Annotated in this window: 111 protein-coding genes and 3 tRNA genes (1 of these 114 running past the window's edge); 61 read left to right on the top strand and 53 right to left on the bottom strand. The window is 50.4% G+C overall.

All coding sequences use genetic code 11. The features are described from left to right. From ABC502_RS10755 to flgA, 3 genes are all read right to left on the bottom strand, one after another. A protein-coding gene (locus ABC502_RS10755) for a flagellar protein FlgN (RefSeq protein ID WP_345915890.1) crosses the window boundary here: on the bottom strand, positions 1-259 show its 5' portion. It extends 170 nt beyond the left edge of the window; the window shows 259 of its 429 coding nt (coding positions 1-259); it begins with the start codon at positions 257-259; the stop codon falls past the left edge of the window. After that, positions 259-603, bottom strand: coding sequence for a flagellar biosynthesis anti-sigma factor FlgM (gene flgM, locus ABC502_RS10750; protein ID WP_330089154.1), 345 nt, complete (start codon positions 601-603; stop codon positions 259-261). Before flgM ends, ABC502_RS10755 begins: the two co-directional genes overlap by 1 nt. Before the next feature lie 88 nt (positions 604-691). Next, positions 692-1,411, bottom strand: a complete 720-nt coding sequence (flgA, locus tag ABC502_RS10745; protein WP_345915889.1) for a flagellar basal body P-ring formation chaperone FlgA — start codon at positions 1,409-1,411, stop codon at positions 692-694. A gap of 136 nt (positions 1,412-1,547) precedes the next feature. Between flgA and ABC502_RS10740 the strand changes: the two genes are divergently transcribed. The 29 genes from ABC502_RS10740 to pseI all read left to right on the top strand — a co-directional run bounded on the left by ABC502_RS10740 (position 1,548) and on the right by pseI (position 30,571). Next, the gene (locus tag ABC502_RS10740) at positions 1,548-2,477 is read left to right on the top strand and encodes a chemotaxis protein CheV (protein ID WP_330089152.1); all 930 of its coding nucleotides are present in this window, start codon (positions 1,548-1,550) and stop codon (positions 2,475-2,477) included. Between the two features lie 21 nt (positions 2,478-2,498). After that, a complete protein-coding gene (locus ABC502_RS10735; RefSeq protein ID WP_330089151.1) occupies positions 2,499-3,332 on the top strand; it encodes a protein-glutamate O-methyltransferase CheR in 834 nt (277 codons plus the stop codon). A gap of 94 nt (positions 3,333-3,426) precedes the next feature. Further along, the gene (gene flgB, locus ABC502_RS10730; protein ID WP_345915888.1) at positions 3,427-3,822 is read left to right on the top strand and encodes a flagellar basal body rod protein FlgB; all 396 of its coding nucleotides are present in this window, start codon (positions 3,427-3,429) and stop codon (positions 3,820-3,822) included. Positions 3,823-3,824: 2 nt separating this feature from the next. Next, positions 3,825-4,247 carry a flagellar basal body rod protein FlgC gene (flgC, locus tag ABC502_RS10725; protein ID WP_330089149.1) on the top strand — a complete coding sequence of 141 codons (423 nt, stop codon included), beginning with the start codon at positions 3,825-3,827 and terminating at the stop codon, positions 4,245-4,247. 13 nt (positions 4,248-4,260) lie between these two features. Further along, positions 4,261-4,944 (top strand): flagellar hook assembly protein FlgD, encoded by a 684-nt coding sequence (locus ABC502_RS10720; RefSeq protein ID WP_330089148.1) that lies wholly within the window; start codon positions 4,261-4,263, stop codon positions 4,942-4,944. 35 nt (positions 4,945-4,979) lie between these two features. Next, positions 4,980-6,314 carry a flagellar hook protein FlgE gene (gene flgE / locus ABC502_RS10715; RefSeq protein ID WP_345915887.1) on the top strand — a complete coding sequence of 445 codons (1,335 nt, stop codon included), beginning with the start codon at positions 4,980-4,982 and terminating at the stop codon, positions 6,312-6,314. 132 nt (positions 6,315-6,446) lie between these two features. Then, positions 6,447-7,193: a flagellar basal body rod protein FlgF gene (locus ABC502_RS10710; protein ID WP_345915886.1), complete on the top strand. Its 747-nt coding sequence runs from the start codon at positions 6,447-6,449 to the stop codon at positions 7,191-7,193. Between the two features lie 15 nt (positions 7,194-7,208). Continuing rightward, the gene (gene flgG, locus ABC502_RS10705) at positions 7,209-7,997 is read left to right on the top strand and encodes a flagellar basal-body rod protein FlgG (protein WP_330089145.1); all 789 of its coding nucleotides are present in this window, start codon (positions 7,209-7,211) and stop codon (positions 7,995-7,997) included. Between the two features lie 15 nt (positions 7,998-8,012). After that, entirely contained in the window at positions 8,013-8,675 is a 663-nt protein-coding gene (flgH, locus tag ABC502_RS10700) for a flagellar basal body L-ring protein FlgH (protein ID WP_345915885.1), read from the top strand. Between the two features lie 57 nt (positions 8,676-8,732). Beyond that, the gene (locus ABC502_RS10695) at positions 8,733-9,779 is read left to right on the top strand and encodes a flagellar basal body P-ring protein FlgI (protein WP_345915980.1); all 1,047 of its coding nucleotides are present in this window, start codon (positions 8,733-8,735) and stop codon (positions 9,777-9,779) included. A 10-nt stretch (positions 9,780-9,789) separates the two neighbouring features. Then, positions 9,790-10,740: a flagellar assembly peptidoglycan hydrolase FlgJ gene (gene flgJ / locus ABC502_RS10690; RefSeq protein WP_345915884.1), complete on the top strand. Its 951-nt coding sequence runs from the start codon at positions 9,790-9,792 to the stop codon at positions 10,738-10,740. Positions 10,741-10,799: 59 nt separating this feature from the next. Further along, positions 10,800-12,821 (top strand): flagellar hook-associated protein FlgK, encoded by a 2,022-nt coding sequence (gene flgK, locus ABC502_RS10685; RefSeq protein ID WP_330089142.1) that lies wholly within the window; start codon positions 10,800-10,802, stop codon positions 12,819-12,821. A 5-nt stretch (positions 12,822-12,826) separates the two neighbouring features. After that, positions 12,827-14,059 (top strand): flagellar hook-associated protein FlgL, encoded by a 1,233-nt coding sequence (flgL, locus tag ABC502_RS10680; protein WP_330089141.1) that lies wholly within the window; start codon positions 12,827-12,829, stop codon positions 14,057-14,059. Between the two features lie 168 nt (positions 14,060-14,227). Further along, positions 14,228-15,052: a flagellin gene (locus tag ABC502_RS10675; RefSeq protein WP_330089140.1), complete on the top strand. Its 825-nt coding sequence runs from the start codon at positions 14,228-14,230 to the stop codon at positions 15,050-15,052. A 192-nt stretch (positions 15,053-15,244) separates the two neighbouring features. Next, complete coding sequence (locus ABC502_RS10670) at positions 15,245-16,069, top strand: flagellin (RefSeq protein WP_330089139.1); 825 nt, start codon at positions 15,245-15,247, stop codon at positions 16,067-16,069. A 115-nt stretch (positions 16,070-16,184) separates the two neighbouring features. Continuing rightward, positions 16,185-17,009, top strand: coding sequence for a flagellin (locus tag ABC502_RS10665; protein WP_345915883.1), 825 nt, complete (start codon positions 16,185-16,187; stop codon positions 17,007-17,009). 388 nt (positions 17,010-17,397) lie between these two features. Continuing rightward, positions 17,398-18,222: a flagellin gene (locus tag ABC502_RS10660; protein ID WP_345915882.1), complete on the top strand. Its 825-nt coding sequence runs from the start codon at positions 17,398-17,400 to the stop codon at positions 18,220-18,222. 65 nt (positions 18,223-18,287) lie between these two features. After that, the gene (locus ABC502_RS10655; RefSeq protein WP_345915881.1) at positions 18,288-18,686 is read left to right on the top strand and encodes a flagellar protein FlaG; all 399 of its coding nucleotides are present in this window, start codon (positions 18,288-18,290) and stop codon (positions 18,684-18,686) included. Between the two features lie 9 nt (positions 18,687-18,695). Continuing rightward, a complete protein-coding gene (gene fliD / locus ABC502_RS10650; protein WP_330089135.1) occupies positions 18,696-20,165 on the top strand; it encodes a flagellar filament capping protein FliD in 1,470 nt (489 codons plus the stop codon). 11 nt (positions 20,166-20,176) lie between these two features. Beyond that, the gene (fliS, locus tag ABC502_RS10645) at positions 20,177-20,608 is read left to right on the top strand and encodes a flagellar export chaperone FliS (RefSeq protein ID WP_330089134.1); all 432 of its coding nucleotides are present in this window, start codon (positions 20,177-20,179) and stop codon (positions 20,606-20,608) included. A gap of 3 nt (positions 20,609-20,611) precedes the next feature. Continuing rightward, on the top strand, positions 20,612-20,914 hold the full coding sequence (locus ABC502_RS10640; protein WP_345915880.1) for a hypothetical protein: 303 nt from the start codon (positions 20,612-20,614) through the stop codon (positions 20,912-20,914). Between the two features lie 18 nt (positions 20,915-20,932). Further along, complete coding sequence (locus ABC502_RS10635; protein WP_345915879.1) at positions 20,933-23,731, top strand: 6-hydroxymethylpterin diphosphokinase MptE-like protein; 2,799 nt, start codon at positions 20,933-20,935, stop codon at positions 23,729-23,731. Positions 23,732-23,753: 22 nt separating this feature from the next. Further along, positions 23,754-25,139 (top strand): hypothetical protein, encoded by a 1,386-nt coding sequence (locus tag ABC502_RS10630; protein WP_345915878.1) that lies wholly within the window; start codon positions 23,754-23,756, stop codon positions 25,137-25,139. Continuing rightward, complete coding sequence (pseF, locus tag ABC502_RS10625; RefSeq protein ID WP_345915877.1) at positions 25,136-25,834, top strand: pseudaminic acid cytidylyltransferase; 699 nt, start codon at positions 25,136-25,138, stop codon at positions 25,832-25,834. The genes ABC502_RS10630 and pseF overlap by 4 nt, the downstream gene beginning before the upstream one ends. After that, entirely contained in the window at positions 25,834-26,829 is a 996-nt protein-coding gene (locus ABC502_RS10620) for a hypothetical protein (RefSeq protein WP_345915876.1), read from the top strand. Before pseF ends, ABC502_RS10620 begins: the two co-directional genes overlap by 1 nt. After that, complete coding sequence (locus tag ABC502_RS10615; RefSeq protein ID WP_345915875.1) at positions 26,816-27,484, top strand: class I SAM-dependent methyltransferase; 669 nt, start codon at positions 26,816-26,818, stop codon at positions 27,482-27,484. The genes ABC502_RS10620 and ABC502_RS10615 overlap by 14 nt, the downstream gene beginning before the upstream one ends. After that, on the top strand, positions 27,477-28,172 hold the full coding sequence (locus tag ABC502_RS10610; protein ID WP_345915874.1) for a WbqC family protein: 696 nt from the start codon (positions 27,477-27,479) through the stop codon (positions 28,170-28,172). The genes ABC502_RS10615 and ABC502_RS10610 overlap by 8 nt, the downstream gene beginning before the upstream one ends. Before the next feature lie 16 nt (positions 28,173-28,188). Further along, a complete protein-coding gene (locus ABC502_RS10605) occupies positions 28,189-29,544 on the top strand; it encodes an NAD(P)-binding protein (protein ID WP_345915873.1) in 1,356 nt (451 codons plus the stop codon). Continuing rightward, on the top strand, positions 29,522-30,571 hold the full coding sequence (pseI, locus tag ABC502_RS10600; RefSeq protein WP_330089175.1) for a pseudaminic acid synthase: 1,050 nt from the start codon (positions 29,522-29,524) through the stop codon (positions 30,569-30,571). The genes ABC502_RS10605 and pseI overlap by 23 nt, the downstream gene beginning before the upstream one ends. A gap of 24 nt (positions 30,572-30,595) precedes the next feature. Here the strand turns inward: pseI and ABC502_RS10595 are convergent, their stop codons facing one another. The 4 genes from ABC502_RS10595 to pseB all read right to left on the bottom strand — a co-directional run bounded on the left by ABC502_RS10595 (position 30,596) and on the right by pseB (position 34,701). Beyond that, positions 30,596-31,090, bottom strand: coding sequence for an STAS domain-containing protein (locus ABC502_RS10595; RefSeq protein WP_330089125.1), 495 nt, complete (start codon positions 31,088-31,090; stop codon positions 30,596-30,598). Continuing rightward, positions 31,087-32,367, bottom strand: coding sequence for a SpoIIE family protein phosphatase (locus ABC502_RS10590; RefSeq protein WP_345915872.1), 1,281 nt, complete (start codon positions 32,365-32,367; stop codon positions 31,087-31,089). Before ABC502_RS10590 ends, ABC502_RS10595 begins: the two co-directional genes overlap by 4 nt. Before the next feature lie 190 nt (positions 32,368-32,557). Next, positions 32,558-33,703 (bottom strand): UDP-4-amino-4,6-dideoxy-N-acetyl-beta-L-altrosamine transaminase, encoded by a 1,146-nt coding sequence (gene pseC, locus ABC502_RS10585; RefSeq protein WP_330128313.1) that lies wholly within the window; start codon positions 33,701-33,703, stop codon positions 32,558-32,560. Further along, complete coding sequence (pseB, locus tag ABC502_RS10580) at positions 33,700-34,701, bottom strand: UDP-N-acetylglucosamine 4,6-dehydratase (inverting) (RefSeq protein WP_330089122.1); 1,002 nt, start codon at positions 34,699-34,701, stop codon at positions 33,700-33,702. Before pseB ends, pseC begins: the two co-directional genes overlap by 4 nt. Before the next feature lie 175 nt (positions 34,702-34,876). Between pseB and ABC502_RS10575 the strand changes: the two genes are divergently transcribed. From ABC502_RS10575 to ABC502_RS10560, 4 genes are all read left to right on the top strand, one after another. Beyond that, positions 34,877-35,668, top strand: a complete 792-nt coding sequence (locus tag ABC502_RS10575) for a flagellin (RefSeq protein ID WP_330128314.1) — start codon at positions 34,877-34,879, stop codon at positions 35,666-35,668. Between the two features lie 133 nt (positions 35,669-35,801). After that, positions 35,802-37,247, top strand: a complete 1,446-nt coding sequence (locus ABC502_RS10570; RefSeq protein WP_330089120.1) for a sigma-54 dependent transcriptional regulator — start codon at positions 35,802-35,804, stop codon at positions 37,245-37,247. Between the two features lie 136 nt (positions 37,248-37,383). Continuing rightward, positions 37,384-38,484, top strand: coding sequence for an ATP-binding protein (locus ABC502_RS10565; protein WP_345915871.1), 1,101 nt, complete (start codon positions 37,384-37,386; stop codon positions 38,482-38,484). Further along, the gene (locus ABC502_RS10560; protein WP_345915870.1) at positions 38,471-39,808 is read left to right on the top strand and encodes a sigma-54 dependent transcriptional regulator; all 1,338 of its coding nucleotides are present in this window, start codon (positions 38,471-38,473) and stop codon (positions 39,806-39,808) included. Before ABC502_RS10565 ends, ABC502_RS10560 begins: the two co-directional genes overlap by 14 nt. Before the next feature lie 21 nt (positions 39,809-39,829). Here the strand turns inward: ABC502_RS10560 and ABC502_RS10555 are convergent, their stop codons facing one another. Then, complete coding sequence (locus ABC502_RS10555) at positions 39,830-41,065, bottom strand: dicarboxylate/amino acid:cation symporter (protein ID WP_345915869.1); 1,236 nt, start codon at positions 41,063-41,065, stop codon at positions 39,830-39,832. Between the two features lie 252 nt (positions 41,066-41,317). Here ABC502_RS10555 and ABC502_RS10550 point away from each other — a divergent pair, with 252 nt between their 5' ends. The 6 genes from ABC502_RS10550 to ABC502_RS10525 all read left to right on the top strand — a co-directional run bounded on the left by ABC502_RS10550 (position 41,318) and on the right by ABC502_RS10525 (position 46,049). Beyond that, the gene (locus tag ABC502_RS10550) at positions 41,318-41,686 is read left to right on the top strand and encodes a hypothetical protein (protein WP_345915868.1); all 369 of its coding nucleotides are present in this window, start codon (positions 41,318-41,320) and stop codon (positions 41,684-41,686) included. Further along, positions 41,677-42,642 (top strand): efflux RND transporter periplasmic adaptor subunit, encoded by a 966-nt coding sequence (locus tag ABC502_RS10545; protein ID WP_345915867.1) that lies wholly within the window; start codon positions 41,677-41,679, stop codon positions 42,640-42,642. Before ABC502_RS10550 ends, ABC502_RS10545 begins: the two co-directional genes overlap by 10 nt. Positions 42,643-42,688: 46 nt before the next feature. Further along, positions 42,689-43,045, top strand: a complete 357-nt coding sequence (locus ABC502_RS10540) for a hypothetical protein (RefSeq protein ID WP_345915866.1) — start codon at positions 42,689-42,691, stop codon at positions 43,043-43,045. A 248-nt stretch (positions 43,046-43,293) separates the two neighbouring features. Further along, entirely contained in the window at positions 43,294-45,384 is a 2,091-nt protein-coding gene (locus tag ABC502_RS10535) for a peptidase domain-containing ABC transporter (protein ID WP_345915865.1), read from the top strand. Positions 45,385-45,567: 183 nt separating this feature from the next. Beyond that, positions 45,568-45,753 (top strand): hypothetical protein, encoded by a 186-nt coding sequence (locus ABC502_RS10530; protein WP_345915864.1) that lies wholly within the window; start codon positions 45,568-45,570, stop codon positions 45,751-45,753. Beyond that, positions 45,747-46,049, top strand: coding sequence for a type II toxin-antitoxin system RelE/ParE family toxin (locus tag ABC502_RS10525; RefSeq protein ID WP_345915863.1), 303 nt, complete (start codon positions 45,747-45,749; stop codon positions 46,047-46,049). The genes ABC502_RS10530 and ABC502_RS10525 overlap by 7 nt, the downstream gene beginning before the upstream one ends. A gap of 168 nt (positions 46,050-46,217) precedes the next feature. Here ABC502_RS10525 and ABC502_RS10520 read toward each other — a convergent pair whose 3' ends face one another. The 3 genes from ABC502_RS10520 to queC all read right to left on the bottom strand — a co-directional run bounded on the left by ABC502_RS10520 (position 46,218) and on the right by queC (position 49,530). Then, positions 46,218-47,522 (bottom strand): amidohydrolase family protein, encoded by a 1,305-nt coding sequence (locus tag ABC502_RS10520; protein WP_345915979.1) that lies wholly within the window; start codon positions 47,520-47,522, stop codon positions 46,218-46,220. A 265-nt stretch (positions 47,523-47,787) separates the two neighbouring features. Beyond that, a complete protein-coding gene (locus tag ABC502_RS10515) occupies positions 47,788-48,855 on the bottom strand; it encodes a helix-turn-helix domain-containing protein (RefSeq protein WP_345915862.1) in 1,068 nt (355 codons plus the stop codon). Positions 48,856-48,864: 9 nt separating this feature from the next. Next, entirely contained in the window at positions 48,865-49,530 is a 666-nt protein-coding gene (gene queC, locus ABC502_RS10510) for a 7-cyano-7-deazaguanine synthase QueC (protein WP_345915978.1), read from the bottom strand. Positions 49,531-49,617: 87 nt separating this feature from the next. Here queC and queE point away from each other — a divergent pair, with 87 nt between their 5' ends. Together queE and ABC502_RS10500 are read left to right on the top strand one after the other, a co-directional pair. Continuing rightward, positions 49,618-50,283 carry a 7-carboxy-7-deazaguanine synthase QueE gene (gene queE, locus ABC502_RS10505; protein WP_345915861.1) on the top strand — a complete coding sequence of 222 codons (666 nt, stop codon included), beginning with the start codon at positions 49,618-49,620 and terminating at the stop codon, positions 50,281-50,283. Beyond that, positions 50,284-50,688: a hypothetical protein gene (locus tag ABC502_RS10500; protein WP_330089109.1), complete on the top strand. Its 405-nt coding sequence runs from the start codon at positions 50,284-50,286 to the stop codon at positions 50,686-50,688. On the opposite strand, the gene ABC502_RS10495 is transcribed toward ABC502_RS10500, so the two are convergent. Then, positions 50,669-51,253: an LON peptidase substrate-binding domain-containing protein gene (locus ABC502_RS10495; protein ID WP_330089108.1), complete on the bottom strand. Its 585-nt coding sequence runs from the start codon at positions 51,251-51,253 to the stop codon at positions 50,669-50,671. The two genes, ABC502_RS10500 and ABC502_RS10495, sit on opposite strands and share 20 nt — an antisense overlap. A gap of 61 nt (positions 51,254-51,314) precedes the next feature. Continuing rightward, the gene (gloA, locus tag ABC502_RS10490; protein WP_330089107.1) at positions 51,315-51,707 is read right to left on the bottom strand and encodes a lactoylglutathione lyase; all 393 of its coding nucleotides are present in this window, start codon (positions 51,705-51,707) and stop codon (positions 51,315-51,317) included. 168 nt (positions 51,708-51,875) lie between these two features. On the opposite strand from gloA, the gene ABC502_RS10485 reads away from it, so the two are divergent. Next, positions 51,876-52,817, top strand: a complete 942-nt coding sequence (locus tag ABC502_RS10485) for a YihY/virulence factor BrkB family protein (RefSeq protein WP_345915860.1) — start codon at positions 51,876-51,878, stop codon at positions 52,815-52,817. On the opposite strand, the gene nth is transcribed toward ABC502_RS10485, so the two are convergent. The 11 genes from nth to ABC502_RS10430 all read right to left on the bottom strand — a co-directional run bounded on the left by nth (position 52,814) and on the right by ABC502_RS10430 (position 61,529). Beyond that, a complete protein-coding gene (gene nth, locus ABC502_RS10480; protein ID WP_330089105.1) occupies positions 52,814-53,446 on the bottom strand; it encodes an endonuclease III in 633 nt (210 codons plus the stop codon). The genes ABC502_RS10485 and nth overlap by 4 nt on opposite strands. A gap of 10 nt (positions 53,447-53,456) precedes the next feature. Then, positions 53,457-54,152 (bottom strand): electron transport complex subunit E, encoded by a 696-nt coding sequence (locus ABC502_RS10475; RefSeq protein WP_345915858.1) that lies wholly within the window; start codon positions 54,150-54,152, stop codon positions 53,457-53,459. Further along, entirely contained in the window at positions 54,153-54,779 is a 627-nt protein-coding gene (gene rsxG / locus ABC502_RS10470) for an electron transport complex subunit RsxG (protein WP_330089103.1), read from the bottom strand. Continuing rightward, on the bottom strand, positions 54,776-55,843 hold the full coding sequence (gene rsxD, locus ABC502_RS10465) for an electron transport complex subunit RsxD (RefSeq protein ID WP_345915857.1): 1,068 nt from the start codon (positions 55,841-55,843) through the stop codon (positions 54,776-54,778). The genes rsxG and rsxD overlap by 4 nt, the downstream gene beginning before the upstream one ends. Beyond that, a complete protein-coding gene (gene rsxC / locus ABC502_RS10460) occupies positions 55,840-57,954 on the bottom strand; it encodes an electron transport complex subunit RsxC (RefSeq protein WP_345915856.1) in 2,115 nt (704 codons plus the stop codon). The genes rsxD and rsxC overlap by 4 nt, the downstream gene beginning before the upstream one ends. Beyond that, positions 57,954-58,508: an electron transport complex subunit RsxB gene (gene rsxB / locus ABC502_RS10455; protein ID WP_330089100.1), complete on the bottom strand. Its 555-nt coding sequence runs from the start codon at positions 58,506-58,508 to the stop codon at positions 57,954-57,956. Before rsxB ends, rsxC begins: the two co-directional genes overlap by 1 nt. Continuing rightward, positions 58,505-59,089 (bottom strand): electron transport complex subunit RsxA, encoded by a 585-nt coding sequence (rsxA, locus tag ABC502_RS10450; protein WP_330089099.1) that lies wholly within the window; start codon positions 59,087-59,089, stop codon positions 58,505-58,507. Before rsxA ends, rsxB begins: the two co-directional genes overlap by 4 nt. A gap of 115 nt (positions 59,090-59,204) precedes the next feature. After that, positions 59,205-61,088: an EAL domain-containing protein gene (locus ABC502_RS10445; RefSeq protein ID WP_345915855.1), complete on the bottom strand. Its 1,884-nt coding sequence runs from the start codon at positions 61,086-61,088 to the stop codon at positions 59,205-59,207. Between the two features lie 172 nt (positions 61,089-61,260). Beyond that, positions 61,261-61,337, bottom strand: a tRNA-Asn gene (locus ABC502_RS10440). Positions 61,338-61,360: 23 nt separating this feature from the next. Beyond that, a tRNA-Asn gene (locus ABC502_RS10435) sits at positions 61,361-61,437 on the bottom strand. Positions 61,438-61,452: 15 nt separating this feature from the next. Continuing rightward, positions 61,453-61,529, bottom strand: a tRNA-Asn gene (locus ABC502_RS10430). Between the two features lie 475 nt (positions 61,530-62,004). Here ABC502_RS10430 and ABC502_RS10425 point away from each other — a divergent pair. The 3 genes from ABC502_RS10425 (at position 62,005) to ABC502_RS10415 (ending at position 66,262) form a co-directional block, all read left to right on the top strand. Continuing rightward, complete coding sequence (locus tag ABC502_RS10425) at positions 62,005-63,375, top strand: MATE family efflux transporter (protein ID WP_330088951.1); 1,371 nt, start codon at positions 62,005-62,007, stop codon at positions 63,373-63,375. Next, positions 63,372-65,360, top strand: a complete 1,989-nt coding sequence (gene uvrB / locus ABC502_RS10420; RefSeq protein WP_345915854.1) for an excinuclease ABC subunit UvrB — start codon at positions 63,372-63,374, stop codon at positions 65,358-65,360. The genes ABC502_RS10425 and uvrB overlap by 4 nt, the downstream gene beginning before the upstream one ends. Before the next feature lie 116 nt (positions 65,361-65,476). After that, a complete protein-coding gene (locus ABC502_RS10415; protein ID WP_330088949.1) occupies positions 65,477-66,262 on the top strand; it encodes a putative porin in 786 nt (261 codons plus the stop codon). Here ABC502_RS10415 and ABC502_RS10410 read toward each other — a convergent pair. Both ABC502_RS10410 and ABC502_RS10405 read right to left on the bottom strand, forming a co-directional pair. Then, complete coding sequence (locus tag ABC502_RS10410; RefSeq protein WP_345915853.1) at positions 66,259-67,773, bottom strand: sensor domain-containing diguanylate cyclase; 1,515 nt, start codon at positions 67,771-67,773, stop codon at positions 66,259-66,261. The two genes, ABC502_RS10415 and ABC502_RS10410, sit on opposite strands and share 4 nt — an antisense overlap. 85 nt (positions 67,774-67,858) lie before the next feature. Further along, entirely contained in the window at positions 67,859-68,440 is a 582-nt protein-coding gene (locus ABC502_RS10405; protein WP_330088947.1) for a thymidine kinase, read from the bottom strand. 147 nt (positions 68,441-68,587) lie between these two features. On the opposite strand from ABC502_RS10405, the gene ABC502_RS10400 reads away from it, so the two are divergent. Both ABC502_RS10400 and ABC502_RS10395 read left to right on the top strand, forming a co-directional pair. After that, positions 68,588-69,007 (top strand): MAPEG family protein, encoded by a 420-nt coding sequence (locus ABC502_RS10400; RefSeq protein WP_345915852.1) that lies wholly within the window; start codon positions 68,588-68,590, stop codon positions 69,005-69,007. Between the two features lie 38 nt (positions 69,008-69,045). Beyond that, positions 69,046-69,432, top strand: coding sequence for a DUF2750 domain-containing protein (locus ABC502_RS10395; RefSeq protein ID WP_330088953.1), 387 nt, complete (start codon positions 69,046-69,048; stop codon positions 69,430-69,432). A 53-nt stretch (positions 69,433-69,485) separates the two neighbouring features. Here the strand turns inward: ABC502_RS10395 and ABC502_RS10390 are convergent, their stop codons facing one another. The 3 genes from ABC502_RS10390 to tsaA all read right to left on the bottom strand — a co-directional run bounded on the left by ABC502_RS10390 (position 69,486) and on the right by tsaA (position 73,028). Beyond that, positions 69,486-71,216 (bottom strand): proline--tRNA ligase, encoded by a 1,731-nt coding sequence (locus ABC502_RS10390; protein ID WP_345915851.1) that lies wholly within the window; start codon positions 71,214-71,216, stop codon positions 69,486-69,488. Between the two features lie 77 nt (positions 71,217-71,293). Next, positions 71,294-72,346 carry a galactose oxidase gene (locus ABC502_RS10385; protein WP_345915850.1) on the bottom strand — a complete coding sequence of 351 codons (1,053 nt, stop codon included), beginning with the start codon at positions 72,344-72,346 and terminating at the stop codon, positions 71,294-71,296. Beyond that, on the bottom strand, positions 72,306-73,028 hold the full coding sequence (tsaA, locus tag ABC502_RS10380) for a tRNA (N6-threonylcarbamoyladenosine(37)-N6)-methyltransferase TrmO (protein ID WP_330088943.1): 723 nt from the start codon (positions 73,026-73,028) through the stop codon (positions 72,306-72,308). The genes ABC502_RS10385 and tsaA overlap by 41 nt, the downstream gene beginning before the upstream one ends. Before the next feature lie 186 nt (positions 73,029-73,214). On the opposite strand from tsaA, the gene purU reads away from it, so the two are divergent. Beyond that, positions 73,215-74,051, top strand: a complete 837-nt coding sequence (purU, locus tag ABC502_RS10375; RefSeq protein WP_330088942.1) for a formyltetrahydrofolate deformylase — start codon at positions 73,215-73,217, stop codon at positions 74,049-74,051. Positions 74,052-74,128: 77 nt separating this feature from the next. Further along, entirely contained in the window at positions 74,129-74,653 is a 525-nt protein-coding gene (locus ABC502_RS10370; RefSeq protein WP_330088941.1) for an H-NS histone family protein, read from the top strand. Between the two features lie 52 nt (positions 74,654-74,705). Here the strand turns inward: ABC502_RS10370 and ABC502_RS10365 are convergent, their stop codons facing one another. Further along, a complete protein-coding gene (locus ABC502_RS10365; RefSeq protein WP_330088940.1) occupies positions 74,706-75,452 on the bottom strand; it encodes a YciK family oxidoreductase in 747 nt (248 codons plus the stop codon). 213 nt (positions 75,453-75,665) lie between these two features. Between ABC502_RS10365 and ABC502_RS10360 the strand changes: the two genes are divergently transcribed. The 3 genes from ABC502_RS10360 to ABC502_RS10350 all read left to right on the top strand — a co-directional run bounded on the left by ABC502_RS10360 (position 75,666) and on the right by ABC502_RS10350 (position 79,788). Next, positions 75,666-78,059 (top strand): VolA/Pla-1 family phospholipase, encoded by a 2,394-nt coding sequence (locus tag ABC502_RS10360; protein ID WP_345915849.1) that lies wholly within the window; start codon positions 75,666-75,668, stop codon positions 78,057-78,059. An 86-nt stretch (positions 78,060-78,145) separates the two neighbouring features. Further along, positions 78,146-79,138: a protease SohB gene (gene sohB / locus ABC502_RS10355; protein ID WP_345915848.1), complete on the top strand. Its 993-nt coding sequence runs from the start codon at positions 78,146-78,148 to the stop codon at positions 79,136-79,138. Then, positions 79,102-79,788, top strand: coding sequence for a thiopurine S-methyltransferase (locus ABC502_RS10350; RefSeq protein WP_345915847.1), 687 nt, complete (start codon positions 79,102-79,104; stop codon positions 79,786-79,788). Before sohB ends, ABC502_RS10350 begins: the two co-directional genes overlap by 37 nt. A 4-nt stretch (positions 79,789-79,792) precedes the next feature. Here the strand turns inward: ABC502_RS10350 and ABC502_RS10345 are convergent, their stop codons facing one another. Next, complete coding sequence (locus ABC502_RS10345) at positions 79,793-81,133, bottom strand: dicarboxylate/amino acid:cation symporter (RefSeq protein ID WP_345915846.1); 1,341 nt, start codon at positions 81,131-81,133, stop codon at positions 79,793-79,795. A gap of 307 nt (positions 81,134-81,440) precedes the next feature. Here ABC502_RS10345 and ABC502_RS10340 point away from each other — a divergent pair, with 307 nt between their 5' ends. Further along, positions 81,441-83,531 carry an Ig-like domain-containing protein gene (locus ABC502_RS10340; protein ID WP_345915845.1) on the top strand — a complete coding sequence of 697 codons (2,091 nt, stop codon included), beginning with the start codon at positions 81,441-81,443 and terminating at the stop codon, positions 83,529-83,531. A 66-nt stretch (positions 83,532-83,597) separates the two neighbouring features. On the opposite strand, the gene astB is transcribed toward ABC502_RS10340, so the two are convergent. Then, the gene (gene astB / locus ABC502_RS10335; RefSeq protein WP_345915844.1) at positions 83,598-84,941 is read right to left on the bottom strand and encodes an N-succinylarginine dihydrolase; all 1,344 of its coding nucleotides are present in this window, start codon (positions 84,939-84,941) and stop codon (positions 83,598-83,600) included. Positions 84,942-85,158: 217 nt separating this feature from the next. Between astB and topA the strand changes: the two genes are divergently transcribed. Further along, positions 85,159-87,753: a type I DNA topoisomerase gene (gene topA / locus ABC502_RS10330; protein ID WP_330088933.1), complete on the top strand. Its 2,595-nt coding sequence runs from the start codon at positions 85,159-85,161 to the stop codon at positions 87,751-87,753. A gap of 40 nt (positions 87,754-87,793) precedes the next feature. Here topA and ABC502_RS10325 read toward each other — a convergent pair whose 3' ends face one another. Continuing rightward, positions 87,794-88,564 (bottom strand): hypothetical protein, encoded by a 771-nt coding sequence (locus tag ABC502_RS10325; RefSeq protein ID WP_330088932.1) that lies wholly within the window; start codon positions 88,562-88,564, stop codon positions 87,794-87,796. Between the two features lie 37 nt (positions 88,565-88,601). Beyond that, positions 88,602-89,294, bottom strand: coding sequence for a HAMP domain-containing sensor histidine kinase (locus ABC502_RS10320; RefSeq protein ID WP_330088931.1), 693 nt, complete (start codon positions 89,292-89,294; stop codon positions 88,602-88,604). Between the two features lie 179 nt (positions 89,295-89,473). Here ABC502_RS10320 and cysB point away from each other — a divergent pair, with 179 nt between their 5' ends. From cysB to ABC502_RS10305, 3 genes are all read left to right on the top strand, one after another. Continuing rightward, positions 89,474-90,451: an HTH-type transcriptional regulator CysB gene (gene cysB / locus ABC502_RS10315; RefSeq protein ID WP_330088930.1), complete on the top strand. Its 978-nt coding sequence runs from the start codon at positions 89,474-89,476 to the stop codon at positions 90,449-90,451. 104 nt (positions 90,452-90,555) lie between these two features. Then, the gene (locus ABC502_RS10310; protein WP_345915843.1) at positions 90,556-90,879 is read left to right on the top strand and encodes a hypothetical protein; all 324 of its coding nucleotides are present in this window, start codon (positions 90,556-90,558) and stop codon (positions 90,877-90,879) included. A gap of 101 nt (positions 90,880-90,980) precedes the next feature. Beyond that, positions 90,981-92,981, top strand: coding sequence for a cation:proton antiporter (locus ABC502_RS10305; RefSeq protein WP_345915842.1), 2,001 nt, complete (start codon positions 90,981-90,983; stop codon positions 92,979-92,981). Here the strand turns inward: ABC502_RS10305 and ABC502_RS10300 are convergent. Beyond that, entirely contained in the window at positions 92,978-93,328 is a 351-nt protein-coding gene (locus tag ABC502_RS10300) for a P-II family nitrogen regulator (protein ID WP_228591171.1), read from the bottom strand. The genes ABC502_RS10305 and ABC502_RS10300 overlap by 4 nt on opposite strands. A 183-nt stretch (positions 93,329-93,511) precedes the next feature. Between ABC502_RS10300 and ABC502_RS10295 the strand changes: the two genes are divergently transcribed. Genes ABC502_RS10295 through ABC502_RS10285 form a run of 3 tightly spaced genes read left to right on the top strand, consistent with a single transcriptional unit; the run spans position 93,512 to position 95,746 of the window. Further along, positions 93,512-94,999: a DUF1538 domain-containing protein gene (locus ABC502_RS10295; protein WP_345915841.1), complete on the top strand. Its 1,488-nt coding sequence runs from the start codon at positions 93,512-93,514 to the stop codon at positions 94,997-94,999. Further along, complete coding sequence (locus tag ABC502_RS10290) at positions 94,996-95,346, top strand: transcriptional regulator (RefSeq protein ID WP_305944918.1); 351 nt, start codon at positions 94,996-94,998, stop codon at positions 95,344-95,346. Before ABC502_RS10295 ends, ABC502_RS10290 begins: the two co-directional genes overlap by 4 nt. A 1-nt stretch (position 95,347) precedes the next feature. After that, a complete protein-coding gene (locus ABC502_RS10285; RefSeq protein ID WP_330128460.1) occupies positions 95,348-95,746 on the top strand; it encodes a CBS domain-containing protein in 399 nt (132 codons plus the stop codon). A 41-nt stretch (positions 95,747-95,787) separates the two neighbouring features. Here ABC502_RS10285 and rnk read toward each other — a convergent pair whose 3' ends face one another. The 13 genes from rnk to upp form a co-directional block, all read right to left on the bottom strand. Continuing rightward, positions 95,788-96,198 carry a nucleoside diphosphate kinase regulator gene (rnk, locus tag ABC502_RS10280; protein WP_345915840.1) on the bottom strand — a complete coding sequence of 137 codons (411 nt, stop codon included), beginning with the start codon at positions 96,196-96,198 and terminating at the stop codon, positions 95,788-95,790. A 142-nt stretch (positions 96,199-96,340) separates the two neighbouring features. Beyond that, on the bottom strand, positions 96,341-97,816 hold the full coding sequence (locus tag ABC502_RS10275; protein WP_345915839.1) for an NAD(P)H-hydrate dehydratase: 1,476 nt from the start codon (positions 97,814-97,816) through the stop codon (positions 96,341-96,343). 10 nt (positions 97,817-97,826) lie between these two features. Beyond that, positions 97,827-98,180 (bottom strand): YdbL family protein, encoded by a 354-nt coding sequence (locus ABC502_RS10270; protein WP_330088909.1) that lies wholly within the window; start codon positions 98,178-98,180, stop codon positions 97,827-97,829. A gap of 10 nt (positions 98,181-98,190) precedes the next feature. Beyond that, positions 98,191-98,379: a YnbE family lipoprotein gene (locus ABC502_RS10265; RefSeq protein ID WP_330088908.1), complete on the bottom strand. Its 189-nt coding sequence runs from the start codon at positions 98,377-98,379 to the stop codon at positions 98,191-98,193. A gap of 11 nt (positions 98,380-98,390) precedes the next feature. Beyond that, complete coding sequence (locus ABC502_RS10260) at positions 98,391-101,000, bottom strand: YdbH domain-containing protein (protein ID WP_345915838.1); 2,610 nt, start codon at positions 100,998-101,000, stop codon at positions 98,391-98,393. A gap of 121 nt (positions 101,001-101,121) precedes the next feature. Then, positions 101,122-102,225, bottom strand: a complete 1,104-nt coding sequence (locus ABC502_RS10255) for an META domain-containing protein (RefSeq protein ID WP_330088906.1) — start codon at positions 102,223-102,225, stop codon at positions 101,122-101,124. A gap of 50 nt (positions 102,226-102,275) precedes the next feature. Next, positions 102,276-103,160 carry an alpha/beta hydrolase gene (locus ABC502_RS10250; RefSeq protein WP_345915837.1) on the bottom strand — a complete coding sequence of 295 codons (885 nt, stop codon included), beginning with the start codon at positions 103,158-103,160 and terminating at the stop codon, positions 102,276-102,278. Positions 103,161-103,228: 68 nt separating this feature from the next. Further along, the gene (locus ABC502_RS10245) at positions 103,229-103,729 is read right to left on the bottom strand and encodes a hypothetical protein (RefSeq protein WP_330088904.1); all 501 of its coding nucleotides are present in this window, start codon (positions 103,727-103,729) and stop codon (positions 103,229-103,231) included. Between the two features lie 159 nt (positions 103,730-103,888). Beyond that, entirely contained in the window at positions 103,889-105,016 is a 1,128-nt protein-coding gene (locus ABC502_RS10240; protein ID WP_345915835.1) for an ABC transporter permease, read from the bottom strand. Continuing rightward, complete coding sequence (locus ABC502_RS10235; protein WP_345915834.1) at positions 105,016-106,185, bottom strand: ABC transporter permease; 1,170 nt, start codon at positions 106,183-106,185, stop codon at positions 105,016-105,018. Before ABC502_RS10235 ends, ABC502_RS10240 begins: the two co-directional genes overlap by 1 nt. After that, positions 106,185-107,156: a biotin/lipoyl-binding protein gene (locus ABC502_RS10230; protein WP_330088901.1), complete on the bottom strand. Its 972-nt coding sequence runs from the start codon at positions 107,154-107,156 to the stop codon at positions 106,185-106,187. The genes ABC502_RS10235 and ABC502_RS10230 overlap by 1 nt, the downstream gene beginning before the upstream one ends. 9 nt (positions 107,157-107,165) lie before the next feature. Further along, positions 107,166-108,512, bottom strand: coding sequence for a TolC family protein (locus ABC502_RS10225; protein WP_345915833.1), 1,347 nt, complete (start codon positions 108,510-108,512; stop codon positions 107,166-107,168). Between the two features lie 80 nt (positions 108,513-108,592). Continuing rightward, positions 108,593-109,219, bottom strand: coding sequence for a uracil phosphoribosyltransferase (gene upp, locus ABC502_RS10220; protein ID WP_330088899.1), 627 nt, complete (start codon positions 109,217-109,219; stop codon positions 108,593-108,595). A 127-nt stretch (positions 109,220-109,346) separates the two neighbouring features. Between upp and ABC502_RS10215 the strand changes: the two genes are divergently transcribed. After that, the gene (locus ABC502_RS10215) at positions 109,347-109,781 is read left to right on the top strand and encodes a DUF2059 domain-containing protein (protein ID WP_330088898.1); all 435 of its coding nucleotides are present in this window, start codon (positions 109,347-109,349) and stop codon (positions 109,779-109,781) included. Between the two features lie 53 nt (positions 109,782-109,834). On the opposite strand, the gene thiH is transcribed toward ABC502_RS10215, so the two are convergent. Genes thiH through thiC form a run of 5 tightly spaced genes read right to left on the bottom strand, consistent with a single transcriptional unit; the run spans position 109,835 to position 115,242 of the window. Beyond that, the gene (gene thiH / locus ABC502_RS10210; RefSeq protein ID WP_345915832.1) at positions 109,835-110,953 is read right to left on the bottom strand and encodes a 2-iminoacetate synthase ThiH; all 1,119 of its coding nucleotides are present in this window, start codon (positions 110,951-110,953) and stop codon (positions 109,835-109,837) included. Next, positions 110,950-111,717, bottom strand: coding sequence for a thiazole synthase (locus ABC502_RS10205; protein WP_330088896.1), 768 nt, complete (start codon positions 111,715-111,717; stop codon positions 110,950-110,952). Before ABC502_RS10205 ends, thiH begins: the two co-directional genes overlap by 4 nt. Before the next feature lies 1 nt (position 111,718). Then, positions 111,719-111,919, bottom strand: coding sequence for a sulfur carrier protein ThiS (gene thiS / locus ABC502_RS10200; RefSeq protein WP_345915831.1), 201 nt, complete (start codon positions 111,917-111,919; stop codon positions 111,719-111,721). Beyond that, complete coding sequence (thiE, locus tag ABC502_RS10195) at positions 111,903-113,435, bottom strand: thiamine phosphate synthase (RefSeq protein ID WP_345915830.1); 1,533 nt, start codon at positions 113,433-113,435, stop codon at positions 111,903-111,905. The genes thiS and thiE overlap by 17 nt, the downstream gene beginning before the upstream one ends. Further along, the gene (gene thiC / locus ABC502_RS10190; protein WP_345915829.1) at positions 113,422-115,242 is read right to left on the bottom strand and encodes a phosphomethylpyrimidine synthase ThiC; all 1,821 of its coding nucleotides are present in this window, start codon (positions 115,240-115,242) and stop codon (positions 113,422-113,424) included. Before thiC ends, thiE begins: the two co-directional genes overlap by 14 nt. Positions 115,243-115,343: the final 101 nt, after the last annotated feature.

The following is a 115,343-nucleotide window of genomic DNA, read 5'->3' as shown; positions in this document are numbered from 1 at the left end:
CCAAGACCTGGTCCATCGCGCTGACGGCTTCTTTAAAGGTATTGGTTTGCCTGGCTTCAGACAGCTGTGGGTGTGTGGCTATCTGTTGGTCCAGTTGCTGCAGGGCTTCGAGACAAGCGACTTTTGTGCTGCCAACAGCTTCCAGCTCGTCAGGCTGCCGGTTGCTGATGGCGGAAATTTCTTGCCGTAATAACGAAAGGAGCACATCCAGGTGCTCCTTTTGCTGTTGCAGTAGGGTGTTCAGATCAGTGGCGGTCATCAGCTTTTGCGAAAAATTTCGCCCTCAAATTGCATAATACGTTTGGCCAACTGCTCAACATTGATTTGGTATTTGCCATCGGCAATGGCACGTTTAATCTTGTCGACTTTTTCCTGATCAATGCCTGAACTGTTGTTAGCTTTTTCCTGCAGGCGCGTCATTTGCTTGGCCTGTGGCGTAATGGATACTGAGTCTTGCTTCGCTTGTGGCGTAGTAGGCTGCGGGGTTGCCGCTGCTTGTTTTTGCTGAGCAACCTGCTGCCGTTGATTGGTTTGCTCAACCGACTCTTTTTTTACCTGATTACCAGCATTGGCTGGTGGGGTATTGTTAATTTGACTAACCATCTGAAACCTCTACCTACTGATCAAACTCCCTATGCTCATGCTAACGGCCGCGCTGGAGAAAACTTTAATCTTTTTTTAGTGATTGTGATTAAAACTGCACTTTCACCTCATTTACGGCCGTAACTCTGGCATCAATCAGTTTATTTGATTGCCGGTTACGGATTTGAATCAAGTCGCCCAGGCTGCCATCCTGCTCAGCGATGCCAGTAGCACTGACACTTAAAGTAGCATGGTCAACATGAATTGTAACAACATCGCCACGACATACAAGACAAAGATCTTGCAAGCTGATAATTTGACCCAGGCTAATCGCCCGTCGGTTACGCGCTCCTACGATTAAATCCGGGTTTTCGACCGGTGTACCGCGCTGCAAACGTCGCTCACGTTGTTCCAGTTGCAACATGTCTGCACTGATGCGGGTACCGGGCGACAGGTTTTGCCGGGCAACCACTGCGGTGATCAAATCACTGAAGCGGGCAGGTATAAATAGTTGCCAGGGTTGTGGGGCTGTGCAGCGAATTTGAACTGTGGCCTGGCGGTTACGCAAGGCACCAGGCAAACTTATTTCCAGTGGTGTGGCACAACTTTTTTCTCCGATACGAGGATCCAGTGCTTGAACCTGCCACTGCCGCTGCGTTTGATCGGCTTGTTGTTGTTCTTCGTTTAACCATTGCAAGGCGATATCGGTCAGTTGTTCGGTGGTATAACTGCGGGTCGCTGCATGGGCAGTAGTAGTAACAGTGGTTGAAATAACGACTATCGACAGGATAATTTTGGCAAAGCAGCAGATTTTATCGTACATTTTCATAAGGTTTCGGCTATGCTTAGTCACAGGTTTTGGTGTAGAACCAGTGTCAAAATTCAGGCGGTTAATCACAGAGCCGCCAGCGTTATTGTCAAGACTGCAAGAATTGATCCTTTTTGCCCGCTAACAGGAGCTGTACATGGCAAGTATTTTAGACTCTGTGAATCAACGTACGCAATTGGTTGGGCAAAACCGGCTGGAGCTGTTGCTGTTTAAATTGGCAGGCAAACAACGTTATGGCATCAATGTGTTTAAGGTACGCGAAGTGCTGCAGTGTCCGCCCCTAACGGCATTGCCGAAGCGGAATAAGTGGGTTCGCGGTATTGCTCATATTCGTGGCCAAACCATTTCAGTGATTGATTTGAGCCTGGCGATTGGGGGTAAGGCCATTTCCGATCTGGAAAACAGTTTTGTGGTGATTGCGGAATACAATCGTTCGGTGCAGGGCTTTCTGGTCAATGGTGTTGAACGTATCATCAATATCAACTGGGACTCCATCATGGCACCACCGGATGGGACCAGTGGTAACCAAAGCTATTTAACAGCGGTCACCGAAATTGATGGGGAACTGGTAGAGATCCTGGATGTAGAAAAGGTGCTGGAAGAAATCAGCCCATCCGCAACCACGGTCAGTGAACGAATTTCTGCCGCTGCTGTGCAGCATGACTTGGGTGAGCGCTTTATTTTGATTGCAGATGATTCTGCAGTTGCTCGCAACCAGGTTAAAAAAGCCCTGGAGAATCTGGGGGTAAAAATGCATCTGGTAAAAAATGGACGTGAAGCCTTTGAGTTTTTGCAAAAAACGGCTGCTGAGTGTGAGCACTCTATAACGGAAAAAGTAGGCTTGCTGATTTCAGATATAGAAATGCCGGAAATGGATGGCTATACCCTGACAGCGGCCTTAAAAGCAGAGCCTAAATTGCAGAAGCTGCATGTCATACTGCACACCTCTTTGAGTGGGGTTTTTAATCAGCAAATGGTTAAGAAGGTCGGGGCGGATGATTTTATCGCCAAGTTTAACCCGGATGAACTGGCGGAGTCCGTGCAAAAGTGGCTGCATGTGAATTAATGGCGCTTAAGGAATCAATCGATGCCTAATCGTGAGCTGCAAGACAGCGAGTACAAGATGTTCCGGGACTTTCTGGAACAACAATGCGGTATCGTATTGGGTGACAACAAGCAGTACCTGGTGAAAAGCCGGCTTGGGCCTTTAATGGCTCGCTTTAATGTCGCATCCTTGTCCGAGCTGGTAACAAAAACATTAAGTCCTTTTGAACGCCAACTACGCTCTGCTGTGATCGATGCCATGACCACCAATGAAACTTTGTGGTTTCGTGACACCTACCCCTTTGAGTTGTTGAAAAAACAAATTTTGCCAGAACTGGAAAAAAACAGCCGCACCTTAAAGATATGGTCAGCAGCCAGCTCTTCCGGTCAGGAACCTTATTCGATAGCGATGACCGGCCTTGAATACCAGCAAAGCCGACCTGGTGCTTTTAGCCTGGGGATCCATGTGCTGGGTACTGATATCTCCAACACTATGTTGGAACACTGTCAGCGCGCAGAATACGATGGCCTGGCTTTATCCCGTGGTTTGTCGGCCGAGCGCCGGACAAAATTCTTTGAAGACAGTGGTAACGGCATGATGCGGCTAAAAGCTGCCGTTCGAAAGAACGTAAGTTTCCGCCATCTGAACTTGCTGGACAGCTACGCGTTGTTGGGTAAGTTTGATATTATCTTTTGCCGTAACGTGCTGATTTACTTCTCCCCGGAGATTAAAGCCAAAATCATCCGGCAGTTTGCTGGTGCGCTGGCACCGCGTGGTTACTTGATTCTGGGGGCTTCCGAGTCGCTATCCAGTGTCAATTCAGACTTCGAAATGATTCGCTGCAATCCTGGCATTATCTACCGAAAAAAAGACTAGCCTAAGCTCAATCCACAAAAGTTGTCTTCATAAAAAATATTTGGCCCACCTTTTGCTTTATTTTCATCAATAGGATGGAAGTGAGGTTAGGGCCATGTCAATCAGTTTCCAAAAAGCCTTTGGAATGCACCCTGAGGCAATGGTGATACGTGAAAAACGTACCCAGGTGTTGGCAGAGAATATTGCCAATGCTGATACGCCGGGTTTCAAAGCCCGCGATATTGATTTTCAGCAGGCACTGGCCCATGCCCAACATCGGCAAGGACGTTCAGTGTCTCGTACCCATGAAAAGCATTTCCATATCGACAGCTCTGTTCGTAAAGAGCTGCAGTACCGCAATCCGGATCAACCGGATACCGGCGATGGCAACAGCGTTGATATTCACCGTGAACGCAATTTATTTATGCAAAATGATTTGGCTTATCGCACCAGCCTGCAGTTTCTGGATGGCCGGATTACCAGTTTGAAAAAAGCAGTGAAAGGACAATAACCATGAGCTCTTTCAAAGTATTTGATATTGCCGGCAGCGGCATGACAGCACAGTCGGTACGGCTGAATACCACCGCCAGTAACATTGCCAATGCCAACAGCATCAGCAGCAGTGTGGAACAAACTTACCGTGGTCGTCACCCGGTCTTTGCAGCAGAGCTGGCAGAAGCCAGGCGCATGCAGGGGGAAGTTTCTGGCGTGCAGGTGCTGGGGATTGTTGAATCCGATGCGCCACTGAATATGGAATACAACCCAAATCACCCGTTAGCCGATGCGGATGGCTTTATCTACAAGCCAAACATTAATGTGATGGAGGAAATGGCCAATATGATTTCAGCCACCCGGTCGTATGAAACCAATGTCAACACAGCCGATGCCGCCAAGAAAATGTTAATTCGTACTTTGCGCTTAGGCCAGCAACAGTAACGGGGACTGAATCATGACCATCAATGCAACCAACGGTCCTAACCAGGATTGGTACTGGCCGGATGACAACAAGGTACCAGAGCGCAACAACGGTGCTTTAACGCAGGCAGATTTTTTTGCCTTGCTGACGCAACAATTGGCGTTTCAGGACCCAACCAAGCCGGTGGAAAATGATCAGATGATTGCCCAGATGACCAATTTCACCATGGCCGATGGTATTAGCTCCTTGAATGAGAACTTTAAAAGCTTCGCTGAAAGCATGAGTTCTAATCAAGCGCTACAGGCATCGTCACTGGTTGGGCGTAGTGTGCTGGTGCCTTCATCTGAAATGGTTTTCACCGGGCAGGATCTATCCCGTGGCATTATCGATTTTGAGCAACGTGCAACCGATGTACGGGTACGGATTGAAAAGCCAAATGGTGAATTGGTGCAAACCATCACCATTCCGGAAGTGCCGGCAGGCAAGTTTGATTTTGTTTGGGATGGCACCGATTCGAATGAAGAAGACATGCCACCCGGTGTGTACAAGATTAAAGTAGATGCCTTAATGGGCGGGGAAAATCAGTCGGTACCTGTGATGGTGTATGCGCCTGTTTCCAGTGTGAGCTTAGGTCAACCAGGTAAAGGCATTACCTTAAACCTGGTGGGGTTGGGTGCTTTTAAATTATCAGATGTTCGTGAGATTTCATACGCTTAGTGGCTGCTGCCATCAGCTTGGATACGAGGTGAGTTATGAGTTTTAATATCGCTTTAAGCGGCCTGGCCGCAGCACAAAAAGATCTGGACGTGACGGCCAATAATATCGCCAACGTCAATACCACAGGTTTTAAAGAATCGCGGGCTGAGTTTGCAGATGTGTATGCAACCTCTATCTTTGCATCTGGCCGTACTAAGGTGGGAGATGGTGTCACGACCTCGGTCGTGGCGCAGCAGTTTAGTCAGGGCGCTTTGCAATTTACCAACAACTCGCTGGACATGGCAATTACCGGTGAAGGTTTCTTTGTCACTACTCAGGACCGGGTATCCCGGGATATGACCTATACCCGTGCCGGTAACTTCAAGCTTAATAAAGACAACTTTATTGTTGATAACCGCGGCAATTTTTTGCAGGGCTATCCGGTAGATAGCCGCACTGGTCAGAACCAGTCGGTCAGCTTAAGCACCACCCAGCCCATCTCGATCCCAACCACAGCTGGGGCACCGAGAGCTACTTCCAACGTGTATGTGAGCATGAATCTGAACTCATCAGCTGAAGCCATTCCTGCAGCAACAGTGTTTGATCCTACAGATCCAACCACCTATACCACCACGGACGAGCGCTCTCAGACCTCCATTACTGTGTACGATAGCCTGGGACAGCCGCATATTCTGAACATTTATTTTCGGAAAGTGGATACCGGCGAGTGGGAAACGTACGTGGTGTGGAATGACAATGAAGCTGCGCCTCCGGCTCCGGGCAGTTATTTCCAAGGGGATAATCTGGAGTTTGATCCCAGTGGTGAGCTGATTATTCCGGCGCCACCGGCCTTGCCTCCTCGCTTGGTGTTACCGGCAGCAGCCCTGAACGATCCAGCCAATGGCTATTTGAATAATGGTGCACAGTTTGATGTGGATATGGTAGTGAACTTCCGGGATTTGTCGGGAACTTCCTTTCCAACGCAGTACGCATCGCCATTTAACGTGACCAACTTAAGCCAGAATGGTACCACTGTGGGTACCCTGACCGGGGTGGATATCGATGCTTTTGGTCGGGTACTGGCCAGTTACAGCAATGGTGATGAAGCCTATCTTGCTCAGGTTGCCTTGGTGCAGTTTGCCAATGTACAGGGCTTAAAGCAGGTGGGTAACACCTCCTGGCAGCAAACCATTACTTCCGGGGAGCCTATTGCCGGTCAGGCCAATACAGGGACCTTTGGTGCGGTTAACTCATCGGCACTGGAGCAGTCCAATGTTAACCTGACCACGGAGCTGGTTGACCTGATTGCCGCTCAACGAAACTTCCAGGCCAACTCCAGGGCGTTGGAAGTCAACAGCACCTTGCAGCAGACTATCCTGCAGATCCGCTGATATTTTGTTCTGCTTTTTCAAAGCCACCTGCGGGTGGCTTTGTTATTTGCAGAGTTTGGCAAATGTTGTGGCACTCGTTTTGCATTGTATTTGCTACGAACCCAAAGCCACACCAATCTGTAGGAGGCTGTGATGGATAGTTTACTTTATATCGCCATGAGCGGAGCCAAAGAAAACCAGCATGCCATCAGTGTGCGGGCCAATAATCTGGCCAATGTCGGTACCACCGGCTTTAAAGCGGATTTTGAGCAAGCCAGAGCCATGCAGGCTTTTGGTGCCGGTTTACCGACCCGGGTGTTTTCGATGACAGAGCGCCCAGGTCATAATTTTGACGCTGGCCCTTTGGTGATGACAGAGCGGGATCTGGATATTGCTATCAAAGGTGATGGTTGGTTTGCCGTGCAATCGGTGGATGGCTCTGAAGCCTATACCCGGGCCGGTAGTTTGCAGATCAATGCCTTTGGTATGTTGGAAACCGCCAGTGGTTTGCCGGTTATAGGTGAGGATGGGCCTATTCAGTTGCCATTGCCGTTGGCGAAAGTCGAGATTGGTCAGGATGGCACCATCACCGTTTTGCCTCAGGGCGCACCGGCCGAAGCTTTGTTTGAAGCCGGGCGAATTAAGCTGGTAAGGCCGGAGCTCACGCAGGTTGAAAAAAGCCTGGATGGTTTGTTCCGACGCAAAGATGGTGCCGTTGAGGACGAAAGTCCTGATGTGGTGTTAATTAACCGCGCGCTTGAACGCAGCAATGTCAATGCGGTGGCGGAGATGACGCACATGATCAGCCTGCAGCGCCAGTTTGAAATGCAGGTCAAGATGATGAAAAACGCACAACAAATCGATCAGAAGCAAGATTCGCTTCTGTACATCATGGGTTAAGCGAAGGAGGCTGTCATGCATCCAGCATTGTGGATTAGTAAAACGGGCCTGGACGCCAAGCAACGGGATATTTCCGTTATATCGAACAACTTGGCCAACGCCAGCACCATAGGTTTCAAAAAGAGCCGGGCGGTATTTGAGGACTTGTTGTATCAAAATGTCAATCAACCCGGGGGGCGCTCGTCGCAAAACTCCGAACTACCTAATGGCCTGATGATAGGTGCCGGTACCAAGGTGGTGGCAACCCAGAAAAACTTTACTCAGGGCAATATGATCACCACGGAGAACAGCCTGGATCTGATGATTCAGGGCCATGGTTTTTTTGAAATTCTGATGCCGGATGGCACCATTTCTTATACCCGGAATGGCCAGTTTACGGTGGACCAGGATGGTAATGTGGTCACCTCAGGAGCTGGCTTTCCACTGGAACCAAACATAGTGGTACCGCCGGAGGCAACGGGTATTACCGTCTCGCAGGATGGTGAGGTATCGGCCCGGATCCCTGGCCAGGCAGATAATGCGGTGCTGGGCCAGATCACGGTCACTAATTTTATCAATCCGGCAGGTTTGGAGCCGATAGGGCAAAACCTGTTCCGGGAAACCGCTGCCAGTGGCGATCCGGTGCAGGGCATTCCCGGCTTAGAAGGCCTGGGGTTGATGGTGCAGGGCGCATTGGAGACTTCCAATGTCAATGTGACGGAAGAGCTGGTCAATTTGATTGAAAGTCAGCGGGTGTACGAAATGAATTCAAAAGTGATTTCATCCGTTGATCAGATGCTTGGCTTTGCCATTCAGCAACTTTAAGTGATGGAGGCAGTTATGCGGACTTTATCGGTATTTGCCTGTGGTGTTGTACTTGCTGGTTGTTCCAGCATGCAATCACCAAAGCAAGATGATCCTTTTTACGCGCCTATGCCACCGGCTCCGGCGCCACGGGCTATTGAGCACAACGGTTCTTTATTTCAGGCCCGTTATGCCAACAGCATCTATTCCGATAGCCGTGCCCGCAGAGAGGGAGACATTATTACTGTGGTGTTGCGTGAACGGACACAAGCCTCAAAAAATGCCCGCACCGAAACCCAGCGAGACAGCAGCAACCAGATTGATCCTATTATTGGTTTGGGAGGCCGGCAGTTGAACACCATTCAACTTGGGACTAACAGTAGCAACGACTTTAAAGGCGATGCCAAATCGAACCAAAGCAACAGTCTGACCGGTGACATCACTGTGAATGTGATTGAGGTGCAACCAAACGGTAACTTGTTGATCCGTGGTGAGAAGTGGCTACAGCTTAATACTGGCAGAGAGTTTATTCGCCTGACTGGCATTATCCGCCAGGAGGATGTCGAGCGCGACAACACCATAGAGTCGAATAAAATTGCCAATGCCCGCATTGAATACAGTGGTACCGGGGCTTTCCATGGTGGTCAGTCACCTGGTTGGCTTACTCGTTTCTTTTCAGGGCCAGCCTGGCCGTTCTGAGGTACGCATATGAAGATCTGGCAAGGTGTGGTGTTGCTTGGTTGCCTGTTGGTTACAATGACGGTGCAAGCCGCCCGGATAAAAGATGTGGCCGATGTTGAAGGGGTTCGCAGTAACCAGTTGGTTGGCTATGGTCTGGTGGTTGGTTTACCCGGTACCGGTGAGCAAAGCCCTTTTACCGAGCAAAGTTTCCGTGCCATGTTGTCCAACTTCGGCATTAATTTGCCGCCTGGAGCCCGCACCCAAATCAAGAATGTTGCTGCAGTCGCGGTGCATGCTGATTTACCCCCTTTTGCCAAGCCTGGTCAAAGTATTGATGTCACTGTATCCTCGGTTGGCAGTGCCAGTAGTTTACGAGGTGGTACCTTACTGCAAACCTTTCTGGTGGGTCTGGATGGTGAAGTTTATGCCGTTGCTCAGGGCAGCCTGATTGTCAGTGGCCTCGGAGCAGAGGGAATGGATGGTTCCCGTATTTTGGTGAATACGCCGACGGTAGGCCGCATTCCTAACGGGGCAACGGTGGAACAGGAAGTACCATCGCCGTTTGCCAACGGTGACTACATTACTTTTAATCTGCACCGGCCTGATTTTACGACGTCCCGCCGTCTGGCAGAGGCCATTAATGGCTTTATTGGCCCGGAGACAGCTTATTCACTGGATGGCTCCTCGGTTCGGGTACGGGCGCCGCGCGATATGAGTCAGCGGGTCGCTTATTTATCTACCCTGGAAAACCTAACCTTTGAGCCGGCCAGTAATTCTGCCCGCATTATTATTAACTCCAGGACCGGCACCATTGTTATTGGCCAGGAAGTGCGCTTATTCCCAGCAGCAGTCACGCATGGTGGCTTAACGGTGACCATTGCGGAAAATCCCCGGGTTATCCAGCCGAACCCATTTGCCGGTGGGGAAACCATGATTGAAGAAAACACCATTATTGATGTGAATCCGGAGCGCTCGCGTATGTTCAAATTTGATCCCGGCGTGACGCTGGATGATCTGGTACGCACCGTCAATGCAGTAGGAGCAGCTCCAGGTGATTTGATGGCGATTTTAGAAGCGCTCAAAGAAGCCGGTGCCATTCATGGCGAGCTGGTGGTGATCTAGGAGCAGGCATATGGACTCAATCCGCCAACCGCTGTCGTATCATGATATCAACAGCTTGCAGCAAATCCGCCAAGCAAAAGGGCAGGATGAACAGCAGGCCTTACGTCAGGCGGCTGAGCAGTTTGAAGCCATTTTTATGAATATGCTGCTAAAAAGTATGCGCGAAGCCAATGCACACTTTGAAGCCGACGGCATGATGCACAGCGAAACCACCCGATTCTACCGGGATATGCACGACAATCAGCTGGCATCGGATCTGTCGCAAAGCGGTAGTTTGGGCCTGGCAGATTTGATCGTGCAGCAACTTGATCCTGCCGCAGCGCTGGGGCGTGTGCACAAGCCAACGCCGGGTGACTTGCTGATGCCGCGTGCTATCCATCGTCAAAGCCAGCCGCAATCAAGGGTTGAGGCAGCCCCTGTTGCAGAGTCAGAACAACCTGCTATGGTCGCGGCCAAACAACCTATCAGCTGGCAGGTATCTTCCCCGACTGAGTTTGTCGAGCGTTTACTACCTGCTGCCAGGGAGGCTGCTTCCGCGCTTGGTCTTGATCCCCTGGCTCTGGTTGCACAAGCCGCTTTGGAAACCGGCTGGGGCCAGCATATGATCCGTACTGCCAATGGTGAGAACAGCTTTAACTTATTTGGCATTAAAGCCAGCCGTGGTTGGCAGGGGGAGACCGCTGTGGTGAATACGCTCGAGTATCGTCAGGGCGTGGCGCAAAAAGAAAAAGCAACCTTTCGTGCTTACCAGTCACCGGAGCAGAGTTTGCATGATTATGTGCAGTTTATTCGTGGCAGTGCCCGCTATCAGGATGCCGTGCAGGTAGCGTCGGACAGTTTGGCCTATTTCCGGCAACTGCAGGCGGCGGGTTACGCCACCGATCCGAATTACGCCGAAAAAATTAAGTCGGTGCTGAACAGTCCGGTACTCAAAGCCTGGCGTTCCGGTACTCAAGATTAACCAGAATGGGCCGATAACTTTGGTTGTCGGTGATTTCGTAGCTTAGGTGGGGTAGCAAGATGTCAGATAATTTACTCAGAATCGGGTCTTCTGCTGTGCTGGCCAGCAGCACCTTGCTGAATACCACCAGTAATAATATAGCCAACATCAATACCGAAGGCTATGTGCGGCAGCGCACTGAGTTTGAAGCACAAATTCTGGGCCTTGGGGTGGGCAAAGGCACCACGGAGCGGCTGGTTAATGAATTTACCTTAAAACAGCTTCGGCGTGATACTTCGGCTTATGCTTTTTCCCGGCAGTATCTGGATGAAGCCAACAGAGTGGATGCACTGTTTTCCAATCCTGCCAACAGCATTGCTACCGGCATGAATCAATTGTTTGATCAGTTTCAGATTGCCAATAATGATCCCACCACACTGGCGAACAGACAGCTGATTATCGGTAGTTCAGAAGCTTTACTGGATCGTTTTAACACCATGTCGACCTTGGTGCTTGATCAGGATCTGTTTATCAATCAGCAACTCGATATCTATGTTGCTGAAACCAATGGCTACATCAAACAGATTGCCCAGCTCAATAAAGAAATTGCCAGTTATGGTACTGGTGCCAGCCGTCCTATCCCATTGAACTTACTGGACAAACGTGACGAAGCCATTCGCAAGCTGTCTGAAATGGTAGAAATCCGTACCCTGGATGCCAAGAATGGCGAAAAGCTGGTGTTTATGTCGACGGGGCAGTCGCTGGTGGTAGAAAATGGTGACTTTTCCTTACTCGCTGCGCGGGGTAATCCGGATCCATCGCGCAAAGAATTGAAGTTACGTTATTCCGCCAACAGCAATGTGGTACTGGATATCAATACCAAGAAATTAGGTGGTAAAATTGGTGCTTTAATTGCTTTTCGTGAAGAGATACTGGATCCCACCCAGAATAAATTAGGCCAGGTGGCATTGTCACTGGCCGATGCGCTGAACGAGCAGAACAAGCTGGGCATGAACCTAAATGGTGAACTGGGCGGTCCGCTTTTTACTTTCCCCACCTTTAATGGCTTTCCCTATCAGGGCAACAGTGCAGGAGCCAGCTTAACGGGTACTGTTGAAGCCGGTCAGGGCAGTAAAATTCCACCGAATGACTTGCGTGTAACCATTCTCTCTGCCACCGAAGTTCAGGTGCAAGCGGTGGATGTAAAAGGAAATGTTATCGCTGGCTCTGAAGTGATTGCTACCGTGGCAGGTTTTCCGGCCACCATTAGCGCCGAAGATACGGCCGCTGGCGATCTCTATGGCTTTACGTTTGAAATTGATGGGGCAGTCGGGGATCAGTTCGAGTTTAAACCTTTAGCTACCGCCGCCAGACAAGTGGCTATGGCGACCACTCGGCCGGAAGACATTGCACTGGCTTCTCCGATCCGCATAGATCAAACGCTGGAGAATCTGGGCAATGGGAAAGTTGAAGGGTTGAAAATTACCAATACTACGCCTGCCACAGCACCGGATTATGGTTTTACCGCTCCTGGTGGTTTGGTGAATGGACCCTGGACAGTTACTTATCTGGGAGGTGATAGTTTTCAGATTGAAGACAGTGGTGGTGCTGTCATCGGTACCGCCAACTTTGGTTCAGCCAATTACCAGAATGTATTTGCGGAAATAGGACTGGATGTGGGGTTTGATTTCTCAATTACCGGCATTCCAAGTATTGGGGATACATTCACCATTGAGTACAACAGTGGTGGTTTTAATGATAACCGTAACGGGTTAATTCTTGCTGGTCTGCAAACGGATACCAGTACCACCCGGCTGAATGCACTGTCAACACCAGGTGGGGTAAACAGCGCCAGCTTTAATCAAACCTATGGCTCCATGGTCAGCTTGATAGGTGAACGCACCAACCAGGCGCGCAACAGTGAAGCGGCCAACGAGGCGTTATTGCAGCAAAGCCAGTTATGGTTTGAGTCGTTATCCGGTGTGAGTCTGGATGAAGAGGCTGCCAACCTGATCCGTTTTCAGCAAACCTATCAGGCTGCAACCCGTATTCTTTCAACCTCGCAAACTATTTTTGATACGCTGCTGGCGGCAGTGAGGTAAGCATTATGCGTATGTCTTTTAATATGAAGTTCAATCAGGGCTTAAATGGCGTCATCAATACCAATGCCAAGATGACACGAGCCCAGGAACAACTGACAAAGCAAACCCGCATCTTAACGCCTGCAGATGATCCCGCTGCTTCAGCTAAGGTGCTGGGCCTTGACCAAAACCTGGCCCAGACCGAGCAGTATCAGAACAACTCGATTTTGTTGAAAAATAATTTGGCTCTGCAGGAAACAGCTTTAACAAATATGCGTACTTCGATGGATAGAGCCAGGATCCTTACTGTTGCTGCCGGTAATGGTGCTTATGCCGATCAGGATCTGCGGGCTCTTTCGGCAGAGTTGCGCAATATTCAGGTAGAGCTGCTTGATCTAATGAATACACAGAACTCAGAAGGCGGTTATATTTTTGCAGGGTATCAGGATAAAAACATGCCTTATGTGTTTAATCCGGTGACTGAAAGTTTTGAGTTTCAGGGGGATGATGGGCAAAAGTCTTTACAATTATCCGCAACCATAGCATTGCCCGGCAATGACAGTGGCAAATTTGTCTTTGATGATATCAATGGCCGCTATAAGACTTCCGAGGCAGTGATCAGTGCCGGTGGAGCAACTTCAGCAGCTGTTACGGTTAGCAATCAGAGTCGCTTTGACCGTTTTTACCGCGAAAATTACGACAGCCTCAACCCGGCCAATAATGATTATAATGTGGTACTTACCGCGCCAGATCTGTACGAGATACAACGCAACGGTGCTTCTTTGGTGCCTCCGGTAACAGGAACTTTCCAGTCAGGACAATCCATTACATTTCAAGGGCTTGCCATTGATATTAACGGGCCTGCTGTGCCGGGGCAGGTTGATTTTTCATTGGAGGCTCCACGCAAGGTCAATATCCTGGACACACTGAGTGAGTTTATTCAGATTTTGGAAGATCCGAATATCAATCAGGCCATGTTGGATGAAGGTATACAGGATGCACTGGTGCAGATCACCAATGCGACAGATCGGGTGGATAATGTCATGGCCAATATCGGCGGTCGAGTCAATGTGCTGGACAGTGTGTTTGAGACCAATGAAGATCTGAAAATTAATAATAAGTCGTATCGGGCGGACTTATCGGAAGTGGATTATGCGAAAGCTTTAACGGAAATAACCAAGCAGGAAATTGCTCTGCAGGCGATTTCAGCTACCTTTACCAAGGTATCTGCGGTGTCTTTGTTTGATTTTATCCGCTAAAGACTTTATGCCGATAAATACGGTTTTGCATCTGTATTTAATGGCTAACTAAAAAAAACTGAAATTTCTCTAAACTTCTGTCTGTGGTTACCGATAAATAAGTATCTGAGTTGATGTTGTATGAAATGAGCAACATCAGGATACAGCGCCACAGGCAGGAGACTTACCATGTCACTTTACGTTAATACCAATACCTCATCACTGAACGCTCAGCGTCAGTTATTTAACTCCGGCAATGCACTGGATGTGGCCTTTAAGCGCTTGTCCTCAGGCTTTCGTATCAACAGCGCAGCTGATGATGCGGCGGGCTTGCAAATCTCGAATCGTCTGACCAGTCAAATCAATGGTCTGGACCAAGCTGCACGTAATGCCAACGACGGTATTTCACTGGCCCAGGTTGCTGAAGGGGCGATGGATGAAATTACCAATTCACTGCAGCGGATCCGGGTGCTGGCGATCCAGTCGCAAAACGGCATCAACAGCTCTGCTGACCGGGCCGCTTTGCAAAAAGAAGTCGAGCAGCTGAAACTGGAAATTAGCCGGATTGCCGATACCACGCAGTTTGGTGTTACCAAGTTGCTGGATGGCGGTTTTTCTGCCTCATTTTTGGTGGGCGCTAATGCAGGTCAAAATATCCGTATTACCTTATCCAGAACAGATGGTTACGGCACTACGGCGCTGGGGCTGGATGCACTGAGCGTATCCAGTGTAGGTGGCGCGTCAGCTGCTTTAGCCTTGCTGGACAGTGCTATCGGCATCATTGATGGCACCCGGGCAGATTTGGGTGCGATCCAAAACCGTTTCCAGGCGACCATTCGAAACCTGACCAATATCTCTGAAAACGTCTCTGGTGCCCGTAGCCGGATTCGGGATACCGACTTTGCCAAAGAAACGGCTGAGTTAACCCGGACGCAGATTTTGCAACAGACCAGTACCACGGTGTTGGCTCAGGCGAATCAGCGGCCTCAGGCAGCTTTGAGTCTGCTGCAGTAACACAGTTAACTATTATACTTTAAGCAGAAGCATCTAATGGTGCTTCTGCTTTTTATTGTTTAAGTATATATTTTACTTTAGATATCTATTTTTCCTTATTTTCTAAAGATTTTCCTTTGTTTACCGATATATAGGTTGTGAATAGTTTCACTTGATGTGGCTATGAGCGCCAACAGACACAGGAGAATCATCATGTCGTTATATGTCAATACCAATACATCCTCTTTGAACGCGCAGCGTCAATTGTTCAACTCCGGTAATTCACTGGATGTGGCCTTTAAGCGCTTGTCCTCAGGCTTTCGTATCAACAGCGCAGCTGATGATGCGGCGGGCTTGCAAATCTCGAATCGTTTAACCAGTCAAATCAATGGTCTGGATCAAGCTGCCCGTAATGCCAACGACGGTATTTCACTGGCACAGGTTGCTGAAGGGGCGATGGATGAGATTACCAATTCACTGCAGCGGATCCGGGTGCTGGCGATCCAGTCGCAAAACGGCATCAACAGCTCTGCTGACCGGGCCGCTTTGCAAAAAGAAGTCGAGCAGCTGAAACTGGAAATTAGCCGGATTGCCGATACCACGCAGTTTGGTGTTACCAAGTTGCTGGATGGCGGTTTTTCTGCCTCATTTTTGGTGGGCGCTAATGCAGGTCAAAATATCCGTATTACCTTATCCAGAACAGATGGTTACGGCACTACGGCGCTGGGGCTGGATGCACTGAGCGTATCCAGTGTAGGTGGCGCGTCAGCTGCTTTAGCCTTGCTGGACAGTGCTATCGGCATCATTGATGGCACCCGGGCAGATTTGGGTGCGATCCAAAACCGTTTCCAGGCGACCATTCGAAACCTGACCAATATCTCTGAAAACGTCTCTGGTGCCCGTAGCCGGATTCGGGATACCGACTTTGCCAAAGAAACGGCTGAGTTAACCCGGACGCAGATTTTGCAACAGACCAGTACCACGGTGTTGGCCCAGGCGAATCAACGGCCTCAGGCAGCTTTGAGTCTGCTGCAGTAATAGCAAGTAATGGCTTGGGAATGGAGAGGCTTTGTTTTAAAGCTCTCCAGCAAGCCACTGCATTCTGGTGCGTACACAGATGCACTGACGATGAGTTTTATACAGGGGTTAAGCAATGGCTTTGGTGGTGAACTCCAATCAATCTTCGCTTAGTTCGCAGCGATTGTTGAGCAATGCAACTTCAGGGTTAAATGCAACCTTTGAGAAGCTTAGCTCTGGCTATCGTATTAATCGGGCAGCCGATGATGCGGCAGGGCTGGTGATCAGTGGCCGGTTAACGAATCAGGTGTCAGGTCTTAATCAGGCTGTACGCAATGCTACTGATGCAATTTCTTTGGTGCAGGTCACCGATGGAGCAATGGAAGAAGCCACTCATTCACTTCACCGGATGAGGGTCTTAGCAATACAGGCAGATAATGGTGTGAATTCTGAAGCTGATTTAGAAGCCTTGCAGCAAGAGTTTGATCAGTTACGCCAGGCTATCAACTCAATTGCACAAAAGTCCGAGTTTGCAGGGATCCGCTTGTTGGATGGAAGTGCAGGTACTTTGGAGTTTATGATTGGTGCTAATGCCGGACAGAAGTTAAGTATTGAGCTTGGCGCCAGCTATCAAACCGATGCAGCTGGCCTAAACCTGGATGGCCTCAGTCTTGTGAATGACAGCACGGAGGATGTGTTAAATGGAATTGATGCTGCATTAATGCAGCTTGACCAAGCCAGAACAGATTATGGCGCTATCCAGAATGCTCTCTTCTCTACGATAAAAAACTTAAGCAATATCAGTGAGAATGTGTCTGCATCCCGCAGCCGCATTAAAGATACTGATTATGCGAAAGAAACGACTGAGCTGACACGAGTTCAGATTATCCAGGAGAGCAGCACAGCTGTGCTAGCGCAGGCAAATCAGAGACCGCAGGCCGCATTGACTGTATTGGCTTAAGCTAGCAGCAGGTGGTTTGGCAGAGAGATAAATTACAAAAAGCACCATTGATTGCAGTCAGGCCGTGCTTACTAATCAAGTCCTTGGCAAGGTATTTTTAGCGTTTTGGAGTGACTCTATCCTTGCTCTCTATTATTAGCCACCTTGCAAGGTGGTTTTTCTTTTTAAGCACTAAGGCCAGGTATTTTAAGGCTTGGAGCCTTGCCGTTAAAAAAAATAATTTTTTTTCTAAAGTTCTTATCACTGTCGCCGATAACTAGGTTAAGCCAAGTTGCAGCTTGGCTCAATTCACGGAACGTAGGTAGTGAATTACCGAAACCGTTTAGTAAAACAAATAGTTGAAGGCGACCAGGTTTTGCAGAACCTTGCCTGAACTAAGGAGTGACTCATGGCTTTATACGTAAACACCAATACTTCATCGCTGAATGCTCAGCGTCAGTTGTTTAATTCAGGCAATAACCTGGACGTTGCATTTAAGCGTCTGTCTTCAGGCTTTCGGATCAACAGCGCTGCAGATGATGCGGCCGGCTTGCAGATTTCGAATCGCCTGACCAGCCAAATCAATGGTCTGGACCAGGCAGCTCGTAACGCTAATGATGGTATTTCGGTAGCGCAAGTGGCAGAAGGTGCGATGGATGAAATTACCAACGCACTGCAGCGGATCCGTACCTTGGCCATTCAATCGCAGAACGGTATCAACAGTTCTGCCGACCGTAATGCGCTGCAAAAAGAAGTGACCGCATTGCTCACGGAAATCAGCCGTATTGCTGAAGTAACACAGTTTGGTACCCAGAATTTGCTGGATGGCACCTACTCAGCTTCATTTTTGGTGGGCGCCAATGCGGGACAGAATATCCGTATTACGCTATCAAGATCTGATGGCTACGGTGTCACATCTTTAGGTTTGGATAGTTTAAGTGTGTCAACTACCGGTGGTGCATCCGCTGCCCTGGCTATTCTTGACAGTGCAATCGGTGTCATTGATGGCACCCGGGCAGATTTGGGTGCGATCCAAAATCGTTTTCAAGCAACCATTCGTAACTTAACGAATATCTCTGAAAACGTCTCTGGTGCACGTAGCCGGATCCGGGATACCGATTTTGCGCGTGAAACCGCAGAGTTGACACGGCAGCAGATTTTGCAGCAAACCAGTACTACAGTATTGGCCCAGGCAAACCAGCGTCCACAGGCAGCTTTGTCGTTATTAGGTTAAACTAATAACATGCGGTGGTGAAAACTTCTTAAGTTTTCACCCTGCGTGCCGATAAGGAGTCTGATATGAGCAGTATGACCTTAAACAGCTCATCGGTAACCAGCTCCATACTGCCCGTTGCAAGTGCGGAGATTCGTTCGAAAACAGAGAATGAGTCAAAGCAAGCTGAGCCTTTGATGCCGCTTGAGCCGGTTAAGGCAAGCAAGTCGGAGTCAGTCGCTCGCAATGAACTGGACGAAGCAGTTGAAGTGATGAACAATGCTGTTGCCATTCAAAAGCGCTCATTAAGCTTTTCGATTGATGATGCGTCTGGTCGCGAAGTCATTAAAGTAGTTGATTTCAAAACCTCTGAGCTTATTCGGCAAATTCCGTCGGAGGAGCTGTTAAAAGTGGCACAGGATGTGAAGAGGTTACAGCAAGAAATGGGACGCTCCATCGGGTTACTGGTGGATAGCAAAGTGTAGAGGTGATTTATGTCGCAAATTAATTTTTTAGGTTCAGCATCAGGTTTGCCGTTAGAGGAACTAGTAAGTACTCTGGTTAAGGTGGAGCGTGATAGCAAGCTGGGCCGTATTAATAAGACAAAATCAACTCTCGAAGCCTCGTTGTCAGGAGTGGGCCGACTGAAGTCGGCTCTCTCTTCATTCCAGACCGCTGTAAAAGCTTTAGGCGGCAACAATCTGAATGCCAGGGTTGCAACTATTACCCAGCCTACCGAAAACAAAACCTACCTGGAGGCTAGCGCCAGTAACAATGCAGTGCCTGGTAGTTTTGATGTGAAAGTAAATCAACTGGCTGCTGGTAGTCGCTTTGAAAGTGCTGATGGCGCTTTCGCTTCTGCCAGTGATGTAGTAAGTACCAGCGATGGTATTCTGACGTTTACGGCCGATGGTAAAAGCTTCGATGTGGAAGTCACCGCAGGCATGACGTTGAATCAGCTACGCCAAAAAATAAATGCCTCCAGCGATAACTTTGGGGTCAATGTGAACCTTATCAATGCTGGCGGTGCGGTTGGCACCAAGCTGGTGGTGAGCTCAAACGTGACTGGTGAAGGCAACGATTTACAGGTTACCAATAACAATGCAGAGCTGGATGCCATCTCGACAGTTCCGACCGGTGGCAGCCCAGGCTTAACCGCCGTCCAGATTGCGCAGGATGCTGAGATCGAAATTGATGGTATTAAAGCAACCAGCAGCAGCAATGTTTTTAGCAATGTGATTCAGGATGTCACTTTAACTGCGCGTGCGGTGACTCCCGACAACAACAATGCAGCCTTAAGCATCAGTACTGACAAAGATGCCGCAGAAGAAAAAATAAATGCTTTCATTACCAGCTACAACGAGCTGGTTGATCAAATCAATGCCTTAACAAAGCACAGAACTCTGGGAGCGGACGGTAAAACGGTGACCGCTCAGGGAGGTCCTTTATCCGGTGATCCTTTGCCGCGAACTATGATGGCCCAGTTGCGCGGTATACTTGGATCTGCCTTTGAAGGTGCGGATGATAGTCTATCCACTTTGTACAGTATGGGTATCACATTTAACAGTGATGGCAAACTTGAAATTTCTTCATCAACCGAGTTTGGCGGAGATTCCGGGCGAGTGCGTTTTAATCGTGCCCTTGATGAGAATTACGATGCGATTGCTTCCTTATTTGGAGGAGACAATGGCCTAAGTGAGAGTCTGGACAAATTCATTACTCAGTTTTCCCAAGCTGGCGGAATAATTGCAAGCAAAGAAAACTCTTTGCGGCTACAAATTGATAAAAATGCGAAAGATCTTGAAGCTGCAAATCGGTATATGCAAAGTTACGAGCAAACCTTGCGAAGCCGTTATACTGCACTGGATGGCTTATTAGGATCCATGCAGAATATGGCTTCGACTGTGACGGCTCAGTTGGCTAATTTACCTGGGTTTAAAACTCAGACACGAAACCAGAATTAGAGGAGTCCGTTATGAGTTACGGTATTAAGGCTTACAAATCAGTTGGTATCAAAGATGACTTGGCGGTTGCCGATCCGCATCGGGTCATTCAATTATTAATGCAAGGTGCATTGGAAAACATGGCAAAAGCCAAAGGTTGCATTGAGCGGCAGGATTATGCTGGTAAATCAGCTACGTTATCAAAAGCCATCAGCATTATTTCTGCGTTGCAAGGTTCGCTTGATATGAGCGCCGGTGACATTTCAGATAACTTGTATGCGTTGTACGACTTTATGTTAAATCACTTGATCCTGGCCAGCCGCGAGAAAAGCAGCGAAAAAGTGGATGAGGTGGTTGAGTTGTTATTAACGATAAAAGGGGCCTGGGATCAAATTCCTGTCGCAGATAGAGAAAAAGGCTATGAGTTGCAGGCCCAGAGGCAACAAATTGCCGTTGGTAGTTAAAACATGTCATCTCTTGAAGCCAGGAAAGCACAGGCGCAAATTTTTCAGGCTCAGATAAAGGCTTTGCTGCAGGAAGAAAAGGAAGCCGAGCCTCAACTGCAAAAGCTCCTTGCCGACTGGCATGCATTGCTAGGGCAACCAGCGGTTGAGCCGCTGGATGACTACTCTCAGTATTTACAGCAAAACCTTGACTATCTCCGCGAGATGATGACAATCATCAATCAGCAACGTTCGACCATTGGTGCGGAGTTACTCTCCATTCAAAAGGGTAAGAAAGCGAAGCAAAGTTATGGCCATAACTCCTAAATAATACTCAGGAACCTTATGCTAAAGTATATAAACCATCAGGTTTGTGTGGATGAAGATAAACAAAAAGCAATTGAAAAAAGTGTATCGGTAGAAATCCAGCAACGATACAAGCAAAATATTTCAGCATTTAACCACTATATACCGACTATCCCGCAACTCATTGCATCTCATACATCCCAGCGCTTCTCCATTTTTGGCACCCTTGCAGAGCAAATTAATATGGTTGACTTTAGCACGGGAAGAACCTGGTATGGCACAACCCCAAAGCAGGAAATGCGCGACGAGGTGCGGTCCTTTTTAGCCGCAGCGCCTTATTTAGATTTTCATTCCAATGCTTTGAACGATCACTGGCCGACTGAGCCGCTCCAGCACCAGGCTGAAGCCATTGTTATGTTTGGTCTGGGGCTTGGGTATCAGTTGGAATACCTGCTTGAACAGCTTGAGCTGAAATATCTGGTTGTTTATGAACCTTCATTGGATGTGGTGCAATGCTCATTGCAGGCGGTTGATTGGCTACGTATTTTGCAGGTTGCGGAGAAGAACGGGACTCAGCTTTTTTTGCAATTTGATAATGATGGTAGCACTTTACCGGAAGATCTGGCCGAGCTGATCCCCCTTTTGAGTGGTGATAAAGTCTATATTTACCGGCACTATTTTCATCCGGTAATGGACGAAGTGATGCATTTTGCATTTGGCCACAGCGCTCAGCCTGATCATTTGACCAATAAGTATCAGGTATTTTTGCCCGATACTGCTTTGTTCAATAACCTGCCTGAGCATAACCATAGCAACCTGGGAAATTTTGCCTCATCAGATTACACCAATCCATCCTTATTGGAAAAAAACCTGGCAGCATTGGAGGAGTATTATCCTCATGTATTTAAAGAAATATCCAGTTATAAGGCCATCAATTGGCGTTTGGTAAAAGATGATCGCGATCAAACGAACTTGCTGCATTGCCGGCGTAATGCCCTGTTTTATGATGATGCAAAGCAAGAATCTGAATTTCTGGTTGATGCATTTGAGAAAAACCCATTCAGGGATGATGTTATTCTGGGGCAGAAGGTTACCAAAAAACTAAGTCACTACATTCACTTTACTGCGGTTGAAAAAGCACAGCCTGTTATTCGGAATATTATGACTGGCTCCAGCGCTTTGCCTGATGACATTGAATCCATGATTATTTTTGGCATCGGTCTTGGGCTGCATATAGAGCAATTATGTGATTCGCATAGCATTACAAATTTGTATGTTTGTGAGCCGAATCTCGACTTTTTCCTTGCAAGTCTTCATGTAATTGATTGGTCTGACATCATTCAAAAAGCGGATGTATCCAATCGGCGTATTTACTTTAATCTTGGTGGTGATGGTTCAAATTATTTTTACGATTTGATGGCTCAGTTCTATCAGGTCGGTGCTTATTCTATCGCTAATACGTATTTATTGAGTTCTTACTTTGATCCGGATATGCAAAAATCCATTTCTAACTTACGCTCAGAACTACGTGTTGTGCTGGCATTGGGGGAGTACTACGATCATGCCAGGTATGGTATTTCACACACTTATAACAGCTTAAAGCAGCAGCATAAGTTTTTGAAGTTCCATGCCGACGACTACTCGCGCGCATCACTTTTAACCAAGCCGGTGTTTATTATTGGTAATGGACCTAGTCTTGATGATGCCATTGAGTACATCCAGCTCTACCGGCAGCAGGTAGTATTGATAAGTTGTGGTACAGCCTTGAAATCATTGCATTCCCGGGGGATAAAGCCTGATTTTCATGCGGAGATTGAGCAAAACAAGTCAACCTTCTATTGGATAAGCCAGGTTAATGATCCAGAGTATTTAAAATCAATCAGGCTTATCAGTGTCAATGGCATTCACCCTGATACGGCAGCTTTGTTTAAAGATGTCTTGCTGTGTTTTAAATCAGGAGAGTCGTCAACCTTATTATTTCAATCAACGATTGAGAAAGGGGGCTATAAAATTATGCCCCTGAGCTATGCATACCCTACGGTGAGCAACCTGGTGGTGAACTTTGTCTTACAAGCTGGTTTCAGGTATTTGTACTTGTTTGGTGTTGACCTGGGCTATGCTGATTTAAATTATCATCACTCAAAGTTATCTTCTTACTATAAATCGGACGGAACCGAGTTGTATAACTACAAAGAGACGCATGGTGGAGGTATGCCGGTAAAAGGTAACTTCTTACCTTATGTGTTCACTAAGCCAGAGTTTGATGTATCCCGAAAATTAATCGAGCAGGCGATTGCAAAAACAAGCAATAAAATTGAGGTGTATAACTGCAGTAATGGCGTAGCAATTGATGGTGCTGTCCCTTTACGCTATGAATCCATTTTGCTTGGTACTGATTTTGTTCGTGATACGGAGATTGAGGATTTTATTGCAAACGCCTTTTTTGCTGATTTAAGCCCTTTTGCAGATAGCGTTTTTTCATCCATTGATACTTTAAGCCTCTCAGAAAGTGTTTTCGAATGGCTGGCTTTTTTTGAGCAGCCAATAGAGTCACTGGAAGACGCCCGGCGCTTTGTTGAAGAGCAGTGGCGCTTTTTACGCAGTAAAATTCCGGATAGGAAAAACCTGATATTTTACTTGTTCTATGGTAGCGCCAATTACTTTAGTGGTGTGCTCACCAAAATCTTAGCGTCAGCTTCCTCCGACGAAGCAGAGTGTTTGCAGGCATTCAAAACCATTTGTACGATTTGGCAGGAGAGTATCTTGCAGGGGCATGACAGCTTTCTTGAACAACCACTGAAGTTTGATGATGTCGATGTATCCCATTACTTCCAATAACCCTTCACACAGGTAGCAGAGTATGAGTTATCAGCTCGGAGCCAGAGCAAATGGCGTGAAACAAAATATTGCATTAATTAATTTGCATCTGGACAAGAGTGCTCGTTCAGCAATTGATGTTGGTTGCAACGAGGGGGTGATTACTGCCCAGTTGGATGCTTTAGGCCTGGCCGCGGTTGGGTTTGAAGCCGATGCCGGGTATGCGGATACTGCCCGGCAGTTCCAACAGCAAAACTTTAGTAGCGCTGAGATCAGCCAGCATGCACTTACCCTTGATGATTTGAAAGCCTTGCCTGAGGTAGATGTTGTTTTGTTTTTATCCGTTAATCAGCAACTTGCAAAGCTGTTTTCTACCTCGTATTCGGAAGCATTTTTTGTTCAGCTGTTTGAAAAAGCAAGCCTGCAATTATTCTTTCAGCCCTGCTTGATCCATGAGAAGTATGGTTCTGCACAGGGTTTCACTGAGAATGATGCGCTATCTGCCAAAGAATACTATGACAATTTACTGTATGAAAAAGGTTTTTTATTTACCAGCCAACTGGTAGGTTTGTCTGAGAACAACTTACCGGTCAGTGAGCCTTTCCGGCCGCTGATTGTGTACCACAAAAAGGGCTCGGTATCGACACCACTCAAAAGGCCGCAGCTTTCCGATAGTACTCAGAGTATCCGCAGCTCAGTCAGTAAATTGTGCCATATCCCATTGGACGCCGCCGTCGGCAGCAAGGATTTGCAACGCTATGCACCAGGCGTAGGTTGGCACCGTTTTACTGCGACAGCGACTTTCATTTTTGAGTGTATACAAAGCTCTCGGCCTATTAATTACCGGGAAGCGCCTTTGTACCAGTATTATCAATCGTGTCAGCCAACATGCTTTGGCGATCTTTGGCAGCAACTAGGCTATACCGCAGATATTGGTGTTTTATCACAGATGCCACTTGATCGTTATGTCAGTTGGTTGCCCTGGTTTGATAGCTCCGACAGCATCGAAGACATGCAAGCCGGGCAAAGTAAAGCTGCCTTGATCCCGGATTGGGATAGCCATGCGTTTGGACCACAAAGCGATGCTCAAGTGCTGGCCGAGTTAAAACGGCTCCGAAATCTGGTTATGGTTATCAGCCAGGAAGGCTATACTCCGGAGTTAAAACCGGATGGGTACATCCGGGGTTATGTCTTGAAGCATCAGCAGGATGCCCGCTTTGTGGTTACGGCAGGCCAACACAGACTGGCTGTGATGGCTGCATTAGGCTTCAAATCAGCCATGGTTAAGTTTCAGCCGGGCTATGAGCGGGTTATCGATAGCAGTGAAGTGCAAAGTTGGCCATTGGTAAAGAGTGGCGTCTATACTGAGGAGCAAGCGCTGGCAATTTTTCATGGGGTTTTTGAGGCAACTGGCTCTGGCATGTTATGACAATTGCAATTATACCTGCGCGAGGGGGCAGTAAGCGGATACCGCGGAAGAATGTCCGGCTTTTTGCCGGCCACCCAATGATTAGCTGGCCATTGAGAATGGCACTCGCCTCTGGTTTATTTAAGCGCGTACTGGTAAGTACCGATGATGCTGAAATTGCCAGTGTTGCACGCGAAGAAGGGGCCGAGGTTCCGTTTATCCGGCCCGATAGCCTGGCTCATGATATGGCGGCAACGGTGCCGGTGATTCAGCATGCCATCAGTGAATTGCGCTTGCCCGGCCACGAACTTATTTGTTGCCTTTACCCGACGGCAGTGTTTACGACAGCAGATGATCTGCGAGAAGCAGTCCAGCAGCTTCAGGCAACTTCTGCTGATTTTGTCATGCCCGTTACCGCCTATACCTATCCTTTATCCAGAGCACTGAGCCTTGATCCTACCGGCCGTCTTGCGATGAAGGCACCTGAATATTTGAACAGCCGAACTCAGGACTGTGATAGCTATTATCATGATGTGGGACAATTTTATCTTGGGACTGCAGCAGCCTGGATGTCCGAGAAGCCGTTTTATGAGCAGATGGTTCAAGGGATGACCATTCCACGTTATCGTGCGCATGATATTGATACGCCGGACGATTGGCAATTGGCTGAAGTATTGTTCAGGCATTTGCCTGGTTTGATGAAAACTGTGAAGTGATGGCATACCAGACTGACTGTGTGTTCCTGCTATGCGATGCCGATGCGACCAGTGGCATGGGGCATTTTTTGCGTTGTGCCGCGCTGGCCAAAGCACTGCAGCGCCGTGAGCGAGATGTGGTATTCATTGGCAGCTATCATCAAACCGCCCGGCAGTTTGCCGCAGCCTTCCAGCTAGTGTTACAGCACACGCAGCTTAGCATTTGTCAACGAGCCGCTACTCTGGCTCCAGGAAGCCAGGTGGTGGTTGACAGTTATCACTACCAGCCATCAGAGTTACCTGAACATCATCATTACGTGGTACTGGATGATTTTTGTTTGCATGAGTCCTACCCAGTGGCAGGCGTGCTTAACTTTACTCTGGCTGCTCCCAGGTTTGATTATCGAAGCAAAGGCGCTAGGTCGCAGGCCCTGGGGCTCAGTTATTATTTACCACACCCCTCGTTTCCGGGCTCTGGCCCACTGCAGAAAAGCATGCCTCCACACAAAGTACTGCTATTGATTGGTAGTGGCGATTGCTACGACATAGCACCGAAACTTGTGGCTGCTTTGCATCAGTTGGATGCGACGCTGAAAATCCGTATCCTGGGGTTACGCCATCAGGGTGACGGTGTCTGTCCAAATGTAGAATGGTTGCCAGCAAGCTCTGATATTTATCAGCATTATGCCTGGGCAGATTTTTGCATCACCAGTGGTGGGCTGGCAAAGTATGAGTGTGCCTATCTGGGGTGTCCGGCTGCAGTGATCTCACTGACTGCTGGCGAATTGCAAGAAACCATGCAGTTTAGCCAGGCAGGTTTGTGTTTTAATCTTGGGCATGCATCTGAGTTAAAACCCGATAAACTTCTGACAGAACTGGCCGATATAGTCTATTCAGAGACCATGCATGCCGATGCGAGAAAAGCCTGTAATCAGGTATTTTCCTCCGGCTCGGCAGAAAGAGCGGCGAAATTTGTAGTGCAATGTTTAGGTGAGTGTACTGATGCCACAGAATGACATACAGCAGCAATTGCTGCAGATATCCGATCATTACAATGCCCTTGCCAAGGCACATGGCTATTCACATCATGCGGTTCAGCAAAGCAGCGTAGAAACGCAGGAGCGACGCTTTCAGGTTTTGCTGGAGGGCTTTCCTGAGTTTCAGCATAAAAAAATACTCGATTTTGGTTGTGGTGCCGGCCACCTGCTTGGCTTACTTAAGCGCGTAGGTTTTGCTGGGGAGTACGTGGGTTATGATCTATCGGCAGAGTTGTTAAAGCTTGCGCGGGAGAATCATCCGGAGGGGCGTTTTGAGCTGAGGAACATATTGCAGGAACGCATACCAGAGCGCTTTGATTTGGTCTTTATCAGCGGTGTTTTTAACAATGACATCACCTGCAACCAAAGCTTTCTGCAGGATATACTTCGGCTATTGTTTGCGGTTACGGACGAAGGACTGGCTTTTAACTGCCTGAGTCACTATGTTGATTACAAAGCGGAGGGGCTTTATTACTTTAATCCAGCGGAGGTATTTGTTTTTTGTAAGGAAGAGCTTACGCCGATGGTGAGTTTAAGGCATGATTATGAAATTAAAGCTGGAGTGGTGCCTTTTGAGTTCAGTTGTTACCTAAAACAAACTGCCCACACACCTCGTAAAGGCAATTATGACTAAAATTGCCATCAGCCAACCCACTTACTTGCCATGGTTAGGGTATTTCCAGCAAATAGCCCAGGTAGATTGCTTTGTTTTTCTTGATAATGTGCAGTTTGAAAAGCAATCCTGGCAGTCTAGAAACCGTATCAAAGATCATCAGGATAATGTGATTTGGCTGTCTGTGCCTGTTGCCCGGCATGCGCTGGATGCTCCTATCATGGACATCGCGCTGGCCAATCAGCGCATCAACTGGCAGCGTAAACATCTAAACTCCGTTAAAACCTATTTGGCTAAAACACCGTACCTGGCGGAGGTGGTGGAGCTTATTGAGCCGGTTTTTAACACGCCTTACGACAGGCTTGCGGATTTAAACATTGCTCTTATTCGTTCCGTTTGCCGGCGTTTGGGGCTTGAGACCCCTTTACTAAAAGCATCGGAGCTTGGTGTATCCGGCCAAAAAGCTGATTTATTGTTAGCTATTCTTCAGCAACTGAATGCTGACAGCTACCTCGCTAATCAAGGCTCGCGTGTTTACCTTGAGCAAGAACGGGCACGATTTGCTGCCCAGGGTATTCAGCTTTGTTATCAAAACTGGGAACATCCAATGTATCACCAGAAAGGCCAGCAATTTATCAGTCATTTGGCTTGGCTGGATGCCATTTGTTACCTCGGATTTGATGCGCACCGGTTGCAGCTTATTACTTAATGCAAGGCAGGCTTTTATGAAAGATCTGGACTATCTGATTGTTGGCGCCGGTATTTCCGGCCTTACTGCCGCATTAACAATTCTGTCGTATAAGCCCGGTAGCACCGTTGTGCTGGTGGATAGTGGTACAGAGCCCGGCGGGCTGTTGCGCTCAGAGACGTTTGCCGGGCAGCAGTTTGATTTGGGCACCCATATCCCTGAGATGACTTCGGATGAGGACTTGAACAAGCTGTTGTTTCCTCAACAAATTTGTCGGAGTTGGCATCAATTAACTGCATTGAAAGTAGGGAACTATTTCAATGGTATGCTGAATGAACGTTCACAGTTCCCGGATATCAGCTCACAAGGGGAGATTGCAAAAACGGTGCTGGCAGAGTTGCTGCAAACCAGTGATAGGACTTCCGTGGCCGGCGATCTAAAGCACTATGCTGAGCACTGTTATGGTTCGACCATTAGCACCCAGGTACTGGCCCCATTGATGGCGAAGTTTTGCAATAAGGCACTGGCTGAATTGTCTCCGCAGGCGCTGAAGTATTATGGCCTAAGCCGCTTAATTTGTGGTGATCGCCAGCAAAGCATCAACCTAAAAAAAATCAATCATTTGGATGCTGTACTTGCCTATAGCGATGATCGTGAAAAGCCACGTGATAGCCGCTGGTATTATCCGGATCAGCAGCAAGGTATTGGCCAGTGGATTAAGCTGTTGCAGCAACAGATAACGCAGCAGGGAGGTCAGTGTCTTTTTTCCAGCCGCATTCAAAAAGTTGAGCGACAGCAGTCGATGCACCAGGTAAGTTTTCATGATGGTAAGGTCTTGCAGGCCAGGCAGGTCATTTGGACAGTACCGGTCTACTTGGGGCTGCAAGGAGTGCAGCAACAACGACCTGAAAGCCGCGCAATAAGTATCTTTCATTTTCATAGCACAGAGACTCCGCTGGCGAAATGTCACTATCTGTATTGTTATGAGCCTGCATTACAGAGCTACCGGATCACCCTGTACAATAATCTGCAGGGATCCGAAGCAACAGCCAGTAATCGATGCAGTGTGGAAGTGATCCATGATGTTGGGGCGCAACCTGCTGCTGATTGCATCGCCAAAGAGCTCAAAGCGATGGGCGTGTTTGCCGATCGGGCCACGATGCACCACCTTGGCACCAGCGAGATCAAAGCCGGTTTTCCAATTCCGCTGGCAGGGAGTGAAGAACAACGATTGCAGTTATTTGAAGGCGTGAAAACAGCAAATCCATCCATCGAATTTATCGGCCGAGCCAAGCCTGCTTTATTCTTTATGACGGATGTGTTGATGGATGCCTATCAAGCAGCAAAACAGCTGGTAACAAAAGGAGTAGCTGATGAAAAGAATGAGCATTAATGGTAGAGAGATTTCTACCGATCATCCACCCTATGTTATTGCAGAGCTGTCGGCAAATCACAATGGCAGTCTGGAGCGTGCGAAGCAGCTCATTTTGGCGGCGCAGCAGGCCGGGGCGGATGCGGTGAAATTACAGAGCTATCGGGCTGACACCATTACTCTGAATGCTCGGACGGAAGACTTTATGATCCGTGGCGGGTTATGGGATGGCCAGAATCTTTACGAGTTGTATCAGCAAGCTCAGCTACCCTGGGAGTGGCATCAGCCACTGTTTGATTATGCCCGCCAGTTGGGCATCACGATTTTTAGTTCTCCGTTTGATTCAACTGCGGTAGATTTGCTGGAGCAGTTGAATGCACCTGCATACAAAGTGGCTTCTTTTGAGGCGGTGGATCTACCTTTAATCCGCTATATTGCCGCGACAGGCAAGCCAATGATTATTTCTACCGGAATGGCAACGGAGGCTGAAATTGAAGAGGCCATTACTGCCGCCCGGGAAGGTGGTTGCCAGCAGTTGGCAATTTTGCACTGCATCAGTGGTTATCCGGCACCAGCATCCGATTACAACTTACGAACCATGGCGGATATGCAACAGCGCTTTAAGGTACAGGTTGGTTTGTCGGATCATACCATTGATAATGTTACAGCCATCACCAGCGTAGCAATGGGGGCGACGATTATTGAAAAACATTTTACCTTGGATAGAGCCGGTGGTGGTGCCGATGATAGTTTTTCGTTAGAGCCGGCTGATTTAGCCGCTTTGTGCCGGGATGTAAAAACATCATGGCAAGCTCTGGGCCAGGTAAGTTACGCCAGGCAAAGCAGTGAGCAGGGTAATGCAAAGTTTCGTCGCTCGCTCTATTTTGTCGAAGATCTTGCCGCTGGTACTGTGTTGGCACCGCAGCATATTCGTAGTGTGCGGCCGGGCTTTGGCCTGGCTCCAAAGTACCTGGAACAACTGCTTGGTAAAACGCTGCGTAAAGCTGCCGTGAAAAATACGCCAACCAGTTGGGAGCACTTCACATAATGTCAGATGCGGCTTGGTTCCGCATTAAGACAGCTGTTTTCTCAACAGCTCCACCACAGGTTTAAATTCCTGCCGATTTTTATCGCTTAAATCCAGCAGTGCTTCATGAGCCCTGAGAATCATTTTGCCTTTATGGTCATCGCTGTGTTGCTCAACCTGCACTGGCGTCAGGTCGATAGCCTGATTGGTCGGATGTTCAGCAAAATCAAATACTGTTTCCAGGCAAAGCCCTTTTAATAACTGATTGACTTCAGTATTAGTAGAGAACAATATCGGTTTTGGTAACTGATGCTGTTGGCAATGCCGTGCCAGACTGGCCAGCAAGCCAATGTGTGTGCTATCGATAAAGGTTACGTCATTCAAGTCAACCACTACCTGTGCGCAGGCTGGTTGCTCTTGCTCAAATAACTGCTCAATCAGGTCATCCATACCAGTAGCATTGGTGTATCTGAGTTCGCCGCTTAGTTTGAAATAACAGTGTTCTTGCAGACAAGCGAACAGGATTTGCTCGGTGTTCATGGTTGGTCTCCATAACAACTGATTCTGAGCATGGTTAAATCATCCGGTAATCCCTGGTTGGGATCAATGTGCAAGTTCGTTAATAACTGATGGAGGCTTTTGGTTCCCTGATGTTGGAGTAACTTCAGTTTTTGCTCCGTGTTGTCTCCAGGTAGAACATCGAGCAAACCATCGGAGCAGAGTTGCATGGCCATACCCGGTTTAAAATCGATGCAATCGGTTTGGTAGTTGACGGCTTCAAACATGCCTGCTGGGGTGCTTTTGAGCTCCAGCCAACGGATTGCCCCTGATGTTTCCTGAAGTAAAGGCCAGGGAAAGGCTCCTGCATTAGCAAAGAGCAGTTGTTGATTCTGTCGGTTCAGTACGCCATAAAACAGAGCAATGTATTTGCCAATAGCCTCTTTGAGTAGCTCGCTATTGAGCTCATGCAGCAAGGCTGCGGGCTCTAATATCAGTCTGGACTGCTGCAGCTTGAAACGCTCAAGCAAGGAGCTGATAAAGCGCTTTAAATAAACGGTGACAAAAGCGGAGGCAACACCATGGCCAGAGACATCGGCAATATAAAAGCCGCAGTGGATATCATCAATAACAAAGTAATCTACAAAGTCGCCACTCATGAAGTCGGATGGGTAGAGCAGATGTTCAAACTGGTAAGGCATCCAAGCCATCTGTTTGGGTGGCAATAATTTGAACTGTACTTGCTTACCGGCTTTTTCCCCGGCTTCAAGCTCGTGCAGTGACTGCTTTAATTGTGCCAGAGCCGATTCAAGCTCCTGGGTTCGGGCTGCGACTTTAGCTTCCAGAGTTTCGTTCAGTTGCTCCAGTTGGGTAATTGCCAGATATGAGCGCAGTGCAGAAGTAATGGTCGTAGTTAAACGCTGAACGGTTAGTTCGGTTTTGGAGCGATAATCATTGATATCATACTCTTGCACCACTTGCTGCTCTGGTGCCTGGCCGGGTTGACCTGTACGCAGAATGATCCTGACCTGATGGTTATTCAGTTGCTCACGAATAAAACGGACCAGGGTCAAACCGGCATCGTCCGTTTCCATGACGACATCCAGTAAAATCAGTGCGATGTCCTGATACTGTTCCAACTTTGTTTTGGCTTCAGCTGCATTATAGGCACTTATAAAGTTAAGCTTTCGGTGTTGAAAACTATAATCGCGCAGTGCCATGGTGGTGACATGGTGCATCTCCGGCTCATCGTCGACAATGAGTATGGTCCAATAGCCTTGTTGCTCGGTTTCAGCTTCATCCTCAACCAAAAAGTCCATGGGTGTATCATCTAAAGCGGATGTCAAATGTGCATCAGATAGCTGTACCACCTTCAAACCTCCAGCTGAAATGTAAGAGGGGCTTTAAAGTTGCCATTGCTCAGTTCTGTTTGGATGTTGCTACCTTATAACGATAACAGATGCCAGGCCATAGCGCGAGGTCTGGCCCCAACAGGGGCGAAGGTGATCGTTATAACCATGCGCTCAGCTGCTCACGGATAAAGTCTTGCTGTTGCTCGGTCAGCTCAGGGTAGAGCGGCAGGCTGATAATACGCTCGTAAAAATCCTCAGCGATTGGAAAGTCTCCCCAATCAAAACCAAGTTGCTGATAGTATGGTTGGGTATGGATAGGAATATAATGCACATTCACACCAATACCTGCTTGGCGCAAACCTTCAAAGACGGCTTTGCGTTTGGCTTTATCGTGTAGCCGGATAATAAACAAATGATAGCTGCTTAAGATGTTCTCTGGTTGAGCAGGGCAATCGAGTGGTAAGCCAGCTAATAATTGCTGATAACGTCGGGCCAAGTGCTGACGTCGCGCAATGATGTTTGCTAAACGAGTACTTTGACTAAGCCCCAATGCGGCCTGTAAGTCGGTCATGCGGTAGTTGTAGCCCAGTTGCAGCTGTTGGTAGTACCAGGGACCATGAGCTGGCTCGGTCATTTGACTTTCTTCGCGCGTAATGCCATGGCTGCGCAGCAGTTGCATTTGTTGGGCAAGCTCCGGCTGATTGGTTAGCGCCATACCGCCTTCGGCAGTGGTAATGATTTTGACCGGATGAAAGCTAAATACGGTAATATCGCTGTACTGACAACAGCCTACCGCCTGGCCCAGGTACTGGCCGCCAACAGCGTGGGAGGCATCTTCGATAATCCGAAAATCAAATTCAGCACTCAGGTGACGCAGTTGCTGCATATCGCAGCTTAAGCCTGCAAGATGCACGGCAATCACCACATTCGGCAGGGCATCTTTGGCTCTGGCCTGTTCCAGTTTCGTGCGCAGTGCCTGAATACATACATTGCCGGTTTCAGCTTCAACATCAACAAAATCAATCTGAGCGCCACAGTAGCGCGCTGCATTGGCCGAAGCCACAAAGCTGATAGGGGAAGTCCAGACCCGGCTGGCAGAATTGACACCCAAAGCAAGGCATGCCAGATGCAGCGCAGAGGTGGCACTGTTCATGGCAATAGCATGGCTGGCACCGGTTAAGCTGCACAGGCGCTGTTCAAAGGCAGGTACAGCAGGCCCCTGAGTTAGATAATCGCTTTGCAGCACTTGCAAAACGGCGTCAATATCGGCCTGGTTGATGTGCTGTCGACCATAGGGGATCATTGCATGGCTTCCAGATTAAATTGCAGGATTTCCTCCGGGCTTAAAAAATGCGGATTGGTACTGGATGCGTACTCAAAGCCGGGCTCTACCAAAGTACCCTGTTCATTCAATGCATTCACATCAAAGCTATTTTTCCGGTTAAAAAAGCGAATGGAGGGTGCAATGACAAAGTGATCGGAAAATTCGTAAGTATGGTAGGAGTTTTCACCGGGGCACATCACTTCATGCAGCTTCTCGCCAGGACGGATACCCACTTCTTTGATGGGCATGCTTGGTGCCATGGCTTTGGCTAAATCCATAATGCGAATGGATGGGATCTTAGGTACGAAAATTTCGCCACCCAGCATGCGCTCAAAGTTTTTCAGCACAAAATCAACCCCTTGTTGCAGGGTTATCCAGAATCGGGTCATTTCCACATGCGTAACTGGCAGGTGATCGTGGCTTTTCTCTATCAAATTCTGGAAAAAGGGCACCACAGAGCCGCGTGAGCCAACCACATTGCCATAGCGCACCACCGAAAAACGCGGTCGGCTGCCGCCAGCGATGTTATTACCAGCAACAAAGAGTTTATCCGATGCCAGTTTGGTAGCGCCATAGAGGTTCACCGGGTTGGCGGCTTTATCGGTGGAAAGAGCAATCACTTTTTCGACATTGGCATCAATAGCGGCATTGATCACATTTTCAGCCCCATTGATGTTGGTTTTAATGCATTCCATTGGGTTGTATTCCGCAGCAGGCACTTGTTTTAGTGCTGCGGCATGAATGACGAAATCTACTCCACGCATGGCTCGTAATAAGCGCTCGGCATCCCGTACATCACCAATAAAATAGCGCATACAGTCTTGATGAAAAACCTGCTGCATCTCGTACTGCTTTAGCTCATCGCGCGAATAGATGATGATTTTTTTTGGCTTGTAGCGAGCCAGTAAGGTCTGGGTATATTTGTGACCAAAAGAGCCGGTACCACCGGTGATTAGGATTGTTTTGCCATCAAACATGGAGTGAACCTCTGCTGTGTCACACTTAACTGTTTGAACATAGCATAAATTGTGCCGATAGCGCAGGGGATTTAAAACTCTCTGGTTGCAAAGTAGCCAGGCAGATAGGCAAAGTTCGCATTTTTAGTGCGTTCTGGCTATAATTTAACCATTACAGCGTTGCGAGGTCATGCGGATGAAAGTCGGTACTAATAACTCCATTTTGAATCAAACCATTGCGCAGCAGGACAACTTGTTCAAAAAATTGGCGACAGCAAGGCGTATCAACAGTGCGGCTGATGATGCGGCAGGTTTGCAAATTGCCAATCAGTTGACCTCAAGCATCAATGCCCGTGAACAGGCTTCGCGCAATGTGTACGATGGTATTTCGTTAGCGCGGGTGTACGATCAAGGCCTGCAAGCGATTGAAGAAAACTTGCAGGACTTAAATACGCTGGCGATTCAGGCTGGTAATGGCATTTATGGTGCCAGTGAGCGTCAGGCCTTGCAGCAGCAGGCAGATCAGTTGTTGGGTAATATTCAGCAGGTGATCGATAACACCGAGTTTGCAGGTAAAGGGCTTTTTAATCAAAGTGGTGAAGTAACCTTTGGTACCGGCGATAGCAGCCTGAGCTTAAGTACGGAAGACGTCGCAGCTGCGCTTACTACCAGCAATTTGTTTGATTTTGATTTGACGGATCCATCGCAATTGACTGCTTCGCTTGGCAGCGTTGAGCAATCACTGCAACAGCTGGGGGCTTTACGGGCAGATACCGGTGCCACCATCAATGCCTTTGAAGCAGCGGCTAGTGTCATTGATCGTCAGCGCCTTGGTGAGGCTGAAGCGCGAAGCCGGATTGAAGATCTGGATTACGCCAAAGCCGTAAGTGAGCAAGTTGCTGGCAATATTTTGCTGCAGTCCAGCATCAGTGTGGCAGCACAGGGGCGGGTGCAACAGGAGCAGGCATTGCGTATTTTGGGTGGTTAACTTTACCGGCCTGAGCAACCGTTGGTTAGCGCTGGGAAATTGACAGAACGTCAAATTTCCAGCGCTTTTTATTTGGCAAGCCAAAGCGGCTTCGCTACAATGGGAGCATAACCAGAACAACGATTGAGTGACTATGCGCGCCACCCCCAAGCTTTACCTCGTCGATGGCAATATCCCACGCCAACAGCGCCTTAGTGCTATTCTCGATTTTGTGCTGGAACCACATCAGATTATTGACTTTGCCGAGTTATTGGCTTGCTTACAGCAACCCGAGCCTGCCGTGGTGCTGCTTGGTCAGTTGGATGAGGCACCACAAGCCCTGATCGAACAGTTTCCAGCCACCGCCTTTTTAGTGCTGGATGGTACTCAGGATGCGTTGCTGCAGTTTGGCAATGTGGTGGCGCTTTTAACCGAACCCTTTCGTTACGACAGCCTGACTCAATCGCTCCGAGATTGTCAGGAATATCATCGGTTGTTACCGGGGCAGCAACGGCTGGATCAGGCTGCGCGCTTGGTTGATATGGTGGGATCGGCCGAGCCGATGCAGCAGCTACGCTTTTTAATCCAGCAAGTGGCGCCGACTGAGGCCAATGTGATGATTTTGGGCGACTCCGGTACAGGTAAAGAAGTGGTGGCGCGCAACATTCATTTGCTTTCCCGCCGCGCTGATGGCCCTTTTGTGCCAATTAATTGCGGTGCCATTCCTGCTGAATTGTTGGAAAGTGAGTTGTTCGGCCATGAAAAAGGTGCTTTTACCGGTGCTTTTTCTACCCGCAAAGGCCGTTTCGAGCTGGCACAGGGCGGTACCTTGTTTCTGGATGAAATTGGCGACATGCCTTTGCCGATGCAGGTTAAATTGCTGCGGGTATTGCAGGAGCGGATTTATGAGCGGGTGGGGGGCAATCAGCCGATCAAAGCCGATGTGCGCATTATTGCTGCAACGCATCGTAACTTGGAGCAAATGATTGCTGATGGTCGCTTTCGTGAAGATTTGTTTTACCGGCTCAATGTATTCCCGATTGAAACACCGGCGCTGTCTGCGCGCACCGAAGATCTGCCCCAGCTGTGTCAGGAACTCATTCAGCGCCAACAGCAGGCGGGTCACGCCCGGGTAAAGTTTACCGAGCGGGCGATGGAAAGTCTGAAGCTCCACGCCTGGCCTGGTAATGTCCGGGAGCTGGCTAATCTGGTAGAGCGCATGGCCATCATGTACCCGAATCAGGTGGTGGATGTAGCAGAGCTGCCTCTGCGCTACCAACATCTGGAGGTGGATAGCTATGTGCCGGATTATCCAGAGGCTTTGCAAGAGCGTGATTTGCTGAATGAGCTGTTCCAGGCCGATGAAGAGGAAATGGCTTTTTATGAAACGGCGGAGGCTGATCCATTTCAGGCGGATCCTCAGTTGCCGGAGGCAGGGATTGATCTTAAAGATCATCTGGCGGAGCTTGAGATCCTGTTTATCACCCAGGCGCTGGAGCGGCATGATTTTGTGGTGGCCCGTGCTGCCGATATGCTGGGGTTGCGTCGTACAACCCTGGTGGAAAAAATGCGCAAATACAATCTCGCCAAAGACGACTAATACCACACTGGTGTCAGAATTCTGACACCAGTACGCTGTAATCTGCTCTCTATCTTGCTGTAATTCATAGACTTATTTCTGGCATACAACATGCATAAATCCATCAGAGGCCCTGATCCGATTTATGAGGTGTGATATGCATACCGCCAGAACTTTGTTTGAGATGGATTCGACTTCCAATGTCGTGACTGATTTCAGCCGCTATCTGCAGCCCGTCTCTGCAGCGACTGATCGCATGCAGCATTTGGTTACCATGTTGCCGGTTGGTGTGGTGGTACTGGATGAGCGTGGCTATGTGGCCGACGCCAACCCAATGGCTCTGGACATGCTGGGTGAGCCGTTGCAAGGGCAGCGCTGGCTGGATGTGATCACCCGTTCATTTCGGCCTCGCAGTGATGATGGCATGGAAGTATCCTTATTCAATGGTCGTCGGGTTAAGCTGGCTATCAGTGCGCTCAGTCCGGAACCAGGGCAACTCATCGTGCTGACAGATTTAACGGAAACCCGTCAATTGCAAAGCCGGCTGGCGCATATGCAGCGCTTGTCTACCCTTGGCAAGATGATGGCGACACTGGCTCACCAAATTCGCACACCGTTATCATCCGCCATGTTGTATGCAGAGAATCTGTCCAATCAGCGTCTGAATGATGACGCCAAGTCGGTGTTTCAGCAAAAACTGGTGGCTCGCTTGCAGGATTTGGAGCAGCAGGTAAACGATATGCTGTTGTTTGCCCGCTCAGGCAATGAAGCCAGTGTCAGTTGCATTGCCGTGGATGCTCTGCTCCAGGAGGTACAAGCTGGAATTGAAGCTCAGTTGCAGGCGTATCAGGCCAGCTTAAGCATTGAAACCAAGCAAGCCGGCTTAACCTTATGGGCGAACCAAAGCAGCCTGGCGGGCGCAATTTTAAACTTGTTGCACAACAGCCTGGAAATTATTGGGGCGGATGCGCAGTTGATGATTCGTTGCCAGCAGCAAGGCAGTTGGCTGGTGCTGGATATCAGTGATAATGGGCCGGGTGTGCCGGAGCATTTGCAGCAACAAATTTTCGAACCCTTCTTTACGACACGCAATCAGGGAACAGGTCTTGGCCTTGCTGTCGTGCAGGCGGTAGCCACCGCCCACAAAGGCCAGGTGAGCTATGTGCCACAAGTGGGCGGTGGGGCTTGCTTCCGTCTGCAATTACCGTTACATCAGACAGAACCTCAGGCGCAGGAGAAAAGCTATGACGCAAACTAAAATCATGGTGGTAGAAGATGATGGCGGCTTACGTGAAGCCCTGGTCGATACCCTGACTCTGGCCAACTATCAGGTTGTTGCCGCCGAGAGTGCCGAGCAGGCTCTGCTGCAGTTAAAGCAACAAAGCATTAAGCTGATTGTCAGCGATGTGCAAATGCCGGGCATTTCGGGGCTGGAGCTCCTGGCCACGGTACGCCAGCAGTACCCACAAATACCGATGCTTATTATGACGGCGTATGCCAATGTAAATGATGCAGTACAGGCCATGCGATTAGGGGCGGTGGACTATCTGTCCAAACCTTTTTCGTCGGAAGTGCTGGTGAATATGGTGAGTCGGTATGTGCCGGCCGAACAATTGGCTGGCATTGAGCCCATTGTAGCCGCTGAGCAGAGCAAACAGTTGGTGCGGTTGGCTGCGAAAGTCGCTAAATCCGATGCCAGTGTGATGGTGACCGGGCCCAGTGGTTCGGGCAAAGAGGTGTTGGCACAGTACATACACCAGCAATCGCCGCGGGCGGAGGGGCCTTTTATTGCGATAAACTGCGCAGCAATACCGGAGAATATGCTGGAGTCCACCTTGTTTGGTTACGAAAAAGGCGCTTTTACCGGTGCAGTGCAGGCTTGTCCCGGGAAATTTGAGCAGGCTCAGCAGGGTACCATTTTGCTGGATGAAATCACCGAGATGGACTTAAACCTGCAAGCCAAGTTGCTGCGGGTATTGCAGGAGCGCGAGGTAGAGCGACTTGGTAGCCGCAAAACTATCAAGCTGGATGTTCGGGTACTGGCTACCAGCAACCGCGATTTAAAAGAAGCGGTGCAGCAAGGTCGTTTTCGGGAAGACCTGTACTACCGCCTCAATGTGTTTCCACTGAACTGGCCAGCCCTGGCGGAGCGGCCAGAAGATATTCTGCCACTGGCCGAGCACTTGATGGAGCGGCATTGCCTGCGTGACGGTATTGCCATACCTCAGCTTGAAGGAAGCGCCATTCAAAAGCTGCTGCAGCATAGCTGGCCCGGCAACGTGCGGGAGCTGGATAATGTAATGCAGCGGGCGTTGATTATTCATAGCGATGGCGTGCTTACAGCGGACGATATATACATTGAAGAGCTAAGCGTGCCAACCATGACTGCGCTGGATGTTGATGCAGATGTTAGTCAGTTTAAACAGGAAATTCACGAGCAGGAGCACCGCTTGATCCTGGCAACGATGCGGGCTTGTGATAATAAACGCAAAGATGTGGCTGAGCGCTTGGGGATCAGTGACCGCACTCTGCGCTATAAGCTGGCGCGGATGCGTGAAGCCGGTATACAGCTACCGGCTTAAGATAAGCAGAGCCAGCCAGAACTAGCTCGCGGCAGGTACTGGCTCGCTTTCGTCTGACTCGATCAAACCTTCAGAATGCGCCACGACCCGTGCTACCATGGTATCTCCGGTCACGTTGGTGGCGGTGCGCATCATATCAATAATGCGGTCCACCGCAGCAATAAAGGCAATCCCTTCCAGTGGTAAACCGACCACACTCAAGGTCACCGTCAGCATCACCATGGCACTGCCGGGCACGCCAGCAGTCCCCAGCGAGGCTAGGGTCGCCGTGATGGCAATCAGCAGGTAGCTGGTCGCATCCAGTGGAATGCCATACAAGTGGGCTATAAAAATCGCGGCAATAGCCGGGTAAATGCCGCCACAGCCATCCATATTGATGGTGGCGCCAAGCGGCAACACAAAGCTGGCGTAATTTTTCGAAACTTTTAGATCCTCGGTCACCACTTTATGGGTGACCGGCAGGGTACCAAAGCTGCTGGCGCTGCTAAAGGCCACCAGCTGGGCCGGTAAAATGGCTTTGAAAAACGCCAGTGGCGACATGCCGCCAAACAAGCGCACCATGCCACCGTAGGTAAAAATGATATGGATAAAGCAGGCAATGTAAATCGCCAGGATAAACTTGCCTAGTGGCAACAAGGTTTCCAGGCCAAAACTACCCACCACCCAGGCCATCAGGCCCAGCACACCAATCGGCGTCAGTTGCAGCACCATGCGGGTGATCTGGTACATGATCTCGGCACCGGCTTCCATCACTTTGCGCATCGGCTCGGCTTTTTCACCCACCACATTGATGGCAATGCCCACCAACACCGCAAACACAATAATCTGCAGCACATTACCACTGGCTAGCGCCGCCACCGGATTGGTTGGGATCAGGTTGGTCAGCACGGTCGCCACCGGCGGAATATCACGCTCGCGAACTTCAGTAGTGGTCAGCTCGGTGATGGTACTAAAGTCCATCAAACTGCCCACGGTTAAGCCAATCAGGCTGGCAATCATGGCAGTAAGCAAAAACAGGCCAACGGTTTTAACCGCCAAACGCTTCATTTTAAGCGTATCGCCGAGTGAGGTAATGCTGGTGATCAGGGCAAAAAATACCAAGGGCACCACCAGCATGCGGATGGCATTAATAAACAGCGTCCCCAGTGGCTGCAGCACAGTGGCTTTTTCGCCAAAGACTACTCCCAGGCCAATGCCCAGCAACATAGCACCCAGCACACGCTGCCAGAACGGAATACGGAACCAAAAAGCAAGCATCAGGAAATTGCTCCAATAACTAAAGCGATTAGGGTCGCCAGTCTACTGGTAGGGGCAAGGAGTGTCCAGAAACAAGAAGGCGATTAAAGCGGGTTCTATGTTAGGTATATATGCTCATTTAGTCTTTTGTAATGAGAGATTTGGAAATCCAGTGCCTGGTGATGGGCTGGTAGTAGGGTGCTAAAACGCTACCTGGAATTTATATAGCTAAAAGAAATATGTAATAACAAAATTAAATATAAAGAACTTGAAATGCCGCCAATTGTGAAATATAAATTAATTAAGTGTTTATTTGGTTGCGTTTTGGTTTTTTATAAGGAGGTTTATGTGTCTGAGCAGGGGTTGTTTCGTGCAAATGCTTTGAAACAGCAAGCCGCAAAACTGGATGGCGACGTAATTATTGCTCAGCCGTTAAGCAGCAGCGTGCTCACCATCATACTGATGCTGTTGGTATTTATGTTAGTTGCATTTCTGGCGCTGTCGTCTTTTAACCGCAAAGAAACTGTCACTGGTTATTTAAAACCGGATTTAGGCTTGGCCAAGGTCGGTAGCCCACGCCCAGGCATTGTTGTCAATTGTATGTCGAGGATGGCCAGCAAGTGGAAGCGGGGATGCCGTTAGCGCTGATTCATATTCCCGAGCATCTGGCTGATGGTCTGTCGCTAAGCCAAAGCCTATTTCAGGGCTTGCTACAGCAAACGGAATTGTTAACTTTGCGTCAGCAGCAATTGCAGCAGCAATTTGCCCAGCAAGAAACCGAATTACAAAGCCGTTTACTGCTTAGCCAGAGCATGTTGCAGGAGCTTTTAGGCCAGCAGCAGTTGCAACAACAGCGTTTGACGCTGCAGCAAAGCCGTTTTCACAATTACCAGCAGTTGCAGCAGCAAGGGGCTATTTCAGAACTGGAGCTGCAGCAGCAAGCCGAGCTTGTTTTAGGGATTCGCCAGCAACTGGCCGAGCTAAGCGCCAGTGCCCAGCAACAGCAGGCCAGCATAGAGCAATTGCAGGGGCAACTAGCCCGGTTGCCGGTCGAACAGGCGCAGCAGTTGGCGTTACTGGATACCGACCGCTCAAGACTTCAACAGCAAAAAGTGGAACTGGATGCGCGAGGCCAGCTATTAATTACCGCACCGATCTCTGGCCGGGTGACCAATTTGGTGGCTGATATTGGCACTAGCTTAACCAGTCAATTGCCGTTCTTAACCATTTTGCCTGAGAACGCAGAGCTTCGAGCGGTCTTGCTGGTACCAACCCGGGCCTATGGTTTTGTGCAGCCTGGTCAGCAAACCCGTATTCGATTTGATGCCTTTCCGTACCAGCGTTTTGGTTTGTACCACGGGGAAGTAATTCGCACAGCGCAGGCTATCGTGCTTCCTGGGGAAGTCGATATGCCTGTCGCCGTGCAGGAGCCAGTCTACCGGGTCGAGGTAGCGCTGGCGGCGCAAGAGATCCGCGCCTACGGCAACAGCGTCCCGCTGCAATCGGGCATGCTGCTAAGCGCAGATATCGTGCTGGAACAACGCAGCTTAATCAGCTGGTTGTTTGAGCCGATTTTAAGCCTGAAAGGGCGATTGTAGCCCTTCAGGATTCTACGTAACTTAAAATGTCTCAAGGAGAGATACTATGCAAGAATTAACATTTGATCAAGTTGAAGAAGTTAGTGGTGGCTCTAGAATTAAACGTGAGCCGAGGGAGCCGCAATATGTTCAAGAACACCAGAGAAATGATTGCGGGGGGGATAGTGGTGGAGTTGGAGGCGCAACCATCGCTTCCACAGGTTTTGGTGCAACTAATTTAGCTGGTTCAGGTGTTGTTGCATATGCTCTAGGTGGAGTGCCAGGGATGATTGTAGGAGGGTTAGGTGTATTAACTAATTTTGCTTTTGGCTTAACGCAAGAAGGGCGGGACGGTATGAGAGTACAAAATCACCCTGCAACCCGACATCTATATGATTGTAATGGAAACAGAATTAGGAACTAATTGTTAATCAGAATAGCCTGCTACTGTTTGTGGTGGGCTTCAGGTAAATAGAATGAATAAGAATTCAAAGCTTGCGCTAGAAATACTGCTAATTATGCTTGTTGGTGGGCCCTGTGTTTTTTTTGTTCATATTTTTCTCGCTAAGAATGATGTTAACTTATACTTAAGGCAGCCTATTATTTTACTTTCGATTGTTGTTGTTATATTTGCTTATTGCAGGATAACTAAGTATGTAGTGCAAAAAAAGAATGATACTCCTCCAAACCGAAGCCGCTGAATGCGGTCTAGCCTGCATGGCAATGGTGGCCATTCATTATGGCCATCAGATGGACTTAACCACTTTACGCAGTCGCTATAATGTCTCGCTAAAAGGGGGCTCGATGCAGCAGTTAATGCGGCTGGCAGAGCAACTGAACATGACTGGCCGGGCGCTAAAGCTGGAGCTGGACGAGCTGTGTAAGCTAAAAACTCCCTGTATCCTGCACTGGGAAATGAATCATTTTGTAGTGCTGAAAAAAGTGCACCGCACTGGCATTACCATCTTAGATCCTGCTATGGGCGAGCGCCGCTTGAGTATGGTGGAGGTGGATAAAGCCTTTACCGGGGTGGCGTTGGAGCTAACCCCGACTAATGCGTTTAAAAAAATCGACGAGCGGGTACAACTTAGTTTAACCTCGTTCTGGAGCAACATTCAGGGCTTGGTACCCTCCCTGGTCAAGTTATTCGTATTGTCCTTGCTGCTGCAGTTCTTTGTACTGGCTTCGCCCTATTACACTCAGTTGGTGGTGGATGAAGTGCTGGTCAGTAATGACAAGCCCTTATTGCTGGTACTGGCGATTGGTTTTTCCTTATTGATGGTAATTCAAATCACCATTCAGGTGCTGCGCAGCTGGATTGCGCTGCATTTAGGTACCCATTTAAATATGCAGATGGTCACCAACTTATTCCGCCATTTGCTGCATTTGCCTGTATCGTTTTTTGAAAGGCGCCATATGGGCGATATTACCTCGCGCTTTTCCTCGTTAGGCTCGATCCAACAAATTCTGACCAACAGCTTAATCGAAGGCATTCTGGATGGGCTGATGATCGTGCTGGTGCTGGTAATGATGCTGTTGTACAGCCCGATGCTCAGTCTGGTCGTTTTTGCTGTAGTGGTGATGTATGCCTTATTGCGCTGGGCTTTTTACTGGCCCATGCGCCAACTGACGGAAGAAAGCATTGTCACCTCGGCCAAAGAAGACAGCGTTTTTATGGAAACCATCCGTGGCATTCAAAGTTTAAAGTTGTTTGGCCAGCAAAATGAACGGTTAAACCTGTGGCAAAACCGCCATGCCGAATCAGTCAATAAAGGCTACCGTTTGGCTAAGTGGGGCATTGGCGCTGGTACCGCCAATCAACTGCTATTTGGCATAGAAGGCATTGTTATTATGTATTTAGGTGCGCTCACCGTGATGAATGGCGATATGACCATCGGCATGCTGTTTGCTTTTATGGCCTACAAGGGCCAGTTTACCGGCCGGGCGGCTTCACTGATTTCCCTGGTGGTGGAAATCAAAATGCTGAAACTGCACTTAAACCGGCTGGCCGATATTGCCTTAACCGACAAAGAAGACGAAGGGTTGAATCAGCCCAGCCGAGATATCAGCGGCCAGTTGCGTTTAACCAACATTCGTTTTCGCTACGCCAATAACGAGCCTTTGCTGTTTAACGACCTATGCCTGGATATCCCGGCTGGTGCCAATATCGCTATTATCGGTCCTTCAGGTAGCGGCAAAACCAGCCTGATGAAACTGATGCTGGGCTTATTGCCAGCAGAAAGTGGCAAGGTGGAAGTGGATGGCATTGAGATTAAACAGCTGGGGCTGCGCAATTACCGCAGCCAGATTGCGGCTGTGATGCAGGATGACCAACTAATGTCCGGCACTTTGGCCGAAAACATCAGTTTTTTCGACCCACAACTGGATATGCAGCGAGTTTATCAAGCCGCCCAACTGGCAGGCATTCACCAAGATATCAGTGCGATGCAAATGGGCTACAACTCCCTTGTCGGCGATATGGGCAGCGCGCTGTCTGGTGGTCAGAAACAGCGCTTATTGGTGGCCCGGGCCTTGTACCGCCAGCCCAAAATCCTGCTGCTGGATGAAGCCACCAGCCATCTGGATGTGGCATTAGAACACTATGTGAACCAGGCCATTCAGCAGCTTAGTATGACCAGGATTGTGATTGCCCACCGGCCAGAAACCATCCTAAGCGCAGAGCAGATTTACCAACTGGCAGGCGGGCAGCTGCAGGATGTAACCGAGGCGTATAAAGCGCAGTTTGGTAAGGCAGTCGGGTAGTGCGCTGCGGGTGTTATTGCTTTTCACATCCTGCGCACTTAGACTTTAGTTAAGGCTCTGCTGCCAGGCAGCTACGCTGGTTATTACTCCAGAACAGTACGATCTTCAATGCTGTCGTTATTCAGGTAGTCACAAATAAGATTGTATTGTCATCGGGCCAGGTTAATCGTAGGAGATAGGCAAATGCAAGCTCATACCATTAAACAAGAAGCACTTGACGCCATCCAGCAATTGCCGGATGACGCCAGCACCGAACAGATCATGTATCGGCTTTATGTGTTGGAAAATATTCGGCGAGGTCAGCAAGATGCAGCCAAAGGTGATAGCCAGGCTGCAGAAGAGCTGCTGAAAGACATTCAAACATGGTGAAGTGGACGGCTCACGCTAAGGCCCAACTTCGTCATATTCACGATTATATCGCCCAAGATTCGCCGCTGTACGCCAAACGTGTTAGTGAGGCAATGGTACAAAAAACCATGGGTCTCGATGAGCTACCTCGCAAGGGGCACAAAGTGCCAGAATTAAACGACGACGCTGTGCGGGAGCTTGGGCTTTACTCTTACCGGATTGTTTACGAAATAAAACCGGATCAACTGATCGAAGTTCTGGCCGTGATTCATAAACGAAGGCATTTAATGCCAGAGGAAATTCCCCGGCCTGAATAACGACAAAGTCGTAATAGCCTTTTATTCGTAGTGAAGCGGATCTTCTGCTTTATTCAGCGCAAAGGCTTCCAACCACTGTTTGGTGAGCTCATTTTTTGCCAGTTTGCTCTAGGCTTTTTTACAAGGAGTTTTTTAGACTGTTTTCTAGGTAGCAGAGACTTTAACTGTTTAAAGCCTCTGGGCTTTCATTTCAACAAAGCGCCATAGAGAACGGTTAAAGGTTCGATTCAACGCATTGTCTTTGGCAGCATCTTTCATTGCTGCAAGCGCTGCCTCATCCAGCCAGTGTCCGCCGATCATCACGCCGGCTGGTTGCTTTACCGCCCCTATGTGTTGCAATGGGTCGGTTGGGATTAACAGCAAATTGGCTCGAAAGCCAGGCGTTATCATGCCGGTTTTCTCAAATCCAAGCGCCATAGCGCTTAGCCGTGTTGCAGAAGTCAGAACCTCAAAGGGGGAAAGTCCTGCGGTAACTAAGAGCTCCAGCTCATCGGCAAGGGAAGCTCCTGGGATCAGGCCAAAACCACCGCTATCGCTGCCTGCAATCAGGGGTACACCGGCCTCATGTAGCAACCTTGTGGCTATCAGGAAAAAGTCGGCGTGGGGCTGTTCGTAGTGGCTCGGCTCCATCCGACTCCAAAACTGCTCGGCATCCTTTGCATAAAAGCGCACCAGCGGATTGATGGCTTCAGAGCCAGGGCGTGCTAAATAGGCACCTTTGGAGTGTGCAATTCGCAGCCGTCGCTTGTGCGCAATCAGGGTTGGGGTGACCACTTCGCCAGATTTGGCCAATTGCGCGGCTACCTGACGCATCCTGGCTTCATTTAAATCATCGCGCAGGCTATGCCAGACAATGGTTTCGATGTGCTCCAGGGTTTGAAAGCCGCGGCCAAGCGAAGCCTGCCAGTCGATATCAAACGGCTTATCGTGAGGAATGCCTGCGGTGCGAACGCCTTCTGGCGAGTGACCGCTAATGCTGATACCTAGCTCTGCGGCTTCATCAACAATGCCCTGGTACGCTTCCTTGGTAAGATTGGAGTACAGCTTAAGTGCCCGGTAGCCTCGTTGGTACTGTTGTCTGACCGCTGCGCGCGCATCCTGGTAGCCGGTGACGGTTTGCTGCAATACCGTTTCATTCGGGCCCCGGCTATTGAGGATAGGCCCTGTGGTGATAAAGTCTGGGCCTAACAGTGCACCCAACTCAATCTGCGCTATCAGTTTAAGATGAAACGGATAGCCAGACATATTGCGCACACCGGTCACACCATGCGCCAGATACCCGGCCAGTTCGGTTTCATCGTTCAGGTGAATGTGTGCATCAATCAGGCCAGGCATTAAGGTGAAGCCCTGACCATCAATAATTAGTGCGCCAGTTGGTGCGGTAAGCTCACCTGCAGCCGCGACAGCAACAATATGTTCGCCAATGACCAGCACGGCTTTGGCGGCTTCTGCCTCGGCTTCGCCCGGGACCATCGAAATCAAACGGACATTATCGAACAGTGCAGCTGTCGGCGTACTGTCAGTGAGTACCAGCGCCGAAGGAATCCTGGATATGCTATACCACAGCCAAATTATGGCGCTGATAAGAAGCAATAAGATTATCGATGCGGCCGTTTTAACGGGCGAAAAGCGGTTTGTGTGCATAAAGAGTTCAGATGGTTTGCCGGCAAAATGTCGGGCCAGCATGCCACGGAGTGCGATGGTTTTCGTCCAGTCGCTTGATCTTAACTGGCTAAAATCATGATTCTGAACCTGAACCTTCACCAACAAGATGGCAGCGATACGCACTGGGTGTTGTGCCGGTCATTTTCTTAAAGGATTGATTAAAGGTTGCTTTTGAAGAAAAGCCAGCACTAAAGGCAAGCTTGGTCAGGTTGGTATTCGGATCTGCTGCCAGGGTGTGTTTGATATGCTCTATACGATGCCGATTGATGTAGTCGTTGAATGAGAGACCGCCCGCCAGATTAATGCTTCTGGAAATATCCCGTGTCGACATGCAGGATAACTCTGACAATTGATGTAGGCTTAAACGGGGCAGACTAAACCAACGATGTTGACGGATTTGCTGATCCAGGTTTGAAAATAAGCTTTGGTAATCGGCACCGGTTTCAGCTTTTCTGTTGGCTAGGGTATGAGCTACAGTAGATGGCTGGTTGCAACCGGAGTCAGTTATTGCCTGTAAGCCCTCTCGTTTATGGTTGAGAATGACCACCAGAAAAAGCAGCACCAGCAAAAAAACAAAGGTACTTGCCGCATAGGCCAACATATTCAGCTGAAGGCTTAATTCGGGTTGCATATTGAGCCTAAGTAAATCCAGTGCACTAAAGCAAGCCGAAAGACCGACCAACCAAGCCAGCCAGGTTAGCGATAGCTCGGCAGCATCCGAACGTTGTTGGCTGAGATGGCGATTAAAGCGAATGATTAATTGCACGGACAGCAGGGCATAAGCGACCCGCCACAGGGTACCAATCGCGATAATCGCTTGAGTCTGTGCGGTAAAAGGGAGCAGTATAATCATAGGTACAAAATGCCACCAGGCGCGATGGCCAACCGGCCCAACCGTGACTCGCTTGATGGCAAGATACAATGCTGGGCCAAAACCGAGCACAAAAACGGGCGAGATTAAATGCCAATCACGGGAAAGGTGTTGGTCTTCCAGTACATTGATGACGGCAGCCGTAATCACCATCACCAATAACAAACAGACACCGCGATAAGCTGGCGTTGGGTAAAGCAGCAGGTAACCCAGGATGGCAACCGCAACAATGCCTGCATTGAGCAAACTGACCAGCAGCAGCGAGTCCATGCCGGTTTGTTAGCCAGTGGCTTCGTACTGAAGCGGATCCACTGCTTTATTCAGTGCAAAAGCCTCCAACCGCTCCTGGCAGGCGCCGCATTTGCCGCAAGCTTTTTCGCGGCCGTTGTAGCAGGTCCAGGTTTTGCTGTAATCCAGCCTCATCGCCAGGCCATCGCGCAGGATTTCTATTTTGGACTCGTGCAAATAGGGGCTGACGATATTGATCGGATCGTAGTTGGCGATTTGGCAGACGGCATTCATCTTTTCGACAAATTCTGGCCGGCAGTCTGGGTAAATAAAGTGATCGCCGGAGTGGGCGCCGTAATAGACCGCCTTGGCTTTGATCGAGTCGGCATAGCCCACCGCCAGTGAAATCAAGATCATATTGCGGTTAGGTACGATGGTCGATTTCATGTTCTCGGCTTCGTAGTGGCCTTCCGGTACCTCGATGTTATCGGTCAGGGACGAGCCGGCCAGCAGCTGATTGATGGCCGAGATATCCACCACCTTATGATTGATGCCAAGCTCACGGCAGACCTGAGCTGCGCACTCCAGTTCTTTGACATGGCGCTGACCATAATTGAACGACAAGGCGTACACCTCATGACCATCGGCAATGGCTTTGTGCAGCACGGTGTACGAATCCATCCCACCGGAGTAAATCACAACAACTTTTTGCGGCATCATGGCGGCGCTCCCGTTATAATTGCATTTTGAAAAGCCGGGCATTGTACTTTAAATTGCGCTTCGGCTAAAGCGTAAGGCGTTGCTGTGTACCAAGTAAATGAACTATTTGAAACCATCCAGGGCGAGGGCAGTTACACTGGCTGCCCTGCAATCTTTATACGGCTGCAGGGATGCCCGGTCGGTTGCAGTTGGTGCGACACCAAACATACCTGGACGGTGGACCCGGCCCAGCAAATCCCGGTGCGGGATGTACTGGCCAAAACCACCGATACGGAAGCTTGGTGCAGCCTGAGTGCAGCTGAAGTGCTGACCGAATTTCAGCGCCAGGGCTATCGGGCCCGGCATGTGGTGATCACCGGCGGTGAACCCTGTTTGTTCGATTTAACCCCGTTGTGTCAGTTGTTGCATCAGCACGGGTACAGTACTCAGATTGAAACCAGTGGCACCTTCGAGATTAAGGCTCCGATGGAGACCTGGGTGACAGTGTCACCGAAGGTCAATATGAAAGGGGGCTACGAGGTGCTGGACTCTGCATTGCTGCGGGCTAATGAGATAAAGCATCCGGTGGCACGCGAGCGCGATATCGAAGAGTTGCTGCAGTTGTTGCAGCGGGTACCTGCTTCGGGTAGGCTGGTGTATTTACAGCCGATTAGCCAGAAAGCCAAAGCAACCCGGCTGGCGATTGAGCAATGCAAAGAGCACAACTGGCGCCTTAGTGTGCAGGTGCATAAATATTTAGGGATTAACTAAATGCGACAGGCTGTTGAACAATTCTTTCAGGACTACGCCGATGCCTATTCCAGCTTCAATGTGGATCAAGTAACCGAATTATTTTCATTGCCGTGCTTGTTCTTAACGGATGATAGCAAGTTGATGATGGGAGAGACCGCCAGCCTGGAGAAGACTGTCCGTCATCAGTTTAACCTGTACCGTAGCCTGGGTGTGGCTCAGGTAAAAAACCGGGTGCAGCACCTGGTGCGTTTGTCCGAGTCGATGGTATTTGCCAGTTTGTACTGGTACTTTTGCGATGCCAACGGCAAAGTACTGCAGAATTGCCATACTTCGTACACCTTGCAGCGCAGCGGCGAGCACTGGCGATTGGTGGCAGTGATGATCGACGACGAACGTTTTGCCCTTAAATCGATTCAGCCTTAAGGCAGCGCTGCAAATAATGCAGGCAGGCTTCAGGGGTGGCTTGTTCAGCCAGGTGTTCTTTCAGCAGCGGTGGTAACGGTAGCAATTCCAGCCAACGTGCTGCCAGCCAGCTGGCGTCTGCTATTTTCATTTCAGGGTAGAGACTGGCCAGTTCCGGCTCGCGTTTTAGCAACTGATCAAAACTAAGCTGTAACTCCTGCTGCGGTTGATCGACTGGTTGAGCCGGCCAGAATGGCACCGCTTCAGTGTCTGCCACGTGCAGTTTGTCGTCTTCTTGCCAGCGGTTAAGGATACGTACCCGCTGCAGCCCCAGCACTTCAATGCCCAGTAAACCATCACTCAGCACGTCAAAATCGGTTACCTGTACTTTGGTGGCATAAGAAAAAACCCGATCCGGGTGTGTTTGGCTGACCAACGGATTTAGTAAAGCCATGGCAAAAGCGCGCTTACCGGCGGTGGCTTCTTTCACCAGCCGGATATAGCGAGGCTCGAATACCCGCAGCCGGGTTTTACCTTCCGGTAGCAGCAAGCAATTCAGCGGAAACAGGGCAAGTTGCTCTGACATCATCATTCCACACCATCATAAAAAACTCTGTAGTGCTATACGGCCAGGGCAGCCTGCTGGATTAGCCTTTGCTCTTTTTCTGGATCAATTCGATGGCGTAGCCATCGGGATCTTTGACAAAGGCAATTTCGGTTTTGCCACCTTTCACCGGGCCAGGCTCTCGGCTAATCACACCGCCACGGTTACGAATATCATCGCAGGCCTGGTACACATCGTCCACCTCGAGCGCAATATGGCCATAAGCATTGCCCAAATCGTAGCTGTCGACGCCCCAGTTGTAAGTCAGCTCCAGTACGGCGTGTTCGGACTCCGGGCCATAGCCGACAAAAGCCAGGGTGTATTTGTACTCGGTGTTTTCGGACTGGCGCAGCAACTGCATGCCCAGCACCTGGGTGTAAAACTCAATGGAGCGATCCAGATTGCCAACCCTAAGCATGGTATGCAACAAACGCATTGTTCTCTCCTGTTCGGTTCTGTTGTTAATCGCTGATGATAGCACAGTCATTCGGCAGTCAGCCTGACATTGCTGCTTGTTTGTGTAGGAGAAGTGCTTTAGGTTAGAGTTTTGCTGGCACGGAAACGACAAAAGCCGGCTGTTTTTGGATGCGGAGGTATTGCAACTATGGTTTCCAGCTTGTACTCCAGGCTTCCTGCTGCTGTGCGGCATTGGCTTGGTATTTTAAGCGCAGCAACCCGCAACTGGCTGGACAGCCAGGCTTTTATCTATGCGGCGGCACTGGCTTTTTTTACCGTTTTTTCCATTGCGCCCATTCTGGTGGTGGTGGTGGCCCTGGTTGGGTTCTTTTTGGGCCAGAGTGTGGTAGAAGGGCAGCTGTTTGAGCAGTTGGAAGAAACCCTGGGCCCGGAAGCCGCGGGGGTGGTGCAAACCGCGGTGACCAATTCGCAAATTGACCAAAGTGGCATCTGGCCAGCGTTGATTGGTATTGTAGCCACCATCATTGGTGCTACTACGGTGTTTGCGCAGATGCAGCAGTCGCTGAATCAAATCTGGGATGTGGCGCCTCGTCCGAATCGCAACAACCTGTGGGGCTATATCAAAAGTCGTTTGCTCTCCATGACCATTATCCTGGCCATTGGTTTTATACTGATGGTGTCCTTGCTGTTGTCGGTGGCTCTGCGCAGCATTATGGTGTTTGCGGAAGAGTGGATGCCGGTGCCCGGCTGGGCCATGGTGGGGATGGAAGTTGGCCTGTCCCTGCTGGTGATTACCTTGCTGTTTGCCGCCATGTTCAAGATCTTGCCTGATGTGCTATTGTCCTGGCGGGATGTGCTGTTGGGTGCTTTTATCACCGCGATTCTGTTCACCCTAGGCCGTTCACTGATCGCTATTTATCTGGCGCACACAGCAACGGCATCGGCCTACGGTGCTGCTGGCTCTTTGGCATTACTGCTGCTCTGGGTCAACTATACATCGATGATCCTGCTGTTTGGTGCTTCCTTTACCCGGGCGCATCTGGAGGGCAGGGGCCTGCCCGTCCGTCCCAAGAGTATGGCGGTTTGTGTGCATCGGGAATTGATAGAAGACGGGCCGCAAAGCGGCTAGTCGGTTTTTTCTTTAAACTCGCACAAATCTTCGATAATGCAGGAGCCGCACTTGGGTTTTCTGGCGACACAGGTGTAGCGGCCATGCAAAATCAGCCAATGGTGCACATCCAGCTTAAATTCGGCCGGCACCACTTTCAGCAGCTTTTGCTCAACCTGATCCACATTTTTACCAGCTGCTAGTTTGGTGCGGTTGCTGACGCGGAAAATATGGGTATCCACCGCTATGGTCGGCCAGCGAAAGGCGGTATTCAGCACCACATTGGCAGTTTTTCGGCCCACTCCGGGCAGTGCTTCCAGTGCTTCGCGGTTTTCCGGTACTTCGCCACCATGTTGCTCGACCAGGATGCGGCAGGTTTTAATCACGTTTTCGGCCTTGGTATTAAAGAGGCCAATGGTTTTGATGTAATGCTTCACACCATCCACGCCTAAATCCAGCATGGCCTGAGGTGTGCGTGCAACCGGAAACAAATGCCGGGTAGCTTTATTGACACCTACGTCGGTGGCCTGCGCGGATAGCAACACAGCAATCAGTAACTCAAAAGGGGAGCTGTATTCCAGTTCGGTGGTGGGCTCCGGATTGGCAGCCCGCAGCCGTGATAATAGCTCGATGCGCTTTTGTTTATTCATAGTTTTTTATTCAGACAATGGTTCCGGTGACTCTGGCTCGGGTAATGGCTGTTTTTACCTGTTGTTTGCGTTGTTTTCGCTGATCAATGGCATTCTTGCCCGCGATCAGCAGGCCCATAGCGATAAAAGCACCAGGTGGTAGCAGTGCCACGATAAAGTAATGGTCCAGCGCCAGTACTTCAACCCGCAGCGCCTGTGCCCAGGGGCCGAGCAGGGCATCGGCACCATCGAACAAGGTACCCTGGCCGAGCAGCTCACGTATGGCACCTAAAGCTAGCAACACAGCCGTAAAACCTAGCCCCATCATCAGTGCATCAAAGGCCGACGGCAGCATTGGGTTTTTAGAAGCAAAAGCTTCCGCCCGACCAATAATGGCGCAGTTGGTGACGATCAACGGAATGAAAATACCCAGGGCCAGATAGAGATTGTAGGTAAAGGCATTCATCAGCAGCTCCACTGCTGTAACAAAAGAGGCGATGACCAGAACAAAGATTGGGATGCGAATTTCTCGCGGCACCCAGTTACGAATGGCGGATACTACCAGGTTGGAGCCAAGCAGCACCAACAGGGTGGCGATACCTAGCCCAAGGGCATTGGTAACGGTATTGGTGACCGCCAGCAAAGGGCAAAGCCCGAGCAGTTGCACCAGGCCAGGGTTATTGCTCCAAAGACCTTGGGTGGCAAGTTCCTTGTAATTTTGGCTCATTTAAAACGCCTCACAATTAGCTGGTTGTTCGGCCAGCTCCGGGTGTTGCTGAATAAAAAGCGCCGTACGTTTGATAGCATTTACTACAGCTCGGGGCGTGATGGTGGCTCCGGTAAACTGGTCAAAGTCACCACCGTCTTTGCGGACCGCCCAGCGGCGTAGATTGGCTTCGTGCACCGTTTGATTGGCAAAACTGTGCATCCAGTCGGATTTACGCAGTTCAATTTTATCGCCTAAGCCGGGTGTTTCCTGATGGGTCAGGGTGCGGGCTGCCAGTACGGTACCATCGGGGGTAATAGCAACCATTAGGTCAATCGTGCCACTGTAACCATCCGGTGCTGTGGTTTCCACCACAAAGGCGCTGACAGCGCCCTGCTGACGCCAGCGAAATATCAGCTGCGGACTGTTGCGGCCTAGCCATTCGGGGGCCGTGATACTGATGCAATCATCCAGCAGTTGTTGCTCGGCAGCTGCTGGTAGGACATCGTGCAGTAAAGCCATCCTGTTAGCCAGGCGTTGCTCGGCAATGCGAGGCGCTGTCAGTTGTTGGATCAGGGTGAGGATACTGACACAAATCAGTGCCACCAGAGCCAATAAGAGCGCATTCTTACTGATGGGATGATTCATGAGCGTCCCTTTTGTGCTTTGTGGCCATAGGTACGAGGCCTGGTGTAATAGTCGATCAGGGGAACCGACATATTGGCCAGCAAGATCGCAAAGGCGAAGGCATCCGGATAACCACCAAAGCTGCGGATCACAAACACCAAGGCTCCAATCAAGATGCCATAGTAGATGCGGCCTTTGGCTGTAGTGGATGCACTGACCGGATCGGTGGCGATAAAAAAGGCGGCCAGCATGCTGGCGCCGGAGAATAACTGAAACAGTGGCGACAGGTTGGTATCTGGATTGAGCAACCAGGCAATCAGGCTGCAACAGGCCAAAGAGCCTAACACACTGAGCGGAATGCGCCATTGAATGACTTTTTGTTGCAGTAAAATAAGCCCACCCAGCAACCAGGCGAGGTTGAGCCAAAACCAGCCAACTCCGATACCGCTTTGAAATACTGGCTTTTCAAAGCTTTCTGGCAGGGTCAGGCCCATACTAAGATCGGTTCTGACGGTATCAAGCGGTGTGGCCATGGTTATGCCGTCGATGCCTTGTCTAAGTTGCTCCAGGCTGATGCCCTGGCAACTGACTTGGCTGAATACCGCGCAAAATGCATCCAGGGGGCCTAGTGCATGCTGATGCAGGCTGGCTGGCGGTAGCCATTGTGTCATTTGTACCGGAAAAGCAATTAACAGTAAAACGTAAGCGGCCATAGCCGGATTAAACAAATTGAAACCAAGGCCACCATACAATTGCTTGACGATAATAATCGCAAAGGCGGTGCCAATGACCACCAGCCACCAGGGAGCATAAGCCGGGATTGATACCGCCAGCAACACTGCCGTGACCAGAGCGCTGTGATCTTTTAATCTGGGTAAAATGGTTTTATGACGCATCATCAGTACCAGAGCTTCGCTGACCCAGGCCGTAGTGATAGCCAATGCCAGTTGCACCAGCACACCATAACTGAACAAATAGCTTTGTACAGCGATAGCGGGCAGTGCGGCAATGACCACCCACAGCATCAACTGGCTGGTGGTTTTCTGGTTGTGTTGATGGGGTGAGCTGGCAATTCGAAAACTCATTCGGACTCACTTTCCTTTAATTTTCTGGCTTTGGCGCGGGCAACTGCAGCGGCAATCGCCGCTTTGCGGGGATCTGCTGCTGGATCAGGTTCAGGCGCTGTTGTGTCCGCGGCGCTGGGTGCTGCTGCTGTGTCGGCTGTGTCCTGTTGCTGCTTTTTCGCTTTGGCGCGGGCAAGGGCAGCGGCAATCGCCGCTTTGCGGGGATCTGTTGCAGGCTCTGACTCAGGTGCTGTTGTGTCCGCGGCCTTGGGTGCTGCTGTGTCGGCCGTGTCCTGTTGCTGCTTTTTCGCTTTGGCGCGGGCAAGGGCAGCAGCAATCGCCGCTTTGCGGGGATCTGTTGCTGGCTCTGGTTCAGGCGCTGTTGTGTCCGCGGCCTTGGGTGCTTCTGGAGTGTCGGCCGTATCCTGTTGCTGCTTTTTCGCCTTGGCGCGGGCGAGGGCGGCGGCAATCGCCGCTTTGCGGGGATCCTGCTCTGACGCCTGTGGAGTGTTCGCTGGTTGTTCAGCTGTTAAGCTTTGTTGCGTACCGGCTTGTGGCTTTTGATGCTCTCGCTCAGCGTTGATGGTGGCAACATCATCCGGAGCTTGTTGTTGTCTGTTTTGTACTCTGGTCAAAGCTGCTGCGACAGCATTGCTTGAATCCATATTTTGTTTTGCTGCACGCTCAGCTGCCAGTCGTTCATTTCGCTGTTGACGCTCAAGCTTTTCCGCTTCAAGTCGGGCTTTTCTTGCTTCAAAACGAGCTTTGGCTTGCTCTGCTTTTAATGCTTCCCGTTGTTGTTCGCGGATCTCCGATTTGGCAATCCGGTAGTACTGCACCAGCGGGATTTCACTGGGACAGACATAGGCACAAGCACCACATTCGATGCAATCAAACAGGTTGTACTCTGACAGCTTATCCTGATCTTTGGCTTTACTAAACCAGAGCAATTGCTGCGGCAGCAGACTGGCAGGGCAAGCTTCAGCACAGGCGGTGCACCGAATGCAATCCATCTCGTTAGCGGCTGCCGGTAGCTCCTGCTGTGTGGGGGCTAAAATGCAGTTACTGGTTTTGATGATGGGGACAGATAAGTCAGGCAAAGTAAAGCCCATCATTGGGCCGCCCATAATCACCCGCTGTTGTGGCTCTGGCTGAAAGCCGCAAAAATACAATAGATCACTGACGGTGGTACCAAGCGGTGCCAGTACATTCTGTGTCTGCTGCAACGTTTGCCCTGCCAGGGTGACAATTCTGGATATCAGGGGGATATCATCGAGAACAGCCTGGGCGATGGCAAAGCTGGTGCCTACATTGAACATCATGATGCCAATATCCATAGGACGCCTGCCTGCAGGCACTTCCTGGCCGGTAAGCAGCTGGATCAGTTGCTTTTCACCGCCAGAAGGGTATTTGGTGGGTACCGCACGGACAAACCAATGCTGACGATCATCGACCGCGGCTTGCATTGCGTGAAAAGCGCTTTGTTTATCATCTTCAATGGCAATGATAACGGCTTTTGGCGTTAACAAGTGGCTGAGGATTTCAATGCCTTGTACTATGGTACTGGCATGCTCCTGCATCAGTGCATCATCAGCACTGATGTAGGGCTCACACTCAACACCATTGATAATGATGTAGTCAATCTGTCGTGTTGATGCCGATTTCAGGTGGGTTGGAAAGCCCGCTCCCCCCATACCAGCAATACCGGCACCCTGGATACGCTCCAGCAATTGTTGAGTACTGCATTGCTGATAATCGAGTGGCTCCCGCTCACGCCACTCATCCAGGCCATCGGGCTCCAGCACAATGGTTGGTTCAGGCAGTGCTGATGGGTGAGGGCTGGTGTGGTCGGTGACAGCCAGAATCAGACCAGAAGTGGGCGCATGCACAGGAACTGACATGGAGCTGTCAGCTACCGTGAGTGGCTGGCCTTTCAGAACGTAATCCCCTTTGCGTACCAGACAGGTTCCTGCTACTCCTATATGTTGACGAAGAGGAAGGAACAGCCTTTCGGGTAAAGGCATGGTTGCTATTGGCTTTTTACTGAGCTCCGCTTTTCGGGTTGGCGGATGGATCCCGCCTGGAAAGCGCCATAACTGGCCGGCAGCAATTTTTTCAAATAAGGTCTGCATTAGTTCGTCTCAATGTGCCGGATAGGAATAGATTGGAGATCCCATTTCCAACGCTCAGCTGTTTCTGCCACTGGGATCATATCAATACAGTCAACCGGGCAAGGTTCAACACAGAGATCACAGCCTGTGCACTCGTCTGCAATGACGGTATGCATTTGTCGTGTTGCCCCTACAATAGCATCGACCGGGCAAGCCTGAATGCATTTAGTGCAACCAATACATTCGTCTTCCCGGATAAAAGCCACTTTTTTAATGCTACTTTGCGCATCGGCATCCAGAGGCTTAGCTTCAACCCCCATCAGATCGGCCAGTTTGCGAACTGTTGCTTCACCTCCTGGCGGACACTTGTTGATTTCATCGCCATTGGCGATGGCTTCAGCGTATGGGCGACAGCCTGGGTAGCCACACTGACCGCATTGGGTTTGCGGTAAAATTTCATCGATTTGCTCTACCAGAGGGTCACTCTCTACCCGGAACCTAAGGGCGGCATAACCGAGCAAGCCACCAAACAAAAGCGCAATGGCTCCCATGACCAACAAAGCCGTCGACATCATGAGCTGGTAACCAGGCCGGTAAAGCCCATAAAGGCTAATGACATCAGGCCAGCTGTAATCATCGCAATGGCAGAACCTCGAAAAACAGCCGGTACATCAGCTGCGGCCAGGCGCTCTCGCATGGCGGCAAACAAAATAAGTACCAATGAGAAGCCAGCCGCGGCTCCAAAGCCAAAGACAAGCGACTGCATAAAGCTGTAACCTGCATTCACGTTTAATAAAGCAACACCAAGCACAGCACAATTGGTGGTAATTAATGGCAGAAAAATCCCCAGCAAACGATACAGGGTGGGGCTGGTCTTATGTACTACCATTTCGGTAAATTGGACCACTACGGCAATCACCAGAATAAAACTGAGCGTGCGTAAATAGAGTAAATCGAAGGGGGCAAGCAGATACTGATCGACCAGATAGCTGCACACTGAAGCCAAAGTCAGTACAAAGGTGGTGGCTAATGACATGCCAATGGCCGTTTCAAGCTTTCCGGAAACGCCCATAAAAGGGCAGAGTCCCAGAAATTTAACCAACACAAAGTTGTTAACCAGAACGGTACTGATCAATAAAAGTAAAAATTCGGTCATAATAGCTTGGTTACGTACAAAGGCGCGTTATTATGCGCTGAAGCACGAATGATAACAACCGTTAGCCTGTATGGGTATTAGCAAACGGACCAGGCACTCCAGCCGGAAAACGGTATCAAAGCGGTGTAGGCTTACCTATGTAGTACCCCTGACAACCATCAATAAATAGTGAGTCCAGCATATGCTTTTCTTCTTGTGTTTCTACCGACTCCGCAAAAACCCCAACACCGATACGGTGTGCCAAATCGATCATTAAACGCAAGAAGTACTGATTGTTTTTATCGTCATCAATATGGCGGGTGTAGCTGCCATCCATTTTTATATAATCAGGTTTTAAATCCCGGAAAAACTTAAACGAGGTGATGCCAATACCAAAACGTTCAACGGTAATACGGGCACCAGAGCGATGAGCCATGTCGATAAAGCGTTTGCTGGTTTTCAGGTTTTGTTGCAAACCAAACTCAGTGACTTCGAAGATAAGCTTAGAGGCTATGGTGGCATCCTTTAACAAGCGCCGCTCCAGCCAGATAATAAATTGATCATCATGCACAGAGCGAGCCGACAGATTCAATCCAAAATACTGATCCTGCAGGTTTTTATTTTTAATGGTGGTAAGAGCTGTTTCAATGATCAAGCGATCCAAAGCGACAATTCTATCCAGTTTTTCAGCCATTGCCAGGAAAGATGCGGTTGGCAAGACCTGGCTTTCCTGAGTTTTGAAGCGAACCAGGATTTCGGAATAGGCTTTTGCTGCACGGCTGGATGGTTGAATACTCTGGTACAGTAAATCCAAACGACAGTTTGCCAGTACGTCATCGATTACATTCCGCCAGTTTTGATTGCCATAGCCATAACTTGCAGTCTCTAAACCAGAGGATTCTTTTTGTAAGTGCCAGGCATTGGTTTGTTTGGTTTGTGCCAGGCTGATGGAGGTATCAGCGATAGCTAGCAGTTCCCCCAGAGCCCGACCACTTTCGTAACTGACCAGGCCGGTATAGGCGACTGAGTCCAACTCTGCCATCCTTTGGTACTCATTCAGTCTGCTTTGTAATTGAAGGGCAAAGTTTTCTGCTTCTTTGGGGGTGACTCTGGGCAACAAAGCGCCAAAGTCAGAACTGTTCAGACGGAATAATTGACCACCCGGATACGCCTGGACAGCTTTGACTAAAATGGCACAGACTTCTTGAATGTATTTATCGCCTTCCTGATAGCCCCGGGCCTGATTCAGGCTTTGCAGCTCAGTGCAGCGGCAAATGGCAAAGATGCCGAAATCTACTTTATTGTCCTGACTCAACTGCTCCTCGTAAAACTGCACAAAACGATTTCGATTGGGCAAGCCGGTTACCTGATCTTTGAAAGCATCCTCGGTGATTTGCCGGGCGTTGGCAGACATGTCATGCAAGCGCTTTTTGGCCTGGTGTGCAAAGTGTTGCAAGCTGTCAGCAGTGCGCTCAAAGCCGGCAGGCAGCTTCGTGGTATCGACCGGCAGTTCTGGATTATCGGACAACAGGTCAAGTAACAGGCCCACTTTATTACTGGCTTGTTTTAATCGCAGTTGCAGCCACCACAGTAGCAACGGTAGCATCAACAAAGAAATCACAGCCACCACTAGCAGGGTAAACCAGAGCTGCTGACCGAAAGCTTCTATTCGGTGCTGGTGCTGTAAGCTATAACGAATGCGGAGGTTCCACGATTGGCTGTGCAGTTCCTGACTGACAAACTCAAAACCATGCCACTGCAGCAAAGACTCGATAAAACCAGCCGGACTTTGAGAGCTGCGGACGCTGAATATTTCGGTGCCATCTTGGTGCATGATATGCAGTTGCGCAGGGGCTAACAGTTGCTGTAGTTGTCTGCCCAAAGTCTCGGCTTCGATGCCATGGTGGTTTTGCAGCAGTTGTTGTATCGTAGCTCGGGCCAATTGCTCATCCGATTCAAGCTGTTGCTTGGCGTAATTCAGCTGAACAAAAGTAACAGAAGCACAGAGCAGTGCTGTCATGAATAACTGTATGCATAGAAGCTGTAACGTTGTTTTCATTAAGCCGGCCACCTGCACTGAGAACGTTCCATGTTTAACTCTATAAATAAGTTATAGTCCTGAAGAGCGGATTAAAGCAAAAAAACGTGCAAAAATAAATCTTTATAGTGCGGAATTTTGACAACTGAGCTTGTGGCTCCCCAGGTTGGGCTCGAACCAACGACCTACGGATTAACAGTCCGCCGCTCTAACCAACTGAGCTACTGAGGAATGACAGGTATACAATGTGAGAGTGGCTCCCCAGGTTGGGCTCGAACCAACGACCTACGGATTAACAGTCCGCCGCTCTAACCAACTGAGCTACTGAGGAATTGTAATTTACTGTTGGCTCCCCAGGTTGGGCTCGAACCAACGACCTACGGATTAACAGTCCGCCGCTCTAACCAACTGAGCTACTGAGGAACAGTAAACAACGGCGGCAATACTAATGCCAGTCTGTGAGGCTGTCAACAGCTAAGCTTGTTCATTTGTTTAAATTCAGACTGCTTGAACAGAGAATCGTCAATTTGTTTTATTTGCGGCCTGTCAACCGGACAAAGCTGCTGGTTTTCTAGGCTAAGCCGGTTTACCCACAGAAGCTGTGGATAAGTCTGTGAATGATCAGGTGATGATTGAAGCCAGCTTAGAAAAATCAAGGGTTATAGCAGCGTCAATAGTTGCAGGGATAAATAAATTTTCATTTTAAATCAATGGTTTGTGTTTTTGCTCTGGTGAGGGCAAAAAACAATCGAATTTCTGGTTTAGAAATTTACATTGTGTTGCTGTGTGGACTATTGCTAAACACCGCCATTGAATTTGCTGCATTTGTAGTTACGGCATGGCATCAATCTCTGCTTTTCATTACACTATGCCCTCCTCAGAATAACTGGCCGTAGGAATGACCTCTCCGGATAAACGCTCGTTATTGCACAATGACATTGCTGTGACGCTCTATCGTATGACGGTTCCCATGCTGCTGGGCATGTTCACGCTGATGAGCTTTAACCTGGTGGATACGTTCTTTATCAGCATGCTTGGCACGCAAGAACTGGCGGCGGTCAGTTTTACTTTCCCCGTGACATTTACCTTTATCAGTCTGGCCATTGGTCTTGGGATTGGTACTTCCGCCATTATTGCCAAAGCCCTTGGAACTGGTAACCAGCAAGAAGCTCGTGCAGATGGTCTGGCGTCCTTGTGGCTGGCTGTATTTTTGATGCTGATCTTGTCTGCTGTGGGCTGGTTGGCGCACGATGCGCTATTCAAGGCACTTGGCGCAAGCGATGCGATTGTTCCGCTTATTCGGCAGTACATGCTGATTTGGCTGGCCGGTGCTGTTTTTTTGATGATACCTATGGTGGGTAACAGTATCTTGCGTGCCGCCGGTGAAACGCGGTTGCCAGCTTATATTATGGCCGCCGGAGGTTTATGCAACGCTATTTTGGATCCTTTGTTGATTTTTGGTCTTGGGCCTTTTCCTGAGCTTGGTATGCAGGGCGCGGCGCTGGCCAGTGTTTTGTCCTGGCTTTGTGGCACTGTACTGGTGATTAAGGTGTTGCTGCAACGGGCTCTGATTGAGCGCGGCTGGCAACCCTTGCAACGGGCCTATCCTATTTATCGAAAAATTTTACGCATTGCTTTTCCTGCCGCCGGTGCCAATATGCTAACCCCTATTGCTATGGCAATTCTTACAGCCATTATGGCCACTTACGGTGCTGAGGCCGTGGCAGCCTTTGGCGTTGGGATTCGGCTAGAAAGCATGGCGTGTCTGGTGGTTCTGGCACTCTCCACTACCTTGCCACCTTTTGTCAGTCAAAACTATGGTGCCGGCTATTTTGACCGGGTGTTCAATGCCTATAAAAAAAGTGTCTGTTTCATTTTGCTTTGGCAATTGGCGATTTTTGTGTTGCTGGCTTTGTTGGCTCCGCTGATCGCCAGCGCCTTTTCCGATGACATCAAAGTGCAGCGACTGATTCAGTTGTTTCTCTGGATTTTGCCGCTGGGCTACGGCTTGCAAGGGTTAATTATTCTTACCAACTCATCGTTGAATGCATTGCACTTGCCGGTACAGGCGCTTTGGTTAAGTATCTGCAGGTTGTTTGTTTTTTATGTACCCTTTGCCTGGGCTGGTGGTCAGTTGGCTGGTATTCCAGGCTTGTTTGCTGGCTGTGTCATGGCTAATCTATGCATGTCTATGCTGAGTTATTATTGGTTTCAACGGGCTTTACAACGCATGCAGCACCCCATGGTCAACCGAGGTGAAATAGAGTGAAAGCGTTTCGACTGGTTTCGGATTATCAAGCGGCCGGCGATCAGCCGCAGGCTATTGCCAAATTGGTAGAAGGCCTGGAAGCCGGACTGGCGCATCAAACCTTGCTTGGTGTCACCGGCTCTGGCAAAACCTTCACCATGGCCAATGTGATTCAGCAGGTCAGTCGGCCTACTCTGATTATGGCGCACAACAAAACTTTGGCGGCCCAGTTATACGGTGAAATGAAAGCCTTTTTCCCTGATAACGCTGTTGAATACTTTGTGTCTTATTACGACTACTATCAGCCTGAAGCTTATGTCCCGTCAACCGATACCTTTATCGAGAAAGATGCTTCCATCAATGAACATATTGAGCAGATGCGCTTGTCTGCAACCAAAGCGTTGATGGAACGCCGGGATGTAGTGATCATAGCGTCTGTTTCAGCTATTTACGGCTTGGGCGATCCTGAGTCCTACATGAAAATGTTGCTGCATTTACGGCAGGGGGATACCCTTGATCAGCGCTTTATTCTTCGGCGCCTGGCGGAGTTGCAGTACCAGCGTAATGATCTGGCCTTTGAGCGGGCTACCTATCGGGTGCGGGGCGATGTGATAGACATTTTCCCGGCAGAATCGGATGCATTGGCCGTTCGGCTGGAGCTTTTTGATGAAGAGATTGAGCGCATCAGTTTATTCGACCCCCTGACCGGGGCTGTTGAAAAAGTGGTATCGCGCTACACCATCTATCCCAAAACCCACTATGTAACCCCGCGAGAGAAAATTCTGGATGCAGTGGAGCAAATCAAAACGGAGCTGCAACAACGAAAACAGCAATTGCTTGAGCAAAACAAATTAGTGGAAGAACAACGTCTGACGCAACGGACTCAGTTTGATATTGAGATGATGGTTGAGCTTGGCTATTGCTCCGGCATTGAAAACTACTCCCGCTATTTATCCGGCCGCATGCCAGGAGAGCCGCCACCAACCTTACTGGATTACTTTCCAGCTGATGGCCTGATGTTTATTGATGAATCACATGTTACCATTTCGCAGATTGGGGCTATGTACAAAGGCGACCGGTCGCGAAAAGAAAACCTGGTCAATTATGGTTTTCGGTTGCCGTCTGCACTGGATAACAGGCCACTTAAGTTTGATGAGTTTGAAAGTATCGCCCCGCAGCGGATCTATGTATCGGCCACACCCGCCAAGTACGAGTTGGAAAAATCCGCTGGCGAAGTGGTGGAGCAGGTAGTACGTCCTACCGGCTTGATTGATCCAGAAATTGAAATTCGGCCGGTTGCGACCCAGGTGGATGACTTGTTGTCAGAAGCCTATCTGAGGGCGCAACGCAATGAGCGGGTTCTGGTCACCACTCTGACCAAAAAAATGGCGGAAGATTTAACCGACTACCTGCTAGAGCACCAGGTCAAAGTACGCTACCTGCATTCAGATATTGATACCGTGGAGCGGGTCGAAATTATTCGAGACTTGCGTCTTGGGGTATTTGATGTCCTGGTAGGTATTAACTTGCTGCGGGAAGGACTTGATATTCCGGAGGTTTCGCTGGTGGCGATTCTGGATGCGGACAAAGAGGGCTTTTTACGTTCGGAGCGCTCTCTGATCCAAACCATCGGTCGTGCTGCCAGAAACTTGCAGGGCAGGGCCATTTTGTATGCAGACTCAATCACAGGCTCCATGCAGCGTGCTATTGACGAAACAGAGCGTCGCCGCCACAAGCAAGTAGCCTTTAATGCGGCGCATGGCATCACTCCGAAAGGTTTGAATAAGAAAGTCGCTGATGTGATGGACTTGGCACAAGCGCCTGCGCCACTAGCTGAGGTTGCTGAACAAGCTGCGGGCTACCACAGCAATCGGACTGCCATTGCTGCGGATATCAAAGTGCTGGAGAGTGAGATGCGGCTGCACGCTGAAAACCTTGAATTCGAGCAGGCCGCTGCATGTCGGGATCGATTGCAGCAGCTTCAGGCTTTATTGCTTAAAGACTAAGCAAGCTATTGTTGGACTATGCATTCCTGTAGCAGTGTTCAGTTTTTATTAAGTTTGAAAGGGCTAGCATGCCGGCCATCACTATTTAGAATAAAGTACTATAAGGACAAATAATTATGAAACGCACTCTGCTTGCTTCTTTGCTTTCTGTGGTATCAGTCACGGCAATGGCTGCCAGTTACCAGAACGAGTCTTCGTTAAATTTTAGCTGGGGCGATGTCGTTCAGGCTGATCTGCAGCAGTGGGAGTTTTCCCATCGCTATTTTCTGACACCAGTCCAGGGCAATGTGGCAGCACCCTTAGCAGAGTCAGCATTTCTTAGCCGTAACAGCAATGTATTCGGTGATTATGTACGTGGCACACAGAAAGAAGATGGTATCAAGCTTAGCTCCTCTTCCTGGCGCCTGGGTGGCGAGTACATGGACAGCAGCCATGACTTTTATGTCGGCTTTGAATTTGAAAGCATCAACCGCTCCAGCACCAAATCTGCTTTGACCCAGTTGGGTTACTTCTTTGATTCGGACTGGCTGGTTACCTTCGATATCGATCATACCCGCCCGGATAGCGCAGGTACCCGCACAGAGTTTGGTTTTAGCACCAAAAAATTGATGCGTTTACCGACTGGTGATCACCTGAATGTCGAAGCGAGCTACCGGGATCTGCGCAGCACCAGCCGCAATGCCTACAGCTTTGGTGGTGATTACTATTTTGGCAAAGAGTTATCCGTTGGTTTGTTTTACGACTGGACATCGAAGAACATCGTAAGTACTGCGCAGGATTCTTTCACAGTGCGTGGCCAGTGGTTCCCGATGAATAATCTGGCGGTGCGGGCCTCTGTCAGCTTCGATAGCTTTGAGACGGGCGAGGACTTGTACACCGTTGGTGCCAGCTATCGTTTCTAAGCGGTAACTGTGGCATAACACACCTGATTCCGCCCTTGTGCCTTAGCCCGGTAAAGGGCGGTATCTGTTTGATGAATGAAAAACTCAGGGCTGCTGTTTTTATCTGGTTTCATCAGGCTACAGCCAATGCTAATGGTAAGACAATCACTCACCGAATGTTGATGGGGGATGGCCAGCTGCTGTACCGCGTGCAGTAAGTTTTCAGCGGTGGTTTTCAGTTGTGCTATCTGAATGGATGGCAGAATGATGGCAAATTCCTCACCTCCGTAACGGGCTACCAACTCACCTTGCCGCTGGATGTGATCGCGCAACAGGCTTGCCACTCGTTTCAATGCATCATCGCCGGCCTGGTGGCCATAGTTGTCGTTGTAAGCTTTGAAGTGATCAATATCAATCAGTATCAGCCCCAAAGGTTGTTTATTTCTGGCGCAGCGATGTAACTCCTGCTGTAGTACTGTATCAAACTGACGTCTATTGGCGATGCCGGTGAGCCCATCCCTGCTGGCCAACAGCTGCAGCTCTTTATTTGCCTGCATCAACTGCTGCTGCACCTGCTGCAGCGACACTCGATCGCGGACATTTTGTATGGTATTGCCAATCATATGGCCAACCAGCTTCAGACGGCGAATATCGCTGGCTGTCCAGGCACGTTTACGAGCCACCATATCACAACCAACAAAGCCAAGAAGCTGGCCATGACTGAGCATGGCAGAGCAAAGAATGGACTGAATATCTTCCCGCTGGAACTCACGTTTTTCAAGGGCCGCTTCCGCAGGCAACTGACCAACATCCTGTACGGCAAAAATAGCGTCGGCTGCCAGAGTTTGCCAGATGAATGGTTGAGCTGCTTGGGGAAGATCCTGCAGCCGTTCAATATGGGAGGATATACCTGCTCGAACCCACTCATGGGTATTGCTCATGGTGGCCTTGTCGTGGTTCATTAAAAAAACATAGCTGCGGTCAGCGTGGCAAAACTCTCCCAGAGCAGCCAGTGCACTTTGAATATGTGTATCCAATTGTTCTGGTCTTACGTTGATGAGTTCTGTCGAAATGAGCGACATCAACTTATCAAAGGCGAGAGCCTCTGTCAGTTCACTGTCATCATCAGCCGTCCACTTGCTGACGGGAAGTGTTGTCTGCGGCTGACAAGGGCAAAGTACAATTAATACTGTGCTGCTTGAGGTAAAATGAAACCGGATCAGTTGTGCTTTTAACTCAACGGTTAGACCGGTCGGCAGGGTAACGCACTGTTGCAGTGCCGAGCCACTTAAGGCAAGCAATAAAGGGTTATGTACCAGTCCCAGCGGCTCTTTACTATCCGGATCTGCGAGTGAAATTTGACGTACATCGCTCAGCGACAACACCGCTTGGTTCATGGGTAAATCCAGCAGCTCTAGGGCTGCTGAATTGGCATAGATGGAGGCTTTGGCAATATCTTTGCACAGTAGAGCGGTTGGCAATGCATCCATGATGGCCCAAAAGGGTGGCGTTTCTTCTATGAGTCGTGTCATAACATCCTCAACGGCAGCAGCAGCCGAAACCTTTACAGGCTAAGCTTAGTGCAGCTATTGAGAAGCTACAAATGGCAGCAGACGGTTATGTCTCCGGATCTGCAGACCAGACCAGAGCTTTGAAATGCGCCCGGCACATAGATACATACTGCTCATTGCCACCTATCTGAATTTGATCGCCATGGCGGCTTGGTTTGCCATCGGCATCCAGTCGCACCACGAAGTTGGCTTTACGGCCGCAATGGCAAACGGTTTTTAACTCGATCAGTTTATCGGCCCAGGCCAGCAAAGCTTCGCTACCGGCAAAGGTATTGCCGGTAAAGTCAGTGCGCAGGCCATAGGCCAAGACAGGAATATTGAGCGCATCAACCACATCGGTTAGCTGCTGCACCTGGTTGCGGCTTAAAAATTGCGCTTCATCTATCAAGACACAGTCCACCTGCTGTTGCTTAAGCTGGTTATAGAAGTGGTACTCTGCATCAAACAAGGTTGCAGGCATAGACAAGCCGATACGGGAGCTGATTACACCCTCACCAAAACGGTTGTCGATGGCGGCAGTAAAAAGCGCAATTTGCATACCGCGTTCACGGTAATTGTATGCGCTTTGCAGTAACGATGTGGACTTGCCGGCATTCATTGCCGAATAGTAGAAATACAATTGAGCCATGTTTGTTTCCGGTGCTAAATTGCCGGAGTATACCAGAGCGCGATGGGGAATTGACCACTTCGGTCTGCCTTTCGCAGCCGGTACTGGTAACCCTTGCCTGGATACTATAAGCTGAGCGAAAATTCAGGCCTGGTCGTGGGAGTTCGAATGGATAAATGGTTACTATTGACCGTCTTTGGTCAGGTTTTGCTAACCAGCGTCGTGTTAATTTTAATGGGGCGGCGACGTTTTGCCGCTGCACGCCGTGGTGAGTTATCGATGGATGCTTTTGCGCTGATGCAGCTGGATAAAGCCAATGCGCAGGTGATAGCGACCGGGCGCAATTTTGACAACCAGTTTCAAATGCCAATGCTGTATTTGTTTGCTGTGGTATTTATTTTGCAACAGGGACTGGCCGATGCATCTTTTGTGCTGATGGGGGCCTTCTATCTGCTATTGCGGGTGTTCCATGCGTTGATCCATACTGGTAGCAACCGATTGCGTTGGCGCTTTCGTACCTTTGTATACAGCTGTGCAGTGCTCTGGGTGATTTGGTTGCGCTTGTTATGGTTGCTTTTTTTCGGATAAATTTCGTCGGAGACAGTCCGACCTATGTGAGGTGAATGATGGAATACCAGTTAAGTCGTGACGAATTGACTAAGTTAGAACAGCTGGCACCCGAACAGCGTTACGAGTATTTTGTACATGCCGTTGCCGATTTGGATACCATTTGGATCCTGGTGGATGATGAAGGCTTTGTGTTGGTGAGTGCTGAAGATGAGCGTTGTATCCCGGTTTGGCCTCATGCCGAATTGGCCGAAAGCTGGATTGACGGCGAGTGGAGTGAGTGTCAGGCGCAGTCGATTCCAGTGGCAACCTGGCTGGAAAAGTGGACCTCTGGTCTGCAGGGGGATGAGCTGGCGATTGCGGTCTTTCCTGATGCGGAAGGTCCTGGCGTGGTAGTGACGCCCAGTGAGCTGGAAGAAGCGTTACAGGCTGAATTAAGCGACTAAATACCATAAACTCCAGTGCCCTTAAAGGGCGCTGGAGTTTATGAAAAGCCGAGTTACGCTTGCTGTACTCTGGCTTGCATCTCTGCCACTACGGCATCCAATGCCAGTAAGGCTTTATCGCCACTGCGGCGGTGCTTGTACTCGACCTGTTGCTGATCCAGGTTGCGCTCACCTATCACGATTTGGTGCGGAATGCCGATCAGCTCCATATCCGCAAACATAACACCCGGGCGCTCTTTGCGATCATCAAACAATACCTCAAAACCAGCCTCAGTCAGTTGCTGATAAAGCTGTTCAGCAGCCTGCTGAATACGAACTGATTTATGCATGTTCATTGGGATCAGTGCAATCTGAAACGGGGCAATCGCATCTGGCCATATGATGCCGTGTTCATCGTGGTTTTGCTCGATGGCGGCAGCCAGAATACGTGATACACCAATGCCGTAACAGCCCATAGTCAGGATTTGATTTTTGCCTTCTTCATTCAGGACACCTGCTTTCATCGCTTGCGAGTATTTATCTCCCAGTTGGAAAATATGTCCAACCTCAATACCCCGGCGGATTTCCAGGCTGCCCTTACCACAAGGGCTGGCATCACCGGCGACCACATTGCGTAAATCGGCAGTATCAAAAGCTGCACTATCCCGCAACCAGTTCACACCTGTCAGGTGATAGCCAGTCTCGTTAGCGCCGCAAACAAAATCTGCCAGCTGCGCTGCGCTGTGATCGACGATCACCGGGATGTTCAGACCTATCGGCCCAACAGAGCCAGGCAAGGCACCGGTCAGAGCTTTGATCTCCTCGTCACTGGCAAAGGTCAGAGGTTGAGCAACCAGAGGATGCTTCTCAGCCTTAACTTCATTGAGCTGATGATCGCCACGCAGCACCAAAGCAACAAAAGCCGGTGCTGAGCTGTCGTCGGTTGGCTCTGCCCGGACAAACAGCGTTTTAGCAATTTGCTGCGGTGTTAGTCCAAGGAAGCTGGCTACTTCTTCTACGGAGCCAACATTGGGTGTGCTTATTTTTTGTTGTGGCTGTGTTGCTGCCGGACGTTCAGCTTGCGGGGGCAGGGCGGCCGCCATTTCAACGTTGGCGGCATAATCACTTTCTGTGGAAAATGCGATGGCATCTTCACCAGAGCTGGCCAATACATGAAACTCATGCGATACACTGCCACCAATAGCACCGCTATCTGCCAGCACAGCGCGGAAATTTAGCCCCAGTCGGGTGAAGATATTGGTATAAGCCTGGTACATGGCATCGTAGGTTTTTTGCAGGCAATCCTGTGACAGATGAAAGGAATAAGCATCTTTCATCAGAAACTCCCGGGCCCGCATCACACCAAAGCGCGGCCGCCGCTCATCGCGGAATTTGGTTTGGATCTGATACAGGTTCAGTGGGAGTTGTTTGTAGCTGGTGACTTCACGGCGAATCAGGTCGGTGATAACTTCTTCATGGGTGGGTCCAAGCACAAAGTCGCGCTGATGCCGGTCCTGAAAACGCAGTAATTCTGCATCCATTTGTTCCCAGCGGCCGCTTTCCTGCCACAGTTCTGCATTTTGTACCATGGGCATCAATACTTCGATCGCACCGGCTTTATTCAACTCTTCACGGACAATACGCTCCACTTTACGCAAGGTGCGTACCCCAGTGGGTAAGTAAGTGTATAAACCGGATGCCAGCCGGCGGACCATGCCAGCTCGCAGCATCAGTTGATGGCTAATTACTTCGGCATCGGCCGGGGTTTCTTTCATGGTGGAGAGTAAATACTGGCTGCTGCGCATTGTCGACCCTGTCTGCAGTTCACAAAATTGCCGTATTCTAGCAAGGGCATGGCAGCAACGCCATGCCCAATCATGCGCTATTTTACCCTTTCAATTGAGTGCTGCAGTACCTGAGGTGTGACCTGCTGGCCTGCCAGCATGCCACCAATCGAATAGATAGCATCATTCACCTTGACCAAGCCCTGTAAGTCCATAACGGCTGTGGTGGGCTTGGCGGCCAACCATTGTTGCTGCGCGGGGGAATACAGCCAGACATTGGCTTCCGGCTCGGCTTTGTCGCCTTGCTCACTGACGCCATTGATATGGTAAAAGTGGCTACTGCCGCCAATAAAGACAGCAACAGCTTCATCATCAACAGTACTGTCGATAGCGGCCATACGAAAGCGGGCTTGTCCTGTTGGATGTGGAATAGGCTGCCACTCAATGCGCAAGGCATTGCGCGGGTTGATTTTCCCCTGGTAACAAGCCGGTTCGGTCGACTTAACACGCTGACCACTTTGGTAGCTCAGGCTGACCCCATCACAAAATACAATATGGTCACTGACGATAGCGCCGGCCAAACCATAGCTGGCCTTGCCTGGCATCGGGGTTGCCTGGCTCCACTGTTGAGTGAAGTTGTCAAACACTTGCACCAGGTTGACCGCACCATCATTGCTCCAGCCACCCACCAGGTACACGTAGCGATCCTGATAGGTCAGAGCCAGAGTATCATCCACCGGGACAGGGATCGGGTTGACTCTGTTATAACGTTGGGTTACCGGATTAAAGCGGTAAATTTCATCTGAGGTATTGCGATTACCCTGGCGGTCAATGCTGTAACCGCCAAAAACAAAAAAGTTATTGTTCAGTGCCACAGCACTGGCGGCAACCCGGCCAGGCAAGCGTGTCTGACTGGGGACTTCCGGCATACTGCTCCAGCCGAATTCACCTACGGTATGCACCCAGACTTTGTTGTGCAAGCTTTGGCTGTTCTTCTCCGGGCCTATGCCCATCATGCTGATCACATAGGTTTTGCCGCGCACGGTAGTGCTGGCCACGGCATTGTTGCTGACTGGCTCTGGTAACGGTGGCAATGCCAATACGCTGCCACTAACCAGCAAGCTCAGCAAGGGGAGTGATCGCATAGACATAATGATGTTCTCCTGTCACTTTCCATTGAATATTTAAGTTATAGAGTGTCATACCATAGCTCTGTTCACCAGCATGTTTCTTCTTGTAAGGTGGCCTCGGATCCTGTTTGAGTACTTTTTCAATCAGGGTTTTAAGTTCAGGCCAACGGCTCTGGTGAATGCAAAACTGCTCTGCTTCAGCAGAGAAGCTGACCGTCATCGCGGTTTCAGGGGCGTTGTCGGCAAAGCTGGCGCTGGCTTCCGGGATGGCATCTGAGTAGGGCAAATAGGGCTTAATATCCAGGATGGGCGTGCCATCCAGCAAGTCAATGCCAGCCAAATCCAGTTGCCATTGTTTATTCACACAGCGCACAGCTTCTAATTGTACGACAGAAAGGCCAATTGGATTAGGCCTGAATGTTGCTCGGGTTGCAAAGACGCCTTTGCGGGTATTCCCACCAAGGCGCGGAGGCCGGACCATGGGGGACCAGCCTTTATCGGCAGTTTCATGAAACACAAAGAGCAGCCAGAGGTGACTAAACTCTTCAATACCACGCACAAAAGGTTCGGCATTAAAAGCGTGATTAAAAATGAGTTGCGCTTTGGCCTCCGGAACCAGGCCTGGCTGCCGTGGGATGGCAAACTTTTGTTTGTAAGGTGAACGGATGATTCCAATCACATCAAATGCGTATTGTTGCTGCATGGGGCCTGCTGCAGTTTTAGTTGCTTAACAATGCCTTAGTATGACAGCTGAAGCCAGGAAACACCAAGCTGTGGCAGAGTAGTTGCGGTTTTAATGAACGGTTTTATGGCAATCTAAATGTCTTTATTTCCAGATGTTCGCAAAGTAGTATAGGGAACATAGTGTTCGTAAGGGAGTGATTGCAGGATGGAGCGCAAAATATTACGTACGGAGTGTCCGGATTCTCAGGGATTGATAGCCAAAATCACCGGTATTTGTTTTCAACATCAGCTCAATATTATTCGTAATACCGAGTACGTCGACCCGATTTCAGGGCAATTTTATATGCGTACAGAACTGGAAGGTGAGTTTGATGATAGTCGCTTGCTGGCTGAGCTGGATGCCGTACTGCCGGTTGGTAGCGAGCGCAGTTTAGAGTCTGCCAGTAAGCGTAAACGGGTGCTGGTGCTGGTAACTAAAGAGTCGCATTGCCTGGGAGACATTCTGATGAAAGTGTTCGATGGCAGTTTGCAGCTGGATATTGTGGCTGTGGTTGGCAATTATGCCGACCTTGCCAGTTTGGCAGAGCGTTTTCATATTCCTTTTCATCATGTGTGCCATCAGCAGCTTAGCCGCGAAGCACATGAGCAGGCACTGCTGCAGGTGATTGACCGTTATGCTCCGGATTATCTGGTGCTTGCCAAGTTTATGCGGATTTTAACACCAGCCTTTGTGCGTCGTTTTCCACAGCGTATTATTAATATCCACCATAGTTTTTTGCCAGCATTCGTTGGTGCAAAACCATACCTGCAGGCATTTGAGCGAGGTGTAAAAATTATCGGTGCCACAGCACACTTTGTAAATGATGCGCTGGATGAAGGACCTATTATTGAGCAAATGGTTACCCGGGTCGACCATAATTACGCGGCTCAGGATATGGCCAAGGCGGGGCGCGATGTTGAAAAATCTGCTTTATCGAAAGCTTTGCAGTTATTGCAAGAAGACCGGGTTTTTGTTCATGGTAATAAAACAGTATTGCTTTAACAATGGCTAGAAACCTAAACTCAGACTATGTTAGGATCCATACAATTTCATTCATGATATAGTATCGAGGTTACACAATGTCTTTATTGCTAAATAAAAAAGAGTTAAAAAAAGCGGCTGAAGAATTATCGGTTGTGAAATTGCAAGATGTGATCCGTCAATTAAACGACGTGCTGGAAAATCGGAAGCGGGAGACTGAAGCTCTGGAAGAGCTGAAAGATTTCGTCAAGCAAAAGGGCTTTACTTTCCAGCAACTGGGCATTTCTGTGCAGCATGAAGTGGTTTCTGTCGATGAACCACAGGCAGTCACCAGTAAGCGTCCGGTTAAACCAAAACTAAAGTCGCTCAATAAAGAAAAACAATACTTTTATGTTGATGAAGGCAAACTGCAATTATTAAAAACTCATACCATGAAGCAGGGATTACGTGATCGTGGTATTAGTATTTTGTCTTATGCGGATGTCAGTCAAAAGCATCAAAAAGATGTAGATGCACTGCTGGCCGAGGCTGAACAGCAAGCGATTGAAAACTTCAATGCCAAAGTAGGGGTCTGGAACCAGTGGGCTGAAGCCAATGGTGCTGAAATGTTAAGTCCTAAATAAAACTATTTTGTTGGATGAAAACCCCGGCTGAGATTGCTCAGCCGGGGTTTTTTTATGGCTTGGGTTGCGCGTCCAGTGATTGGCCATTTACCTGAATGCTATCATCGCCGGCCAGATACAAATACAGCCACATTAAATCCGCCGGTGTTTTCAACTGCTGCGCATTCTCAGCCGGGTAAGCGCGGGCCCGCATGGTAGTACGGGTAGCGCCTGGGTTAATGCAGTTTACGCGGACAGAGCTGCCTTCGTACTCATCGGCCAGCGTTTGCATCAGTCCCTCGGTGGCAAATTTAGACACGGCATAACTTCCCCAGTAAGCCCGCCCCTGACGACCAACACCAGAAGAAGTAAAGATGATGGAGGCGTGATCGGCTTTGCGTAATACCGGCATCAAAGCCTGAGTCATCAGCATAGGGCCTGTCAGGTTTACCTGCAGCACATCCTGCCAGATATCAGCTTTTATATGCTCAAAGGGTGCTAAACCACCCAAAATGCCGGCGTTGTGCAGCACAGCATCCAGCTTACCGAACTCGGCTTCAATTGTCGCGGCCAGATCCTGGTAATGTTTTTGTGTGGCGCCTTTCAGGTCAAGGGGCACAATAGCCGGCTCTGGCCACTGGTGCGCACATATTTCATCGTACACAGCGGTCAACTTGGCTGTGGTTTTACCTAATAAAATAACAGTTGCACCGTAACGGGCAAAAGTGAGCGCTGCTTCTTTACCAATGCCATCACCGGCACCTGTAACCAGAATGACTTTATCAGCCAGTAGACCAGCTGGCGCATGGTAACTTTTCATCCAATCATGTTCCTCTTTCTAAATTGCAGCAGCATACGCTTTTTGCAGTTTTTTTTCATCTTTTACGACAGATGCGCTGTTTTCAACTAGCGATTTTGGTTTGATTGGGTTAAGTTTAACTGGTCTAAGCTGTTGAGGGTAACAGCCCAAACCCAAAAATATTAGTCAACACACACTGTTGCAAAAATAAAAAGTGACGACAGGGGAGAATCTATGAAAAAGCTTTTACTGAGTCTGGCGGTGGCTTCGGCGTTAGGCCTTGCAGGCTGTGGCGACTCGCTGGATGATATTAAAAAAGACACCGAACAACAGGGGGAGGTATTAACACCAGTTTCTCGCGTGGTGTTTAACCCGGGTGCCGGTGCTGTATCAGTACCCAACGATTTGCTGTTTCTGGGTACGACCGATGGTACACTCACACTCGATAGTGCCAGCCAGGATTACAGCAATCCGCAAACAGCTTTGGGTATACTGGATGGCTGGTCAACCCAAAATCCTTTTAGTATTGAGCTGAGCTTTGCCCCGGATGTGACACTCGATGCTCAGTCTGCCAGTGAGCCTCAGGCTGTGCGTATTTTTGAAGTGGTCATGGGTGGCCCTACTTCCAGTGTGGATCAGTGTCGTGCTGTGCCACAAGGCGTTGCCTGTCAGTTGGTTGGCGAGTTGGTGTTTGGTCAGGACTTTTTTACTGCCGCTGCTGGTAATAATGTCGCAGTGATCCCATTCCGTCCTTTAAAAGCGAACACTACCTACATTGTGGCGCTCACTGATAAGTTACGTGACTCTGCTGGTCGCTCCATCAAGCCATCGACTACGTACGAGTTGTTGCAGCAGGATTTAGCGACTCTGCCACTAGGCTCGGCTCAGCAGCGTCAACTGCAGGGGGTGATCAACAGCTTTGAAGCGGTGGTGTCATCCACTGATTTAACGCGCTCCAGTATTATTTACACGGCAGCAATTACCACTCAGTCGACAGCTGATGTATTGGCAACGACCAAGCAACTGTGGGCTGGCGCTATTCAGCAGGGTGCTGCGCCTTCGCTGCAGGTGCAGGATACCGGGTTTCGGGTGTCTCAGGTTAGTCCGTTATTCCCTGCTGAGCTTGGTTTTGGCCAGGTCAGGCTATTTCAGGGTACTGTGACGCTGCCTTATTATTCGGGCGTGCCAACAGCGGAGAATCCGCAAGGTCCGTTGAATGAAAGCTGGAAAGCTCGCTGTGACAGCGGCGCTATCATTGCGGCCTTAAGCCAGGAGCAAATTACTGCGCTTGAAGCAGGTATCACCGATCAGGATCAATTGCTAAACGATGGTTTTTGCAATCTAGCTTCCAATGGAGCGCTTCGTGACTTTGATGTGGATCCGCGTCGTCATTTAACCAAATTTAACACCATCCCTTTACCACGCATGCAGGCGACCCTGGAAGTACAAATGACCCTGCCGGATGAAAATGCGTTTGATAAGCCTGCCAATGGTTGGCCTGTGGTAATGCTGCAACATGGCATTACCTCCTGTAAAGAAAATATGCTGGCAGTTACCAGTGCTTTAACTCAGGCTGGTTTTGCCACCGTTGCTATTGACCACCCACTGCATGGCAGTCGCGGTTTTGGCCCGATCAATGCTTCCGGCAGTAGCTGTGGTGCAGATTTTCCAGCCGGTGGGAATGCTACTGCGTATATGAACCTTGGCAATTTACCGGTAACCCGGGATAACCTGAGACAAAGTATTGCCGATATGCTCGGTTTGCGTTTGGCGCTAAACTACACTCAGGGCGCGGACCTGGATACCAGCAGGGTGCATCTGCTAGGTCACTCGCTGGGTGCTATCACAGGCTCATCCATGGCTGCTCTGGCCAATACGCCATTCAGTAATGAACAACTGGCGCCACTGGATCCTATGTTTGAAATACAAAGTGTGGTACTGGCCATGCCTGGCGGTGCTTTGGCTAACTTCTTATTGGACTCTCCTCAGTTTAGCCCACTGATCAAGGCCAGTGTGATTTTAGCGGCCGGTGATGCAGGCTCTAATGCCTTGGCTGCTTTTGCGATAGGCAGAGGTTGTCAGCCGCAATCCGATACAGTGTCACAAGCAGCCTTCATTGGTTGTGTGTCTCAGCATGTGAATGATTTTATGGTGGAAGGCGATAGTGCCGTACTGGCCCAAATCAGTGGCAATTTGACTCGCTTTGCTTTTGCGGCTCAAACCATTACCGAGGCCGGTGACCCAAACAATTATGTACAGCAATTGCTGGCAACGGAGACACCGGTGCATATCATGATGGTAGCCGGGGGTGATGGGAATTTACCCGATCAGGTGATTCCAAATGGTTTCTTCTCACCTGCAGCGGCTCTACAAGCCGGGGCTATGCCATTAGCTGGCACCGAGCCACTTGCTCGCTTGCTCCAGGCTGAAGCTGTGGCTCCAGTGGCAGGACCGGTGCCGGTTGATGGTGTTACCATCAGTCGCTTCAACGCCGGTGATCATGGCTCTATTTTAAGCCCCGCTGCCAGCCCTGCTGCGATGCAAGAAATGCAGCGGCAGATGGCAACTTTCTTTGCAACTGGTGGTGCTACCGTGGTGGTGACAGATTCTTCGGTACTCAGGGAATAACTTTTTCACCCTCCGCTTTGATAAAGCCCGGTTCGCCGGGCTTTATTTTTATGTACAATGCTCTGAAACTGTAAAGGAGAAACATTGTGGATTTTCTGTACGAGTATGGCCTTTTTCTGGCAAAAGCAGCCACCATTGTCATTGCAACGGGGATAGTGATTGGTCTGATAGCCGGCGCTGCTATGCGTAATAAGCCAAAAAAAGGTGAGTTTCAGTTTACTGATCTGTCCGATGATTTTGTACAGTTGCAAACGGATTTAAAAGCTGAATTGATGGAAAAAAAAGCTTTTAAACGCTGGCTCAAAGATCAGAAGAAAAAAGAACCAGAGCAACGCCAAACCACATTCGTGATTGATTTTCATGGCAGCATGGGAGCGTCCGAAGTGGATGCACTGCGAGAAGAAGTCACCGCTGTCCTGGCTGCGGCTGAAGATGGTGATGATGTGCTGGTCCGATTGGAAAGTGGTGGTGGGGTTGTGCACGGTTACGGGCTGGGTGCTTCCCAGCTTGATCGCCTGCGCCAGCGGGGTATTGAGCTAACCGTAGCGGTGGATAAAGTGGCCGCCAGTGGCGGTTACATGATGGCCTGCATAGCGAACCGCATTATTGCAGCTCCTTTTGCTATTATTGGCTCGATTGGTGTTTTAGCACAACTGCCAAATTTTCACCGTTTATTGAAAAAAAATGACATCGACTTTGAGCAATTTACCGCTGGTGAGTTCAAAAGAACGATCACGCTCTTTGGTGAAAATACCGCACAGGGACGGGAAAAGTTTCAACAAGAGCTGGAGCAAACCCATCAGCTGTTCAAAGATCATGTGTTTCGCCACCGTGATGTATTGGATATGGAACAGGTTGCAACGGGCGAATACTGGCTGGCCAGCCAGGCGTTGGAATACAAGCTGGTAGACAAGTTGCAAACCAGTGATGATTTTTTACTGGAGCGGGTACAACAACGTCGGGTGTTGCAGGTGAAATTTCAACCGAAAAAGAAGTTGGCCGAGCGGGTTGGGGCCGGTGCCAGCTCAGCACTGCAACATCTGTGGCAAAAGTTGCCTTTTGGGCACTGGAGTCACTGAAAGTGGATACCGAGTTTTGGCTGGAGTGCTGGCAACAGCCGGTACCCGGCTTTCATTTGGATGCCGTTCACCCTTTATTACCCGCTTGTTGGGCTCGGGTGAGCCAGCCTCAGCATCAGCAGGTGTTGGTGCCGCTGTGCGGTAAGAGTATCGATATGTACTGGCTGCAACAGCAGTTGCCTGTGCTGGGAATCGAGCTGGCTAAGCGGCCTTGTCATGAGTTTTTTATCGAAAACTGTCTGGCAGTGAACACCGATCTGGTCGATGGCTTTATCGCGCATCGGGGGGAAACAGTGTGTATTTTGCAGGGAGACTTTTTTCAGCTGTCGGCTGAGCAACTGCAAGGCCCTTGCCTCGTTTACGATCGGGCGGCCTTGATTGCCTTGCCCAAAACCATGAGGCAGCACTATGTTCGCCACCTGCGGCAGTTGCTTCCTGCAGGCAGCACCATTTTACTGCTTAGCCTCGAGTACCCACCAGCAGAAAAGCAGGGGCCGCCTTTTACGGTATCTGCTGCTGAGATCCGGCAATTGTTTGCCGGCTGTCAGCTGGAGTTGCTGGCCATTCGTAATCTGACCGGTCAGGGCTTTGCCCGCCGGACCTTTGCAACCAGCTTTTTACTGGAAAAGGCCTGGCGGATCCAGTGTTAGCCTGTTAGCTATTGTGCAAGTGTTTAAAATCAACTGACTCATCTTTACGACCGGCATCCGGGTCGTTAAACACCGCTTCATCCAGTTGTTTTTCGCTTTTTGCAATCACGCAGCTCACCATGGAGTCACCGGTAATATTGACCGAGGTGCGAGTCATATCCAACAAGCGATCCACGCCAATAATCAGCGCAATGCCTTCTACCGGTAAACCCACCTGTTGCAGCACCATCGCCAGCATAATCAAGCCCACACCCGGCACTCCTGCTGTCCCTACAGAGGCTAAGGTAGCCGTTAGCACCACCATTAAATAATCGGTTAGTGTTAAATCTACCCCATACACCTGGGCAATAAAGACGGTGGCAACCCCTTGCATAATGGCAGTGCCGTCCATGTTGATGGTTGCGCCAAGCGGCACAGTAAAAGAGCCAATGCTGTTTTTTACCCCCAGCTTTTTGGTCACTGTTTCCAGCGTAACCGGAATAGTGGCATTGCTGCTGGAGGTACTAAAAGCAAATAAGGCGGCATCCCGCATTTTGCGTAAAAAGATTACCGGATTCAGGCCTGTCAGCAATTTTAGCAGCAGTGGGTAGGTCAGGAAGCCATGCAACAGCAAGATGCCCAGTACCACAAAGAAATAAGCAGCGAGGCTGCTGAACATATCCAGTCCCATGGTACTGAATACCCGTACCATTAAACAAAAGACCCCATAGGGAGCCAGATTCATCAAGATGGTGACCAGCTTCATGACGATGGTATTCAGATCCTGAAACAAGTCCGCGATACGTTCCCCGGTTTTACCGCTCATAGCTGTAGCAATGCCAAATAACACGGAAAAAATAATGATTTGCAGCATGTTTCCTTCTGCCATCGCATTGATGGGGTTGCGGGGAAACATGTTGATAAGCACTTGTGCCAGCCCAGGGGCTTCTTCGGTGCTAAAGTTAACATCGCTTTGCAATTCGACACCATGGCCAGGCCCAATTAATAAAGCGGCGCTGATGGCCAGGGTAATGGCAATGGCAGTAGTAAAGAGATAAAGCCCGACTGATTTGGCCCCTAAACGGCCGAGGGTGCTGGCATCCGACAGTGAGCAGGTACCACAGACCAAAGAGATAAAAACCAGAGGCACCACCAGCATTTGCAAACTGGCAATAAAAATTTGCCCGCCGATATGGAAAAGACCATCGATAAAGAATGCTTTGACCGGCAAATCGAACAGGAATAATGGGATCAGCCGCTCGTCCTGGCCGGCTAACAGCCATTGCAGACCAGCACCTAACACCATGCCTGCCAGCATGCCAATCACAATTCGGCTGGTCAGGCTTAGTTTTTTATTGTTTTGCATAGCGCAGTTCAGGTTGGATTCAAAGATGCTTAAGGTTATCAGTTTGCCTTAAGACAACCAACAGCAATTGATTTTTTTTTAAAAAAGGCTGTGACGGCTGGATAAATCCTAGGTTAAGATACAGAATAGAGATCAAACAATTACAATTATAAAGCTTTGGAGCCTGTGGATGCGTTTAATTCAGCTTATATGCACTTCGGTAATTTTTTCTTTCCTCCTGGCTGCCTGCGGTGGTGGTGGAACTCTTGATGGTGGAGGTAACGGTGGAACCGGGGGCTCAGCTCCGGCATTCACAGTGCAACTCAGCTTGACTGACAGCACAGGCGAAGCAAGTGCGTTGCTTTCAGCAGAACAACCACTGACCGCAACGGCGACACTCACCAGCTCAACCGGCAATGTTGCTGGGCAGGTGATTGCATTTTCCATGGCTCCATCTAATCTTGCTTCATTATCTACCAATACCGGCACGGCATTAACCAATGCCAACGGGGTAGCATCCATCACTCTTAGTGCCACGGATGTCAGTGGTGCCGGGCAATTAACCGCTGAATATGTGTATCCGGATGGTGAAACAACCCGCACCGCTTCGGCTGGCTTTAATTCGGCTGGTGATGGTGGAGGTGAGACCAGCGTCATTATTTCCAGCATTCGCTTGCTGGCTGATCGCACGCAATTAGGCTCGGGAGCTTCTGATGTGCTCCAACTATCCGCATTAGTTCGTGATAGCAACAATGTGTTACTTGCTGGGGTTCCAGTCATTTTTGCTACCGACTCGGGTGAGCTGGTAGTGACATCAGCCAATACAGAGCAAGATGGTGTGGCCAAAGCCAAGCTTACCAGCCAGATTGATAAATCTGTGCGTGATATTGTTGTCAGTGCCCGGGTGAGTAATGTTCGGGACGAACTGTTGGTTCGGGTGGTTGGCACCAGCCTGGAAGTGGCTGCACCATCAGCCGTTGTGCTGGGCGATCAGGTTTCGATTAACTTTTCATTGCAAGATGCCAGTGGTCAGGGCATTGCCAATGAAGTGTTAACGGTGTCTTCTGAGCTTGGAAATCCACTCAGTCAAACGTCACCAACTACCGGCAGCAATGGTCAGGTTAGTATCAGTTACGATGCGGTGACCAGTGGTGATGATACGTTGCTGGTGTCTGCGTTAGGCTTGAACCAGTCTGTGAAGCTTAGTGTTAAAGCCGACAGCTTTGTATTTCTAAAAGCAACGGAAAATGAAGCGGCAATACCCGAAGTGGACCTGAACACACCGAGCGGTATGAGCTTGGAATGGTTAACCGATGCTGTACCGAATGCTAATAATGATGTGCTTTTTTCAACCACTCGTGGCAGCATTGCCAGCTCCATCGCTGGTTTAAATGATGGCAATGTAGTGGCACAAACCTCTACCGACGGAGCGGGGCGGGCCAGTGTTTTTATCCAGTCCGCCTTTGCTGGTTTAGCCACCATTTCAGCGCGTGGTGGGGATAACGAAGTCAGCACCCAAAAGGTGATTGAGTTTGTGGCCACAAACCCCAGCAAAATGGAAGTACAGGCTTTCCCAGCACAGTTGGTGCCAGGGGACAGTAGTTCAATTCGGGCCATCGTGCGGGATGCAAACAACAACCCAGTGAAAAATCAATTGGTTGCTTTCTCACTGGATAACAGTGCTGGTGGCTCTATTAGTTCTGGCACCGCCACCACCAATTCGCAGGGTGTTGCTACGACTTCCTTTACGGCTGATCAAACCACAGGTGCAGGAGTAAACGGTGAAAATCTGGTGGTATCTGCGTCACTGGTGGACAATGCCGCTGTGACGGACTCAACCGATATTGCAGTTGGCGGCAGAACCTTGTTCTTCCGCTTTGGCACGGGCAATAGCATTGAAACACCCAGTGCCAGCACCTACCGCAAAGAGTTTTCAATTATTGTGACCGATGCTTCCGGTAATCCTGTCGCCAATCAGCCACTGAATGTTGCAGCGGTGTCATTGCGTTACAGAAAAGGGATTTGGGTACCTGCGCCACCGCCGCCTGCAAGCTTCAAAAGCTGGGAAGCTCAGACATCGGCACATTGTTTAAGCGAAGATGTCAATTTTAATGGTATTTTGGATCTTGGTGAGGATACCAATGGTGATGGTTTGCTAACCCCAGGGAATGTTGCCACTGTTCCAGCTACGGTGACATCAAATGGCGATGGCATTGCTGTGTTCCATGTGACCTACAACAGAGATGTTGCACCTTGGGTTGATATTCGCTTACAGGTCACAGGTTTTGCCGCTGGAACAGAAAATATAAGTTACCGTGAATATACACTGACAGCTGCAGCCAGTGATTTAACAACTGAAACCGTTAGTCCACCGGCCAACCCATTTGGAATAAGCCCCAAATGTGGCGATGCATTCTGAGCAAGTTTTGCATACAAAAAACCCGCGATACTGTCGCGGGTTTTTTTATGTTTGCAAGCTGAGTAATTAACCGCGTTGGAAGGGATAGACCGAACCTAAATGCATGATTTGCGTCAGCTCATCCAGAGCTGCGCGAGACTCTTGCAGCAGTTGCGGATCGGCCAAATCAGCTTCACTGATTGTATCGCGGTAATGCTTATCAACCCACTGATTCAGCGTCGCGAACAGTTCATCCGTCAGTAACACATGAGGATTGACGGCCTGGCGCTCCTGTTCGCTCATGGCAACACGTAAGCGCAGGCAGGCTGGGCCGCCACCATTACGCATGCTTTGTTTTACATCGTAATAATGTACCTGGCGGATAGGAGTGCCACGGCCGGTCAGCTGCTCCAGATAACCTGCTACCCGCTCATTCTCTCGGCACTCGGTAGGGGCGATGATGGCCATCTCGCCATTTGGCAGCGTAATCACCTGGGTGTTGAACAGGTAGGTTTTAATGGCATCATCGACTGCTACTTCCGAATCTTTTACTTCAATCAAATGCAGCTCGCTGCTGTTACCGAATTTACGTTGTAACTCTGCCAGCTTTTGCTCTTTATCGACAAAAGCTTGCTGGTGATAGAACAGCACGTTCTGGTTGCCAACAGCAATCACATCGTTGTGGAACACGCCCTGATCAATCACATCCGGATTTTGCTGCATGTACACCACATGCTCTTCCGATAGGCCATGCAAACGCGCAACTGCTTCACAGGCTTCCAGTGTATGGCGGGCAGGGAAGCGCTTAGGTGCTGCTTTCGTGGTATCAAAGGCATAGCGTCCAAACACAAAAAGCTCGACGCCTCTGGCACCGTACTCACTGCACAAGCGGGTATGATTGGCAGCACCTTCATCACCAAAATGATCGTTATCCGGTAAATGGCGGTGGTGGGCAAAATGATTTGGATCTGCAAACATGGCTTGCAGGATGCGGCCAGTGGTGTCGGGCTCCAATGAGCGATGGAACTTGTTGGTCAGATTGGCCGGGGTAAAATGGATTTTACCATCAGCCGTATCAGCGCTGGGCGAAATGGTGGCGGCATTGGCCGTCCACATGCTGGATGCTGAACAAACGGCCCGCAACACTGCCGGTGCTTGTTTCGCTGCTTTGCTAATGATATCGTGATCACTGCCGGTAAAGCCCAGCCGTCGCAATGTATAAACATCCGGCCGCTCTTGCGGGGCCAATACTCCCTGAACCAAGCCAAGATCCTGCAAGGCTTTCATTTTTTGCAAGCCTTGTTTGGCCGCCTGGCGCGGACTGGAGGTATTGCGGGCATTGTTCAGGGAGGCCACATTGCCTACCGATAGACCGGCATAGTTGTGGGTTGGGCCTACCAGGCCATCAAAATTTGCTTCAAAATACTTCATTTTTGCTTAGATCCTTTCGTTTGACTGGCACTGTTATTTTTATTTGGCCATAAGGGATTTGCTTCATTGATTTGGTGGTTTAATCACCAAGAAGCCCAAAAAACAGGGCTTAACTGCATAATAATGAGTTTATGGGCTTGTCACAACTTCAGTTTGCAGATATACGTTAAAAAAGAAGATTCCATTGGCGCACACATTAAGGCATTTTAAGGTTCAGATGGCGAAATCACTGGTTATAGTCGAGTCACCGGCAAAAGCAAAGACAATCAACAAGTACCTGGGCACAAACTTTGTTGTGAAATCCAGCGTAGGGCATATTCGCGACTTACCTACCAGCTCCAGCAAAGAGAAAGCCAAAAAAGCCAATACATCGCTAAGTAAAGAGGAAAAAGCGTATCAGGCACTGGTAGATCGCATGGGCATCGACCCTGCGAATGGCTGGCAGGCCAGGTATGAGATTTTGCCCGGCAAAGAGAAGGTGGTGAAAGAGTTAAAAACTCTGGCTGACAAAGCAGATACGGTGTATCTGGCAACGGATTTGGACCGGGAAGGGGAAGCCATAGCCTGGCATTTACAGCAAATTATTGGTGGTGAGCCCGGCAAGTTCAAACGAGTGGTTTTTAATGAAATTACCAAAAACGCTATCCAGCAAGCCTTTGAAGAGCCGGGAGAGGTCAATGTTGATCGGGTGAATGCACAGCAAGCCCGACGTTTTCTGGACCGGGTTGTTGGCTTTATGGTCTCCCCTCTGTTGTGGAAGAAAATTGCCAGAGGCTTATCGGCCGGACGGGTGCAATCTGTTGCCGTGCGCTTGGTGGTGGAGCGTGAGCGCGAAATTAAGGCGTTCAACCCGGAAGAGTACTGGACGGTTCAGGCGGATACCACGACAGCCTCAGCGACGGCCTTGTTGCTTGATGTAAGCAGGCATCAGGGACAAAGCTTCCGACCCGTCAATAAGGCGCAAACTGAGCAGGCACTGGCGCAATTGCAACAAGCCGATTATCGGGTTGCCAAGCGGGAGGATAAGCCGAGTAGCAGTAAGGCATCCGCGCCTTTTATTACTTCTACCTTGCAGCAAGCTGCCAGTACACGGCTTGGTTATGGGGTGAAAAAAACCATGATGTTGGCGCAGCGGCTCTACGAAGCTGGCCATATCACTTACATGCGTACCGACTCGACCAACCTGAGCCAGGATGCCGTCAATGCCTGCCGTGATTACATTGAGCAGAACTTCGGTAAGCAGTATTTACCACCGGCACCGTTGCGTTATGGCAGTAAAGACAATGCACAGGAAGCGCACGAAGCCATACGTCCATCCGATGTGCAGGTCAAGGCCAGCACGCTTGGGGATATGGAAGCCGATGCCCGCAAGCTGTACGAACTGATTTGGCGCCAGTTTGTAGCTTGTCAAATGCCGGCAGCGCAGTACGATGTAACCACCATTACGGTCGAGGCGGGTGAGTACGAGTTAAAAGCAAAAGGCCGGGTATTGCGGTTTGATGGCTGGACCAGAGTGCAGCCAGCAGTAAAGCGAAAAGGTGAAGAAGATCATGTGTTGCCGGATGTAAAGCCGGGGGAGCAGTTAGCATTGCAACAGCTCAATCCGCAACAGCACTTTACCAAACCTCCAGCGCGTTTTAGTGAAGCCAGTCTGGTCAAAGAGTTGGAAAAACGGGGTATTGGTCGTCCTTCTACCTATGCTTCTATTATCTCAACCATCCAGGAGCGTGGTTACGTTCGTATTGAGAACAAACGTTTTTTCGCCGAAAAAATGGGCGAGATCGTTACCGATCGCCTGCGTGACAATTTTGAAGAGCTGATGAGCTTTGATTTTACCGCCAATATGGAGCTTAAACTGGATGATATTGCTCATGGCGAAGTGTCATGGCGTGAAGTCCTGGATAGTTTCTACCTTGGCTTTTCAGAGCAGCTCAAGTTGGCGGAAGCCGATGAAGCAGACGGAGGCATGCGCGCCAACCAGTTTGTGCTTACTGATATCGATTGCCCAACCTGTGGCCGTAAGATGGGGATCCGCACTGCTTCAACCGGTGTATTCCTTGGTTGCTCCGGTTATCAGCTACCACCCAAGGAGCGTTGCACCACCACCATGAATCTGGTGTCTGGTGATGAAGCCATAGCTGATGTTGATGATGAGGAGCAGGAAACCGAAGCCTTGCGTCAAAAGCGTCGTTGCGACAAATGCGGTACGGCGATGGATTCTTACCTGATTGATGAAAAGCGTAAACTGCATGTCTGTGGCAATAACCCAGGCTGTGATGGTTTTGTGGTTGAGCAGGGCAGCTTTAAAATCAAAGGCTACGATGGCCCTGTAATTGAGTGCGATAAGTGTGGCTCGGATATGCAGCTGAAATCTGGCCGTTTTGGTAAGTACTTCGGCTGTACCAACAGCGATTGCAAAAACACCCGCAAATTATTGCGCAATGGTGAGGCTGCGCCACCGAAAGAAGATCCTGTGCATTTGCCTGAGTTAAAGTGCGAAAAGTCAGATGCATACTTTGTGTTACGGGACGGAGCTGCAGGGATTTTTCTGGCGGCGTCTACTTTCCCGAAATCACGCGAAACCCGGGCGCCTTTGGTAGAGGAACTGGTGCGTTTTCGTGAGCGCTTGTCGCCTAAGTTTTACTATTTGGCAGATGCTCCGGTCAAAGATCCGGAAGGAAACCCCAGCATTGTCCGTTGGAGCCGAAAAACCAAGCAGCAGTACGTGATGTCAGAAGCGAATGGCAAAGCAACGGGCTGGTCAGCCTGGTTTGAGAATGGCCGCTGGAAAGTGACCGATAAGGCAAAGTAATGCGGCTGTAAAGATGATAAAAACCAGCTTCGGCTGGTTTTTACCATTTGCGTTTAGGGGCAAATAACTCGTCCAGATCTTTATTTTCCAGTTCGGCTTTCTTGTCACGATCACGCTGATTGCTGTTTTTCAGCTCATTGGATATTTCTTCCAGTGCTTGTATTACTTCCGACTTGCGGGTTACCACATAATCGGTTTGGTTCGGGGCTCCCTGCAGCGCCGCCAGGGCTTTTTCGTAGTACTGGCGGGCGGATCCAAGCATCTGGGTTGAGCGGGCTTTGACCCCACGCTTAATCTGGCTCTCCACGTTAATACGCAGCTGCAGTGCCTCCAGCCGGCGATCTTCTTGAATAACCACCTGAGTTTCAGCATTGCCTTTGGCATGCTCAGAGCGCAGGATCAGGCGAAGCTTTTTGATTCCCTGGATCAGGCTGATCAGTGCTTTGTCGTCATCCGGCAAACTAATTCCTTCAGGCACCTGAATGTCCGCGGTATTATTGCCGAGTTCTTTTAAACGGTTTTGTGTTTCGTGCAAACGGTTTTTAATGTCCTTCGAACCTGGCTCCAGTTCAGTCATGGCCTTTAATGTGTAGGCGATGCGACGCAGTAGCACCTGGCTGATGGCAGGGCTCATCGGCACGTTGGCCGAGTTGATCAGGATATCTTCGGTATCTTCCAGAATGGTACGAAGCTTGCTGAACTCAGCACGCTTTAGCGAGGCCATCCGGTTACGGTGTTGCTGGACAGCGTTCACTATCACAGCAATGATGACCAGGGCAATGACCAGAATAATGATCAATGTTAATAGCATCTAAACCTCGAAATCCTGTCTGTGTTGTAACCCTGTCTCAGGGCAGTTGCAGTTGAAATAAGCCACCACCAAAAATGCCTCCATTGCTAAGTGCGATCTGACCTCTGCGGCCCTGATGTTGATGAGCGTGTGCAATTAAGTGTGCAAAAAACAAGCCAAGCCCGGTGTGCCCACGGCTTAACTCGGTTTTGCCCATCAACAAGTCACTGTTGGTAAGCATCGCTTCCGGAAAGCCAGCGCCATCGTCATGCACTTCTATGCACAGCCAGCCATCACGGACAAAAGTACAAATAGTAAGTTGTTGTTGAGTATAGCGTATTGCATTTACCACGATATCATTGACCAGGTTGGTGATAAGGTCCCGATCGAAAAACCAGTGCAGGTCTGCGTCGCATTGGATTTGTAACTGGATTTGTTTCTGCTCAATGTACAATTCATTCTTGAGCTGTATTTCTTCAAGAATATCAATCAGGTAATAATCATCAATCTGCAAAGGTAGCTGATTTCGTTCCAACCGGTAGAGCGACAGCAGTTGCAGTAAATTGGTATTTAAGCGGTTGGCTTCATAATGAATTTTGGCCAGCTCTTGCTGCGTATCAGGAGCTTTTTGCTCCAGCTCGTTGTGCATCAACTCAATGGATTGCAATAGCATGCATAAGGAGTTTTTCATATCATGCACTGACGAGGCCAGCACCGAGGCAAAATCAATCGGCGGTAAGGAATTACTCATGCGTGCTACTCATTCCTGCGATGGTTGCATCTAAAGTACTCGAAAAATGATTTTTCGTATAGCAGATGCCTACTCTTTCCATGCATTTTTAGCTACTATTGGTTATAGAACCATACAGTATCTTAAGTTAACTGGAATATCCAGCTGCTTGCCCGTGCATTGTAACAGGGAACCGTCTGATGAAACTTCAGCAATTACGCTACATTGTCGAGGTGTTAAACCATAACCTCAATGTTTCAGCTACGGCTGAAAGTTTATTCACTTCGCAGCCGGGTATCAGCAAGCAAGTCCGGATGCTGGAGGATGAGCTTGGTATTCAGGTCTTTGGACGAAGTGGTAAGCACTTAACCCACGTCACGCCTGCGGGCAAAGAAGTCATTGATATCGCGCAGCAAATTCTGGCGAAAGTAGAAAGCATCAAAGCGGTGGCGAAAGAGCATACCCTGCCGGATCAGGGTAAGTTGAATATAGCCACCACCCACACACAGGCTCGTTATGCATTGCCGCCAGTGATCGGTGGCTTTATTCAGAAATACCCCAAAGTGACATTGCACATGCACCAGGGCTCACCACAGCAAATTTCGGAAGCAGCCTCCCGTGGGGATGCTGATTTTGCCATTGCTACCGAAGCCATGCATTTGTATGGCGATTTGGTGATGCTGCCTTGTTACCATTGGAATCGCAGTATTATTGTGACCGCTGAGCATCCGCTGGCCAAGTTGCAGCGCAAGTTGACCGTAGAAGATATTGCTCAGTACTCGATTGTGACTTATGTGTTTGGTTTTACCGGTCGCTCTGAGCTGGATAAAGCTTTTAACGCTTGTGGCCTGGAGCCCAAAATTGTGTTTACCGCAACCGATGCGGATGTGTTAAAAACCTATGTCCGTCTTGGCCTGGGAGTGGGGGTGCTGGCCACCATGGCGATTGATCCTGTGTTGGATCATGATCTGGTTGCCTTGGATGCCAGTCACTTGTTTGAAGCATCAACCACAAAAATAGGCTTCCGAAAAGGCGCTTTTTTGCGTAGCTATATGTATGATTTTATTCAGCGTTTCGCCCCTCATCTCACCAAGGATGTGGTAGAAAAAGCCAACATGTTGCGCAATCAGGAAGACATTGATGCGATGTTTTCGTCGTTCAAGTTGCCAACACGCTAGCTGAACTATTGTTCTGGTGCTTTACCAGGTACCACAGCTTGCTTTCGCTGTAACCTTACTTCCGGCCACAAAGGCCAGACAACCTCGCAAAGGAAGGTGACTTTATGCAGAACAGTCATGCAGACGAGCAGCGATTAGCTGCGCAGCAAAAGGCCGTAGAGCTTGAAATGCTTTATCAACAGGACAAATTAGCAGAGCTGAATAAAGAGTTTGAAGCACTGCGCCCCAAAGCCTGGAGAGCCTGGAGTGATTTTCTTCTGGCTGGGGTTTGGATAGGGATGCTGTTTTGGCTGGCACCTGATTTTTATGATCAACCCGGAGCAGGGCTCCTGGTCGCATTTATAGCCAGCACCATGATGCTGATCGGCCGTGAAAGTCAGCGTATCCACAAGCGCATTGATTTGCTGAAAGCTATGCTGCAAAAGTAGGTTATTGTTACCACGATAGCTGCTTTTTTCGTTCTGATTCCCGTGGTTAAAGTTAAAACACCGCTTGTTTAACTTGTGGTAGCATAAGCTACTTCCGACTTTTGGTAATTGCACCTATGCTGCTGGATGGCACTCTGATCCAATTGTTGTTTTTGCTGGGTTTTATGGTGTTTATGGTGATGCTGTTTCAGCGCGCGCATATTCCGGCCAGCATTGCTTATTTATTGGTTGGGGTTCTGCTTGGGGCACATACCGCTGGGCCTGTTATCAGCGAAGGTTATATCCATAAAATCGCTGAATTTGGTATCGTCTTTTTACTCTTTACCATCGGCTTGCGCTTTTCCTGGCAACAAATTTATCAGTTGCGTCATACCATCCTGGGGCTTGGCACGGCTCAGGTTGGCTTAACCACCTTGCTGGTTGCCTTATTGCTGTGGGCGATTGGGGTTACGCCAGTGGTTGCCTTTGTTATCGGTGCTGTCTTTGCCCAGTCATCCACCACCATCATTAGCAAGCAGCTGTTGGAGCAGGGCGAGGATCAAAGCCGCCATGGCCGTCTTGGCATTAGCCTGTCGGTTTTTCAGGACATTACTGCGGTGCCATTTATCATAGTGATCCCAGTACTGGGTGTCGCCATGGCGCAGGATATTGCAAGTACCTTAGGGATGGCATTGTTCAAAGCAGTGCTTGCAACCGCTTTGGTGGTGTTGGTGGGGCGTTACCTGCTGCGGCATTTATTTCACCGGGTTTCCAGCAGCGACTCGGCCGAGCTTTTTACCCTAACGGTATTGTTGGTCTGTTTGGCTGCTGCCTGGCTGACACAAAGTCTCGGCTTATCGATGGCATTCGGAGCTTTTCTGGCTGGTATGGTGATGGGCGAGACCGAATTCAAACTTCAGGTAGAAGCCGCGATCCGGCCGTTTCGCGATGTGTTGCTGGGGATTTTCTTTGTCAGCATCGGCATGTTGCTCGACCCGATGTTGTTGCCGGAGATAGGGCACATTGCGCTGGCAGGAGCCTTGCTGTTGCTGCTGATTAAGATTGTTTTGGTCACCGCTCTGGTGCTAGCCACAGGGGTAGCGCTGGAAACCGCTTTTCGCACCGGGTTGATTTTGGCGGTGGGTGGCGAGTTTGGTTTTGCGTTGTTGGCGTTGGCGCTTGAAGGTGGCACCTTAGACAATCGTAGCAGCCAGATTATTTTAACCTCGGTGCTGTTGTCGATGATGCTGGCGGTTTTTCTGATCCGCTACAATTTGCAACTCAGCCGTTTTCTGGTCGGTCGCTGGATTGGACAAGCAGCGGTAAGCTCCGAGCCATTCGATGATATTGAACAGCATGGACTACAGCAGCATGTGGTAATTGCTGGCTTTGGCCGGATAGGCCAGGGGGTTGCCCAGTTTTTACAAAAAGAGCAGGTGCCTTACATTGGCCTGGATCTGGATGCAGCCAGGGTAAAGAATGCCCGCCTGGCCGATGTACCGGTATTTTATGCCGACTCAACCGATGCTGATACTCTCATGGCGGCAGGTCTTGCCAAAGCGCGACTGCTGGTCATCAGCCATGAAGACCTATCTGCCGCACTCATTACCTTGCGCCACGCCCGCAAACTGTGCCCTGACTTACCAGTCATCGTCCGTACCCGCGATGAAAGTCATGTTGCAGAGCTTCGGCAAGCGGGAGCCACCGAAGTCATCCCTGAAACCTTGGAAGCTGGCATGATGCTAACTTCGCATGTCTTGCTGATGCTGAATGTGCCAGCCCGTCGGGTCAATCAACTGGTGCAGGAGCAACGCTTAAATCGTTATCAACTGTTGCGCCAGCAATTTCGTGGCTCGGCCGACTTGCTGAAGACACAACAACAAGAGCAATTGAAAGCCGTGTTATTGGCCGAAGGCTCTCCCGCCATTGGTCAAAGTTTGCAGACGCTCGATTTAGCGCAATTTGGCATCCAGCTAACCGAGCTGGTAAGAGCTCATAACCGGATAACGCAGCCTTCACTGGATATGGTGTTGCAGGAAAATGATGTCCTGGTGCTTTTTGGTAGCGTGGAGGCCCTGGAGCAGGCAAGCCTGCTCCTGACGCACCGGCTTGCTGCGGATTAAGCAGGATCCAACGGCACGGCTTTTTCCAGGTGCTTAATATGCTCTGTGAGCCCAAGTGCTTTATCGACATCCAGCATCAGGGCGATGCCGGTATCGAGCTTTTCATCCAGCTTACCGACTTTGGTAATCGTTTCCAGCACTTCATCGGCCCGGCGCGCTTCTACCAGTATCAATAACACTGTGCGCGGATGCAGCAGCTCAAGGCCGAAAATACCGATGGACTTTTCCAGCCCCTGGCCGCGGGCATTGATGATGGTGGCACCGGTTGCGCCAGCCGCGCGGGCCGCATCCAGTACGGCATCGGTTTTACCTTCATCAACAAATACCAGTATCAGTTTGAATTGAATTGCCATCAGTCTGCTCCATGGGTGTGCTATCGGTAAAGCATACCACCATTTGTAGAAGTTTTTTTTATCTGGATCAAACTATTCGTTGCGATATTGGCTAGAATAGCCAAGACTAAAGCAAACCAAATCAACAAAATAAGGTTGGGTACTGCATCCGGCCAGCAAAGCGCTTAAGGGAGAGTTGTGCGATTTTTCTCGGATTTTCTGCATCAAATCCTGCACGCAGGGAAAAACCTGCTACCCATTGTGGTGGTGGTGGTGTTCTTTCAGGCGGTGATTTTACGGCAAATGCCCAACGATCCCTGGATGCTGGCGCTTGGGCTTGGCATTGTCGCCCTTGGTGTGGCGATGTTTTTGCAGGGGCTGGAGTTCAGCATCTTCCCGGTTGGCAAAAGCCTGGCCAATCAGTTTGCCCGTAAGGGCTCCATTCCTATTTTAATGGCCTTTGGCTTTGCCATGGGCTTTTCCGCCGTGGTGGCCGAGCCCGCACTGATTGCAGTGGCACAGCAGGCTGAGCAAATCAGCGATGGCCGGGTTGATGGCCTGACGCTGCGGCTGATTGTCGCTCTGTCGGTGGGGGCTGTGATGGCCATTGGCGTATTGCGCATTATTTTGGGCCATCCCATTCACTGGTACATGATCATCGGCTACATCCTGGTGGTATCGGTAACCTGGTTTGCACCGGAAGAGATTGTTGGCCTTGCTTACGACTCAGGTGGGGTCACCACCAACATTGTGACGGTGCCGTTGATTGCCGCGCTAGGGTTAGGCCTGGCTGCCTCCATTCGGGGTCGTAACCCCTTAATGGATGGCTTTGGCCTGGTGGCGATGGCGGTGATGGTGCCAATGATCAGTGTGCAGCTGTATGGTATCTGGGTGTACAACGTAGCGCCTACACCGGAGCTGGCACTGGAGCTGGTTTCCACCGAAATTAAAGCAGTGCATCCACTGCTGCAAATGCTGCTCGATTTACTGACCATGCTGCGTGATGTACTGCCGATTATTCTGGTGGTGCTGTTCTTTCAGTATCTGGTACTGCGTAAACCGCTGAAAAATCCGGTCAAAGTAATTTTCGGTTTTATCATGGTGTTGCTTGGTTTGTATGCCTTTGTGATTGGCTTAAAGCTGGGGCTTTTCCCGATAGGCGAAGGCATGGCCGAGCAGTTGATGGCGCGCAATTACCTGCCGTTTATTTACCTGTTTGCCTTTATGATTGGTTTTGCTACCACCATGGCTGAGCCTGCGCTGATTGCTGTCGGTGAGCAAGCCGAACAAGCCGCACCCGGTAAATTAAAAGGCAGTGTGATCCGCATTATTGTTGCCTTAGGAGTGGCCATTGGCATTGCCGTGGGGGTGCATCGCATTATTTCCGGCGACTCCATCCACTACTACATCATGGCAGGTTACCTGCTGGTGATTGTGCTGACGGCGCTGGCACCCAAGTACATTATAGCCCTGGCCTTTGATTTGGGCGGCGTGACTACCTCGGAAGTGACGGTGCCTTTGGTCACCGCCCTGGGCATTGGTCTTGCCACCCATATTGAAGGACGCAATGTATTGATCGATGGCTTTGGTCTGATTGCCTTTGCTTCGATTTTCCCCATTATTACCGTGATGGCGTACGCAATTATTATGGAGTACGCCGCCAAGTTCAGGAGACAAACCGCATGAAGTTCTCAGCCCTGGTGGCCATCGTCAACGATGAATACGAAGAACAAACCATCAAAGCTGCCCGCAAGCATGGTGCTACCGGCATTACCATACTGGCAGGCAAAGGCATTCCCTGCGATGAGCGCAAAACCTTCTTTGGCTTGAGCTTTGAAGGCAGTCAGAGTGTGCTGATTATGGTGCTGGAAAAGTCATTGTCTTTGGGGGTCCTTAAAGCCATCAAAAACGTGGTGGCCAAAGATGAGGGCGGTTCTGAAGGCCTGGTTTTTACGGTGCCGCTGGAGCATTTAGCCGGCATTGATGTCAAACAAGTGCAGCGCTTTGAACAACATTTAAAAGAGGAACTCTAGTATGGACTCGGTTCGACTGGTCAAAGACATTATGGTGAAAGAGGTGGTAACGGTATCGCCTTTTACTACCCTGCGCGAAGCGCTTAGCCTGATGAAAAAGCACGATTTAAAGTCCCTGGTGGTGGATAAGCAGCAGCCACACGATGCCTATGGCCTGATCACCCACACCAATATTTTAAAAACCATTGTGGCGGAAAGCGGCGATATTGATTTGTTGCATGTGTACGATATTTACACCAAGCCGGTAGTGGCGGTCGGCGAAGACTTAGCGGTCAAGCATGTGGCTGCACTGATGAGCCAGCAGCGTATTAAGCGGGTACTGGTGCTGAACAACAACGAACTGGCCGGCCTGGTGACGATGCAGGATATTATGGGGCCAATTTTAGAGATGGTGGAATAGGGCAGCGACGCTGCCCCTGGCAAAACACAGGCGCTGAGTGCTTAGCGATAAAACTCGCCTTTGCGCTCGGGCTGATCAACCAGTTCGACAATTTCTACCTGATCCAGTTGCCCACCCGGCATCGGCCAGTCAATGTGCTGGCCGACTGCTAAGCCAATCAGCGCAGCGCCGACCGGTGCGAAAATCGAAATACCATCGCTGGTTGTAGCCAGCTCTTGCGGGTAACACAGGGTTTTCTCAAATTCCTTGCCACTGCTCTTTAGTTTAAAGCGTACTTTGGAATGCATGGTCACCACATTGGCCGGAACGGCTTCTGGCTCTACCAATGTAGCCCGCTCCATTTCCAGCAACAGCTGTTCGTGTACCGGGCTCAGTTCTTTTTCTTTGGCCAGTAACGCATCAATGCGATCGTAATCCAGGCTGGAAAGCGTAATCGCAGGTTGTTTGGACATTGCTATCTCCTGTCACATAAAAAAACCGCCTGCTAAACAGGCGGGGTTAAAGCCTATATTGGACCAATCCTGTGAAAAAGCAAGTGGTGGGAGCCATTGCTTTGTTGCGTTACGTCAACGAAGGCAGGAGTATGGTTGAATACTACACCATCTGCTGATGGATGAGTTGCCGCACTTCAGTCAATAGATCCAGTGCCAGCAGGCCGCGTTGTCCCAGACTTTGAGCTTGGCGATCTGCTGCTGTCGCATGCAACCAACTGCCCAAAGCTGTGGCATCTTCGGCGTTCATGCCCTGCGCCCACAAGGCAGCAATAACGCCGCTGAGTAGATCACCCATACCGGCAGAGGCCATGCCTGGGTTGCCGGCATTAAGGAGCTGCAGGCCAGAGGAACCGGCAATCAGGCTGCCATTGCCTTTAAGCAGTACTGTGGCCTGATAACGTTGTTGAAGGGACTGCAGCGCTTGTAGCCTGTTTTGTTGTATCTGCTGGCTGCTGCATTGCAGCAAGCGGGCCGCTTCACCTGGATGAGGTGTCAGGATCAGTTGTTTAGGTCTGAGCTGTGGTTGCTGCGCCAGCAGATTCAGTGCATCAGCATCCAGCAGCACAGCTTTGTCCATGGCCAACACTTGTTGCAGTAATTGCTGGCCCCAAAACCGTTGACCAAGGCCTGGTCCTGCCACAATGACGCTGGCTTTGGTTAGGAAAGGAAGCAAGTCCTGTTGCGCTTCCACGCCATGCACCATGCATTCTGGCCGCCTGGCCAGCAGGGCGCTTAGATGCTCTTTACGGGTAAGTACGCTAACCAGGCCGGCGCCAGAGCGAAGTGCTGCTTCAGCGCTCAGTAAGGGGGCTCCGGCCATGCCATAATCACCGCCAAGGATCACCACATGGCCCGCCTGACCCTTGTGGAAGTTTTTTCGTCTTCGCGGTAGTTTGTTCAGTAATTCGGGTCCCTGAACCAGAGTGGCACAGGCAGCCTGAGCCGCCAGCAAATGCTGTGGTATCGCTAATGGCTCCAGCAGTAAGTCGCCGCAATGATCCGGCCCATCTGCAGTGAATAAGCCGACTTTGTGCCCAATAAAGCTTAAAGTCACATCGGCTTGAACGGCGGAGCCTAAAACCTGGCCGCTATCGGCACATAGACCGGATGGCACATCAACTGCAAGCACTGGGCTCGTGGTCTGATTGATTTGTGCGATGGCTTTGGCGTAATCACCGTCAACCGGCCGGTTCAGACCAATACCAAAGAGTGCGTCCACCAGCACATCGGCTTTGAATGGGTCATCCAGGGCCAGCATTGGGATGAGCGCTTGCCCGGCAGCTTGTTTGGCCATCAGAGCTGCCTGGGGCAGTTGGCGGTGATCACCAAGGCATTTGATGGCAACACGGTAGCCTTCGGCTTTGGCGTATGCCGCCAGCAAGTAGCCATCACCACCATTGTTGCCATTGCCGGCATAAACCAGCAAGTTTCTACGGCTCGGCCAGCGCTGCTTTAGTAAACCAAGCAGTGCACTGGCCGCTTGTTGCATCAGCACAAAGTCTCCCTGAGCGAGCTCAGCAATGGCCTGCTGCTCAAGGGATCGAATCTGTGTACTGCTGTACAGCTTGTTTGGCATGGGGTTAATGTCAGCGCTTTCTAACCCACTGACCATCCAGTTTGACAAATTGTCCTGTTGGCGTCCGCTCAATCGCACGTTGGCCAGCTCTTGCTTCAACATCAGCAACAGCGATGTTGTTGTCACGGGCAATGCGGCTGTACTCGGCCCTGCGGGCATCGTTGATAAGCTCAACAATCTGACGGCTTTGCGCGTTATCTTGAACTAAGCCCAAATAGCCATTGATTTGTTCACCGATCAGGCCTTGCTCTTTGGCTGGGCCCAGCGCATTCATCGCTTGCTGCAGATTCATTGCCATAACGGGCAGGGCACAAACCAGCAACAGCGTTGCCAGTAAAGTTCGAAAGGTAGTGGTTGCTTTCATCATATGCTCCTTAGAATAAGCCACTGGAATCGCTAAACAGCTGATCGAGCTCGCGATCTACGCGAATTAAGATCTCGTGCTCAATTTTTACATTCAGGTTGATGGTAATGGGCTCGCTGGGTGCTGCGACCTGAACGGTTGGGGTGCAACCGCTAAGCCACAGCGACAAGGCGAGCATGGTGATCACTTTGGTGTGCATCTGTTTCCTCCTTAAGGTTGGCGCGGTCGTTGTAACCGCTCCTGTACCCTTTTTTGTATCACTTCGTTCAGTTGATTGGTTAATTGCAAGCTGGTGATCAGGGCCGGGATATTTTCTTCCAGCGTGATATTAAAATGCACTGGTCTGCCACCTTCCATGGCCGGGTTTCGGCCTTCCAGCCGCAGTGCCAGCGTCAGGTGGCCATCCGTACTGTAGCTGACATCACTGCTGAGCACAGAGTAGTGGAAGTCATCCAGAGCAGCAATGATCATTTTCATACCAGGGTTGCTGGCGGCCATGCCTTGTGCCTGTGGTGAGCGGTAACTCAGGCTTCCGCCAGGCTCTAGGGCCCGTAATCGTCCCTGGGCGACTTCCACACCCCGGGCGGAGATAATGAGCGGGATTTCACCATCAATCAGACCATGGCCGGTTAAATCCGAGGTAGGGTGCTGGGTAAGCAACTGCTGCAAATCCAGTTGCTTGATATGCAGTGGTAACAGCCACTGTGGCTGACTAAGATCCAGTGCCATAGCCGGCACAGAGATGCGGCCATTAAAGAGTATCAATTCATTGTCGTGCAACTGCAAAATGCCGGCTGTTGGCGCATCCCACTCAGCCTGGTACTGAGCGGCCAAATGCAAAGGCCCGCCCATCACCCCTTGCTCAAATTGTTCCACCGCAAGGCGCGAAGTGCTTAGTTGCAATTGCTTTGGATCGGCGGCCAGCAGCAACTGGCCATTGATACCGCGAAAGGTGGTGGTGTCGTAAAAACCTGCCAGCTCCAGCAACTCGGTCGTACTGTGCAGCTGATAACTTTGGTCGGCCAATGCCAGGCGCAGCTCCCCCTGATGCTTGATGCGGCCACGCTGCAGGGTCAGCAACTCCGGCCAGTCGGCCATTGTGCTTGCCAGGGTATTGCCAGCCAACATAAAGACATCGGCCAACTGCCAATGCAAAGTTACTTGATGGGTGTTGGCTTGCACATCAGAACGCAGCTCCAGGCCTGAGGAGGCTATGAGCTCGCCTGCAGAGCTAAGCTGCCAGTCTTTGCTGCTGTTGGCACTCAGATTACCCTGCCATTGCCAGTCCAGTGTTTTGAGCTGGGGTTGTTGCAATTGTTCGGCGTTAAAGACCAGGCGGCTACTGAGGCGATGCGACGCGGTTTCTGTCGTTGCAAGCCTGGAGTCGAGTTGCAGCTGATCCAGATGCAGCGAGGTATGGGCGATTTGAAGCGACAACTCCGGGTTTTCTAGCTTTGCTTGCAGTTGCAAAGGGCTACTGCTCCTTAGCTGCAGTTGCTGAGCGGACAGGGAGCCACTTAGTGAGCCTGCCAGTTCTACCGCGCTGAGTTGCCAGTCGCCTGCGCGAAGCTCTGGCTGGACCAGGCGAAGCTGCAGCTGTTCCAGCTGTGCTTTTTGTGCTAACAGATCCAGGTTAAAGATGGCATGCAGCTGGTGCTGCTGGTCGGCCGAATCAAGCCGGAATTGCAAAGGCAGTGCCGCCAGACTGAACGCTTCACTGTGCTGGCTGCTCAGGCTCCAGTACAGTGTTGGTAGTTTAAAACCTGCCGCCAGCAGGGGCTCTGGCACTACGATTTCTGTCAGAGTGCCACCGGCAGCGACCCGAAAGGGAGCCAACTGACCCTGGTTAAATTCGGCACTGGCTTGCAGCTCGGCAGTGATCAGGCCAAGATCAGGCAGGTATAAGGGGCTGGGACTGCTTAATTGCAATTGCATGCTGCCGTTCAGGTGTTGCCACCATTGCTCAGACAACTGCGGCGGCACAGCAAACTGCCATTGACTGCTGGCAGAGACTTGCTGCCGGAATTGTGACAGCCAAAGCTCTGGCAACTCCAGCTGCCAACGTGCTAACTCGGTCACTAGCCAGGATGGTGGTGGTCGCAGACTAAAGGCCATCGCGCCTTGCCAACTGGTGTCAGTCAAATCAGCGCTATGTGCCTGTAAGGTGCTGCTCAGTTCGAGTTGCAGCACCTCATCAAGCTGAAGCATCAGCTCCAGTTGCGGCCAGTGTTGTTGGAGTTGATAGCTCAGCTGCAAACTGAGGGGGTGTTCAGAGTGCTGCACTGCATAGAGCTGCATACTGACATCGAGTTGTTCGGTCTGGTGAGTAAGCTCAAGGCTGCCCTGATAAATACAACGCAGCTGATCACAGGGCAGATCCAGCTGCAGCCAGTCAATACGACTCTGTGCCGGCAACCAGTCCGGCCAGTGCCAGTGCTCCGGCAATTGCATCGCAGCCTTTGGTGCTGACTCAGTTGCTTGCGGCATGCTTGCAAGCCGGACATCCAGTTGATGCAGTGTTAGCAGGTTTAACTGCGGGCGCAGTCCTTGCCAGTGCCAACTTAAGTGCACTTGATTCAGTTCCATGTGCAGTGGGGCGTCAGCTATTAGATAATCAAAATGAAGATGCTCCAACCGCAACTGACGCAAGCCCCACTGGCTGATCTGGTAATCAAGGTTAGTGATGGGTAGTTGACGTAGCTGGTGCTGTAGCCAGAGAAATGCAGCCAGCAGTAAGCACAGCAGCAGGGTCAGACTCAGGCTGAAAATACGAAAGAAACGACGCATAGTGGCCCAATTCAAAGGAGTTCGATTCAGCATAATCGTTAGCAACTGAACGAGCAATGAATTGTGCTGATCTTCGAAAGATACTTTGTTTTATTCGCTCTGGCAAAACGCCGGCGGTTGCCGGTGTTTTGCCAGGAATACATACTGGCAGGCGTCAGTTAGCCGCAGGAACCAGTTGCATAATCACCTGGTTGTTTTTAAACAATTGCAGGGTATTGCCGTTTACTTCGGCCCTGTCGGCGCTTTGCAAACGTTCGGTGAAACTGCTTTCGATGCGGCTGCTTTCGTCACAGAACTTGCGGGTCATGGCCAATGGACTGACCTGCAGGGTGTTGGCGCGCTGACGGTAGTTGGCATGAAAGTTATTGCAGCCGGAAAAACCATACAGAGTGTTGTTGTCGCGAAACAGCACCCGAACATTCAATTGCTGGGGTACGTACTGATCGGCGATTTTCTCAGCCCGCCAAACTACACCCTGCATGCTTTCAGGAGCATGGCGCTCCGGGCAGCTGGCACCAGGCCAAAACTGTTCAAATTGATCAATAAATAAGGTATCACTGTCTTTACCATTGCCAAGACGGCCAGTTAGGGTGGCAATTACAGGACGACCATCCAGTGCCGGATCCTGCCGGTAGTTGCGCAGCATCGGCATATGGTGTTGTGTCATGGCAACCTGATAACGCTCGCCGGAGTCACATTGGGTAAAGCTGGCCAGATCTCCATTGACCCGGTACAGACCAAGCATTGGCCGGCGGGTATCAATAGACTGCAGCCGGCTGGCACGATCCAAATGGTAATTCAGGCTGGAAACAATGGGTTTACCCGCCATATCCAGCATGGTCAACCGGTGATTGCTGACAAACTGGAAGGTAGGCAGGGTGTGTTGCTGGTTCATCAGGTGCAGGGTGCGTTGCTCCAGCAGCCAGGTGCCTTTAACCAGTAATATGTTGTTGCGCTCCAGGTATTCCTGGCGAATTTCAAAGCGGCCATCGCGGTACAGGTTCAGATGAAAAGCAATGCCGGGGCAATCGGCACAGGGCAGGGTGCCGATAAAGCTCATATCCTGATCGATAAAAATCATCTCGAAGTCGGTGGCAAGCGCCTGAGTCGCCTCGGTGTCTGGTACTTCTTCAACCACCAGCGTATCGACCGGAACCACCGTGGTTGGCAGACGTTCGCTACGGGATACTTCTGGCTTGGTAGCACAGGCTGAAACGACCAGACTGGCCAGTACACAAAGGACAAAACGTGTTTTCATCATTACTCCGGCATGTTCCCGTTTTGGTAGTGCAGCGAATTATACCCGCTTCAGACGCATTTTATAGCGCTAAGTTTCGCATGAATCGCAGTTGCGGTCATTTGCGGTGCTTCTTGCATAAAGCAATGGCTGCCCGGCAGCTGCTCAAGCTCAACTGCAGGGTTGAGATGCTGCCATTTTTGCAGCGCTTTAGGCACAAAAGGATAACTGTTATTGCCATAAAGCACCAGCGTTGGCGCGCAGGGCTTAGCGAGTTGACGCCACAAATTGCGTGGGTAGGAGCCAAAAATTTCGGCCTCCCGCTCAGGTTGGCATTTTAAACTAATACCGTGCTCCGTCGGTTTTAGGGCATGGTCGATGTAAGCGGCCAAAGCTTCAGGCTGCCAATTCCGGTACAGGCCACGTTGCTGCAGGTAGTTTTTTGCGGTGGTTTTGTCTGGCCAATGCTGCCGGCGTTTTAGCGCCGCTCGGGCATAGGGGTTTCGTTGGTACAGTCGAACCAGGGTAAGTGCTTTCATGCTGGTCAGCATGCCGGGGGTAAACAGCACAGGATCGAGCAAGACCACCTGAGAGAACAGATCAGGGTAAGCGGCATTATTCAGCGCTGTCAGCACCCCTCCAAAACTATGACCAAGACCAATGTGGGGAACATTGGCAAAGCGATCACGATGCGCTAACCAGGCCTGGGCTGCCAGCTCAGCACTTTCATTCCAGCCGACAAAGGGGCCACCATGATCGCTGTCACCATGTCCCTGCGCATCGGATAAGAATAAGTCATAGTCTCTGGCCAGTTGTTGCAGCATGGGTTGGTACATCCGGCTGCAAAAGCCATTGCCATGCAAAACATGCAATACCGGCTTGCCACTGGGAGCACTGTGGTACCCCCGCAGGCAAAAGCCATAATGGGTATGAAAAGACCAAGGGATAAGCTCCACTGCATTGTCCCTGTTTCAACGAAGATGGCCGCAAGATGCCAGCTTTTTCCCGTTATCGCAAGTCAGGATCAGACTTTTTCCTCATTGACAGCTTTTTCTGCCAGTCGTTTTGCCGCAACTTCAAACAGCCGGCGTTGTTCTTGCTCCAGAGCTTCCAGTTTTGACCGATCGGCATCGGTGAGTTCCTCTTTGGCCAGGATCTCATCAATTTTTTCTTGCAGCTCTTCGTATTTTTCGCGGTCAAACCCAACTTTGGCATCTGTCATGGCCTGCATCATCTGGCTTAGATAGTCTACCCGCTCCGTCACTTGTTCTGGCACTCTGCCATCAGGTCGGTAGGTCAGGCTTAATCCCTCGGAGCCTGGTGCAGCTTGTCCCAGAGTGACCCGATCTGGCTCAGGAATGGGGGTAGGGCGCACATCTGGCACAGGTTGAGGTTGGATCTCATTTTTGCTGTCTTGTACGGGCTGTTTTACGGGCAAAGGATACAAATCGGCTTTGTTGTCTTCGCGCAGACGTTGTCGTAGTGCCTGGTATTCACTGCCACTGGTTTGGGGAATAATCAGCATATCAGCTGCTCCATGGGTTGGTACTGCCTGGTGAAAGATGACTGCTTGTGAAGTGAGCACGATGCAAAGGCTGCGCCAGGCTGATGCAATGTTCAGACAGCCTGGCGCCTTGTTGTGCCTGGCTGTGGTGATACAGCAAACAGGCAAAGGCTTGCCGTTTCAGGGCAATTGCTTGCCTGTCGGACGGTACAGCCAGAGTCCAACTGCAATCATGCCGAGTGTCAGACCGCTAAGAGCCACCAACTCTTGTTGAATATCGACCAGGCTGGCGCCCAGTTGATTGATACCTACAAACCCATGAATGCCGGCTGTGGAGGGGAGCAACCAGCGCAGATAGTAGAGCGCTGTTGGCAGGGATTCGGCCGGCCAACTGTACCCCGAGATAAACAGCATGGGTACGGCACTAATCAGCAGCAACTGCAAGCCACGTTCACGGCTTTGAAACAAGCGGCCAAGCAGCAGGGCAAAAGCAGCTATGCACAGCGAGAATAGCAGACAAAATAGCAGCAGATGCACTAAGGGACCAAGCTGAGCATAGTGTTGCAGCCGAAGGGCAACCAGGAAAAAATACAGTGAGTTGAGCAGTCCGATACAGCTAAAGGTAAGCAGCATACCACTGTAGGCGCGCCAACCGCTTGGCAGTTGCTTCAGCTCGGCTTGCCTGCCCAGCAGCAAGGTTACGCCGATTAACAGTGTCTGCTGGATCACCAGCACCATCACTGCCGGCACTATGGCATGGCCATAGCCATCCTTGGGGTTGTACAAAGAGCGGCTGTGCAACTGCAGGGGTTGCAGACTGTCGATGGCTTGTATCGGACTAAACCCCAGACTTTGTAGCTTGTGCATACTAACCGCTGCACCCATTGTCAGGGCTGCTTCATTGGCATTCATCAAGGCTTTGCTGCCAGCCAGCAGGTAGCCGCCATGGCTGGCAATCTGCACCTGTGCAGCACGCCCTGCCAGGATATCCTGATGAAAGCCACTTGGGATAATAATCAGAGCCATCACATCGCCTTGCCATAACGCGGCTTGAATGGCGGATGTTTCGCTGCTGATTTGACGTATTTCCAGATTTGGTGATGCCAGCAACAGGCGTCGCAGGTTTCTGGAAGACGCACTGTGATCCTGGTCAATCAAAATAGTAGGTACTGATTCCACTTGTTCGAAGTGGTAAGGCAGTGGGTAGAAAAAGGAATAAATTAAGCCTGCGACAAACAACAGTAAAATGGCGCCCTTATCTTTAAAGATCAATCGCCAGGTGTGCAGGCTGTGTTGCCAGATAGTCATTAACGTGCCCCCCAGCTTTCGGCTTTAAAGCCCGAGCGTTTCAATAGCAGATAACCTGAAATACTGCCCAGCAGCAGCATCGACAGCAGTACCAGCCAGGGGGTGCTGGCCGCTTGCCATGGCGCGCCAGCCAGCCATTGCTGATTGTATAACTTCAGCCAGTGGGTCAGTGGCAAAATACTAGCCCAGTACTGAGCCAGCTCCGGCATGGCTACCAGAGGGAAGGCCTGACCGGAGTAGGCAAAAGCAGGCGCGCTGTAAAAACCGGCCAGACTGAGAGCCATGCGAAAGTTTCGGGTCAGAGCAACCAGCAGCAACGCGATGGCCATGGCAGCTGCAATCATTAACACAAAACTAGACCAGATATTTACAGCGGAGCCGGCATAGCTGGCAGGAGCCAGCAACTGAAACAAGAGTACGTAGCCAGCGCCGTACAATATAAGTAAAGCAAAGTAGGGAACCAGTTTGCTTACCAACGCCAGTAACACTGAGCCACCGGCACTATCCAGCCAGGCTTTGGCTGTGCCGTCTCTTAGCTCCCGCCCTATGGCAGAAACGGTGACTACCATTGCCAGGATCTGAAACAGGGCCGGAATTAAAGTAGCTGCCAGAAATACCTCATAACTTGGCCCCTCGTTGTATAAAGGGGTGGCGAGCACCTGCACCGGCAGTACAGTGGCCAGACTGGCCTCGGGGTAAAGACCCTGTCGCTGCAGCCTGTCGCTGTGAATACCGACACCGACAGTCATAATGGCTTGCTGAATGCCACGTTGCAGTGTTGATGCATAGGTGGTGTATTGGCTGTTTAGCTGCAACACCAGTTCGGCAGGCTGTCCCTGATAGATACTATCTTGCAGGCCTTTGGGTAAAATCAACAGGCCATAGATCTGGCGTTGACGCAGGGCATCCACGGCCACTTTACTGTCAGTGGCATCCAGGGTGACCGCTACTCCGGGGGCAGCATCAACCAACCTGATCAGTTGCCGTGACAAAGGGCTTTGATCCTGATCCATCACAGCAACAGGCAGTTGCTCGGGCTGACCGGCAGAAAAAATCCACCAGATAAAGATGCAAAGCAAAGGCATTAGCCAAAGGGCTAAAAAGCGATCACCACGATCATCGTGCAGGTGCTTGAGTTCGCGGCTCAGGCTAAGCCGAAAAGCCGACATCAGTCCTCCAGCGCCAGTATCACGGTCATACCGGCCCGTAACTTAGGCTCATGCTGCACGGGCCTTGCTTCCAGTTGGAAGGTTTTCAAGTCGTAACCCGGGGTACCCCGGACTTGCTTCCAATTCGCAAAAGATGGCAGGGCACTTAGCTTGCTGACGCGAAAGCGCAGGCTATGGTTCAATGCGGGTACCCAGGCATCAAACTCGGTGCCTGGGACCAGTGCATTGAGCTTATCTTCCCGGATGGTAAAGACCACCCAGCTATCGGTTGGGTCAATTAACGTAATCACCGGATACCCGGTAGGTGCCAGCTCGCCGGGCTGAATGACTATGCTGGCAATTTCACCGGCCAGAGGAGCGAGCATGCGGGTTTCCTGCCGGTAAGCTTCTACTTCAGCTACGGCTGCAGCAGCACGACGGTTCTGTGCCTGTACTGCCCGCAGTTGCTCCTGGCGTGCGCCGGAAGCTGCCATGGTGTAACGTGCCTCCGCTGCGCTGGCCTGATCGGTACTGGCTTGCCACTTTGCCTGTACTTCATCCAGTTGTTGTTGTGACACCAGGCCTTCGGCATGCAAATTACGCATCCTGTTCAACGTCGTTTGGTACAGGTTTTGCTGCACCAGCGCCCGCTGCCAGTCCAGCCGGGCCATCTCTATTTCTTCACTACGAAGGCCGGCTTCAGCTTCATCCTGCAGTGCTTTGGTCGCCGCTTCGGCGGCTTCAGCCTGAGCCAGTTTGGCATTTAGCTCGGGACTATCCAGTTCAAACAACAATTGGCCCGGCTGAACCATATCGCCTTCTTTGACATGCATTCGACTGACACGGCCTGGGATCTTGCTGGCTATACGGATCTCCCGCACTTCGACATCACCATGCAAGAACTCGGGTTGTGGGCTTGGCCAAAGCCACCAGAAGAGCACCAGCACCAAAAGAACAGCGAAGAGAGGTAGAATAATTTTTTTACTTTGCATGTTGAACCCTTAAATGGATGCGCAGGACTGCTGTTGCAATAAAGCAGGCAGCCAGTTGGCTAATAATTCCGGGCGGCCTGTTAGCTGAGTGAGTTGCGCCAGGGCGCTGCTGTATTGAAAAGCAGCCTGCAGTGCCTCTACTTCAGCAGCCGCTTGCTTTAAACGGGCATCGGTCACATCCAGTGACGTTGCCATGCCTTCTTCAAAAGCATGGCGTTGCAAACGGGCATGTTCGCGTGCCAGTTCCAGATCCTGCTGTAACAACTCAAATTGCTCCAGATGCTGCAGCACGGTACGGTAGCTGCTTTCCACCGCCAACTGCATATCGGCGTCGGCCTGATCCCGGCTGTGATCCAGCTGTTGTTGCCGGCTAAGTACGGCATCTACACTGGCCTGGCGATTCACCGGGGTAGTAAAGTGATAACGCATGCCAAGACCAATGCTCCAGTCAGGCTCGGTCAAGGGGGTGGCGGCTCGGTTTAAATCATAGCTGCCTACCAGGAACACCTCGGGCAGCTTTTTGCCTTGCTCTATGCGTAGTTGCTGCTTTACCTGACGATCTTTCGCCTGCAACTGCGAAAAAACCGGGTTATTGCGCCTGGCCTCGGCAACAAACCAGTCGATAGATTCGGTTAATGCGACTGGCTGGGGCAGTGGGGTACTTAAGCAACTGAGTGCATCCAGTTGCAGTAAATTTTGCAAGGCAGCCTGAACATCAATGAGCTGCCGTCTGGCTTGGACAGCGCTTCGGCGGGCTTCTGCCTGAGCTACTTCGGCCTGCATCCGGTTGAGCTGGGTGATCAGGCCCTCTTGTTCGAAGCGCCTAGCTTTATGAACATGGGCATCCAGAGTCTGCAGAGCTTGCTCCCGAACCTGCACCACCTGTTGCATCATCTGGCTGGAAAAGTACAGATCAAATAATCGTTTTAGCAACTGCAGTTGCAGCAAACGTTGTTCCGCTTCGGCTTCGGTAACCCTGGCGGCAACTTGTTGCTGAGCCGCATTGGTTCGGCCACCGGTGTACAGAGGCCAAAGCAGATTCATCTGGCTACGAATACCACTGCGAAACACATCGAGTTCGGCTGGCTGGTTGATCACCGGAATATCGAAAGTCACTTCTTTTTCATAGGCAATACCGGCAATGGTGATGCTCAGCTGTGGCAGGTTCAGGCTGTTCAGTGCTCGCTGCTGGGCTTGCCAGGCATCGACATCAGCTTGCTGCGCCAGCAAAGTTCGGTTCGATGCCAGTCGCTGCTCAGCATCAGGCAGGCTGAGCGTTGTTGCCCGTAATGTGCTGTCTGGCATCAGGAAAAGCAGCATGGCTGTCAGGCCTGCCAATGAAGAACGGAAGTGCATAGAAATCCTCGTTAGAGTAAATGCTCTACTTTATTCTAAGCAAGTTCACCTGTGGCTGCAACTTATTGCCACGGTGAGCCTTATTTGGTACCAAATAATTTGTCGCCGGCATCGCCAAGCCCCGGCAAAATGTAGCCATGCTCGTTAAGTTTTTCATCGACGGCTGCGGTGTAAAGCTCGATATCCGGATGTGCCTTCGATAAGGCACTGATGCCTTCCGGCGCTGCCACCAGCACCAGAGCTTTGATATGCTTGCAGCCTTGTTGTTTTAACAGATCAACGGTTGCAATCATTGAGCCACCGGTGGCCAGCATTGGATCCACTACGATGGCCAAACGGTGCTCCATATCCGGTGCCAGCTTTTGGAAATAAGGAACAGGTTGCAGGCTGTGCTCATCCCGGTAAATACCAACCACACTAATGCGGGCGCTGGGTAAGTGCTCCAGTACACCGTCCATCATCCCTAAACCTGCCCGTAAAATAGGCACTACAGTGACTTTCTTGCCTTGAATTTGCCGGATTGGAATGGTGCCGCACCAGCCTTCAATACTACAGTCTTCCAGTGGTAAATCGGTGGTGGCTTCGTAAGTAAGTAAACTGCCAACTTCTCTGGCAAGTTCGCGAAAGGCTTTGGTGCTGATATCGGCTGAACGCAATAAGCCCATTTTATGCTGCACCAGCGGGTGTTTAACTTCCGTTAGCTTCATTTGTTATCCTTGTTAAAACACAGTTTTAAGCATAGCACATCGAAAGCCTGGCTTTGATGCCCCAGCAATTGCAACCACTCTGAGTTTAAGTTATTTTGAGCTGTCTTTGAATAAAAGGAAAAAAACGATGTTAAAGAAATCAATTCTGCTGGCGGCGATGTTGTGCTGTTTTCCATTAAAAGCGGATCCGGCCTATGAATTGCTGGATGTGATGGGAGGCCAGGAGCAAGTGCTTCAGATGCAGCAACAACTGGTGCAAATGATGGCAGGGTCAAACCCAGTGCTGGCACAGTACGAGCCGGTATTGCTGGAATGGAGCCGGACCTACATGAGCTGGGACGAAATGAAAGTGCCGATGGCCGCGCTTTATAAAAAGCATTTCAGTGAAGCGGAGTTAAAAGAACTGGTTCAGTTCTACAAGTCCCCGGTAGGTGCCAAAAGTGTTGAGCTAATGCCGCAGCTGTTTTCCGAAGGTGCGCAAATCGGCATGGCGTTGGCAGAAAAGTATCAGCCGCAATTACTGCAGATGTTGGAAGCTGCAGGATTGGATATCGGCAATTAGTTTCTTAAGTCATCGGGGCGCTTGATTGCGCCCCGACTTCAAACTGGCAGTTGTTATCTTCCTAAATAAGGTTCCCAGTCTTTAAGCACCGGAGCCATCCCCAGTTGTTGCAGATGCTGCCGGTATAAAGCCGGACTACGGCTATCGTCGATGCTAAATTGTTCCAGTGCTTCAGGATCCACTGCATACCCACCGGGGCGGGTGCTGGAGCCGGCACTGCTGCTGGTAATGGCAATGGGTACCAGCTGATCGCGCAGCTCAGCCCGTTCACGGGTGGATAAGCTGATCTCAAGACTGGGAGACAGCAGGCGGAAGGCACAGACTAGTTGCACCAAATGCTTGTCGCTCAGTGGATAGGGGACTTCGATACCACCGCTGCAAGGCCGGATCCTCGGTACCGACAGTGAATAACGGCTTTGCCAGTACTGTTGTTGCAAATACAACAAGTGCATGGCCAAAAAGCTGGCATCGGTGCGCCAGTCTGCCAGGCCAAATAATACGCCTAAACCGATTTTATCAATACCGGCTTTGCCCAGCCGATCCGGGCAACCGAGCCGCCAGCTCATATCGGACTTTTGGCCTTTTAAGTGGTAACGCTGATAGGCGCTTTGTTGATAGGTTTCCTGATACACCATCACCGCATCGACACCAAGCTGACGTAACTCCAGGTAGTGGGCTTCGGATAAGGGTTGCACTTCCAGCATCAGACTACTGAAGTGACGGCGGATCAAAGGTAGCATCTGCCGGAAGTAGGACATGCCCACTTTGCGTTCATGCTCACCGGTGACTATCAGTACCTGATCGATGCCGGATTGACGCAATGCCAGGCATTCTTTTTCGATTTCTTCGGCAGTGAGTACCCGGCGTTTGACTTTCTGGCTCATGGAAAAGCCGCAGTAACTGCATTCATTGGCACAGAGGTTGGATAGATACAAAGGGGCAAACAGCTGCTGAGTTCGCCCAAAGCGCTGGCGGGTTCGTTGTTGTGCTTTGGCTGCCAGTTCAGGCAGCAGCGGCTCGGCAGCCGGCGATATCAGAGCCTGGAAGTCTTGCAGGGTAAGCCGGGTTTTACCGAGCGCTTGTTTCACCTGGGCCAGTGAATAGCTTCGGCTTTGAAGCAACTGGTGCTCCCAGCTTTGCTGCTGCCACAGTTCATAGAACCCCTGGGTCATAGCGTCTCCAAAAAGTGGGTCAGTGGGCTGGAAGCATGCGCCTGCGAAGAGGTAGCTGCCAAACCGCTGCGCCGGGCATGAACTCCGGCCTGGCATGCCAGCCGGAAGCCTGTTGCCATAGCAACAGGATCGGCCGCACTGGCAATGGCAGTATTGACCAGCACAGCACTGGCACCCAGCTCCAACGCCTGACAGGCATGGGAGGGAGCCCCAAGGCCTGCATCAATAATGACCGGTACCGTCGCCTGCTCTATAATGATCTCCAGCATTGCCAGGGTCTGTAGGCCCTGATTGGAGCCTATCGGTGCACCCAACGGCATTACGGCAGCACAGCCAGCTTCTTCCAGTCGTTTGCACAGTACCGGATCGGCCGGGCAATAAGGCAGTACCACAAAACCACGTTTTACCAGCTCGTGCGCAGCCTGCAGGGTTTCAATAGGATCCGGCAGCAAATAGCGCGGATCCGGATGGATCTCGAGTTTCAGCCAGTGGGTGCCAAGCGCCTCGCGGGCCAGCTCTGCGGCAAAGATGGCTTCGCTGGCTGTTTTAGCACCGGAAGTATTGGGCAGCAGCCGAACGCCCAGCTGTTGCAAGGGCGTCAGGATATCGTCGCTTTGGTGTTGTAAATCCAACCGCTTCATTGCCAGGGTCACCAGCTCAGTGCCTGATGCTGTGACTGCAGCCATTAATTGTGCCGCACTGGCAAACTTGCCAGTACCAAGCAGCAGAGGGCTTTCTAACTGAACGCCTGCCAGATTGAGCATTTTAACCTCCGGTGACGATTTGAAAAGCCGCGACCTGATCGTCCGGCTGTAAAGTAGTGCGAGCCCACTCCCGTTTACTGATCACGGTCTGATTAATGGCCAGTGCCAGCCCATTCGGGTTAAGTTGCAGCTGCTCAACCAGCTGTTGCAAAGTACAGGGTTCAGCAAGTTGCTGTGGTTGTTGATTAAGGGTGATACGCATAGTGCTGCTCCCATAGCTTATTAAAAAAGCGCAAGCGTTGAGCTGGTTGCGTCGCTTTGGTAATAGCACTGACCATGGCAATACCATGCACTTTGCTGGCGCAGGTTTGTGCAAAGCTGTGCTGATCGATGCCGCCAATCGCCACCGTCGGGGTACCGGCACAGAGCGGTACTGACAGAGCCAACCTTTTGAGCCCTTGGGGCTGCGATGGCATCTGCTTGGTTTGGGTGGGGAACACATGGCCCAATGCAACATAGGAAGGGCGTAATTGCAGGGCTCTGGCCAGTTCAAAGGGGCCGTGGCTGGAAATACCCAACCGAAGGCCAGCTTGCTGGATCGCCGTTAAATCGGCCAGAGCCAAATCTTCCTGGCCTAAATGCACGCCGTAAGCGCCAAGTTCAATGGCCAATTGCCAGTGGTCATTGATAAAAAGCCGTACCTGATATCTGCGGCATAGCATCACGGCTTCGGCAATCTGAGCATGCAAATCAGCAGGGCTGCCTTGTTTCAGCCGTAATTGAATGCAGCCAGGTTGCTCCGGTAACAGTTGCTGCAGCAGGGCGATGGAGTCGACCACCGGGTAGACGCCCAGCGGCTCACTGATGCCGGCAAAAGGTGCTGTTGGTGTTTTTGGCCAGTTGGCACTGCTAATTCGTGGCAGATACTGCCGACTTGTTGGCCAGCCCGGATGCGCCAGAGAGCCAGGGCCTGCCCCTGTTGCATAGCCCTGCTCCAGTGCCGCCTGCAGGTAGGCCCGAGCCAACACCAGTGCATCTTCCAGCGGATAACCATGCGCCAGCAGGGCAGTTAGGGCACTGGACAGAGTGCAACCGGTGCCATGTTGATGCGGCGTCTGCAACCGTTCACAGGCAAGAGCAACCAGCTTGTCTTGCTGATAAAGCAGGTCTGTGACATCCCGGATCTGGCTGATATGGCCACCTTTTACCAGTACAGCTGAAGCGCCAAGCGCCTGCAGCAATGCCACCTGCTGATCAATAGCCTGCGTTGGTCGGCCACTGAGTAAGCCAAGCTCCGGCAGGTTGGGGGTGAGCACATCAATGTGAGGCAGCAAGGCACGCCAGGCATCCAGCAGCGCTTCACTGTGCCAGTGTTGGCCACTGCTGCTGCCAAGTACAGGATCGGCCACCACCAGTGCCTGATGTTGCTGTTTGTACTGCTGCAGCCAGTCGGCCAGCTGCCAAATCATTTCAGCTGTTGGCAGCAAACCTATTTTAATCGCTCGCGCTGGTAAGTCACTTTTCAAGGCGTCCAACTGAGCTTGGAACAGCTTATTTGAAACAGGCTCCAGCGCCTGCACACCAAGCGAGTTCTGCGCTGTGATGGCGGTGATTGCGGTGCAGGCATGACAGCCAAGGTCCTGCAAGGTCAGCACATCGGCCTGAATACCTGCGCCCCCCCCGGAGTCTGAAGCAGCAATGCTCCAGACCAGGGGTTTCGCCGGCTGCAGTGCTGCTACCGGCAGAGGACTGGCTAACGAAGTATTAGCTGCTTGCATCGGCCAACTCCGTGGTGCTGCTTTGACTTGCGGACTCTTCTGCGATTTGTTGATTCAGTCGCATTGAGCAGAACTTAGGACCGCACATTGAGCAAAATTCTTCGCTGTCCGCTCCTTCGTGCCCCAGTGTTTCATCGTGGTAGGCTTTGGCCGTGAAGGGATCCAGTGCCAGGTTGTATTGATCGACCCAGCGAAATTCGTAACGGGCCTTGGATAGGGCATTATCCCGCAGTTGCGCCGCCGGGTGACCCTTGGCCAAGTCAGCGGCATGGGCAGCAATGGTGTAGGCAATTAAGCCTTGCTTGACGTCTTCTTTGTTCGGCAAGCCCAGGTGTTCTTTGGGGGTGACATAACAGAGCATGGCGCAGCCATACCAGCCAATCATCGCAGCACCGATGCCGGAGGTGATGTGATCGTAGCCCGGGGCTATGTCGGTGGTCAGCGGTCCTAAGGTGTAAAAAGGGGCTTCATGGCAGTGCTTAAGCTGCTCGGTCATGTTTTCTTCAATCAGCTGCATCGGCACATGGCCCGGGCCTTCAATCATTACCTGCACATCGTAGCGCCAGGCGATTTTTGTCAGCTCACCCAGGGTGCGAAGCTCGGCAAACTGGGCTTCGTCGTTGGCATCGGCAATGCTGCCAGGGCGTAGGCCATCGCCAAGTGATAACGAAATATCGTAGGCCGCGCACAGCTGGCAGATCTCTTCGAAGTGCTCGTACAAAAAGCTTTGCCGGTTAAAGATGCGGCACCACTGCGCCATGATGGCGCCACCGCGCGAGACGATGCCTGTCACCCGGTTGGCGGTTAGCCCAACGTACTCCTGCAGAACACCGGCATGAATGGTGAAGTAATCCACCCCTTGTTCGGCTTGCTCCAGCAGGGTGTCTTTAAACACCTGCCAGCTTAGTTGACTGACATCGCCTTTGACTTTTTCCAACGCCTGATAAATCGGCACTGTGCCAATGGGCACCGGGCTGTTGCGCAAAATCCAGTCGCGGGTTTGGTGAATGCGTCGGCCGGTGGAGAGATCCATCACGGTATCGGCGCCCCAGCGGGTGGCCCAGACCAGTTTTTCCACTTCCTCTTCAATGCTGGAGGTGACCGAGGAGTTGCCGATGTTGGCGTTGACTTTCACTTTGAAGTTGCGGCCAATGATCATCGGCTCGGCTTCCGGATGGTTGATATTGGCCGGAATAATAGCTCGACCAGCAGCTACTTCTTCCCGGACAAATTCGGCGGTAATCACCTTGGGCGTGCGGGCGCCAAAACTGTTGCCGCTGTGCCGGCGCATGCCATCATCCTGCGCTTGTTCTGAGCGGCCCATGTTCTCGCGCAAGGCAATAAACTCCATCTCCGGCGTGATAATACCGGCTCTGGCGTAGTGCAGTTGGGTCACTGTTTTACCGGCTTTAGCGCGCAGTGGCTGGTGCGAAAATTCGGTGTGCCATTCATCCAGCGCGATTTCCTGGTAAGGTGGCAGCGGGGAGGCTTCCACATCTGCACGCGCTGTGATCCACGCCAGCCTTAGCTTTGGCAGGCCCTTTAGCACATCGAGTTTTTGTTCCGGATCGCCATAAGGACCGGAACTGTCGTACACATTCAGTGGCGGGTTATCGCTTAAACTGCCGTCTTTGTGTTTGGTCGGATGCAATTGGATAGAACGGACCGGCACCTGGATATCCGGGCGCTCGCCTTGTAAATACCGCCGTACTGAGTTGGGAAAGGTTTCGCCCTGCAGCTGACGAATATAAGCCTGGGCGCGGGCGCGTTGTTCGCGTTTGGATACTGGGGTTGAATTCTCTGACATAGCAAGCTCCTGGGTTCCGATATCGGTTGAGGTTGCTTGTCTGGAGTGGGTGAACAAAGGTGGGGCAGCAGGCTGAGATACAGCCAGATACACCAGGCGCT

It is taken from the genome of Alkalimonas sp. NCh-2, from assembly GCF_039631345.1.
GTDB lineage: Bacteria > Pseudomonadota > Gammaproteobacteria > Enterobacterales > Alteromonadaceae > Alkalimonas > Alkalimonas mucilaginosa.
The sequence above is the reverse complement of the archived record's forward strand: the minus strand, read 5'-3'. Positions and strand labels throughout refer to the sequence as shown.

Coding starts and splice junctions, on each gene's coding strand:
- flgM (WP_330089154.1), bottom strand. CDS start 603: ATGGTTAGTCAAATTAACAATACCCCACCAGCCAATGCTGGTAATCAG.
- flgA (WP_345915889.1), bottom strand. CDS start 1,411: ATGAAAATGTACGATAAAATCTGCTGCTTTGCCAAAATTATCCTGTCG.
- ABC502_RS10740 (WP_330089152.1), top strand. CDS start 1,548: ATGGCAAGTATTTTAGACTCTGTGAATCAACGTACGCAATTGGTTGGG.
- ABC502_RS10735 (WP_330089151.1), top strand. CDS start 2,499: ATGCCTAATCGTGAGCTGCAAGACAGCGAGTACAAGATGTTCCGGGAC.
- flgB (WP_345915888.1), top strand. CDS start 3,427: ATGTCAATCAGTTTCCAAAAAGCCTTTGGAATGCACCCTGAGGCAATG.
- flgC (WP_330089149.1), top strand. CDS start 3,825: ATGAGCTCTTTCAAAGTATTTGATATTGCCGGCAGCGGCATGACAGCA.
- ABC502_RS10720 (WP_330089148.1), top strand. CDS start 4,261: ATGACCATCAATGCAACCAACGGTCCTAACCAGGATTGGTACTGGCCG.
- flgE (WP_345915887.1), top strand. CDS start 4,980: ATGAGTTTTAATATCGCTTTAAGCGGCCTGGCCGCAGCACAAAAAGAT.
- ABC502_RS10710 (WP_345915886.1), top strand. CDS start 6,447: ATGGATAGTTTACTTTATATCGCCATGAGCGGAGCCAAAGAAAACCAG.
- flgG (WP_330089145.1), top strand. CDS start 7,209: ATGCATCCAGCATTGTGGATTAGTAAAACGGGCCTGGACGCCAAGCAA.
- flgH (WP_345915885.1), top strand. CDS start 8,013: ATGCGGACTTTATCGGTATTTGCCTGTGGTGTTGTACTTGCTGGTTGT.
- ABC502_RS10695 (WP_345915980.1), top strand. CDS start 8,733: ATGACGGTGCAAGCCGCCCGGATAAAAGATGTGGCCGATGTTGAAGGG.
- flgJ (WP_345915884.1), top strand. CDS start 9,790: ATGGACTCAATCCGCCAACCGCTGTCGTATCATGATATCAACAGCTTG.
- flgK (WP_330089142.1), top strand. CDS start 10,800: ATGTCAGATAATTTACTCAGAATCGGGTCTTCTGCTGTGCTGGCCAGC.
- flgL (WP_330089141.1), top strand. CDS start 12,827: ATGCGTATGTCTTTTAATATGAAGTTCAATCAGGGCTTAAATGGCGTC.
- ABC502_RS10675 (WP_330089140.1), top strand. CDS start 14,228: ATGTCACTTTACGTTAATACCAATACCTCATCACTGAACGCTCAGCGT.
- ABC502_RS10670 (WP_330089139.1), top strand. CDS start 15,245: ATGTCGTTATATGTCAATACCAATACATCCTCTTTGAACGCGCAGCGT.
- ABC502_RS10665 (WP_345915883.1), top strand. CDS start 16,185: ATGGCTTTGGTGGTGAACTCCAATCAATCTTCGCTTAGTTCGCAGCGA.
- ABC502_RS10660 (WP_345915882.1), top strand. CDS start 17,398: ATGGCTTTATACGTAAACACCAATACTTCATCGCTGAATGCTCAGCGT.
- ABC502_RS10655 (WP_345915881.1), top strand. CDS start 18,288: ATGAGCAGTATGACCTTAAACAGCTCATCGGTAACCAGCTCCATACTG.
- fliD (WP_330089135.1), top strand. CDS start 18,696: ATGTCGCAAATTAATTTTTTAGGTTCAGCATCAGGTTTGCCGTTAGAG.
- fliS (WP_330089134.1), top strand. CDS start 20,177: ATGAGTTACGGTATTAAGGCTTACAAATCAGTTGGTATCAAAGATGAC.
- ABC502_RS10640 (WP_345915880.1), top strand. CDS start 20,612: ATGTCATCTCTTGAAGCCAGGAAAGCACAGGCGCAAATTTTTCAGGCT.
- ABC502_RS10635 (WP_345915879.1), top strand. CDS start 20,933: ATGCTAAAGTATATAAACCATCAGGTTTGTGTGGATGAAGATAAACAA.
- ABC502_RS10630 (WP_345915878.1), top strand. CDS start 23,754: ATGAGTTATCAGCTCGGAGCCAGAGCAAATGGCGTGAAACAAAATATT.
- pseF (WP_345915877.1), top strand. CDS start 25,136: ATGACAATTGCAATTATACCTGCGCGAGGGGGCAGTAAGCGGATACCG.
- ABC502_RS10620 (WP_345915876.1), top strand. CDS start 25,834: ATGGCATACCAGACTGACTGTGTGTTCCTGCTATGCGATGCCGATGCG.
- ABC502_RS10615 (WP_345915875.1), top strand. CDS start 26,816: ATGCCACAGAATGACATACAGCAGCAATTGCTGCAGATATCCGATCAT.
- ABC502_RS10610 (WP_345915874.1), top strand. CDS start 27,477: ATGACTAAAATTGCCATCAGCCAACCCACTTACTTGCCATGGTTAGGG.
- ABC502_RS10605 (WP_345915873.1), top strand. CDS start 28,189: ATGAAAGATCTGGACTATCTGATTGTTGGCGCCGGTATTTCCGGCCTT.
- ABC502_RS10595 (WP_330089125.1), bottom strand. CDS start 31,090: ATGAACACCGAGCAAATCCTGTTCGCTTGTCTGCAAGAACACTGTTAT.
- ABC502_RS10590 (WP_345915872.1), bottom strand. CDS start 32,367: ATGGACTTTTTGGTTGAGGATGAAGCTGAAACCGAGCAACAAGGCTAT.
- pseC (WP_330128313.1), bottom strand. CDS start 33,703: ATGATCCCCTATGGTCGACAGCACATCAACCAGGCCGATATTGACGCC.
- pseB (WP_330089122.1), bottom strand. CDS start 34,701: ATGTTTGATGGCAAAACAATCCTAATCACCGGTGGTACCGGCTCTTTT.
- ABC502_RS10575 (WP_330128314.1), top strand. CDS start 34,877: ATGAAAGTCGGTACTAATAACTCCATTTTGAATCAAACCATTGCGCAG.
- ABC502_RS10570 (WP_330089120.1), top strand. CDS start 35,802: ATGCGCGCCACCCCCAAGCTTTACCTCGTCGATGGCAATATCCCACGC.
- ABC502_RS10565 (WP_345915871.1), top strand. CDS start 37,384: ATGCATACCGCCAGAACTTTGTTTGAGATGGATTCGACTTCCAATGTC.
- ABC502_RS10560 (WP_345915870.1), top strand. CDS start 38,471: ATGACGCAAACTAAAATCATGGTGGTAGAAGATGATGGCGGCTTACGT.
- ABC502_RS10555 (WP_345915869.1), bottom strand. CDS start 41,065: ATGCTTGCTTTTTGGTTCCGTATTCCGTTCTGGCAGCGTGTGCTGGGT.
- ABC502_RS10550 (WP_345915868.1), top strand. CDS start 41,318: ATGCCGCCAATTGTGAAATATAAATTAATTAAGTGTTTATTTGGTTGC.
- ABC502_RS10545 (WP_345915867.1), top strand. CDS start 41,677: ATGCCGTTAGCGCTGATTCATATTCCCGAGCATCTGGCTGATGGTCTG.
- ABC502_RS10540 (WP_345915866.1), top strand. CDS start 42,689: ATGCAAGAATTAACATTTGATCAAGTTGAAGAAGTTAGTGGTGGCTCT.
- ABC502_RS10535 (WP_345915865.1), top strand. CDS start 43,294: ATGATACTCCTCCAAACCGAAGCCGCTGAATGCGGTCTAGCCTGCATG.
- ABC502_RS10530 (WP_345915864.1), top strand. CDS start 45,568: ATGCAAGCTCATACCATTAAACAAGAAGCACTTGACGCCATCCAGCAA.
- ABC502_RS10525 (WP_345915863.1), top strand. CDS start 45,747: ATGGTGAAGTGGACGGCTCACGCTAAGGCCCAACTTCGTCATATTCAC.
- ABC502_RS10520 (WP_345915979.1), bottom strand. CDS start 47,522: ATGGTCCCGGGCGAAGCCGAGGCAGAAGCCGCCAAAGCCGTGCTGGTC.
- ABC502_RS10515 (WP_345915862.1), bottom strand. CDS start 48,855: ATGGACTCGCTGCTGCTGGTCAGTTTGCTCAATGCAGGCATTGTTGCG.
- queC (WP_345915978.1), bottom strand. CDS start 49,530: ATGCCGCAAAAAGTTGTTGTGATTTACTCCGGTGGGATGGATTCGTAC.
- ABC502_RS10500 (WP_330089109.1), top strand. CDS start 50,284: ATGCGACAGGCTGTTGAACAATTCTTTCAGGACTACGCCGATGCCTAT.
- ABC502_RS10495 (WP_330089108.1), bottom strand. CDS start 51,253: ATGTCAGAGCAACTTGCCCTGTTTCCGCTGAATTGCTTGCTGCTACCG.
- gloA (WP_330089107.1), bottom strand. CDS start 51,707: ATGCGTTTGTTGCATACCATGCTTAGGGTTGGCAATCTGGATCGCTCC.
- ABC502_RS10485 (WP_345915860.1), top strand. CDS start 51,876: ATGGTTTCCAGCTTGTACTCCAGGCTTCCTGCTGCTGTGCGGCATTGG.
- nth (WP_330089105.1), bottom strand. CDS start 53,446: ATGAATAAACAAAAGCGCATCGAGCTATTATCACGGCTGCGGGCTGCC.
- ABC502_RS10475 (WP_345915858.1), bottom strand. CDS start 54,152: ATGAGCCAAAATTACAAGGAACTTGCCACCCAAGGTCTTTGGAGCAAT.
- rsxG (WP_330089103.1), bottom strand. CDS start 54,779: ATGAATCATCCCATCAGTAAGAATGCGCTCTTATTGGCTCTGGTGGCA.
- rsxD (WP_345915857.1), bottom strand. CDS start 55,843: ATGAGTTTTCGAATTGCCAGCTCACCCCATCAACACAACCAGAAAACC.
- rsxC (WP_345915856.1), bottom strand. CDS start 57,954: ATGCAGACCTTATTTGAAAAAATTGCTGCCGGCCAGTTATGGCGCTTT.
- rsxB (WP_330089100.1), bottom strand. CDS start 58,508: ATGATGTCGACGGCTTTGTTGGTCATGGGAGCCATTGCGCTTTTGTTT.
- rsxA (WP_330089099.1), bottom strand. CDS start 59,089: ATGACCGAATTTTTACTTTTATTGATCAGTACCGTTCTGGTTAACAAC.
- ABC502_RS10445 (WP_345915855.1), bottom strand. CDS start 61,088: ATGACAGCACTGCTCTGTGCTTCTGTTACTTTTGTTCAGCTGAATTAC.
- ABC502_RS10425 (WP_330088951.1), top strand. CDS start 62,005: ATGACCTCTCCGGATAAACGCTCGTTATTGCACAATGACATTGCTGTG.
- ABC502_RS10415 (WP_330088949.1), top strand. CDS start 65,477: ATGAAACGCACTCTGCTTGCTTCTTTGCTTTCTGTGGTATCAGTCACG.
- ABC502_RS10410 (WP_345915853.1), bottom strand. CDS start 67,773: ATGACACGACTCATAGAAGAAACGCCACCCTTTTGGGCCATCATGGAT.
- ABC502_RS10405 (WP_330088947.1), bottom strand. CDS start 68,440: ATGGCTCAATTGTATTTCTACTATTCGGCAATGAATGCCGGCAAGTCC.
- ABC502_RS10400 (WP_345915852.1), top strand. CDS start 68,588: ATGGATAAATGGTTACTATTGACCGTCTTTGGTCAGGTTTTGCTAACC.
- ABC502_RS10395 (WP_330088953.1), top strand. CDS start 69,046: ATGGAATACCAGTTAAGTCGTGACGAATTGACTAAGTTAGAACAGCTG.
- ABC502_RS10390 (WP_345915851.1), bottom strand. CDS start 71,216: ATGCGCAGCAGCCAGTATTTACTCTCCACCATGAAAGAAACCCCGGCC.
- ABC502_RS10385 (WP_345915850.1), bottom strand. CDS start 72,346: ATGTCTATGCGATCACTCCCCTTGCTGAGCTTGCTGGTTAGTGGCAGC.
- tsaA (WP_330088943.1), bottom strand. CDS start 73,028: ATGCAGCAACAATACGCATTTGATGTGATTGGAATCATCCGTTCACCT.
- purU (WP_330088942.1), top strand. CDS start 73,215: ATGGAGCGCAAAATATTACGTACGGAGTGTCCGGATTCTCAGGGATTG.
- ABC502_RS10370 (WP_330088941.1), top strand. CDS start 74,129: ATGTCTTTATTGCTAAATAAAAAAGAGTTAAAAAAAGCGGCTGAAGAA.
- ABC502_RS10365 (WP_330088940.1), bottom strand. CDS start 75,452: ATGAAAAGTTACCATGCGCCAGCTGGTCTACTGGCTGATAAAGTCATT.
- ABC502_RS10360 (WP_345915849.1), top strand. CDS start 75,666: ATGAAAAAGCTTTTACTGAGTCTGGCGGTGGCTTCGGCGTTAGGCCTT.
- ABC502_RS10345 (WP_345915846.1), bottom strand. CDS start 81,133: ATGCAAAACAATAAAAAACTAAGCCTGACCAGCCGAATTGTGATTGGC.
- astB (WP_345915844.1), bottom strand. CDS start 84,941: ATGAAGTATTTTGAAGCAAATTTTGATGGCCTGGTAGGCCCAACCCAC.
- topA (WP_330088933.1), top strand. CDS start 85,159: ATGGCGAAATCACTGGTTATAGTCGAGTCACCGGCAAAAGCAAAGACA.
- ABC502_RS10325 (WP_330088932.1), bottom strand. CDS start 88,564: ATGCTATTAACATTGATCATTATTCTGGTCATTGCCCTGGTCATCATT.
- ABC502_RS10320 (WP_330088931.1), bottom strand. CDS start 89,294: ATGAGTAATTCCTTACCGCCGATTGATTTTGCCTCGGTGCTGGCCTCG.
- cysB (WP_330088930.1), top strand. CDS start 89,474: ATGAAACTTCAGCAATTACGCTACATTGTCGAGGTGTTAAACCATAAC.
- ABC502_RS10310 (WP_345915843.1), top strand. CDS start 90,556: ATGCAGAACAGTCATGCAGACGAGCAGCGATTAGCTGCGCAGCAAAAG.
- ABC502_RS10290 (WP_305944918.1), top strand. CDS start 94,996: ATGAAGTTCTCAGCCCTGGTGGCCATCGTCAACGATGAATACGAAGAA.
- ABC502_RS10285 (WP_330128460.1), top strand. CDS start 95,348: ATGGACTCGGTTCGACTGGTCAAAGACATTATGGTGAAAGAGGTGGTA.
- rnk (WP_345915840.1), bottom strand. CDS start 96,198: ATGTCCAAACAACCTGCGATTACGCTTTCCAGCCTGGATTACGATCGC.
- ABC502_RS10275 (WP_345915839.1), bottom strand. CDS start 97,816: ATGCCAAACAAGCTGTACAGCAGTACACAGATTCGATCCCTTGAGCAG.
- ABC502_RS10270 (WP_330088909.1), bottom strand. CDS start 98,180: ATGAAAGCAACCACTACCTTTCGAACTTTACTGGCAACGCTGTTGCTG.
- ABC502_RS10265 (WP_330088908.1), bottom strand. CDS start 98,379: ATGCACACCAAAGTGATCACCATGCTCGCCTTGTCGCTGTGGCTTAGC.
- ABC502_RS10260 (WP_345915838.1), bottom strand. CDS start 101,000: ATGCTGAATCGAACTCCTTTGAATTGGGCCACTATGCGTCGTTTCTTT.
- ABC502_RS10255 (WP_330088906.1), bottom strand. CDS start 102,225: ATGAAAACACGTTTTGTCCTTTGTGTACTGGCCAGTCTGGTCGTTTCA.
- ABC502_RS10245 (WP_330088904.1), bottom strand. CDS start 103,729: ATGCTGATTATTCCCCAAACCAGTGGCAGTGAATACCAGGCACTACGA.
- ABC502_RS10240 (WP_345915835.1), bottom strand. CDS start 105,016: ATGACTATCTGGCAACACAGCCTGCACACCTGGCGATTGATCTTTAAA.
- ABC502_RS10235 (WP_345915834.1), bottom strand. CDS start 106,185: ATGTCGGCTTTTCGGCTTAGCCTGAGCCGCGAACTCAAGCACCTGCAC.
- ABC502_RS10230 (WP_330088901.1), bottom strand. CDS start 107,156: ATGCAAAGTAAAAAAATTATTCTACCTCTCTTCGCTGTTCTTTTGGTG.
- ABC502_RS10225 (WP_345915833.1), bottom strand. CDS start 108,512: ATGCACTTCCGTTCTTCATTGGCAGGCCTGACAGCCATGCTGCTTTTC.
- upp (WP_330088899.1), bottom strand. CDS start 109,219: ATGAAGCTAACGGAAGTTAAACACCCGCTGGTGCAGCATAAAATGGGC.
- ABC502_RS10215 (WP_330088898.1), top strand. CDS start 109,347: ATGTTAAAGAAATCAATTCTGCTGGCGGCGATGTTGTGCTGTTTTCCA.
- thiH (WP_345915832.1), bottom strand. CDS start 110,953: ATGACCCAGGGGTTCTATGAACTGTGGCAGCAGCAAAGCTGGGAGCAC.
- ABC502_RS10205 (WP_330088896.1), bottom strand. CDS start 111,717: ATGCTCAATCTGGCAGGCGTTCAGTTAGAAAGCCCTCTGCTGCTTGGT.
- thiS (WP_345915831.1), bottom strand. CDS start 111,919: ATGCGTATCACCCTTAATCAACAACCACAGCAACTTGCTGAACCCTGT.
- thiE (WP_345915830.1), bottom strand. CDS start 113,435: ATGCAAGCAGCTAATACTTCGTTAGCCAGTCCTCTGCCGGTAGCAGCA.
- thiC (WP_345915829.1), bottom strand. CDS start 115,242: ATGTCAGAGAATTCAACCCCAGTATCCAAACGCGAACAACGCGCCCGC.